Annotated in this window: 87 protein-coding genes, 1 tRNA gene and 1 pseudogene (1 of these 89 only partly in view); 48 read left to right on the top strand and 41 right to left on the bottom strand. The window is 61.7% G+C overall.

Going from position 1 to position 108,914, the window contains the following annotated elements:
• Positions 1 to 752: 752 nt before the first annotated feature.
• The 4 genes from BUE15_RS09630 to BUE15_RS09615 all read right to left on the bottom strand — a co-directional run bounded on the left by BUE15_RS09630 (position 753) and on the right by BUE15_RS09615 (position 5,191).
• Positions 753 to 2,024 (bottom strand): adenylosuccinate synthase, encoded by a 1,272-nt coding sequence (locus BUE15_RS09630; protein ID WP_073283773.1) that lies wholly within the window; start codon positions 2,022 to 2,024, stop codon positions 753 to 755.
• Positions 2,024 to 2,371 carry an STAS domain-containing protein gene (locus BUE15_RS09625; RefSeq protein ID WP_073283770.1) on the bottom strand — a complete coding sequence of 116 codons (348 nt, stop codon included), beginning with the start codon at positions 2,369 to 2,371 and terminating at the stop codon, positions 2,024 to 2,026. Before BUE15_RS09625 ends, BUE15_RS09630 begins: the two co-directional genes overlap by 1 nt.
• Positions 2,368 to 2,841, bottom strand: coding sequence for a Fur family transcriptional regulator (locus BUE15_RS09620; protein ID WP_073283767.1), 474 nt, complete (start codon positions 2,839 to 2,841; stop codon positions 2,368 to 2,370). The genes BUE15_RS09625 and BUE15_RS09620 overlap by 4 nt, the downstream gene beginning before the upstream one ends.
• Before the next feature lie 142 nt (positions 2,842 to 2,983).
• Positions 2,984 to 5,191 (bottom strand): RelA/SpoT family protein, encoded by a 2,208-nt coding sequence (locus BUE15_RS09615; protein WP_073283764.1) that lies wholly within the window; start codon positions 5,189 to 5,191, stop codon positions 2,984 to 2,986.
• 232 nt (positions 5,192 to 5,423) lie between these two features.
• Here BUE15_RS09615 and BUE15_RS09610 point away from each other — a divergent pair.
• The 4 genes from BUE15_RS09610 (at position 5,424) to clpX (ending at position 9,191) form a co-directional block, all read left to right on the top strand.
• Positions 5,424 to 5,505, top strand: a tRNA-Leu gene (locus BUE15_RS09610).
• A 123-nt stretch (positions 5,506 to 5,628) separates the two neighbouring features.
• On the top strand, positions 5,629 to 6,957 hold the full coding sequence (gene tig / locus BUE15_RS09605) for a trigger factor (RefSeq protein ID WP_073283761.1): 1,329 nt from the start codon (positions 5,629 to 5,631) through the stop codon (positions 6,955 to 6,957).
• 112 nt (positions 6,958 to 7,069) lie between these two features.
• The gene (locus BUE15_RS09600) at positions 7,070 to 7,777 is read left to right on the top strand and encodes a ClpP family protease (RefSeq protein WP_073283758.1); all 708 of its coding nucleotides are present in this window, start codon (positions 7,070 to 7,072) and stop codon (positions 7,775 to 7,777) included.
• A 190-nt stretch (positions 7,778 to 7,967) separates the two neighbouring features.
• Positions 7,968 to 9,191 carry an ATP-dependent Clp protease ATP-binding subunit ClpX gene (clpX, locus tag BUE15_RS09595; protein WP_073283755.1) on the top strand — a complete coding sequence of 408 codons (1,224 nt, stop codon included), beginning with the start codon at positions 7,968 to 7,970 and terminating at the stop codon, positions 9,189 to 9,191.
• Positions 9,192 to 9,263: 72 nt separating this feature from the next.
• Here the strand turns inward: clpX and lpxB are convergent, their stop codons facing one another.
• The 4 genes from lpxB to BUE15_RS09575 all read right to left on the bottom strand — a co-directional run bounded on the left by lpxB (position 9,264) and on the right by BUE15_RS09575 (position 13,068).
• Positions 9,264 to 10,373 (bottom strand): lipid-A-disaccharide synthase, encoded by a 1,110-nt coding sequence (lpxB, locus tag BUE15_RS09590; RefSeq protein ID WP_073283753.1) that lies wholly within the window; start codon positions 10,371 to 10,373, stop codon positions 9,264 to 9,266.
• 108 nt (positions 10,374 to 10,481) lie between these two features.
• Positions 10,482 to 10,898 carry a 6-pyruvoyl trahydropterin synthase family protein gene (locus tag BUE15_RS09585; protein WP_073283750.1) on the bottom strand — a complete coding sequence of 139 codons (417 nt, stop codon included), beginning with the start codon at positions 10,896 to 10,898 and terminating at the stop codon, positions 10,482 to 10,484.
• Between the two features lie 147 nt (positions 10,899 to 11,045).
• A complete protein-coding gene (locus BUE15_RS09580; RefSeq protein ID WP_073283747.1) occupies positions 11,046 to 12,044 on the bottom strand; it encodes a FecCD family ABC transporter permease in 999 nt (332 codons plus the stop codon).
• Positions 12,045 to 12,147: 103 nt separating this feature from the next.
• Positions 12,148 to 13,068: an ABC transporter substrate-binding protein gene (locus BUE15_RS09575; RefSeq protein ID WP_073283819.1), complete on the bottom strand. Its 921-nt coding sequence runs from the start codon at positions 13,066 to 13,068 to the stop codon at positions 12,148 to 12,150.
• A gap of 124 nt (positions 13,069 to 13,192) precedes the next feature.
• Between BUE15_RS09575 and rfaD the strand changes: the two genes are divergently transcribed.
• Complete coding sequence (rfaD, locus tag BUE15_RS09570; protein ID WP_073283744.1) at positions 13,193 to 14,161, top strand: ADP-glyceromanno-heptose 6-epimerase; 969 nt, start codon at positions 13,193 to 13,195, stop codon at positions 14,159 to 14,161.
• Positions 14,162 to 14,388: 227 nt separating this feature from the next.
• Positions 14,389 to 15,762: an FAD/NAD(P)-binding protein gene (locus BUE15_RS09565; protein WP_170865227.1), complete on the top strand. Its 1,374-nt coding sequence runs from the start codon at positions 14,389 to 14,391 to the stop codon at positions 15,760 to 15,762.
• Between the two features lie 63 nt (positions 15,763 to 15,825).
• On the opposite strand, the gene BUE15_RS09560 is transcribed toward BUE15_RS09565, so the two are convergent.
• From BUE15_RS09560 to BUE15_RS09550, 3 genes are all read right to left on the bottom strand, one after another.
• Positions 15,826 to 16,128 (bottom strand): hypothetical protein, encoded by a 303-nt coding sequence (locus tag BUE15_RS09560; protein ID WP_073283742.1) that lies wholly within the window; start codon positions 16,126 to 16,128, stop codon positions 15,826 to 15,828.
• Between the two features lie 122 nt (positions 16,129 to 16,250).
• Positions 16,251 to 17,255 carry a zinc-binding dehydrogenase gene (locus BUE15_RS09555; protein ID WP_073283739.1) on the bottom strand — a complete coding sequence of 335 codons (1,005 nt, stop codon included), beginning with the start codon at positions 17,253 to 17,255 and terminating at the stop codon, positions 16,251 to 16,253.
• Positions 17,256 to 17,324: 69 nt separating this feature from the next.
• Positions 17,325 to 17,732 carry a thiol-disulfide oxidoreductase DCC family protein gene (locus BUE15_RS09550; RefSeq protein ID WP_073283736.1) on the bottom strand — a complete coding sequence of 136 codons (408 nt, stop codon included), beginning with the start codon at positions 17,730 to 17,732 and terminating at the stop codon, positions 17,325 to 17,327.
• A 341-nt stretch (positions 17,733 to 18,073) separates the two neighbouring features.
• Between BUE15_RS09550 and BUE15_RS09545 the strand changes: the two genes are divergently transcribed.
• Entirely contained in the window at positions 18,074 to 18,394 is a 321-nt protein-coding gene (locus BUE15_RS09545) for a hypothetical protein (RefSeq protein WP_073283733.1), read from the top strand.
• A 158-nt stretch (positions 18,395 to 18,552) separates the two neighbouring features.
• Positions 18,553 to 19,317 (top strand): type I methionyl aminopeptidase, encoded by a 765-nt coding sequence (gene map / locus BUE15_RS09540; protein ID WP_073283730.1) that lies wholly within the window; start codon positions 18,553 to 18,555, stop codon positions 19,315 to 19,317.
• Between the two features lie 21 nt (positions 19,318 to 19,338).
• Here the strand turns inward: map and BUE15_RS09535 are convergent, their stop codons facing one another.
• The 4 genes from BUE15_RS09535 to BUE15_RS09520 all read right to left on the bottom strand — a co-directional run bounded on the left by BUE15_RS09535 (position 19,339) and on the right by BUE15_RS09520 (position 23,988).
• Positions 19,339 to 19,842 carry a DUF4126 family protein gene (locus BUE15_RS09535; protein ID WP_073283727.1) on the bottom strand — a complete coding sequence of 168 codons (504 nt, stop codon included), beginning with the start codon at positions 19,840 to 19,842 and terminating at the stop codon, positions 19,339 to 19,341.
• 88 nt (positions 19,843 to 19,930) lie between these two features.
• The gene (locus BUE15_RS09530) at positions 19,931 to 20,563 is read right to left on the bottom strand and encodes a flavin reductase family protein (protein WP_073283724.1); all 633 of its coding nucleotides are present in this window, start codon (positions 20,561 to 20,563) and stop codon (positions 19,931 to 19,933) included.
• Positions 20,564 to 20,747: 184 nt separating this feature from the next.
• Positions 20,748 to 22,595: a DUF885 domain-containing protein gene (locus tag BUE15_RS09525; RefSeq protein ID WP_073283721.1), complete on the bottom strand. Its 1,848-nt coding sequence runs from the start codon at positions 22,593 to 22,595 to the stop codon at positions 20,748 to 20,750.
• Positions 22,596 to 22,716: 121 nt separating this feature from the next.
• Positions 22,717 to 23,988 (bottom strand): T9SS type A sorting domain-containing protein, encoded by a 1,272-nt coding sequence (locus BUE15_RS09520; protein WP_073283718.1) that lies wholly within the window; start codon positions 23,986 to 23,988, stop codon positions 22,717 to 22,719.
• A gap of 367 nt (positions 23,989 to 24,355) precedes the next feature.
• Between BUE15_RS09520 and BUE15_RS09515 the strand changes: the two genes are divergently transcribed.
• The gene (locus tag BUE15_RS09515) at positions 24,356 to 25,072 is read left to right on the top strand and encodes a 3-ketoacyl-ACP reductase (protein ID WP_073283715.1); all 717 of its coding nucleotides are present in this window, start codon (positions 24,356 to 24,358) and stop codon (positions 25,070 to 25,072) included.
• Positions 25,073 to 25,228: 156 nt separating this feature from the next.
• On the top strand, positions 25,229 to 25,978 hold the full coding sequence (locus BUE15_RS09510) for a superoxide dismutase (protein WP_084548946.1): 750 nt from the start codon (positions 25,229 to 25,231) through the stop codon (positions 25,976 to 25,978).
• 206 nt (positions 25,979 to 26,184) lie between these two features.
• On the opposite strand, the gene BUE15_RS09505 is transcribed toward BUE15_RS09510, so the two are convergent.
• Entirely contained in the window at positions 26,185 to 27,486 is a 1,302-nt protein-coding gene (locus tag BUE15_RS09505; RefSeq protein WP_073283712.1) for a carboxypeptidase-like regulatory domain-containing protein, read from the bottom strand.
• A 195-nt stretch (positions 27,487 to 27,681) separates the two neighbouring features.
• Between BUE15_RS09505 and BUE15_RS09500 the strand changes: the two genes are divergently transcribed.
• The 5 genes from BUE15_RS09500 (at position 27,682) to BUE15_RS09480 (ending at position 35,080) form a co-directional block, all read left to right on the top strand.
• Positions 27,682 to 28,692: an alkaline phosphatase D family protein gene (locus BUE15_RS09500; RefSeq protein ID WP_073283710.1), complete on the top strand. Its 1,011-nt coding sequence runs from the start codon at positions 27,682 to 27,684 to the stop codon at positions 28,690 to 28,692.
• Between the two features lie 339 nt (positions 28,693 to 29,031).
• A complete protein-coding gene (locus BUE15_RS09495) occupies positions 29,032 to 32,169 on the top strand; it encodes a serine hydrolase domain-containing protein (RefSeq protein ID WP_244535926.1) in 3,138 nt (1,045 codons plus the stop codon).
• Positions 32,170 to 32,247: 78 nt separating this feature from the next.
• Entirely contained in the window at positions 32,248 to 32,895 is a 648-nt protein-coding gene (locus tag BUE15_RS09490) for a hypothetical protein (RefSeq protein WP_073283704.1), read from the top strand.
• Positions 32,896 to 32,992: 97 nt separating this feature from the next.
• The gene (locus BUE15_RS09485; protein ID WP_073283701.1) at positions 32,993 to 34,615 is read left to right on the top strand and encodes a 3-(methylthio)propionyl-CoA ligase; all 1,623 of its coding nucleotides are present in this window, start codon (positions 32,993 to 32,995) and stop codon (positions 34,613 to 34,615) included.
• Between the two features lie 75 nt (positions 34,616 to 34,690).
• Positions 34,691 to 35,080 carry a GxxExxY protein gene (locus tag BUE15_RS09480; RefSeq protein ID WP_073283698.1) on the top strand — a complete coding sequence of 130 codons (390 nt, stop codon included), beginning with the start codon at positions 34,691 to 34,693 and terminating at the stop codon, positions 35,078 to 35,080.
• Positions 35,081 to 35,145: 65 nt separating this feature from the next.
• On the opposite strand, the gene BUE15_RS09475 is transcribed toward BUE15_RS09480, so the two are convergent.
• The 4 genes from BUE15_RS09475 to nagB form a co-directional block, all read right to left on the bottom strand.
• Positions 35,146 to 36,336 carry an acyltransferase family protein gene (locus BUE15_RS09475; RefSeq protein ID WP_084548944.1) on the bottom strand — a complete coding sequence of 397 codons (1,191 nt, stop codon included), beginning with the start codon at positions 36,334 to 36,336 and terminating at the stop codon, positions 35,146 to 35,148.
• 129 nt (positions 36,337 to 36,465) lie between these two features.
• Entirely contained in the window at positions 36,466 to 37,782 is a 1,317-nt protein-coding gene (locus BUE15_RS09470; protein WP_073283695.1) for a RagB/SusD family nutrient uptake outer membrane protein, read from the bottom strand.
• A 35-nt stretch (positions 37,783 to 37,817) separates the two neighbouring features.
• Positions 37,818 to 40,994, bottom strand: coding sequence for a SusC/RagA family TonB-linked outer membrane protein (locus BUE15_RS09465; RefSeq protein ID WP_139252201.1), 3,177 nt, complete (start codon positions 40,992 to 40,994; stop codon positions 37,818 to 37,820).
• A 313-nt stretch (positions 40,995 to 41,307) separates the two neighbouring features.
• Positions 41,308 to 43,227, bottom strand: coding sequence for a glucosamine-6-phosphate deaminase (gene nagB / locus BUE15_RS09460; RefSeq protein WP_073283689.1), 1,920 nt, complete (start codon positions 43,225 to 43,227; stop codon positions 41,308 to 41,310).
• Between the two features lie 355 nt (positions 43,228 to 43,582).
• Between nagB and BUE15_RS09455 the strand changes: the two genes are divergently transcribed.
• The 5 genes from BUE15_RS09455 to BUE15_RS09435 all read left to right on the top strand — a co-directional run bounded on the left by BUE15_RS09455 (position 43,583) and on the right by BUE15_RS09435 (position 50,819).
• On the top strand, positions 43,583 to 46,723 hold the full coding sequence (locus BUE15_RS09455) for a SusC/RagA family TonB-linked outer membrane protein (protein ID WP_073283686.1): 3,141 nt from the start codon (positions 43,583 to 43,585) through the stop codon (positions 46,721 to 46,723).
• Between the two features lie 31 nt (positions 46,724 to 46,754).
• The gene (locus BUE15_RS09450) at positions 46,755 to 48,341 is read left to right on the top strand and encodes a SusD/RagB family nutrient-binding outer membrane lipoprotein (RefSeq protein ID WP_073283683.1); all 1,587 of its coding nucleotides are present in this window, start codon (positions 46,755 to 46,757) and stop codon (positions 48,339 to 48,341) included.
• 45 nt (positions 48,342 to 48,386) lie between these two features.
• A complete protein-coding gene (locus BUE15_RS09445; protein WP_073283680.1) occupies positions 48,387 to 49,703 on the top strand; it encodes a hypothetical protein in 1,317 nt (438 codons plus the stop codon).
• Between the two features lie 123 nt (positions 49,704 to 49,826).
• Positions 49,827 to 50,273, top strand: a complete 447-nt coding sequence (locus BUE15_RS09440; protein WP_073283678.1) for a Fur family transcriptional regulator — start codon at positions 49,827 to 49,829, stop codon at positions 50,271 to 50,273.
• Positions 50,274 to 50,327: 54 nt separating this feature from the next.
• Positions 50,328 to 50,819, top strand: a complete 492-nt coding sequence (locus tag BUE15_RS09435; RefSeq protein WP_139252199.1) for a hypothetical protein — start codon at positions 50,328 to 50,330, stop codon at positions 50,817 to 50,819.
• A 74-nt stretch (positions 50,820 to 50,893) separates the two neighbouring features.
• Here the strand turns inward: BUE15_RS09435 and BUE15_RS09430 are convergent, their stop codons facing one another.
• A complete protein-coding gene (locus tag BUE15_RS09430) occupies positions 50,894 to 52,684 on the bottom strand; it encodes a glycoside hydrolase family 10-like protein (RefSeq protein WP_073283672.1) in 1,791 nt (596 codons plus the stop codon).
• 247 nt (positions 52,685 to 52,931) lie between these two features.
• Positions 52,932 to 53,225, bottom strand: a complete 294-nt coding sequence (locus tag BUE15_RS09425) for a hypothetical protein (RefSeq protein ID WP_073283670.1) — start codon at positions 53,223 to 53,225, stop codon at positions 52,932 to 52,934.
• Between the two features lie 153 nt (positions 53,226 to 53,378).
• Here BUE15_RS09425 and BUE15_RS09420 point away from each other — a divergent pair, with 153 nt between their 5' ends.
• A complete protein-coding gene (locus BUE15_RS09420; RefSeq protein WP_073283668.1) occupies positions 53,379 to 54,239 on the top strand; it encodes a hypothetical protein in 861 nt (286 codons plus the stop codon).
• A 22-nt stretch (positions 54,240 to 54,261) separates the two neighbouring features.
• Here the strand turns inward: BUE15_RS09420 and BUE15_RS09415 are convergent, their stop codons facing one another.
• Positions 54,262 to 55,137: an FkbM family methyltransferase gene (locus tag BUE15_RS09415; protein WP_084548943.1), complete on the bottom strand. Its 876-nt coding sequence runs from the start codon at positions 55,135 to 55,137 to the stop codon at positions 54,262 to 54,264.
• Positions 55,138 to 55,417: 280 nt separating this feature from the next.
• Here BUE15_RS09415 and BUE15_RS09410 point away from each other — a divergent pair, with 280 nt between their 5' ends.
• The 3 genes from BUE15_RS09410 to BUE15_RS09400 all read left to right on the top strand — a co-directional run bounded on the left by BUE15_RS09410 (position 55,418) and on the right by BUE15_RS09400 (position 58,759).
• Positions 55,418 to 56,257, top strand: coding sequence for a rhomboid family intramembrane serine protease (locus tag BUE15_RS09410; protein WP_073283665.1), 840 nt, complete (start codon positions 55,418 to 55,420; stop codon positions 56,255 to 56,257).
• A 129-nt stretch (positions 56,258 to 56,386) separates the two neighbouring features.
• Positions 56,387 to 57,358, top strand: a complete 972-nt coding sequence (locus BUE15_RS09405; protein ID WP_073283661.1) for a T9SS type A sorting domain-containing protein — start codon at positions 56,387 to 56,389, stop codon at positions 57,356 to 57,358.
• A gap of 282 nt (positions 57,359 to 57,640) precedes the next feature.
• Positions 57,641 to 58,759 (top strand): esterase/lipase family protein, encoded by a 1,119-nt coding sequence (locus tag BUE15_RS09400; protein ID WP_073283658.1) that lies wholly within the window; start codon positions 57,641 to 57,643, stop codon positions 58,757 to 58,759.
• Positions 58,760 to 58,817: 58 nt separating this feature from the next.
• On the opposite strand, the gene BUE15_RS09395 is transcribed toward BUE15_RS09400, so the two are convergent.
• The 4 genes from BUE15_RS09395 to BUE15_RS09385 all read right to left on the bottom strand — a co-directional run bounded on the left by BUE15_RS09395 (position 58,818) and on the right by BUE15_RS09385 (position 63,348).
• Entirely contained in the window at positions 58,818 to 59,525 is a 708-nt protein-coding gene (locus tag BUE15_RS09395; protein ID WP_139252198.1) for an outer membrane beta-barrel protein, read from the bottom strand.
• Positions 59,526 to 59,547: 22 nt separating this feature from the next.
• Positions 59,548 to 60,384, bottom strand: a complete 837-nt coding sequence (locus tag BUE15_RS21525; RefSeq protein WP_139252197.1) for a hypothetical protein — start codon at positions 60,382 to 60,384, stop codon at positions 59,548 to 59,550.
• A 261-nt stretch (positions 60,385 to 60,645) separates the two neighbouring features.
• The gene (locus tag BUE15_RS09390) at positions 60,646 to 62,202 is read right to left on the bottom strand and encodes an alpha/beta hydrolase family protein (protein ID WP_073283652.1); all 1,557 of its coding nucleotides are present in this window, start codon (positions 62,200 to 62,202) and stop codon (positions 60,646 to 60,648) included.
• 162 nt (positions 62,203 to 62,364) lie between these two features.
• On the bottom strand, positions 62,365 to 63,348 hold the full coding sequence (locus BUE15_RS09385; protein WP_073283805.1) for a fasciclin domain-containing protein: 984 nt from the start codon (positions 63,346 to 63,348) through the stop codon (positions 62,365 to 62,367).
• A 230-nt stretch (positions 63,349 to 63,578) separates the two neighbouring features.
• Between BUE15_RS09385 and BUE15_RS09380 the strand changes: the two genes are divergently transcribed.
• Positions 63,579 to 64,469, top strand: coding sequence for a hypothetical protein (locus BUE15_RS09380; RefSeq protein ID WP_084548941.1), 891 nt, complete (start codon positions 63,579 to 63,581; stop codon positions 64,467 to 64,469).
• A gap of 73 nt (positions 64,470 to 64,542) precedes the next feature.
• Here the strand turns inward: BUE15_RS09380 and BUE15_RS09375 are convergent, their stop codons facing one another.
• Positions 64,543 to 66,978, bottom strand: coding sequence for a glycoside hydrolase family 31 protein (locus BUE15_RS09375; RefSeq protein WP_244535925.1), 2,436 nt, complete (start codon positions 66,976 to 66,978; stop codon positions 64,543 to 64,545).
• Between the two features lie 182 nt (positions 66,979 to 67,160).
• On the opposite strand from BUE15_RS09375, the gene BUE15_RS09370 reads away from it, so the two are divergent.
• The 4 genes and pseudogenes from BUE15_RS09370 to BUE15_RS09360 all read left to right on the top strand — a co-directional run bounded on the left by BUE15_RS09370 (position 67,161) and on the right by BUE15_RS09360 (position 69,217).
• Positions 67,161 to 68,225 carry a glycosyltransferase gene (locus BUE15_RS09370; RefSeq protein ID WP_073283649.1) on the top strand — a complete coding sequence of 355 codons (1,065 nt, stop codon included), beginning with the start codon at positions 67,161 to 67,163 and terminating at the stop codon, positions 68,223 to 68,225.
• Between the two features lie 5 nt (positions 68,226 to 68,230).
• Complete coding sequence (locus BUE15_RS22185) at positions 68,231 to 68,542, top strand: DUF1905 domain-containing protein (protein ID WP_211617617.1); 312 nt, start codon at positions 68,231 to 68,233, stop codon at positions 68,540 to 68,542.
• 18 nt (positions 68,543 to 68,560) lie between these two features.
• Positions 68,561 to 68,701: pseudogene (locus BUE15_RS22625) on the top strand (YdeI/OmpD-associated family protein); the annotation flags it as partial.
• A gap of 42 nt (positions 68,702 to 68,743) precedes the next feature.
• Entirely contained in the window at positions 68,744 to 69,217 is a 474-nt protein-coding gene (locus tag BUE15_RS09360) for a YdeI/OmpD-associated family protein (protein WP_073283646.1), read from the top strand.
• An 84-nt stretch (positions 69,218 to 69,301) separates the two neighbouring features.
• On the opposite strand, the gene BUE15_RS09355 is transcribed toward BUE15_RS09360, so the two are convergent.
• Positions 69,302 to 71,350, bottom strand: coding sequence for an alpha amylase C-terminal domain-containing protein (locus BUE15_RS09355; RefSeq protein WP_073283643.1), 2,049 nt, complete (start codon positions 71,348 to 71,350; stop codon positions 69,302 to 69,304).
• A gap of 91 nt (positions 71,351 to 71,441) precedes the next feature.
• On the opposite strand from BUE15_RS09355, the gene ggt reads away from it, so the two are divergent.
• Positions 71,442 to 73,172 (top strand): gamma-glutamyltransferase, encoded by a 1,731-nt coding sequence (ggt, locus tag BUE15_RS09350; protein ID WP_073283640.1) that lies wholly within the window; start codon positions 71,442 to 71,444, stop codon positions 73,170 to 73,172.
• A gap of 64 nt (positions 73,173 to 73,236) precedes the next feature.
• Here ggt and BUE15_RS09345 read toward each other — a convergent pair whose 3' ends face one another.
• Positions 73,237 to 73,578 (bottom strand): hypothetical protein, encoded by a 342-nt coding sequence (locus BUE15_RS09345; protein WP_073283638.1) that lies wholly within the window; start codon positions 73,576 to 73,578, stop codon positions 73,237 to 73,239.
• Positions 73,579 to 73,746: 168 nt separating this feature from the next.
• Between BUE15_RS09345 and BUE15_RS09340 the strand changes: the two genes are divergently transcribed.
• The 4 genes from BUE15_RS09340 to BUE15_RS09325 all read left to right on the top strand — a co-directional run bounded on the left by BUE15_RS09340 (position 73,747) and on the right by BUE15_RS09325 (position 80,514).
• Positions 73,747 to 76,785: a TIM-barrel domain-containing protein gene (locus BUE15_RS09340; RefSeq protein WP_073283635.1), complete on the top strand. Its 3,039-nt coding sequence runs from the start codon at positions 73,747 to 73,749 to the stop codon at positions 76,783 to 76,785.
• 88 nt (positions 76,786 to 76,873) lie between these two features.
• Positions 76,874 to 77,335 (top strand): hypothetical protein, encoded by a 462-nt coding sequence (locus tag BUE15_RS09335; protein ID WP_073283632.1) that lies wholly within the window; start codon positions 76,874 to 76,876, stop codon positions 77,333 to 77,335.
• A 63-nt stretch (positions 77,336 to 77,398) separates the two neighbouring features.
• Positions 77,399 to 78,850 (top strand): alpha-amylase family glycosyl hydrolase, encoded by a 1,452-nt coding sequence (locus BUE15_RS09330; protein WP_073283629.1) that lies wholly within the window; start codon positions 77,399 to 77,401, stop codon positions 78,848 to 78,850.
• A gap of 287 nt (positions 78,851 to 79,137) precedes the next feature.
• Positions 79,138 to 80,514: an alpha-amylase family glycosyl hydrolase gene (locus tag BUE15_RS09325; RefSeq protein WP_073283799.1), complete on the top strand. Its 1,377-nt coding sequence runs from the start codon at positions 79,138 to 79,140 to the stop codon at positions 80,512 to 80,514.
• 118 nt (positions 80,515 to 80,632) lie between these two features.
• On the opposite strand, the gene BUE15_RS09320 is transcribed toward BUE15_RS09325, so the two are convergent.
• Together BUE15_RS09320 and blaOXA are read right to left on the bottom strand one after the other, a co-directional pair.
• Positions 80,633 to 82,216 carry an N-acyl-D-amino-acid deacylase family protein gene (locus tag BUE15_RS09320; protein ID WP_073283626.1) on the bottom strand — a complete coding sequence of 528 codons (1,584 nt, stop codon included), beginning with the start codon at positions 82,214 to 82,216 and terminating at the stop codon, positions 80,633 to 80,635.
• Positions 82,217 to 82,265: 49 nt separating this feature from the next.
• Complete coding sequence (blaOXA, locus tag BUE15_RS09315) at positions 82,266 to 83,084, bottom strand: class D beta-lactamase (RefSeq protein ID WP_084548940.1); 819 nt, start codon at positions 83,082 to 83,084, stop codon at positions 82,266 to 82,268.
• Between the two features lie 93 nt (positions 83,085 to 83,177).
• On the opposite strand from blaOXA, the gene BUE15_RS09310 reads away from it, so the two are divergent.
• The 6 genes from BUE15_RS09310 (at position 83,178) to serA (ending at position 89,688) form a co-directional block, all read left to right on the top strand.
• Complete coding sequence (locus tag BUE15_RS09310) at positions 83,178 to 84,131, top strand: aldo/keto reductase (RefSeq protein ID WP_073283621.1); 954 nt, start codon at positions 83,178 to 83,180, stop codon at positions 84,129 to 84,131.
• A gap of 125 nt (positions 84,132 to 84,256) precedes the next feature.
• Positions 84,257 to 84,661, top strand: coding sequence for an SMU1112c/YaeR family gloxylase I-like metalloprotein (gloA2, locus tag BUE15_RS09305; protein ID WP_073283618.1), 405 nt, complete (start codon positions 84,257 to 84,259; stop codon positions 84,659 to 84,661).
• 273 nt (positions 84,662 to 84,934) lie between these two features.
• Positions 84,935 to 85,423, top strand: a complete 489-nt coding sequence (locus BUE15_RS09300) for a GNAT family N-acetyltransferase (RefSeq protein WP_139252196.1) — start codon at positions 84,935 to 84,937, stop codon at positions 85,421 to 85,423.
• Between the two features lie 70 nt (positions 85,424 to 85,493).
• Positions 85,494 to 86,207, top strand: coding sequence for a DUF421 domain-containing protein (locus BUE15_RS09295; RefSeq protein WP_073283612.1), 714 nt, complete (start codon positions 85,494 to 85,496; stop codon positions 86,205 to 86,207).
• 290 nt (positions 86,208 to 86,497) lie between these two features.
• The gene (locus tag BUE15_RS09290) at positions 86,498 to 87,634 is read left to right on the top strand and encodes a hypothetical protein (RefSeq protein WP_073283610.1); all 1,137 of its coding nucleotides are present in this window, start codon (positions 86,498 to 86,500) and stop codon (positions 87,632 to 87,634) included.
• A 152-nt stretch (positions 87,635 to 87,786) separates the two neighbouring features.
• A complete protein-coding gene (gene serA, locus BUE15_RS09285; protein WP_073283797.1) occupies positions 87,787 to 89,688 on the top strand; it encodes a phosphoglycerate dehydrogenase in 1,902 nt (633 codons plus the stop codon).
• Positions 89,689 to 89,715: 27 nt separating this feature from the next.
• On the opposite strand, the gene BUE15_RS09280 is transcribed toward serA, so the two are convergent.
• The 5 genes from BUE15_RS09280 to BUE15_RS09265 form a co-directional block, all read right to left on the bottom strand.
• Complete coding sequence (locus tag BUE15_RS09280) at positions 89,716 to 90,255, bottom strand: hypothetical protein (protein ID WP_073283607.1); 540 nt, start codon at positions 90,253 to 90,255, stop codon at positions 89,716 to 89,718.
• Positions 90,256 to 90,468: 213 nt separating this feature from the next.
• Positions 90,469 to 90,903 carry a response regulator gene (locus BUE15_RS09275; RefSeq protein ID WP_073283604.1) on the bottom strand — a complete coding sequence of 145 codons (435 nt, stop codon included), beginning with the start codon at positions 90,901 to 90,903 and terminating at the stop codon, positions 90,469 to 90,471.
• A 6-nt stretch (positions 90,904 to 90,909) separates the two neighbouring features.
• Positions 90,910 to 92,559, bottom strand: coding sequence for a sensor histidine kinase (locus tag BUE15_RS09270; protein ID WP_073283601.1), 1,650 nt, complete (start codon positions 92,557 to 92,559; stop codon positions 90,910 to 90,912).
• 176 nt (positions 92,560 to 92,735) lie between these two features.
• Positions 92,736 to 92,903 carry a hypothetical protein gene (locus BUE15_RS21920; RefSeq protein ID WP_170865226.1) on the bottom strand — a complete coding sequence of 56 codons (168 nt, stop codon included), beginning with the start codon at positions 92,901 to 92,903 and terminating at the stop codon, positions 92,736 to 92,738.
• A 65-nt stretch (positions 92,904 to 92,968) separates the two neighbouring features.
• On the bottom strand, positions 92,969 to 94,327 hold the full coding sequence (locus tag BUE15_RS09265) for a D-alanyl-D-alanine carboxypeptidase/D-alanyl-D-alanine-endopeptidase (protein WP_084548939.1): 1,359 nt from the start codon (positions 94,325 to 94,327) through the stop codon (positions 92,969 to 92,971).
• A gap of 511 nt (positions 94,328 to 94,838) precedes the next feature.
• Between BUE15_RS09265 and BUE15_RS09260 the strand changes: the two genes are divergently transcribed.
• Positions 94,839 to 96,275 carry a Gfo/Idh/MocA family protein gene (locus BUE15_RS09260; protein ID WP_073283598.1) on the top strand — a complete coding sequence of 479 codons (1,437 nt, stop codon included), beginning with the start codon at positions 94,839 to 94,841 and terminating at the stop codon, positions 96,273 to 96,275.
• Positions 96,276 to 96,483: 208 nt separating this feature from the next.
• Here the strand turns inward: BUE15_RS09260 and BUE15_RS09255 are convergent, their stop codons facing one another.
• The 3 genes from BUE15_RS09255 to BUE15_RS09245 form a co-directional block, all read right to left on the bottom strand.
• Positions 96,484 to 96,903: a hypothetical protein gene (locus BUE15_RS09255; protein ID WP_073283596.1), complete on the bottom strand. Its 420-nt coding sequence runs from the start codon at positions 96,901 to 96,903 to the stop codon at positions 96,484 to 96,486.
• A 174-nt stretch (positions 96,904 to 97,077) separates the two neighbouring features.
• Positions 97,078 to 97,674 (bottom strand): hypothetical protein, encoded by a 597-nt coding sequence (locus tag BUE15_RS22175; protein WP_073283593.1) that lies wholly within the window; start codon positions 97,672 to 97,674, stop codon positions 97,078 to 97,080.
• 56 nt (positions 97,675 to 97,730) lie between these two features.
• Positions 97,731 to 98,597 (bottom strand): hypothetical protein, encoded by an 867-nt coding sequence (locus BUE15_RS09245; RefSeq protein WP_073283591.1) that lies wholly within the window; start codon positions 98,595 to 98,597, stop codon positions 97,731 to 97,733.
• A 342-nt stretch (positions 98,598 to 98,939) separates the two neighbouring features.
• On the opposite strand from BUE15_RS09245, the gene BUE15_RS09240 reads away from it, so the two are divergent.
• The 3 genes from BUE15_RS09240 (at position 98,940) to BUE15_RS09230 (ending at position 103,967) form a co-directional block, all read left to right on the top strand.
• On the top strand, positions 98,940 to 100,583 hold the full coding sequence (locus BUE15_RS09240; RefSeq protein ID WP_073283793.1) for a CTP synthase: 1,644 nt from the start codon (positions 98,940 to 98,942) through the stop codon (positions 100,581 to 100,583).
• 287 nt (positions 100,584 to 100,870) lie between these two features.
• Positions 100,871 to 102,751, top strand: a complete 1,881-nt coding sequence (gene yidC / locus BUE15_RS09235) for a membrane protein insertase YidC (protein ID WP_073283588.1) — start codon at positions 100,871 to 100,873, stop codon at positions 102,749 to 102,751.
• 130 nt (positions 102,752 to 102,881) lie between these two features.
• Complete coding sequence (locus tag BUE15_RS09230; protein ID WP_139252195.1) at positions 102,882 to 103,967, top strand: DUF6438 domain-containing protein; 1,086 nt, start codon at positions 102,882 to 102,884, stop codon at positions 103,965 to 103,967.
• A 98-nt stretch (positions 103,968 to 104,065) separates the two neighbouring features.
• Here BUE15_RS09230 and BUE15_RS09225 read toward each other — a convergent pair whose 3' ends face one another.
• The gene (locus BUE15_RS09225; protein WP_073283582.1) at positions 104,066 to 105,739 is read right to left on the bottom strand and encodes an ABC transporter substrate-binding protein; all 1,674 of its coding nucleotides are present in this window, start codon (positions 105,737 to 105,739) and stop codon (positions 104,066 to 104,068) included.
• A gap of 86 nt (positions 105,740 to 105,825) precedes the next feature.
• Here BUE15_RS09225 and BUE15_RS09220 point away from each other — a divergent pair, with 86 nt between their 5' ends.
• The 4 genes from BUE15_RS09220 to BUE15_RS09205 all read left to right on the top strand — a co-directional run.
• Positions 105,826 to 106,506, top strand: coding sequence for a metal-dependent hydrolase (locus BUE15_RS09220; RefSeq protein ID WP_073283580.1), 681 nt, complete (start codon positions 105,826 to 105,828; stop codon positions 106,504 to 106,506).
• 105 nt (positions 106,507 to 106,611) lie between these two features.
• Positions 106,612 to 107,421, top strand: a complete 810-nt coding sequence (locus tag BUE15_RS09215) for a ParA family protein (protein WP_073283577.1) — start codon at positions 106,612 to 106,614, stop codon at positions 107,419 to 107,421.
• Between the two features lie 279 nt (positions 107,422 to 107,700).
• The gene (locus tag BUE15_RS09210) at positions 107,701 to 108,666 is read left to right on the top strand and encodes a ParB/RepB/Spo0J family partition protein (RefSeq protein ID WP_084548938.1); all 966 of its coding nucleotides are present in this window, start codon (positions 107,701 to 107,703) and stop codon (positions 108,664 to 108,666) included.
• Positions 108,667 to 108,675: 9 nt separating this feature from the next.
• A protein-coding gene (locus BUE15_RS09205; RefSeq protein WP_139252194.1) for a DUF5683 domain-containing protein crosses the window boundary here: on the top strand, positions 108,676 to 108,914 show its 5' end (the start). The gene runs 418 nt beyond the window's last position; 239 of the gene's 657 nt are visible here — the first part of the coding sequence; the start codon lies at positions 108,676 to 108,678; its stop codon lies off the right edge, out of view.

Here is a 108,914-nt window from a genome sequence, read left to right as displayed (position 1 = left end):
CCACAGACGATGTCGAGTGCTGATCCGACTCGTGTGTACGAGCTGTTCAATTCCTTTTGTTCTACGCGTGGTCTTCAGCAGCCTCCCTTCCGAAGAAGTGAGCTACCAAAGCCCTTTCATTTGTCTTTCCATCCATTCAAAGAACGTGCGTCGCTTCTCGTGTGAAGCAACGTAGTGACTCATCTGCTGAGTCCGGGTCCCGGCTTCCGATCGAAGCGGGCTGCAAAGGTACACAACCTTTTTAAAATCGCAAGAAAAAGGTTGTTTCTTTTTCCTGCCTGCCCGGCCGCTTCTCGTTCGAAGCGCGGCGGGCTGCAAAGGTAGCACCCTTTTCTTACTTTCCAACTCTGAGCCGAAAAACTTTTTAGGGCTTTTCGTAGAGTCGGGGCCTGGCTTCCGGATGAAGCGGACGGCAAAGGTAACACCTCGTTTTCTTCGCCTGCAAGTAACCAGGCAAACTTTTTTTTCGAAGCGGGTTCCGATTCCGGTCGAAGCGGGCTGCAAAGGTAATAGTTACTTTTTACAAAGCAAATCCCCTTTTACTTACCTCCTATTCCCACATCCGTTCGATTTGGGAGTGCAAAGGTGCGATAATCAGTCTGAATTGTCAAGCCCCGTGAACATATTTCTTTTGATATCACAGCAAGATTTTTGCATCTAATTATCAGACAATATATTATGCTTGCTGTCTCTCATAAACAATATAGCCGGGAGCCTCTGTGAGGCTCCCGGCTATATTGTTTATGGTCTTTCTACTTCAGGTGTAAAGTGCTCTTTCGATCAGGGCCGACACTTACGATACTTACTGGAACTGACAGATAGCGCTCCAAGTATTCTATATAAGAAGTAAGCGCTGCTGGAAGAGTTGCGGGGTCCGATATTGCTTGCAACGTGGTTTTCCAGCCTGGGAGGCTAACATACACAGGCTGCATGTTTTCCAGGTCGCCGTGGTCGGGAAGTTGGTCGGTGAGGCGACCATCGGAAAACTGGTAGTGAGTGCAGACACGGATTTCATCGAATTCGTCCAGTACGTCGGCTTTCATCAGGTGAATCTCGGTGACTCCGTTGAGCATGATGCTGTAGCGGAGTGCCGGCAAATCGATCCAACCACAACGACGTGGGCGGCCGGTGGTAGAGCCAAACTCGCGGCCCGCCTGTCGGATCTGCTCTCCTACTTGGTCGTGCAACTCGGTTGGGAACGGGCCGCTGCCTACGCGGGTGCAGTAGGCTTTGCTGATACCGTACACCTTCTGTATATGCTGCGGCGCAATGCCCAAGCCGGTGCAGGCGCCGGCTACAATGGTGCTGGAGGAAGTAACGTAGGGGTATGTACCAAAGTCAATGTCGAGCATGGAGCCCTGAGCACCTTCCGCCAGAATATTCTTCCCTTGCTTCAGCAAGTCATTGAGCAGGTATTCTGTGTCCGTGAGTTTGAGAGTACGCAAGAACTCTACGGCCGAAAAGAAATCGGCCTCGAATTCTTCAATTTCGAGGCCGCGGCCGTGGAATTCTGCGAGGGTAGCGTGACGGGCAACGGCTGCCTGGTAGCGCTGATCAAAGTCGGGGAGCAGGATGTCGCCGACGCGAAGGCCTGTACGGCCGATTTTGTCCTGATAGGTAGGTCCGATGCCTTTTAGCGTAGAGCCAATTTTGCTGCCGCCGCGGGCTTCCTCATTGATACGGTCGAGGGCGCGGTGCGAGGGAAGGATCAGTTGCGCTTTGCGCGAGATGTAGAGGTTCTTCTCCCAATCGATGCCACGGTCGGTGAGCTTCTGGAGTTCTTGGCGGAACACTACCGGGTCGAGCACGACACCGTTGCCGACGACATTGATGATATGGGGGTGAAAAATTCCGGATGGCACTTGGTGCAGCACGTGCTTGATACCATCGAAAGTGAGAGTGTGGCCGGCATTGGGGCCACCCTGGAAGCGGGCTACTACATCATAGGTGGGGGCCAGTACATCGACAATCTTGCCTTTGCCCTCGTCCCCCCACTGCAGTCCTACTAGTACGTCAACGGGCATTAGTTTGCGGCTTTCAACTGTTGTGCGGCCGACTGTTCGTCGTCTGCAATGGAAAAAATGGCGTTCAGCTTGGTCAGGGCGAGCATCTTGCGCGGGTGGTCGGCGGGGTTGATGAGTACCAACTCGCCGCCACGGCTCCGAAACTTGGTGAGTAATGACACCAGCACACCAATACCGGTGCTGTTGATGTAGCGGATGCCGGAAAGATCAACGGCGCAGTGGCGAATATCTTCGCCCAAGTGCTGATCAACGGTTTGCAGCAGTTGCTGGGTATCGGGGCTGCCGATAAGGTCGCCGGAAAGGCGCACGGAGAGGATGCCGTCCTGGACGGTAGATTCGGTTTTCATTCAGCTAGAGAGCGGGCAGCGGCCTGCGCACGGCAGTCGCCGCACACGCCGTAAAGGTTCAAAGAGTGATGCAAGATATGGAAGTTGAGTAACTCCCCGACCATCGTTTGGATGCCGTGGATGCGGGGGTCGCAGAATTCAACGACCTTGTGGCATTCCGTACAGATGACGTGGTCGTGCTGCCGGTAGCCGTATGATTTCTCGTATTGCGCAAGGTTACGGCCGAACTGGTGCTTGCTCACCAGCCCGTGCTCTACGAGCAAATCCAGCGTATTGTATACGGTGGCCCGGCTCACCTGCAGGCCCTGCTCTTTCATGCCGGCGTAGAGTTCCTCCACATCGAAGTGTCCGGTGCGGGAATAGATTTCCTCCAGGATAGCATAACGCTCCGAAGTTTTGCGCAGGCCTTTATTCTCGAGGTAAGCAGTGAAGATCTTCTTTACCTCTTCGTATTTCTCTTTGTCTAACATTTTAGGCAACCTTATATATAAGGAGTGGTGCAAAGGTACTACATAACAATCGGGTGGCTGCTTTGGCGACTACCACAGGCATCAGCCGACTCTTTTTATATACCATTTTATACTCGCGCCATATTTTAAAGCTATTTAAGACCTATGTATCGAAGCGCTCCACAACCAGCACTCCATTCACCCGGGACAAGCGTTGGATTAGCTTCGTCAGGTGAGCGGTATCGTTGACGAACACCATAATCTGGCCTTCAAACATACCGTCGTCCGAGTCGATGGTGATGGAGCGCATGTTCACTTTGAGGCTGTTGCTGATGATGCGCGTAACGTCATTTACCAGCCCTACCCTATCGGAACCTTTGATGCGGATGCCAGCCAGGAATGCCAGCTCCAGCTGATCAGTCCATTTGGCACGCACAATGCGGTTGCCGTAGTTCGACATCATCTGCACCGCCTTGGGGCAGGAAGTACGGTGAATGACGATGCCTTCATCGGTTTCGAAGCCGAACACGTCGTCGCCGGGGATGGGGTTGCAGCACGGCGCGATGGTGTAGTCGAACTTGTCGGTCCGCTCCCCAATGACGAGCATATTGGCATTCACGCCCCGCACCTTTTGCACTTCGTGGTCGAAGGCTTTGGGCTCAAACATGGAAGGCAGACGTGGCACTTCCGTGGATGGATTGAACAGATCAACCTTGATTTCGCGCCCGTCAATCTGGCCAATGGCTACCCGGTAGAAAAACTCCTGCGTATTGAAGGTATTGAAGTGCGCCAGCAGCTGGTTGAGGTTTTCGGGCGTAAACTCAATTCCCAGTAGCTCCATGCGCTTCTCCACCAGAAAGCGGCCGTCTTCGGCTTTGGCGCGCTTGTCGTCGCGGAGCCAGTCTTTGATTTTGGAGCGGGCTTTGGAGGTAATGACGTACTGCAGCCACTCTTCCGTAGGCTTCTGCCGCTGCGAGGTAAGTATTTCTACCTGGTCGCCGTTGCGCAGCTGGTAGCTAAGCGGCTGCAGCTTCTGGTTCACTTTGGCCCCCAGGCACTGCAGCCCGATGTGTGTGTGAATGTCGAAGGCAAAATCCAGCGCAGTGGCCTTATCGGGCAGGATGACCAGCTTGCCTTTGGGCGTGAAGGCATACACTTCCTTCACGAAGAGGTTCTGGCGGAACTCGTCCATGAACTCCAGGGCGCTGGAGTTGTTGGTTTCGAGCATCTCGCGCACCTTCGTTATCCAGGCTTCCAGCGTGCTTTCTGGCTGCGGCACGCCGGTGTCCTTGTATTTCCAGTGCGCGGCGTAGCCTTTCTCGGCAATATCGTCCATGCGGCGGCTCCGGATCTGCACTTCCACCCACTGGCCTGAGCGGCTCATAACGGTGGTGTGCAGGCTTTCGTAGCCGTTGGCTTTGGGCGTGCTCACCCAGTCGCGCAGCCGGTCGGGATTGGGCTGGTAGAAGTCCGTAACGATGCTGTAGACCTGCCAGCAGGCGGCCTTTTCCTGCTCCTGTGGCACATCCAGAATCACGCGCACGGCAAACAGGTCGTACACCTCGTCGAAGGTGATGTTCTGCTTGCGCATCTTCTTGAGGATGGAATAGATGCTTTTGGGCCGGCCCTTTATTTCAAAGGAGAAGCCCTGCGCTTTCAGCTCTTCATCAATGGGTAGCACAAACTCCTTGATAAACCGGTTGCGGGCACTGCGGCTCTGGCGTACCCGGTTTACCAGCTCGTTATACACCTCGGTGTCGGTGTATTTCAGGTGCAGGTCTTCCAGCTCCGTCTTGATGGCGTAGAGCCCCAAACGATGAGCCAGCGGCGCGTAGAGGTAGATGGTTTCGGAGGAAATCTTGAGCTGCTTGTGGCGCGGCATCGAGTCGAGGGTCCGCATGTTGTGCAGACGGTCGGCGAGCTTGATGAGAATCACGCGTACATCTTCCGAGAGCGTGAGCAGCATCTTGCGGAAGTTCTCGGCCTGCTCGGAAGTGCCGTATTCGAAAACGCCCGAAATCTTGGTCAGGCCGTCTACGATGCGGGCCACCTTGGTCCCGAACTCGCGCTCCACATCAGCAATTTCCCAGGGCGTATCCTCCACCACATCGTGCAGCAGCGCCGCCACAATGCTGGTAGTGCCCAGCCCGATTTCTTCTACCACTATCTGGGCCACAGCCAGCGGGTGCAGAATATACGGCTCGCCGGACTTGCGGCGCATTTCCTTGTGCGCCTCCAAGGAGGTATTAAACGCCTTTTTGATCAGCTTGGCGTCGCCGGGCTTGAGGTACGGTTTGGCGGTGCGAAGGAGGCGGCGGTAGTGGCGCAGGATTTCCTGGCGCTCTACTTCGGGGTCGATGAGGGTGGCCATGCTACACGGGCGGCGCCAGAGCGCCAGAGTCAAGAAGTGCTAAAGTACGGCATCAGGCCGGAGCTTGGGCTGATGCCAGGGAGAATTTACCGGTTTCTACCCTTATAACAGGCCCGCCGCTTATAAGGTGCGCGCCGGCTGCCAGCGCCAGTATTAGGTAAAGTAAATCCTGCATTGGAAATTCCGGTTGGCTTCTGTAGCTTTGCGCCCCCAAGGCAGTTGGCCTCAGGACGCGGATGTGGCGAAATTGGTAGACGTGCCAGACTTAGGATCTGGTGCCGCAAGGCGTGTGGGTTCGAGTCCCTCCATCCGCACAATAGTTTAGGTTTTTACTCTAAAAACCGCTTCTCAACCCTCAACCCACCCGTTGGGGGTTTCTTTTTAACCGGGCTAGCCCGCTGTTTACAACACGTAGTACCCTTAACCGACCCCTCGTTTTGGACATTACCCTCGACAAGAAAGACGACCAGCTGAATGCCATCCTGACAGTAAACCTCACGGAGGCTGACTACGCTCCTGCTGTGGAAGCCAAGCTGAAGGATTACAGCAAAAAGGCGCAGATCAAAGGGTTCCGCCCGGGCAAAGTGCCGGCTTCGCTGGTACGCAAGATGTACGGCAAAGGCATCCTGGCCGACGAAATCAACGCGCTGCTGGGCAAGGCGGTGGATGGCTACATCAAGGAAAACGACCTCAAAATCCTGGGCGAGCCCCTGCCGATGTCCAACAACATCGACCTGGACGCGCAGAAGGACTTTGCGTTCCAGTTTGAGCTGGGCCTGCTGCCCAACTTCGAGCTGCCCGCCGACCAGAGCGTTTCGGTAGACCGCCACAAGGTAGACCTCGACGAAAACACCCTCAACGAAACGTACGAGCAGATTGGCCGCCAGTTCGGCGAAACGTCGGAGCCTGAGGCTTCGGAGGCCGGCGACTACATCTTCGGTAAGCTGAAAAAGGCGGACGAAGAAGGCGAAGGCCGCCAGGTGCTGCTGCCCACGAGCAAAGTGACGGCTGGTGCCGACAAGTTCGTAGGCGTGAAAGCCGGCGACGTGGTAACGTTCGACCTGAAGGAAGCTTTCGGCGGCGACGCTACGGCCATCCGCAACTTCACGGGCTTCGGCAAAGATGAAGCCGCTGCGGTGGAAGGCGAGTACACGCTGACCGTGGACAAAGTGAACCGCACCGTAGAGCCCGAGCACAACCAGGAGCTGTTCGACAAGGTGTTCGGCAAGGACATCGTGACGTCGAAAGAGGAGTACGACGAGAAAATCCGCGGCACGGTGCAGGAGAACTACGACCGGGAAGCCGACAACCTGATGAACCGTCAGATCATCGACAAGATGCTGGAAAGCACCACCATTGAAATTCCGAAGGAGTTCTTCAAGAAGTGGTTGCTGCGCGCCAACGAAGGCAAGCTGACCGCCGAGCAGATTGAGGAGCACTACGACGACTACGAGAAGGAGTTGAAGTGGAGCCTGATCCGTAACAAAGTAGTGGAAGAGCAGGGCCTGAAAGTGGACAATGAGGAAATCGTGGACCGCACGATGCAGAAGATTCTGGGCCAGTTCAACATGGAAATGACTCCGGAACTGGAAGAATCAGTACGCGGCTTTGCGGACAACTTCCTGCGCCAGGAGAACGGCAAAAACTACGTACAGGAGTATGAAGCCATTCTGGCAGAGAAAGTGCTGGAAAACCTGCGCGGCAAAGTTGTTGTTAACGACAACCCGATTACGGCCGAGGACTTCCGCAATCAGAATGCTGGCTAAGCGCTGACATTTCCGGTTTTCGAACCAACAAAAAAGCCCTTACTTGCCGTATGGGCTTTTTTGTTGCCCATCGGTTTCGGTTTGACACATTTCATCTCCCACTTTTTCTGACATGCTGAATAAACAAGAGTTCCGCAAATTTGCCGTAAAAGGCCAGGGTCTCAGCGGCCTGGGCGTTGACCAATACATCCAGCACGTAGAAGGCCAGACCCGCAACGGCCTGATTATGCCTACGGGCATGACCCGGTCGGTGATTGAGGAACGTCCTACGCGCTTTGCTGAAATTGACGTGTTTTCGCGCCTGATCATGGACCGGATTGTGTTCCTGGGCACGGCCGTTGACGACTATATTGCCAACATTCTGACGGCGCAGATGCTGTTCCTGGAGTCGGTGGACGCCAAGAAGGACATCCTGCTCTACATCAACTCGCCCGGTGGCTCGGTGTACGCTGGCCTCGGCATCTACGACACCATGCAGTACGTGAACCCCGACGTGGCTACCATCTGCACGGGCCTGGCTGCCTCGATGGGTGCCGTACTGCTGGCCGGTGGCGCCAAAGACAAACGCTCGGCCCTGCCCCACGCCCGCGTCATGATTCACCAGCCCTCGGGTGGCGCACAAGGCCAGTCGTCGGATATCGAAATTACGGCCCGCGAGATTCTGAAGCTCAAGAAGGAGCTGTACGACATTCTGGCGGAGCACACTGGCAAAACCTACCAGGAAATCCACGACAACTCGGACCGTGACTACTGGATGCGCGCTGATGAGGCCAAGGAGTACGGCCTGATTGACGAGGTTCTGGAGAAGAAGAAGGCGTAAGCTTGCTTTTCCACAACGTTCATACGAACGTTTCTACAGCAAAAAGCCCGCCGAAGCGGGCTTTTTCTTTTTAGTAGAAGGCAACCTCAACGGCACTTTTTTAACTCTGTGGGGCGTTGGCCTTTTCGTACCTTTGGGGTAGGTTTCGTGAAAACAGCCTACCTCCCCTACCCTGAGAGCTTCCCTGGCAATGGCAGATATAACGTGTTCTTTCTGCGGAAAGAATAAAAAAGACGTCTCGGTTATGATTTCCGGCATCAACGCGCACATTTGTGAGCGGTGTGTGGGTCAGGCCCAGCAGATTCTTAATGAGGAGAACAAGATTCGGTCGAACTCGAAAGCGCCGAAGTTCAACCTCGTGAAGCCGCGCGAAATGAAGGACTACCTCGACCAGTACGTGGTAGGCCAGGACGAAGCCAAGAAGGTGATGTCGGTGGCAGTGTACAACCACTACAAGCGCCTGATGCAGAAGCCGCAGAAGGATGACGTGGTGATTGAGAAGTCCAACATTATCATGGTAGGCGAAACCGGCACCGGCAAAACCTTCCTGACTCGCATGCTGGCCAACATTCTGCAGGTACCCTTCTGCATTGCCGATGCTACCGTGCTGACTGAGGCCGGCTACGTGGGCGAGGACGTGGAAAGCATCCTGACGCGCCTGCTGCAGGCCGCCGACTACAACGTGGAAGCGGCCGAGCGCGGTATCGTCTACATCGACGAAATCGACAAGATTGCCCGCAAGAGCGACAACCCCAGCATCACGCGCGACGTGAGCGGCGAAGGCGTGCAGCAGGCCATGCTGAAGCTGCTGGAAGGCACCACGGTGAACGTACCGCCCCACGGCGGCCGCAAGCACCCCGAGCAGAAGATGATTACGGTGAACACCGAAAACATCCTCTTCATCTGCGGCGGCGCCTTCGTGGGCATTGAGCGCATCATCAAAAACCGCCTCAACACCAAGCCGATTGGCTTTGCCAAAACGCAGCTGGAGGAGAAAGTAGACACGCAGAACTTCCTGCGCTACGTGACGGCTCAGGATTTGAAAGCTTTCGGCCTGATTCCGGAGCTGATTGGTCGCCTGCCGGTGCTTACCCACCTCAACCCGCTCGACCACGCTACCCTGCGCAAAATCCTGACGGAGCCCAAAAACTCCATCGTGAAGCAGTACCAGCGCCTGTTCGATATGGAAGGCATTCAGCTCAGCTTCTCGGAAGGCGCGCTGGAGTACATCGTGGTGAAAGCCGACGAGTACCGCCTCGGGGCCCGCGGCCTGCGCAGCATCTGCGAAGGTATCATGACCGACGCCATGTTCGACATGCCTTCCGAAGAAGGCGTTAAAGAACTGGTGATTGATGAAGAATATGCTCGGAGCAAGTTTGAGCAGACGGCTATGAAGCAGCTACGTGCGGCGTAGTAATAAACACCCCCAAAAGAGAAAAGGCCCTTCTTGTGAAGGGCCTTTTCTCTTTTCTGCCATATAGGCTTTCTATGCCTTCAAATACCCCACCATCAGCTTAGCTGCTTTTTCGGCGGACTTCTGCTGGCCCAGCTTCTCCCGGATTTCGGCGTAGCCGGCCTTTTGCTGGGCAACGAAGGCATCATCGGCGGTTACTTTCTTAAGCTCTGTAACGAGGTTGCGTGAATTGAACTCGCCCTGAATCAGCTCTTTCACCACTTCCTTATCGGCAATAAGGTTGACGAGGGAAATGTAGGGCACCTTGATGACGGCCTTTCCTATGGCGTATGACACGGCGCTGGTGCGGTAGCATACCACCTGCGGCACATCAAACAGGGCGGTTTCCAGCGTGGCCGTGCCGCTCGTGACGAGGGCCGCTTTGGCGTGGGCCAGCAGGTCGTAGGTCTGGTCGAAGATGATGCGCACGTTGTTGCGCTCGAAGTGGGCGTAGTAGTTCGGGTCGAGGTTGTCGACACCGGCCACCACGAACTGGTAGTCGAGAAACGGCGGGATGATGGCCGTCATTTCGTAGAGCATCTCCTCGATTTCCTGCTTGCGCGAGCCAGGCAGCACCGCAATAATCGGCCGCGCCGGGTCGAGGTTGTTGCGCTGAAAAAAGTCCGGGGCAGCCTGGTGGTCGGCTACCGCATCGGCCGTAGGATTGCCGATGTAGTCGACATCGTAGCCAAACCGCTTGTAGAATTCCTGCTCGAAGGGCAGAATCACAAACATCTTGTCTACCAGCTTCTTGACCGTGTGCACGCGGCTCTGGTTCCAGGCCCAGATTTTCGGCGAGATGTAATAAAACACCTTGATGCCGTTGGCTTTGGCAAACTTGGCCACGCGCAGGTTGAAACCGGCGTAGTCCACCAGAATCAGCACGTCGGGCTTGTAGTGCAGCAGGTCGCGCTGGGCTTCTTTGAGGTAGCCCCGGAATTTGAGCAGGCTGGTAGCGGCCTCCCAGAAACCCATGATGGCCATTTCCTGATAGTGGCGCACCTGCGTGCCCCCTACTGCCTGCATCTGGTCGCCGCCCCAGAAGCGGAAATCAGCCTGCGGATCCTGCCGCTGCAACTGGGTCATTAGGTTGGCGGCGTGGAAGTCGCCGGACCGTTCGCCAGCTATGAGGTAGTATTTCATTGAATTAAGAATTAAAAATCAAGAATTAAGAATTGGAGCAATCAAAACGCACCTTCGCGCAGCATTCCACACGGTGGCCATTATTAATTGTTAATTCCTGATTCTTAATTACTCCCCCAGGTATTCCACGAAGTTGCGGGGCGTTTCGTAGAGCTTGATGCTGTGCAGGCGGGCCGGCGAAATCTGCTCGATTTCGGGAGCCAGAATCTTCCAGAACGCAATAGCCAGGTTTTCGGTGCTGGCCATCTGGCCTTCCATGAACGGCACGTCGAGGTTGAGGTTTTTGTGGTCTACCTTCTCGATGACGTGCGTGCGGATGAGCGTGCTGAGCTGCTTGAGGTCGATGACGAAGCCGGTTTCGGGGTCGGGCTTGCCCTTTACCGTCACGATAAGGTCGAAGTTGTGGCCGTGCCAGTTGGCGTTGGCGCAGGGACCGAACACCTCCCGGTTGCGCTCCTCACTCCACTTGGGGTTGTAGAGCTTGTGCGCGGCGTTGAAGTGTTCCTGTCGGCTGATGTAAATCATTCGATGCGATGCTGAGTATTCGATGGGCTGAGTGGCCACCGGCCGGCAAAAAGAATGCGCACGACCAGTGCAAACCAGCGCAAAATGAGAGCTGCCGCCAGCCACAGCCCGACAAAAAGCGGGACCGAGACGCAGCAGCTTGGCCCATCAGGCTTTATTGCGCAGCAAATATACGAAGAACGGTACGCCAAACAGGGCCGTCACCAGCCCCACGGGCAGGCCGGCGGGCGGATAAAGCAACCGGGCCAGCAGGTCGCAGGCCAGCAGGAAATTGCCGCCGAGCAGGGCACAAAACAGCATATTGGCCCGCCCCGTAACGCCCAACAGCCAGCGCGTGAGGTGCGGCACCATAAGTCCCACAAAACCCACCGGCCCACAGAGCGCCACTACGCAGCCCGTAAGGCCCGAGGCCGTGAGCAGCAGCAGCCAGCGCGTACGGCCCACGTTCACGCCCAGCCCCTGCGCCCGCTCCTCGCCCAGCAGCAGAATGTTCAGGTCTTTCTGCACGAAGCCGAATAGCAGCAGCGCCGCTACCAGCATCAGGGCCGGATACGGCAGCATGTTCCAGCCCGCCCGCTCGAAGCTACCGGCGGCCCAGAACGTGACACTGCGCAGCTTCTCCTGCGTAGCCGACAGAAACGTGAATACGCCGCCGATGGCCGTTGTGAGGGACCCTACCGCCACGCCCGCCAGCAGCAGCTGCGCCGGCACAATACGGCCCCGCTGGCTCCCGATGGCCACCACTACCAACGTGGTGGCCAGGGCACCGGCCAGGGCAAACAGCGGCGGCAGATAAACGCCTCCCAGCGTGAGACTAGGCAGCAGCGACAGGCACAGAATAGCGCCGAGCGAGGCCCCGGAGGCCGTACCGAGCAGGTAGGGGTCGGCCAGCGGATTGTTGACCATGGCTTGAATTAGGTAGCCGCTGAAGGCCAGCCCGGCCCCGGCCAGCAGCGCCAGCAGAATACGCGGCAGCCGCAGCTCCACCAGCACCAGCTGGGCCGGGTCTTGGGGGTTGTAGTGCGTGAGCGTGCGCAGAATGAAGGTGTAATCGGTTTCGTAGGAGCCGATGCGCAGGCCCAGCACCACCAAGCCCAGCATGAGCAGCAGGCTGGCTATTATCCAGGGCAGGGCGCGTTGGTTCATAGTTGGTTGTTGTTGCTTGTTAGTTGATAGTTGTCAGGTGGAGTTATTAGAAATCATTTAACCAACAGCTGATAACCATCAACTATCAATCAACCAACCACTATCAATTACCAGCCACCAGCCGTTGCAGCTCCCGCACCGATTCTACCACGCGCGGACCAGGCCGCTCCATCAGGTCGCCGGTAATGGCGTAGACGCGGCGGTTGCGGTAGGCGTTGATGCGTTTCAGCTCGGGGTAGTTGCGGAAGAAAGTGCTGTCCAGCTTGCCAAAGCTGCCCCCCAGCAGAATATCCGGGTTCAGCTTGAGGATATACTCGCGAGTGAGAGCCGGGTAGGGCTGCGGGAATTTCTCTGTTACGGCATTCGCGCCCCCCGCCAGCCGTATTTTATCGGTGAAGAGCGTGTTCTGGCCATACACGTAAATCGGGTCCTGCCAGGTGATGGCCAGCACGCGCGGGCGCGGCTGCCCGGCCGGCGTAGCCGCCATAGCAGTAGCCAGTTCGGCCCGCAGCGAATCGGTGAGGCGGCGGGCCGGCGCAGCGCGGCCCAGGATGCGGCCCAGGTCGTTCAGGCCCCGGAACACGTCTTCGGTGGTAGTGAAGCGCTGGAAATAAACGGGAATGCCAAACTTTTCCAGCCGGGCGGCATCATCAAGCGAGGTAATGCCTTCGAGCGTGAATACTACGTCGGGGCGCAGCTGCACCAGCTTTTCCATATCCAGCGGGTAGCTACTGACGATGGGCTTGCGCAAAGCCGCCACCGGATAGTTGCAGACCTGCGTACGGCCCACGATGGTGGCCGTATCGGCTACGGCGTACAGCATTTCGGTAGAGGAAGCCGCCAGCGCCATCACGCGGCGTGGCCGGGCAGGCACCGTGAGGCGCCGGCCCAGGTCGTCGGTGAGCTGCTGGCGGGCGGCGCCGGGGGCCGGCTTTTCGGTGGTAGCAGGCGTATCGGGGCGGCAGGCCAGCTGCAAAAGTAGCGGTAGTACACGCAGTAGCGGCCGAAAAAACGGGTGATGCATCTGCCAAAGGTAGAACACGCGGGCAGCCTGCACCACATCTTTGCCGGGGCTGCGGGTTGGCTATAGAAAGGCTGCGGCGCGTACTCAAGCAAATCAGTCCTACTTTTGAGAAAATTTCTGCCCTATGATAGTCGTCACCGGAGCCGCCGGCTTTATTGCCAGCTGCCTTGTCACCCGCCTCAACGCCGCCAATTTCAACGACATCGTGGTGGTGGATAATTTTGCCGTGGAACGCAAGCTCGCCAACCTGGCCGGCAAGCATCTGCGCGAATACGTAGACCGCAACGAGTTTTTTGAGTGGCTCGACCAGAACCACGAGGAAGTGGAATTCATCTTCCACCTCGGGGCCCGCACCGATACCACCGAGCAGGACCGCGCCGTGCTGGATTTGCTCAACCTGAACTACTCCAAGCAGATGTGGCAGGCCTGCGTGCAGTATCAGCTGCCGCTGGTGTATGCCTCTTCGGCGGCCACGTACGGCTCCGGCACGCTCGGCTACTCCGACCACGACGACGCCCTGCTGCCCCTGTACCGCCCGCTGAACCCCTACGGCGACTCCAAGAACGACTTCGACAACTGGGCTATTCAGCAGGAAGAAAAACCGTTTTTCTGGGCCGGCCTGAAGTTTTTCAACGTCTACGGCCCCAACGAATACCACAAAGGCCGCATGGCGTCCGTGATTCTGCACGCTTTCGAGCAGATCCAGAAAACCGGCTCCATGACCCTGTTCCGCTCCCACCACCCCGACTACACCGACGGCGGGCAGATGCGTGACTTCGTGTATGTGAAAGATGTGGTGGAGGTGTGCTACTTCCTGATGCACCACCGCCGCGACTCCGGCATCTACAACCTCGGCACCGGCGAGGCGCGCACGTTCCTGGACCTGGCCCTGAACACGTTTGCGGCTCTCGACCGAGTGGCTGACATCCACTTCAAGGACACGCCCGAAGACATCCGCGACAAGTACCAGTACTTCACACAGGCTGATATGAGCAAGCTGCGCGGCATCGGCTACGACCGGCCCTTCACGCGCCTCGAAGACGGCATCGAGGACTACGTGCGCAACTACCTGGTGCCGGGCGCTTATTACTAAGCCTAAATTTTGTTGCCGGGGCTGCTCGCATTGCCCCGCATCGTTTCTGCACAGGTAAAAATCTGCGCTGCTGACCTCTGCAGCCCGGTTGTGGTGAAGCTGCAGCCGGGCTGCTGGCGTTGGCGGAAGGTATGGGGCGGGCGCTACAGCACAGGGCAGGTTTGTTAAGAACTATTTTTCGCCCTTTTTTCGGGCCGATTCGCCACCACTTTCATCTCTCCCACCTAGTGCAGGACAAAACTATTACGATTGTAGGCGGTGGTTTTTCGGGCTCCATGGTGGCACTGCAGCTGGCCCGGCTGCCCGGGCTGTTGGCCGGCACGGTGCATATTGTGGAGCCGCGCCCGGTGCCGGGGCCAGGGCTGGCCTACACGGCCCGCCGCCCCGAATACCTGCTCAACGTGCGGGCTTCTTCTCTGAGTGCTTTCCCGGATGAGCCCACCCATTTTGCCGACTGGCTGCGCCGAAACGAACTGGGCGGTGAACATGACTTCTGCTCCCGCCAGACTTATGGCCGCTACCTGCAGGAGTTGGTAGCGGAGCTGCTGGCTGGCCCGGCCGCCAACGGCCTGTCGTTTCAATGGCACGAGCAAGCGGCCGTGGCGGCGGCGGTTGGCCCCACCGGGCAAGATGCCATAATCCGAGTGGCGGATGGCACCGAGCTGCGCAGCGACGCCGTGGTGCTGGCCCTGGGCAACTTTCCACCCGCTTCGCCGGCCCCGCCCGGCTCCTACAGCAGCCACCCCAACTTCCATGGCAACCCCTGGGCGCCGGGCGCCCTGCGCAACATTGGCCTGGACGACGAGGTGCTGCTCATCGGGACCGGACTAACGGCCGTGGATGTATTGCTGGGGCTGCGCGCCGATGGCCACCGGGCGCCAGTCACGGTAGTATCGAGGCACCAGCGCTGGCCGGTGGCACACGGACCGCTACAGGCTGCCTACCCCGATTTCTACGCAGAGCTGCGCCACCTCCACACGGTGCTCGAAGTGTTGGACGTCGTGCGACGCCATGCCCGCCAGCAGATTGCTGCCGGCCACGACTGGCGCCCGGTAATTGACTCGCTGCGCCCTCATCTGGGCCGGATCTGGGCGGCCTGGCCCACAAGTGAGCAGCAACGGTTTCTGCGGCATCTGGCCTCTATCTGGGCCGTAGTGCGCCACCGCAGCCCGCCTCAAAACGATGCCATCGTGCGCGATATGCTGGCCACGGGGCAGGTGCGCATGCACAGCGGCCGCGTCAGCGACATTCAGGTAGAGGGCGAGGCACTGGTGGTGCACACGCGGCACCGCCGCAGCCAGCAGGTCCTGCGGACGCGGCACGTTATCAGCTGTACCGGCCCCCTGCTGGATTACCGCCGCATCCAGGATTCGCTGGTGAAGAGCCTGCGTGAGGCGGGCCACCTACAGCCAGATTCACTGGGCCTCGGCATCCAGACCAATGAGCGTGGAGCACTGCTGGATGCCGGGCAGCAGGCTTCGTCGGTACTGTTCACGCTGGGCCCCAGCCGCCGCCCGGCCTACTTCGAGTCGACGGCCGTGCCGGAATTGCGGCAGCAGGCGGCGGCATTGGCCCAGACGTTGAGCCGGCTCTGGCAGTAGCGGCCAGCCACAAAAAAGCCGGACCCATGGGGCCCGGCTTCATAGCATAGGTCAAAACTAAAGTTAAGCAGCCTGCTCGTCTTCCCCCTCCGGGTAAAGAGGCAGCACCGGCGTACCGGGTTGCGCGGCATACTCGCGGAAGCCCGATGCCGGGGGTACCAGCGCCGGACCCACTGCCGTATCGGCGCGGTGGCGGCGCAGGGCCCGCATCAGCAGGTACTTGTATTTCTCCGCGTCGGCCAGGGCTTCTTCCACGGCGCGCAACGCATCATTGTAAGCAATTACCGGCACCGATTCGGCTGCGTCACCCGTGGGATACGTCAGTTCAAAAACCGGGCATTGCAGGTATTCAGCAGGCGTTTTCATAGTAGCAAGTTAGCGGAGTTCAGGGTTGAAATCCAATCAAAATACTAACATGGATGGCATATTTTTCATTCCGTTACATCCAACTATTTCTGTTAGATTATTAAATGACTAAAAGCTGAAAATCAAGACTTTATTTCTAACACAATTTTACCAAACTGCAGCCCGTCATCCATGCGGCGGAGGGCAGCTTCGGCTTCAGCCAACGGGAATGTCTGGTCGATGGCCGGTACCAGCTGGTGTTGCTCTACCAAATCTACCATCTCAGCAAAATCCTGGTCGGTGCCCATGGTGGAACCGAGTAGGGAGAGTTGCTTCCAGAACACTTTGCGGGCGGCTAAATCGGGAATATCGCCGTGGGTGGCACCGTAGAACACAATGCGGCCGCCCGGCGCGGCGGCATCCAGCAAGTCGTTGAAGCCCGGCCCGGCCGCGCTATCCACAATAACATCGAATCCGCCGCCAGCCTGCTTGGTAAGCAGGGCCGGCCATTTCTCGGTTTTGTAGCTGATGCCGCCCTTTGCGCCCAGCGCAACAGCCCGCGAGATTTTCTCTTCCGAGCCCGACGTTACCCACACTTCAGCGCCCACGGCCACGGCCATCTGCAGCGCCAGCAGCGCCACTCCGCCGCCCACTCCGCTGATGAGCACCCGCTCACCGGCTTGGAGTTGCGCCCGCGTGAAGGTGGCGCGGTAGGCCGTGAGGCCGCCCAGCGGCAGGGTGGCGGCCTGCCCGAAGCTGAGGTGGGCAGGCTTGGCGCGCACCTGCTGCGCATCTACACACACAAATTCGGCGAAAGTACCGTCCTGCGGCAGCCCCAGAATCTGGAAGTCGCGGCCCTGCGCGGCAGGCTGGCTGCCCCATTGCCGGCCCGGATTGATGAGCACTTCCTGACCCAGCAGGCTTTTATCAACCCCGTCGCCCACAGCTGCAACAATGCCGGCCCCATCGGAACCCAGGATGATTGGAAACTTCAGGCCCGCATACTGGCCCTTCTGAATCCAGACGTCGCGGTGGTTGAGGGCCGCGGCGTGCAGGCTCACCTGCACCTGGCCGGGCGCGGGCTGCGGGGTGGGTACTTCGCGAAGCTGTACGGGCTGATTGATGCCGTCGAGGACGAGTGCTTGCATGTAGAGAAGGGTGAGAAAGTGAAGAAGGCTAGCCCAGCAGCTTTGCTACATAGAGCGGCTGGCTGAGGTTTAGAGGAAACGGGCTTTCAGTTCGGGAGTAGGCAGCCAGCAGCTTTCCTGACGGCCAAACCAGCGGTACCGGTTGCGGGCCACGAACCGGTAGGCGGCGTCGCGCAGAAAGCGGGGCAGCACCAGCGCGGCGGCCACACCGCGCCACGGCCAGTTCAGGCCCTTCGCGATGCGCAAAGCCGCGGTAGAGTGCGTGTAGAGCTGCCCATTTTCGAGCAGCATCACCGTTTCGGGCGTAGCAGCGGGTAGCTGCCCATACCGAGCAAGCAGAGCCTGCCCTGCCTCCGACTGCAGCGCCGTGAAGCGGAAGCGGCCGGCCGGGTCGTGGCTGATGATGAACTGCACGAAGCCGTTGCAGAGGTTGCACACCCCATCAAACAGAACAATGCTGGCGGAAGAGTCGGGCATGACGGCTATACGTTGGCGAACAAAGATGGTGACTGGCTCGGGGAGAAGGGTGCCCCTACGCCTCTTCTGAACAAACAAGCGCGCAATACTTCCCAAACACCGGCCGCTGCCCGACTTGGCAGCACAGGGCCGTGCCCATTCGGCTGCCAGCCTCATGCCCGCTACGCGCTGTTGCAACGGCTATTAGCGGCCGGTGTTCAGGAAACCGGCACCGCAACCGAAGCCGGCTGTTGGCCGTTTGCTCAAGCAGCATTCTGCCTGGCAGCGCCGGTAGCCCGCGCTGCTCATGGGCGGCAGAAGCAGCTGTCCTACTGCTTTTCCTTGTTTTCTACTCTTCTTCTATGAAACGCACAACCTCCCTCCTGCTGGCCCTGGGCCTCGGTGCCGGCCTCAGCGCCTGCGACTACAACAACACTCCCGGCAAAGACCCGCAGGCCAGCCAGGACTTCACGAACGCCCCTAAAGCTACGTCCAACGAAACCGACCGGGACAGCCTCAGCGGGGGCCAGCGCGTGGAGCCGCCCGTAGGCCTGGGCTCGGCCCCGGATCAGAAGACTTCTACCGACGCAGCCCTGGAAGGAGCCCCCAAGAGCCCCGGCTCCCCCACTACCACTATGCCAACCGAATCGGAGGAAGGCCGCTCCACCAACCGGGAGGAATAGAGCCTAGCAGCCTGCCGAAGACGAAAAAGCCCCGCAACTTAGTGTTGTGGGGCTTTTTCTTGAACTTGCCGGCACCAGCGCCTGGCCGGTTGCTGGCGTAAACCAGCGGAGCGCCCTGCCTGTTGGCAAGCTACAAAACCGCACAGCCCCTTCGTCCTATGTCCATTACCTCTCCCGCAGAATTAGCCGGCCTTCAGCGCATCAGCGAAGCCGTAGCCACCACGCTGAAGCAGATGCGCGAGTACGCCCAGCCGGGCATGAGCACCCAGGAAGTAGACGAATTCGGGGGCCGGCTTCTGGCGGAGCTGGGGGCCAAATCGGCGCCGCGGCTCACTTATGGCTTTCCGGGCTGGACCTGCATCAGCGTAAACAACGAGGTGGCGCACGGCATTCCGTCGGCCAGCAAAGTGCTGCAGCCGGGCGACCTGGTGAACATCGACGTATCGGCGGAGCTGGACGGCTATTGGGCCGACAATGGCGGTTCCTTCGTGCTCGGGGCCGATATTCACCAGCACCAGCCTTTAGTAGATGCTTCCCGCCAGATTCTGCGCACTGCTCTTAGCCGCATCCGGGGCGGCGTGCGCATTGCCGATATTGGCGGCTTGATTGAGGCGGAAGCAAGAAAAGCAGGCTTCCGGGTTATCAAAAATCTGGTGGGCCACGGCATCGGCCGCAGCCTGCACGAAGAGCCCACGGAGATTCCCTGCTACTACGACCGGTACAATCAGAAGCGGTTCAAGAAGAACTCGGTGGTGGCCATAGAAACGTTTATCTCCACCAAGGCCGCCCTGGCACATCAGCTCAGCGACGGCTGGACACTGGCCACCAAAGACGGCAGCTTTGTGGCTCAGCACGAACACACCATCGTTATTACCGACGGCCAGCCCCTGATTCTGACGGAGGCTAACTGCATCTGGGAGTAGCGGCTTACCCCGTTGATCTGGCTAAAGCGCCCGGCCGGCTGGCGCCCCGGCATCAGTACCCTTGGATAAGGCCAGGCCACTGCCCAGCACCAGCATATCCTCAAGGCCCCCAACCACAGCACTGGGCAACCCTGACTCGTCGGTGGTTTTCTGGCGCAGCCAGAAGCTCCCGTAGGTGGCGGCCAGCGCGGCCACACCGCCCAGCAGAGCGCCGCTCAGCGTGCGGCCGTGGTTGGCTTTGTAGAGCGCGGCCCCTACCAGCGCCCCCGACAGCAGACGCCCCAGCAGTACCGGCGGCGCAATCCGGTCGGGCATGTGCGGTAGCTTGTCGCCTACCAGCTCGCCCCCGGCCAGCAGCTTGAAGCCGGTAGCCACCAAGGGTTTCTGCAAATAGCGCAGCGGCGAGCCGGCCAGTCCTTGCGGATGAAACTTAGCCAGGTTGGCAGTCAGCAGCGCGGGGGCCGTCATGCTGCGAAAGCCGGCAATAGTGCCCAGGCCGAGGGTTTGCCAGAAGTGTTTGGTCATGGAACAGGGAAGTCTGATGAGGGAACAGCTACCTTAAACGGGCCGGGCCGGCCGGCGGCTGAGCCCACCTACGAAATACGCGCCGAAACTACTGCTTGGGCTGCGGCCCCTGCCCGGGCCGGGCGTAGGCAAAGGCCCCTACCGGCTGGGCCCGGAAGTACGTATCCAGCCCCGACACACTCACATCTTCAACAGCGGCCAGGTCGAGGGTGCCATCCGCGAGCAGCACAGTATCGGGCAGATAGATGTGTTCTACGCTGCCCACCAGCAGCACGGTGCCGTTATGAATCGGTAGCTCTTCCTGGAGCCGCAGCCCAATGCTGATCTGGCTTTCGGCGACATAAGGAGCCGGAAAATCGTCGCGCCAGACCGGTGTCAGGCCACACGCTACAAACTCCGATTCCGTGTCCGGGAAGTCGGCGGAAGTGTAGTGAGCCTGGGCCACAAAGCCGGCATGCACGTGGTTGATGGTGAAGCAGCCGGTAGCTTTCAGATTCTGGTAGGTGTGGCGCGGCACGGTGGTGGGCCGCGTCACGATACCGAGCACCGCCGGTGCCGAGCCCAAGTGCAACACCGAACTAAAAATGGCCAGGTTGGTGGCCCCGCTCCCATCAGCCGTGCCGATGAGGTTGGCGGGTTTGTAGCCAGGCAGAGAATTGACGAGGTTGAGCCGAAAGACTTTCTCGAAGCGTTGCAGGTCGGCGGGCGTGATGTGGCGCATGAAAACGGAAGTATGGTACCGGCTGCCGGGCAGCGCAGCCCCAAGAGCAACAGCCCCGGGCCCCGATAAACACGCCACCCGGCACCAGTGTTCTGGCCGCCGCGCACTTCCGGCAGGCCCCAACCAAAACGGCCGCTGCCTCCTACACGGAAGCAGCGGCCGTTGCAGGCACTACCGGCGCAGCTTATTTCTGCGTGGCGGCCCAGTTGTCCATCTTGCGTTCCAGTACGGCCAGCGGCATTACGCCATCTACCAGCAGCTCGTCGTGGAAATCGGGCAGGCGGAAATGCTCTTTGTTCTGGCCAGCGTACTTTTCGCGCAGCACGTTGGGTTTTCCGCTCAACTGCTGCGCATACTTCTCGCGCAGCTCCCGGATTTTCAGCGCCCCGATTTTATACGACAGCGCCTGCCCCGGAATAGCCATGTACCGCTCAATTTCGGCTACGGCGCCTTCTTCGCTGATGGCCTCATTGTCGAGCATGTATTTGATGGCCTGCTCGCGGGTCATGTTCTTGGAGTGCATGCCCACGTCCACTACCAGGCGCACGGCGCGGTGCATCTCGTCGCCGAGGGCACCCATGTACTGGTACGGGTCGGTGTAGAGGCCCAGCTCCTTGCCCAGGCTTTCGGTATAGAGCGCCCAGCCTTCGCCCATGGCGCCATACCACGCAAAGCGGCGGAACTTGGGCAGGTCGTTGTTTTCCTGCTGCAGCGAAATCTGATAGTGGTGGCCCGGAATGGCCTCGTGCAAAAACAACGACTCCATGCCCGACGTCACGTTGAACTTGGTAGCATCGATAATCGGGATGTAGAAAATGCCGGGGCGCGTGCCGTCCGGTGAGCCCTGGTTGTACTCGGCCGAAGCCGAAGCGGCACGGAAGGCTTCGGTCTGCCGGATTTCAAACGGCGTTTTGGGCGTGCGCCCGAACATTTTGGACAGGTTTGGGGTGATGTTGGCCTGGATACCGCGGAAGGCGTTCAGCACGTCTTCCGGCGTTTTGAAGGGCATCAGCTTGGGGTCGGTTTTCAACGAGGCGAAGAATGCCGGCAGCTCGCCCTTGAAGCCTACCTGAGCCTTCACTTTCTCCATCTCGCCCCGGATACGGGCCACTTCCTTTAGGCCGGTCTGGTAGATTTCGTCCGGCGTTTTGTCGGTGGTGGTCCAGCTCTTTACGTAGTAGCGGTAGATGTCGGCGCCGCCCGGAATGGCCGAAATACCGGTGCTGGGCCGCGCTTTAGGGGCATATTCTTTTTCCAGAAAGTCGCCGAGCTTCTTGTAGGTCGGTACCAGTTCTTCCATGATGGCCTTCTTGTAGGCCGCCGTAATTCGCTCCTTGTCGGCGGCCGAAATGTCGGCCGGCATCTTCGTGATGGGACCATAGAACAGGCTCTTGGTTGGGTCTGTCACCTGCAGGTCGCGCATCTGCGGAATCATCTTGTTCACCAGAACTTTGGGCAGCACCACCCCGGCCTGCATGCCCTGCCGGAAGTTGCTGATGGCCGTATCGGCCCACACCGAGAAGCCGCGCACCCGGCCCAGCCAGTTGTCGTAGTCTTTAGCGGTTTTGAAGGGCTGCATGCCTTCGCCCGAGCCGTACTGCCCCATCATGATGGGTAGCCCCCAGAACTGCTGAAACGGCATCATCCAGGTGTTCAGCTTCAACCCTTCGAGCTTGGTTTCGAGGTCGTACTGAAAAATGTCGTAGCTGACTTTCTCGGTAGCCGACAGCTTGGCGCGGTCGAACTTGCGCAGTCCGTCGAGGTATTTCTGGTAAAACGCCGCCAGATTCTGCCGGAAGGCCTTGGTGCCATCGTTGGGTAGCTGGTCGTTGTAGCGGTTGTCGCCCTGCGTGGTAGCTTCAAGCGGAAACAGCTTGGCGTTTTCTTCCCAATACAGCTCAAACAGCTGGTTGATTTCTTTCACGTCGGCGAGGCTGGCAGGAGCGGCGGTTTCCCCTGTTTTGGGCTGTTGCTGGTTGCAGCCACCGAGCAGCAGGCCGGCCAGTAAGCCTGTCAGGACGATATTTTTCATGCGGAGAGCGGGAGTAAGGTTGGTACCGGGAAAGATAAGGGGTTTCGCCGCGCACTGACCGTCCCGAACGCAAAAGCCCCCGAAGAATTTCTTCGGGGGCTTTTGCATTCATGGTAATCCGCTATTCGGCCAGCATAAACTTGCGGCTGATGGTGCCCTGGTTGGTCACGGCCTGCACAATGTAGACGCCAGACCCCGTGCCGTTCAAGGGCACTTCCCGGGTCATCAGGCCGGTAGTGCCGGCCGGCATATTCTCGGTATACACCACCCGGCCCATGCTATCCATGATGCGAAGCACCTGGCACACGGCCGCAGTATTCATCTCAATCTTCAGGCGGCGGCTGGTGCCGTAGGCGTTCAGGTCCTGTTTGTCAATTCCGCCCATCCGTACGTTCACCACCGGCGAGTAAGCGAAGGTGCCGTCTTTGTCGATTTGCTTGAGACGGTAGTAGTTGTTGCCGGCCAGGGGCTTCTGGTCGATAGCCGAGTAGGAACGAAGCGTCTGCGACGAGCCGGCTGCCGCTACCGACGTTACCGCTACAAATTCCTTGCTCTCCCCGGCCCGCTCTACCAGGAAGCTGTCCGAGTTTTTCTCGCTGGCAGTGGTCCAGGCAATCTGCACGGTACCGCCCGTGTTGCGGGCCGTGAAGCTACGCAGCTCCACCGGCAGCGGCGCCCGGCAGCCACCTACTGTAATGTACTGGGCAATATTTGGGTTGCAGCTGAGTCCTTCGGTGTCACAGGCATTGGCATTTCCCTGCACGCACACGCTAAGGTTCGGGCCAAATAGGCCATTGAGGGAACCGTTGTTGTTGGTAAGCACGCAGCCACTGATGTTTAGCTGGCCGCTGCCCTCAATGGCGGGGTTGCCCTGGCGCACAATCAGGTTGCCTTCGATGGTCACGCTGCCGTTTACTTCCAGCGTCGACTGGTTGGCCAAGGAAATGTTGCAGCTCGTGCGCAGCGGGGCGTTGATTTCCGCATCGGCTTTATAGAAGCTCAGCGAAGTCACCTGCAAAGCGCCGTTGAGCACCAGCCGCAACTGGTCGTTGCCGCGCTGGCTGCCGAAGTTGAGCCGGCGGCCCGGACCGTCTTCGGTAAGCGAGCCACCCCGGTTCACGGTGAGCAGGCCGTCGGTGCCCTCAATGGTGTAGTCCATATCCAGCGTCACGGGAGAGTTGATGACGATGATATTGTTGCTTTCGCGCTGCGGGGTGGTGGCGCTGGGAGCAGGCGCCGATACGCCGGCTACTCCGTTTGTCAGCCAGGTATCAGGGTCGCTCCAGGGTCCCCCTCCGGGACGAGACACATACGTGGTTTGGGCCTGCACGTGCGAAGAGGCGCTGAAACCAAACAGGAGAAGTAGAACAAAAGAAAGTAAGTTGGCTTTCATGGTAAATGTGCTTTAAGAAATATTGTTTTGGACCCGTTTTGCGGTTTGTACGCCGTTTCCTACATTGCAGCGAAGCAAAACCACAGATAATTTATATTATTACATTTAATTATATAATTATTACTATAAACGGTATGCTTGCATTTTTTTGCCAGAAAAGCCTGTAGCGCTACCGTAGTGCTTATCCGTTTTAACATTTTTTATATAGACACAGTAAGCTACACCTGCTAAACAGCCGGGTATTTTCTGGAAATATTTTTCCCGGATCAGGAAATATGTGGCGGCTGCTAACATAAGGCGGGCAGTGCAGTTACTTAGCCGTCGTACCCAGAAGGGCACGAGAAACACTCCACTAACTCTAGTAGAAATGGCATCAATAGCCGGCAAAAACGCCCTTGTAACGGGCGCAGGCAAAGGAATCGGGCGCGCAGTAGCAGTAGCGCTGGCCCAGGAAGGCGTGAACGTGGCGCTGCTGGCCCGCACCGAAGCGCAGCTACGGGAAGTAGCACAGGAAGTAGAGGCGCTGGGCGTAAAGGCGGTAGTCGTGGCGGCGGATATAGCCGACCGCGCCGCCGTGGAAGCCGCCATAGCGCAGGCCACTGAGGCGCTAGGCACCCTCGACATCCTCATCAACAACGCCGGTATCGGCACGTTTGCCAAGCTCGTAGACATGGATCCGGCTGAGTGGGAGCGGATTATTCAGGTAAACCTGCTGGGCACTTACTACACCACCCGCGCCGTGCTGCCCGGCATGATTGCGCGCGAAACCGGCGACATTATTAACGTAGCCAGCACGGCCGGCCAGCGCGGCGCGGCTACTACCAGCGCCTATAGCGCCTCTAAGTTTGCCGTGCTCGGCCTCACCGAGTCGCTGATGCAGGAAGTGCGCAAGCACAACATCCGGGTATCGGCCCTGACGCCCAGCACCGTAGCCACGGAACTGGCCATCAACAACAAGCTCACCGATGGCAACCCCGACAAGGTGATGCAGCCCGAAGACCTGGCCGAGTTCATCATCTCCCAGCTCAAGCTCAACCGGCGCATTTTCATCAAGGAAGCCGGCATGTGGAGCACCAACCCCTAAGCCACGAAAGCCCCGGAACCAGTTTCCGGGGCTTTTTTCTTTATTTGGTTTCGCAAGCCGCTGCAACCTGAGCCTTTCGGAACCGGTACACGGTAGCGGCTTTGCCACCAGCTCGGCTGGCTCTTACTTCTGCTCTTTCATTTACCTGCTCTCATCATGCTGAAAAGAGATTTTCTAAAAAATGGCCTGCTGACCATGGTTGGCGCCCTGGTAAGCCCGGCGGTGCTGGCCGCAGCCCACGAGGAAGGGCTGCTGCGCGAGGCTCGCGCCACGCCCATGGCCGACGGCCCCTTCACGCTGCCGGCTCTGCCCTACGCGTTTAATGCGCTGGAGCCGCACATTGATGCCAAAACCATGGAAATCCACCATGATGCGCACCACAAAACCTACGTTTCGAAGCTGAACGAGGCCGTGGCAGGCAAGCCGGAGGAGAAGCTGAGCTTGGCGCAGCTGTTGGCATCGGCCAGCAAGCAGCCTGATGCTATCCGCAACAATGCCGGCGGCCACTGGAACCACTCTTTCTTCTGGCAGATTCTGTCGCCGAAGGGTGGCGGACGGCCCACGTCCGCGCTGGCCGCTGCCATCAACAAGGATTTCGGCTCCTACGACAAGTTCGTGGAGGAATTCACAAAGGCTGCTACCGGCCGCTTCGGCTCCGGCTGGGCGTGGCTGATTCACGACAAGAAAGCCAACAAGCTGTCCATCACCAGCACCCCCAACCAGGACAACCCGCTGATGGACCTGCCCGGCATGCAGCGCGGCACGCCCATTCTGGGCCTCGACGTGTGGGAGCACGCCTATTACCTCAAGCACCAGAACAAGCGCCCCGACTACATTAAAACGTTCTGGAGCGTGGTGAACTGGGGCGAAGTATCCAGCCGATACGAAGAGTCGCGCAAGGGCTAAATCCTGCTTCGCGCACACAAAAAAGGGCCGCTCCAACGTTGGAGCGGCCCTTTTTTGTCTTTATGAGACTGTCATTCCGAGCGGAGCCGAGGAATCTCGCTAGTGTGGTAATCAAGCATCACAACGTCAGCACGCGAGATTCCTCGACTCCGCTGCGCTGCGCTCGGAATGACGGTCTGTGGCTCCGAACGGCGGGCTTGCTCTGCTTACTCAATGCGGCCGTTGCGGATGCGGACGTCGGCTTTGGGCTCGGGCTTCTTCACCATCGTGCCGAAAGCGCCTTTCTTCTCGAAAGAGGCAATGACTTCATCTTCCACCGGCGTACGCTGCACCACGGGGTTGCTGGCCCAGAACTCGGGGTCGTACTTGATGGCTTTGATGGCCGCCAGGTCGCGGTCCTGCACGCTCACGCGGGCATACGGGATGGTGGTGGGCCTAGTGTTGGTGTCATAGAAGAACGTGAACGACGAAACGTTGAGCGGCGTGGACTGCTTGCCGCTCACCAGGTCGGCGGCCAGGTTCACCTTCATGTATTCCAGCGGGGCTACCGTCACGGCCGGGTCGTCGTTGCGGAAGGCCATTTCGATTTCCAGCTGGGTGTTGCGGAATTTCTGGTTGGGGTTAGACGTGGAGCCTGTGAAATTGGGCGACTTCATGTGGTAGCGCACCACTTTGTAGGAGTCGATGTCAATCCAGATGGTGCCCTCGGCGCGGTACTTGGTCAGTTCGGGGCGGGTTTCGAAGTCGATTTCCGCAATGCCGCCCTTGGTGCTGTCGGCGCCCGATACAATGCCTTTCAGCTCCAGCAGGTAGTTTTTCACTACGTTGGGGCTGAGCAGCGCCAGGGATTTGGTGGAGTCGGCGTTGGCGTCGTAGAGGCCGTAGGACTTGGTGTAGAGCGAGAAGTTGCTGAAGTTGGTGATGCTGGGCACGGCGGCGTAGCGCCCCTGGGCAATGGCCGTGCCCTCGATGCGGGCGTTGCTGGACTTCACGTTCCAGACTACTTCCTGCAGCTCCGTGGGCTGCTTATCGATGCGGGTGAGCTGGCGGTAGAAAGCCTTGCCGTAGAATTTCTGGTCGTAGTTGGCCTGTATCTGGCGGTAGGCGCGGTCGACGAGCTGAAACGGGTAGCTGCCTACTTTCACTTCGGGCAGCGCCACGGCGGCCGTGGCCAGCGCCAGCTTCAGCGGCTCCGAGGCGCTGGTCACCCGAATCGTATCCTTGAGGTGGCCCAGCTCCGACACGAGCAGCGTAACCGGCAGCTTGGGCACGTTCAGCGTGAACTCGCCATCGACGTTGGTGGTGGTGCCGAGCGTGGAATTGCGCACTACCACGCTGGAAAAAGGCAGCGTCTCGCGGGTGTCTTTGTCGATGACGGTGCCGCGCAGCTGCACCTGGGCCTGGGCCAGCTGCGTGAGCAGCAGCGCGGCCGTGAGCAGGCCGGCAGGCCGGCTCAGACGGCGGAGGCGGAAGGCAAGCAGGAAGGAGAAAAAGGGGCGCAGAATCAAAACGGCCGGGGTTGAGGTGAAACGATGAGCTGCTACGGCACTAACGCCGCCGCGGCCCGCAGGCATATACGGCTCCTGCAAAAGTAGGCCCACTCTCCCGAAAGGCGGCGCCTCCCGCCAAAAATCAAGGCCGGCCGGAGCATTACACGGGCCGCCGCACCGCAACCCCAGCTCCCAAAGCCGCATCTTTGCCGCATGAAAAAGCACGTACTCCTGCTGCTGCTGGCCAGCGGGCTGCTGAGCGGCTCCGCCGAAGCGCAGACCCGGAAAAACCTGACCATTGCGTTCGGCTCCTGCAACCGCCACGACCTGCCGCAGCCCCTCTGGGACGACATTGCCGCCCGGAAGCCCGACGTCTGGGTGTGGCTCGGCGACAATATCTACGGCGACTCCGACGATGCCCAGGTGCTGCGCCGGAAGTACACCGCCCAGTTCAACCAGCCCGACTACGCCCGGTTTCGGCAGCAGGTGCCCGCCATCATCGGCACCTGGGACGACCACGACTACGGCCGCAACGACGGCGACAAGAACTACCCCTTCAAAGCCCAGAACCAGCAGCTCGCTCTCGATTTTCTGCAGGAGCCCGCCAACAGCCCGCGCCGCCGCCAGGAAGGCATCTACGCCGCCTACGAGTACCGGGCGGGCCGCAAAAAGGTGAAGGTGATTCTGCTTGATGACCGGTATTTTCAGGACCCGCTGCACCGCGACGCCAACCAGGTCTATCAGCCCAACCCCACCGGCGACGTGCTGGGCGAGGCGCAGTGGCTCTGGCTGCGGCAGCAGCTGCAAAACTCCACCGCCGACGCCCACATCATTGCCTCCGGCATCCAGTTTCTGCCCCAGCAGCACCGCTTCGAGAAGTGGGCCAACTTCCCGGCTGCCCGCCAGCGGCTGCTGGCGCTGCTCACCGAAACCCACCCCAAAGGCGTGCTGCTCATCAGCGGCGACCGGCACATCGGCGAAGTCTCGCGCCTGGCCGTGCCCGGTTTGGCGGCACCCGTCGTCGAAGTCACGTCCAGCGGCCTCACCCACTCTGCCACCCAAAACACCGGCGAGCCGAACGAGCTGCGCGTCGGCCCGCTCGTCAATCAGAAGCACTACGGCCTGTTCCGGTTTCGCCAGCAGCGCCGCAAGCTCTTCGTCACGGCCGCGCTGCGGGGCGAAGACGGCCAGGTGTTTTACTCCGAAGAGCTGGAGGTGAAGTAGCCGTCATCTGTCACACCCGGCCGTCATCCTGAGCAGAGCGAAAGACCCAATCACCGCAGAACGAAGGTGGCAGGCATACCCGTTCTGCAATCGGGTGCGGCGCTTGCCCCAACCCCTTGTCAGACGTGCCCAGCCGGTTGTCAGCAGTGTCCAAGCGTTTGTCAGCACCTTTCAACCGTGTGCGGGACGTCTGCAACCGTTTGTCAGATGCTTCCAAACCGCATGGCAGCTGCCTGCTGCCGCATCCCTCTAATTCCCGTAAATTCGCCGTCCCACTAATCCCCGCACACCGCTTTGTTTGTTCCCCGCCCCCTCCCGTTTCTGTGGCTCCTGCTCGTATTGCTTGGTTCCCTTGATGCCTCCGCCCAGCGCCGCCGTAACCCTACCCCCGCCAAGAAAACCAGCCGCCCCGTAGGCCGGCGCCCGGCCACAAAAGCGGCGGCCAAACCTACTGCCAAGGCCGCAGCTCAGCCCGCTACCCAACTCCGCAACCAGCCGGTTCCGTTTGCCGGGCAGCTGGCCAGCTCCCGCTGGGTCGATTCGGTAATGAAGACGCTGACGCCCGACCAGCGCGTGGCCCAGCTGTTTATGGTGGCGGCCTACTCCAACCGCAAGCGCATTGATGAGGACTCCATTACGACCCTGATTCAGCGGTATGGCATCGGGGGCATCGTGTTTTTCCAGGGCGGGCCGGTGCGGCAGTCGCGCATTCTGAACCGCTACCAGGCCCAGAGCAAAGTGCCGCTGCTGGTGGCCATGGATGCTGAGTGGGGCGTGGGCATGCGCCTCGACAGCGTGCAGCGCTTTCCCTACCAGATGAGCATCGGCGGCGTCCGCGACAACCAGCTCATCTACAACATGGGCCAGGAAATAGCGGCACAGTTTAAGCGGCTGGGCATGCACGTGAATTTCGCGCCGGTGGTGGACGTGAACAACAACGCCGCCAACCCCGTCATCGGCTTCCGCAGCTGGGGCGAAGACCGGCAGAGCGTGACCGAGAAAAGCTACCAGTACATGAAGGGCATGCAGGACGCGGGCATTCTGGCCGTGGCCAAGCACTTCCCCGGCCACGGCGACACCGACACCGACTCGCACCTGGCCCTGCCCCTGCTGCGCATCGACAAAAAGCGCATCGATACGCTGGAGCTGTTTCCGTTCCGCAGCCTGATGGCCCGCGGCCTCGGCGGCATGATGGTGGCCCACCTCAACATTCCGGCCCTCGACACCACGGGCATGCCCAGCACGCTGTCCAAGCCTATTACTACGGGCCTGTTGAAGCAGAAAATGGGGTTTGAGGGCGTAGTGTTTACGGATGCCATGAACATGAAGGGCGTCATCAGCAAGTACCCGCCCGGCGAGGCCGATGTGCGCGCCCTGCAGGCCGGCAACGACATTCTGGAGTTCAGCAAGAACATTCCGCTGGCCATCCGGATGGTGCGCGACGCCATCAACGCCGGCCAGCTCACGCAGGAATCCATTGATGCGCGCTGCCGCAAGATGCTGGCCCTGAAAGAGTGGTCGGGCCTGAACAAATACCAGCCCATCAACCTGCGCAACCTGACGGCCGACCTGAACACGCCGCACGCCCAGTACCTGAGCCAGCGCCTCACGGAGCTGAGCGTGACCGTACTGCGCAACCAGCAGAACCTGCTGCCCCTGCAGCGCCTCGACACGCTGCACCTCGCCACGCTCACCATCGGCACCAAAGACACCACCGACTTCCAGCGCATGGTAGCCGACTACGCGCCGGTGCGCCATTTCTGGCTGCCCGCCACGCCCGGCATGGACGAGCTGATGCAGATGCGCGAAACCCTGAAAGCCTACAACACGGTGCTGGTGGGCGTGAACAACCTGGGCCGCCTGCCCGCCACCAACTTCGGCGTGACGCCTGAAACCAACGTGCTGCTGCACGAGCTGGGCGGCAAGGGGCAGAAGGTCATTGTGTCGGTGTTTGGCAATGCCTACGCCGTGGCCAAAATCCGGGACCTGGACCGCGCCGATGCAGTGGTGCTGGCCTACCAGGAAAGCAAAAATGCGCAGGACGTGGCCGCCGAGGTGATTTTTGGCGGCGTATCGGCCACCGGCAAGCTGCCCGTGACTATATCCGACCGGTACAGCTACGGCAAGGGCCTAACTACGAAGGGCGGTATCCGGCTGCGCTACAGCTTCCCGGAGGCCGTGGGCATGAACAACAATCTGGAGGCCCGCGTGGATTCCATCATGAACGGCGCGGTGGCGGCCAAGGCTTTCCCCGGCGGCGAGGTGGTTATTGCCCGCCGCGGTGTGGTGGTGCTGCGCAAAAGCTATGGCACGCACTCCTTCGCTGATGCGCCTGCGCAGGCCGGCCGCTCCAGCCGCCCCGTCCGCAACACCGACCTCTACGACCTGGCGTCGCTGACCAAAGTATCGGCGGCGCTGCCGGCCCTGATGAAGCTGCAGGATCAGGGCAAATTCAACCCCGACATGACCATGGGCCAGCTGTTTCCGGAGCTGATGGGCACCAACAAGCAGGACCTGAAGCTGCGCGACGTCCTCACCCATCAGGCCCGCCTGAAAGCCTGGATTCCGTTCTGGAAAGACTACACCAAGCCGCGCGGCTTCTTCAACTCGCTGCTGGGCAAGAGCCCCGACGCCAAAGACGTATCCGGCACCCAGCCCGCCGAGCTGAACCGCCGCTACTTCCGCCCCGATTCGTCGGCCAGGTTCCCGCTGCCGGCCGGCCCCAACCTATGGGCCCGCGCCGACTTCCCGGCCCGTATTCTGCAGGCCATTGGTGAGTCGCCGCTGAACGAGAAGCCGGGCTACGTGTACTCTGACCTGTCGTTTATCCTGTACCCGCGCTTCGTGCAGTCGGCCAGCGGCAAGCCGCTCAACCAGTTCGTCACCGACGAAATTTACCGGCCGCTGGGCGCTACTACGCTGGGCTTCAACCCCACGCGCCGCTTCCCGCTCAGCCGCATCACGCCCACCGAATACGACTCGCTGTTCCGCCACGGCCAGCTGCACGGCACCGTCCACGACGAAGGCGCGGCCCTGCTCGGCGGCCTCTCCGGCCACGCGGGCCTCTTCGGCAACGCCAACGACCTGGCCAAGCTGGTGCAGCTCTACGCCTGGAACGGCAAGTATGGCGGGCTGCAGCTCCTCAAACCCGAAACCGTAGCAGAGTACACCAAGTGCCAGTTCTGCCCCGACAACCGCCGCGCCCTCGGCTTCGACCGCCCCGCCGCCAACCCCACCGTCAACTCGGCCAAGAGCGTGTCGCAACAGAGCTACGGGCATACCGGCTTCACGGGCACCTATTTCTGGGTTGACCCCAAGGAAGAGCTGACTTGCATCGTACTGACCAACCGCGTGAACCCGACGCGCCGCAACAACAAAATCACGGAGCGCAGCGTGCGGAGCGGCGTGCTGCAGGTGGCACTGGAAAGCGTCCGTCAACCCCGGAAGCTGGAGGTGGAGACGACGGTGGAGGAATAATTAGAAAGCCCTGGTCAACTGGCCAGGGCTTTTTTATGTATTTTAACTACGGCTTACACCGCACCTATCTCTACGACTATGAAATTCATTTATCTGCTGCCCGGCTGTGCGCTGGCAGCATTGTTTTCGGGCTGTACCAAAGAACCAACGCAGGAATATAAACTCTCGGCTGAGCAACTGGGTTGGCAACCGTACCGCGCCGGCGACGTGCTGCGCTTTGGCCATGACAAGGACAGCCAGATCCGCACATACCGCATTACGGAGGTACAGGACCGGATGGAAGAAGAACATCAGCCATATAACTGGCTTCCCTTTTCGCAATCAGCCGCACCCTTATATCAATTCATTTCGGTAGCGGCGCAACGCACTGATTCGGCTGGTCAGGTATACAATGTCCTAGACTTGTCGCTATACCACAGTCTGGAATACAGGAAGCTGGAACTACGCGCTGATGCCTCGTGGGAAATGCAATCCGGTGTCTTACTGCCCATCGACTCCGTTATTGCGGGTACCCGAATCGACACGCTGTATTACCCTGGCATCAGGCTTCTGCCAACCGTGCGGCTGGGGCCTACTACTTATTCCCAAGTACTGTTTGCCCGCAACCAATATCCTAATCTGGTAGCCCCTGGGAGCAAGCCGACCCGGTATCTGTACTATGCAAAAGGCAGCGGCTTGGTTGGATTTCAGGAAGATGGAACCGGCCTCTGGTATCGGGTGCCGTAGCTGCAGTTGCAACAATTCCTGCCGGGCCGGATGGTAGCGGAGCCGCGGTTTTATCTGTAGCTTATGGCCCTGCCAACTCCCCCCCAACTACTCTCCCATGCTAGGACTCATGATGCAGGAGCCGCTGCGTATCGCCGGCCTCCTCGAACACGCCGAAAAGTGGCACGCCGACACCGAAATAGTGAGCCGGATGCCCGAAGGCCACCTGCACCGCTACACCTACGCCGGCCTGGGCACCCGCAGCCGGCAGCTAGCCAACGCCCTGGCCCGGCTGGGCATCCGCAAGGGCGACCGGGTGGGCACGCTGGCCTGGAACACGCACCGCCACCTGGAGCTGTACTACGCCGTGTCGGGCAGCGGGGCCGTGTGCCACACCATCAACCCGCGCCTGTTTTTCGAGCAGTTGGTCTACATCATCAACCACGCCGAAGACCGGCTACTGTTCTTCGACCTGACCTTTCTGCCGCTGGTAGAAAAGCTGGCCCCGAGCTGCCCGAAAGTGGACAGCTGGGTGCTGCTGACCGACCGGGCCCATATGCCCGAGGCCTCCACCCTACCCGACCTGCGCTGCTACGAAGACCTGCTAACGGCCGAAAACGACGAGTACGAGTGGCCCGTCTTCGACGAAAACACGGCCTCCTCGCTCTGCTACACCTCCGGCACCACCGACCAGCCCAAGGGCGTGCTCTACTCGCACCGCTCCACGCTGCTGCACAGCTACGCCGCCTCCCTGCCCGACTGCTTCAACTGCTCGGCCCGCGACGTGGTGTTGCCGGTAGTGCCGATGTTCCACGTCAATGCCTGGGGCATTCCGTACGCGGCGCCGCTCAACGGCTGCAAGCTGGTGATGCCCGGCCCCGGCCTCGATGCGGCCAGTTTGTATGAGCTGTATGAGACGGAAGGCGTCACATTTACGGCCGGCGTGCCCACCATTTGGTTTGGGCTGCTGACGTTTATGCGCGAGAAAAAGCTGCAGTTCAGCACCCTGCGGCGCATGATTGTGGGCGGCGCCTCCTGCCCGCCCGCGCTGCTAAAGGCCTTCGATGAAGAGCTGGGCGTGGAAATCCGGCACGCCTGGGGCATGAGCGAAACCTCGCCGCTGGGCACCGTCTGCACCCTGAAACCGCAGCAGCTCAGCCTCTCCGACGACGAGCAGTTTGCCATCCAGACCAAGCAGGGCCGCGCCATCTTCGGTATCGATATGAAGATTGTGGACGACGCCGGCCAGGAATTACCGCACGATGGCATGGCCTTCGGCGACCTGCTGGTGCGTGGCCCGTTCGTGGTGGCCGAGTATTTCCGGCCGAACCACCCCGGCGAGCTGACCGCCAGCGGCTGGTTCCGCACCGGCGACGTAGCCACCATCGACCCAGCCGGCTTCATGCAGATTACGGACCGCTCGAAAGATGTCATCAAGTCGGGCGGCGAGTGGATTTCGAGCATTGAGCTGGAAAACATGGCCATCGGGCACCCGCAGGTGGCGGAGGCCGCCGTTATCGGGGTGCCGCACCCCAAGTGGAGCGAGCGGCCGCTGCTGATTGTGGTGCGCAAGCCCGAAGCTACCGTCAGCAAGGAGGAGCTGCTGGCCTACTACGACGGCAAAGTAGCCCGCTGGTGGGTGCCGGAAGCCGTAGAATTCGTGGACGAGCTGCCCCACACCGCCACCGGCAAGCTGCTCAAAACCAAGCTCCGCCAAGATTTCGCGGCGTATTCTTTCTAAATCACGGATTCTGCAGATTTAGCGGATTATACGGATTTTGGTGACGATTTCTGCGGTTATAGTTAATTGTACGCGATGTTGTTAGATACTCGATATAACAGAACTACTGAGCAGGTCATAGGAGCTGCTATGCAGGTACATCGGCTGCTGGGCAACGGCTTTCAGGAAGTTATTTATCAGCGGGCTTTGGCTTTCGAGTTAGAAGAACGGCAGGTAGGATTTGTACGAGAAGTAGAGGTGCCGATTTTCTATAAACAGAAGGAAATCGGCTCACGCCGGGTTGATTTCCTTGTCGAAGAAATGGTGTTGGTAGAGCTCAAGGCGTTAGCCGAAATTACGCCGGTTCACCACGCCCAGATTATCAACTATCTGAACGCTTATCAACTGGAAATCGGGTTGCTTATCAATTTCGGTGAGCCCAGTCTCCGCTTCAAGCGGTTCATCAAAACCCGCTCGAACTATTAAGTCAACAACAATATAGCACCGTCACCAAAATCCGTGTAATCCGCTAAATCTGCAGAATCCGTGATTCAGACTTTGATTATCACGCCTTTCTTGTACATCACCCACAACACGCCCAGCCAGATGAGCACGCACACGATGGCGCCGGCCAGGGAGGCGTTGATGGGGCTGAAATAGGGCGTGAAGAACGTGTTGTAGAGCCAGACGCGTAGCGTCACGTCGCCGACTTTGATGAGGTTGAGCGTTTTGGAGACGATGGCCGACAGGAAGAACACGGTAATGGCATTGACGCCGTACACCAGCGCCGGCTTGGTCCAGAAGCCGCGCCAGTTCTGCACGTCGCAGAGCCAGTAGAGCGTGGCCAGCGCCGCCATGGCCAGGCCGCCGGTGTAGAGCACGTAGGAGCTGGTCCAGAGGCTTTTGTTGATGGGAAACCAACTGTTCCAGATCAAACCCAGCACCAGCAGCAGCCCGGCATTCACGAACAGCCACACGACTTTGGTAGCCGGCTCCACGTCTTTGCGGCGCAGCCATTGGCCCGTGAGCATGCCCAGCAAACCGGTGCCCACGGCCGGCAGCGTGCCCAGCAGACCTTCCGGGTCCCAGGTGCGGCTTTGTTTCCAGAGGTGATTCTCTGTAAATACCAGCCGATCCAGCCAGGCGCCGAAGTTGGTTCCGGGCTCCAGATTGGCCGCTCCAAAACCGGGCACCGGCACCACCTGCAGCAGCACGTTGTAGAGCACCAGCACAAACGCCAGCAGGCCCAGCTGTTGGCGCCAGGTGGTTTTCAGGAACAAGACACCGCACACCAGGAACACCCACGAAATCCGCGCCAGCACCCCTGGAATCCGCACGGTTTCAAACTCAAACTTTGGATACAGCGCCCCCAGCAGCCCCAGCCCAAACAGAATGGCCGAGCGTTTCAGGATGCGCAACATGGCCGGGGCGTGTGCCTCAGGCTGCCGCCGCGCCCCGTCCAGGGCATACACGATGCTCACGCCCACGATGAATAGGAAGAACGGGAAGATCAGGTCGGTGGGCGTGCAGCCGTGCCAGGCCGCGTGCTTCAGCGGCGCGTAGATGTGGCCCCAGTCGCCGGGGTTGTTCACCAGAATCATGGCCGCCACCGTCAGGCCCCGGAACACGTCGAGCGAGATGAGGCGGCCGGGTTGCGAGGCCTGGCTTACGCCTTCCTTCGGTTCGGCCAGCGGCGCGGTACCGGTGGCTTCATGGGCGGCCTGAGTGGTGGAGGTAGTCATAGCAGAAAGCTTGCGCGGATAGGTGGCCGACGGTCTGTAGCGGCCGGCGCGGGGGCTAAAGCTAACAAAGCTCCCCTCCGGATGGTAGCCGGAAGAGAGCTTTGTACCAGAGCCCGCTCTACCACCCTGCTAAATAGCCGGGTCTTCGGGCGTGGTGGGGTTGTTTTCGCGCTCTACTCTCGGGTACGGGTAGAAGTTCCGGTTGCGCTCCGCCCCAGTGGTGCCCGGGCCGGGCCGGCCAAACCGGCGGCTGTCCTCCAGCCGGAAACCCTGGAAGGCCAGCTCCACCTGCCGGTTGCGGTAGATATCGAGCAGAATAGCCTCCTGCGTGAGCGAACCGGAATAGGCGGGCAAGTTGGCACCGGGAGGCGCGGTCGGCAGGCCGCTGGCCGGTGTGGCGGCCGCCGTGCTGGTGCGCACCCGGTTCAGCTCCGTTACAGCGTTGGTCAGGTCGTTTTTGCGGGCGTAGGCCTCGGCCCGAATCAGCAGCATTTCGCCGGGCACGTACACCGGAATGGGCGCGGCACTGGCCGTATAGAAGCCGGTGCCGCGGTTCTGGGTGGCCGTCGGGTTGGCACGGGTATAGAACGGAATGCGCTGGTCGTTGGCTTCGGGCGCCAGCGCGCCGGTCAGGCCCAGGCTCACGTTGGTCGGCTCAAACACGTTGCGGTTGCCGAAAGCCACTTCAAACAGCGGGTTGCGCGCCAGATCATCAAACACGAACACCGACCGGCTGGCCAGATCTACGCGGCCGGCCGCCGCAATGGCTTTGTCGTAGTCGCCGGCCAGCAGGCTGTAGCGCGCAATCAGGGCCTGCACCGTGTTGGGCAGGTTGATACCCCCGATAATCTTGCTGTTGAAATCTGCGGAAACCGGGGTGGCGGCCAGCTGCGTGGCGGCGGCTTCCAGCTGGGTCACGGCCGACTGCAGCGCCTGCACCCGGTCCACGAACGGGGCGTTGGTTTGCGTGGTGATGGGCAGCTGCTGGAAATACTGCGCCAGTGTGCCCAGCGCCAGCGCCCGGAAAATGCTGGCGTAGGCGATAATCCCGCTGCGGGTGCCCGGGTCGGCGGCGTTGCCGGCGTTGGCCAGCACCAGGTCGGCGTTGGCGCGCACCAGCTGGCACTGGGTCCAGAGGTTGCGCACCACCCCGTTGAGGTTCGTGACGTTGCCGGCCCCCAGGCTGATGTTGAATTCCTCGATGTTACCCACGTTTATCACCGTCAGCTCGCGGGTGCTCAGGCCCCCGGCCGCCACCGTGTTGTAGAGTGGGCTCAGGGCGCCGCCCGTAGTGAAACGGGCCTGCAGGCCATTGCAGACGGTAATCAGGCCATCGGAGTTGGTGAGCACCTGCACGTCGCTGGCAGTGCTGGGGTTCAGGTATTCCTTGTCGCAGCTGCCCAGCGTGAGCGACAGGGCAACCAGTAGTAGCAGTATCTTTTTCATGGCAGAAGGCGAAATGGGGAGGAAACCAAAACCGGCTAGAAAGTGGCCGCCAGCCGAAGCTGGTAGGTGCGCGGAATCGGCACGTTGCCGAAGTCGATGGCGCGCAGCAGGTCGGAGGAGCCGCCCGCGCTGGTTTCCGGGTCGAAGCCTTTGTAGTCGTCCCAGGAGTACAGGTTGCGCCCAATCACCGACACGTTCAGGTTGCTGATAAACTTGCTAAACGTGGGCAGCGTGTACGTAAGGGCCGTTTCGCGCAGCTTCACAAACGAGCCGTCGTCAATGCGGAACTCCTGCGTGTTATACACCGCGAAGATGTAGCCGCGCGGCAGCTCGCCCTTTAGCTCTTTCTCGGCCAGGTCGCCGAGGCCCACGCCCTGCCGGGTGCGGTAGTCGGCATTGAACACGTCCACGCCCTGCACGGCATCGAGCAGCACCCGCAGCGAGAGTTTTTTGTAGGTGAAGCTGGTCGTGAACGAGCCGGTCCAGTCCGGGTTGGGGTTGCCGATAACCACGTTGGCGATACTCGTGCCCTGGGCGTAGCTGGGCTGGCCGTTGGCCTCGCGGGCCGGCGTGAAGTTCACGGCGCCGGTGCTCTGGCCGGTAGTGCGCTCATCCTGCGGGAAGCCCTGCGGCGTCAGCAGCAAAGAGCCGTCGGGGTTGCGGGCGTAAGCCGAGCCGTAGAACACGCCCGCCGGCTGCCCATTAATCAGGTACACCGGCGCCCCGGTCACGTTGTCGATGAGCACCGCCGAGGAGCCCACCAGATCCACAATCTTGTTGCGGTTGCGGCTGAAAATGGCCGTAAAGTCCCAGCTGAAATCGGCGGTTCGCACCGGCGTAGCGCTCAGCTGCACTTCCACGCCTTTGTTGGTGAGCCGGGCCACGTTTTCCACAATCGAGGAGCCGCCGCGCGAGGGCGCAATCTGCCGGTCTACTACCAGGTCCTTGGTATTCTGGTCGTAATACGTAACGCCCAGCCCAATCCGGTCGTTCAGGAAGCCCAGGTCGGCCCCTATTTCCAGCTCGGCTACCCGCTCCGGCCGCACCCGCGGGTTGGCCAGCCGCGCCCCGGGCAGAAACGTAGCGCGTCCCTGGAAAGCCGCCGGCGAAAACTGGTAGAACCGGTCGTAGGAGCCAATGGCGGTCAGGCCGCCGGCCTCGCCGTAGCTGGCGCGCAGCTTCAGCGAGTTGAAGGCTTTGGCATACGCGGCATCTTTCCAGAAGCCCAGGTCGGAAAGCACTAGCGAGCCGCTCACTTTGGGGTAGTACTGGTTGGTTTCGGAATCGGAAAACTTCGAGGACCGGTCGCGGCGGATGGCACCGGTCAGGAAGGCTAGGTTGCGGAAACCCACCGTGGCCTGCGCAAAAATCCCGCTCAGATCAAACTGGTCCAGCTCGTAGGCCGAGGCCACCGTGGTGCTGGCGGAGCCGCTTACCGTGGAGATGAACGGGGCCTGCCCCTGCCCCTGCGTCCGGACCAGCTCGCCGCGCAGGTACTGGTAGCTGTAGCCGGCCAGCAGCGTCAGCTTCAGGTTTTCGGTGAACTGCCGCTCGTAGCCCAGGTTCACGTCGGAGTTCAGCTGCAGCACGTTGTTGTTGGCGTTGGCCGCGAAGCCGTTGGGGTAGCGCTGCAGCGGCAGGCCGGCCGTGGCCTGGTATGGGTAGGGCCGGATGTAGTTCTGGCCCGCCTGCGAGTAGGTATCCACGCCCAGAATGTAGTCGAGCGACACACCCCGGAACGGCGTCAGATTCACCTGCAGGTCGCTGATGGTGCGGTTGATGCGCTGCGTAAACTTCATGTCCTCAATCGTGGACAGCGGGTTGACGCGGGTGGGCTCCACGGCCAGCAGGTTGCCGCTGGCGTCGCGCCGCGTGATGTCGTAGATGTTGTTGGTGATGTTGATGGAGTTGATGGGGCTGTAGAACACGTTGCCGTTGGCTTTCTCGTTGGAGAAGCTGTTGTTGTAGGCCACGCCCACCGAGGCCCGCGCCCAGGTAGTCAGGCGCTGGTCTACCCGGGCCCGCACGTTGTAGCGCGTGAAATCGGTGCCTTTGATGATGCCCTGGTTTTTCAGGTAGCCCACCGACACGAGGTACTGCGTCCGCTCGGCGCCGCCCGCAATAGACACGCCGTTGTCGGTACCGTAGCCGGTCCGGAAAATCTCATCGAAGTAGTTGTAGCGCGGCACGTCCACGAGGTTGGTGGCCAGCTGCGCCGTAGCACCGGCCCGCGTGATGCCCGTGGTAGTGGTGCCGGGGTTGTTGGTCAGCTCCTGAGCCGTGGGCGCGCCGATGGTGTACAGGCGCAGGCCCGCAAACCCGAACTGCTTGCCGTAGGTGTTCACCGGCACTGATTTGCGCAGCTCGTTCACGTTGAAGCTGCTGTACGCCGATACCCGCGCTGCGCCGGCCTGCCCCCGCTTGGTCGTGATGAGCACCACGCCGTTGCTGGCCCGTGAGCCATACTGAGCCGCCGCCGCCGCGCCGTTGATGACGTTGATACTGGCAATGTCGTTGGGGTTTATATCGGAGAGGCGGTTCTGGCCGGGGTTCACCGAACCGATATCCGGCCCGGCCGCCAGCTGCGACACGTTGGTGCTGTTGTTGCTCACAATCACACCATCAATGACATATAACGGGTCGGAGGAGCCCCGCAGCGAGTGGATGCCGCGCAGCCGCACCGACATAGAGCCGGACGGGTCGCCGGAGTTCTGCACAATCTGGGCGCCGGGCAGCTTGCCCTGCAGCGCGTTGAGGGCGCCGCCGGTACCGGCCTGCTCCAGGTCGCGGGCCGTTACGGTACTGATGGAATTGCCCAGCTCGCGCTTGTTTACGCTGATAGTGGAGCCGATAATCACAACATCATCCAGGGCCTGGCGGGCTTCCGAGAGGGAGGCGTCGGTGGTGACGGTGGGGCTGCCGGCCAGCGTGAGCGGGCGTGTCTGGGTGCGGTAGCCGATGGTGGAAAACGTGAGCGTGTAGCTGCCGGGCGCTACCTGTACGGGCAGCGTATAGGCGCCATCGGTGTTGGTAGCCGTGCCGAGCGTGGTGCCGCTGAGCAGCACCGTGGTGCCGGGCAGGCCCTGCCCCCGCTCATCCGTGACGCGCCCCTGCAGCGTGTAGGCCTGGCGGGTAGCGCCGGGCTGGGCAAGTGCCGGCCGGCCCGGCAGAGTACAGACCAGGAGCCAGCTTACAACCAAAGCCAGCCTCATAAGCAAGTAGGTGTTTCGCATAGTGTGTGGGAAAAAAGGAGTGGGAGAACAAAGCAACTCACCGTTAATATATACTATTTATACAATAAATAGTACAACACCTGTTTCCTTCCTGCCAGCTTCCTCGAGCAGCCCTTCCCGCCAGGCAAAACCCGATACGCTATTGAGCGTGCGCACCGGTTCACATCTATGGCCCCGCCCCCGCCGGCTCTGGCAGTCTACCCGGCAAAAAGCCCGTCGGGTGGGCCGGAGCATGTGCTCTGGCCCGCCCGACGGGCTTGTGGTTTCGGCTGGTTTGAACTACTTGTCTTCCCTAGAATTGCCAGCGCACGAAGGCTTCTATCCCTTCGTACTCAGGCAGGCCCAGCTGGTCGTAGATGCGGGCGGTGGTGCGGTTGCGCTCCTCAGACCGTTGCCAGAACTCCCGCTGGTCGGCGCCGGGAAACAGCGGCCGGTCCTTCTGCGACTGGTGCTTGAAGATGGCTCGGCGCTTGCGCGTCAGCTCCTCGGGGCTCAGCGGCACGGCCATTTCAATCCGGTCGATGTCCCATTCCTGCCAAGCCCCGCGGTAGAGCCACACCCAGCAGTCGTCGAGCCAGGGTGTGCCGGCCGCTTTCAGGCGCTGTACGGCCTGCATAATGGCGGCCAGGCACACGCGGTGGGTTCCGTGCGGGTCACTTAGGTCACCCGCGGCATAAATCTGCTGGGGCTGAATCCGGTTCAGCAGCTCCATGGTTAGGCGGATATCCTCGTCGCCGAGCGGCTTCTTGCGCACGCGGCCGGTTTCGTAGAAAGGCAAATCCTGAAAGTGGGCCTGCTCGTCGGGGTTGAGGCCGGCGTAGCGGCAGGCGCTTTTGGCCTCGCCGCGCCGAATCAGGCCCTTTATCTGCTGCACCTCCGCCGAATCGACCTGGCCGGGCTGCTTGTTCTGAAGAAAATCGGCTACCCGCTGGTAGAGTGTTTCGGCCGGCCGGTCGTCGAGGCGGAACATGGTATCGTACTCGGCCACGAACTCGGCAAACCGAATCACCTCGTCATCAAACACCGCAATGTTGCCGGAGGTCTGGTACGCCACGTGCACCTCATGGCCCTGGTCGACGAGCCGCAGCAGCGTGCCGCCCATCGAAATAACGTCGTCGTCGGGGTGAGGCGAGAAGATGAGCACGCGCTTGGGAAAGGGCGCGGCCCGCTCGGGCCGGTAGGTGTCGTCGGCGTTGGGCTTGCCGCCGGGCCACCCCGTGATGGTGTGCTGCAGCTCATTGAACACCCGGATGTTGATGGTGTACGCCTGCCCCGACTCGGCCAGCAGCCCCGACAGGCCGTTTTCATTGTAGTCTTCGTCGGTGAGCTTGAGAATAGGCTTTTCGAGGCGGCGGGCCAGCCACGTCACGGCTTTGCGCACCAGCGCCACATCGTGCCAGTTGCAGGTTTCGCCGGCCAGCCACGGGGTTTTGCGCGGGCTCAGCTCGGCGGCAGCGGCTTCGTCCAGCACCACCTGTACGGCCGGGTGGTGCTGCAGGTAAGTAGCCGGTACAGTGTCGGTCGGCTCACCTTCCACCATCCGTTTCACCACGGCCGCCTTGCCCTCACCCCAGGCCAGCAGCACAATATGGCGGGCTTCCAGAATGGTACCCACGCCCATCGTAATGGCGCGGCGCGGCACGTTTTCTTCGCCATAGAAGTCGGAGGCCGCGTCGGTGCGCGTGATGTGGTCGAGGGTGATGAGGCGGGTGCGGGAGGCGGCGCCGGAGCCGGGCTCGTTGAAGCCGATGTGGCCCGTGCGCCCGATACCCAGCAGCTGCCAGTCGATGCCGCCCGCGTCCCGGATCTGCTCCTCATAGCGGCGGCAGTAATCGGCTACCTGGTCGGCGGGCGCGGTGCCGTCGGGGATGTGTACATTTTCGGGCCGGATGTCAATGTGGTCGAACAGGTACTCGCGCATGAAGCGCACATAGCTCTGCAGCGAGTCGGGCGCCATCGGGAAGTATTCGTCGAGGTTGAAGGTGACGACATTCTGAAAGCTCAGCCCTTCTTCGCGGTGCAGGCGCACCAGCTCCTCATACACGCGTGTCGGCGACGAGCCGGTGGCCAGCCCCAGCACGGCCGGGCGGCCCTCACGGGTGCGCAGCCGAATGAACTCGGCCAGTTCCTGAGCTATGGCAATAGATGCCGTTTCAGAGTCGGCGAAGATGCGGACGGGCACGCGGGCAGCAGGCGGAATGACGGAAGACATGGCAGCAGCTTAGGTGGAAAACAGGAGACCCGGGGAAATTGCGGCTTTACGGGGAGCATTCAAAGCATAATCAGCACTAAATAAAATACCATATATAGTTGCCTATACTTTCTGGCCCATTTAGCTTTATCTCCTTATTTCTTGCCATTTTCGGGCTAAAATCATCACGTAGCCGATGGCTTAGCCCGTTTTTACCTCTCTCCTCGCTCTTTTTTCGGATGAAAGCCCTCATTTTCTGTTGTTTCGGCTTTTTACCGGCACGGATGTTTTCCCGGCCGAGATCCAACTGCCATTAGCAGCCGGATTTCGGCCGCGCACTTTTTTGCCATTCCCCTCACCTTTTCCCTCCCACCACATGAACAGACTCTACTTGCTGGCGCCGGTGCTGAGCGTAGCGGCCCTGCCGGGCCACGCGCAGCAAACCCAGCGCACCATCACGGGCACCGTGACGGCCGATGACCGCACGCCGCTGCCCGGCGTAACCGTGCTTGTGAAAGGCACCTCTACCGGGGCCAGCACCGGCCCCGACGGCCGCTACACGGTGCAGGCTGCCCCCGGCAGCACGCTCACCTTCAGCTTCATCGGCTACACCACGCAGGAGCGCACCGTCGGCGACGATTCCACCATCGACATCAGCCTGAAGGAAAACACCACCGCGCTGCGGGATGTGGTGATTACGGGCTACAACATTCCGCAGGAAAAGCGCGACCTGGTGACGGCTGTGCAGGAAGTGAAGGCCAAGGACATCATCGACTCGCGCCAGACCAACATCGTGAATGCCCTGCAGGGCAAGGTGGCCGGCGTGAACATCACCTCCTCGGGCGGGGCTCCGGGCGAAGGCGCCTCCATTGTTATCCGGGGCGGCACCTCCCTCGACGGCGACAACCAGCCCCTGTTCATCATCGACGGGATGATCATGGACAACTCGTCGTTTCAGGAAAGCACGGCGCCAGGCGCGGGCTCGCAGTTCAACGGTATTCTGGGCCGCTCGGTGGGCTCGCCCAACCGGGCCGGCGACCTGAACCCCGAGGATATTGCCAGCATGACGGTGCTGAAGGGTCCGGCCGCCGCGGCACTCTACGGGCTGCGCGCCGCCAACGGGGCCGTGGTTATCACCACCAAGAAAGGCACGGCCGGCCGCACCACGCTCAACTACCGCACGCAGTTTTCGGTGGATGAGGTGAACCGCCTGCCTAAGCTCCAGAACCAGTACGGCCAGGGCTCGAACGGCGTGTTTGATGCCACTACGCGCAACTCGTGGGGCCCGCGCTTCGCCGAAGGCCAGGAAGTGTACGACAACCTGGGCAACTTTTTCAAGAAGGGCTACACCTATCAGAACTTCCTGAACATGTCGGGCGGCTCGGAAAAGGCCACGTTCTTTCTGTCGGCTTCGCGGCTGGACCAGACCGGCGTAACGCCCGAAAACAAGTACGATAAGACGACGGTACGCCTGTCCGGCAACGCCCAGATTTCGCCGAAGCTGAACGTAACGGGCTCGGCGCAGTATCTCAACTCGGGCGGACGCCGCACGCTGCAGGGCCCCGGCCTGCTCACCACGGCCGGCAGCTCGTCGGGCGGCTTTCTGCTGAGCCTGCTGAACTGGCCCCGCAACGACGATGCCCGCAACTACCTGAATGCGGACGGCACACGCCGCCGCCTGCTGGCGCCCAACAACGGCATTGATGCCGACGCCGACAACCCGTACTGGACGGCCGAGTTCAACCCGCAGACCGACCGCACCAACCGCTTCATCGGCAACACGCAGCTCAGCTTCCAGCCGTTTTCGTTCCTGACTCTGAGCCACAACATCGGCACCGACGTGGCCAACACGCACATCGTTTCGGTACGGGCCGTGGGCACCTCGCAGGCCAGCAACCAGAACGGCGGCATTGCCGAAACCAGGGGCCTGAACCGGCTGATTACGGCCACCACGCTGGCCTCGTTCAACCACACCTTCAACGAGAACTTCCGCGGCTCCCTGATTCTGGGCAACACGCTGGAGCAGAGCCGCGACGAGGCCGTGGACTACACCGGCCTGGTGTTCCAGAACCCCACGTTCATCAGCATCAACAACACCGTGAACCGCAACGCGCTGCAGCGGGTGTCGGTGCGGCGGCTGGTGGGCAACTTTGCCCGCCTGAGCATGTCGCTCTACGACCAGGTGACGGTAGAGCTGCAGGGCCGCTACGATATGTCGTCGACGCTGCCGCGGCCGGATGAGAACAAGGTGTTTGGCAAGGGCTTCGGCTACGGCTCGGCGGCCCTGGGCTACGAGTTTACGCGCACCCTGGGCATGACGCAGAGCAACCTGCTGAACTTCGGCAAGATCCGGGCTTCGGTGGCGGAAGTAGGCCGCGACACCGGTCCCTACCGCGTGCTTTCGCCGCTCACCACCAATACGTATATCGGGGGCGGCTTCCGCAACGACTTCTTCGGCTCCAACCCCATTCTGAAGCCGGAGCGCACCCGCTCCTATGAAGCCGGCATTAACCTGCAGTTCCTCAAAAACCGCCTGGGCCTCGACTTCAACTACTATTTCTCGCGCACCAAAGACCAGCTGATTGCGCCCCGCGTCAGCCAGGCCACGGGCTTTATTCTGCAGTACATCAACGGCGGCACCGTTACCAACGAAGGCCAGGAAGTGACGCTGAATGGTACCCCGATCCAGAATGCCGGGGGCTTCACCTGGGAGATTCTGGCCAACTTCTACCACAACACCAACCGCACGGAGTCGCTGCCTTCTCCGCTGACGGTGGTGTTCCAGTCGGATGCATTTATTACGAACGTGCATCAGGGCGGTGCTTTCGTGGGCCGGCCCATCACGGGCATCGGCGCCTATGACTTCCAGCGCGTAACGGACACCAACAGCCCCGACTACGGCAAGATGCTCATCAACCCCACGACGGGCTACCCGATTCCGGGCACCACGTTCATCTACGCCGGCAACCGCGCGCCGCGCTTCACCACGCAGCTGACCAACACGCTCACCTACAAGGCAGTGTCCCTGAGTTTCCTGCTCGATTTCCGGGTGGGCGGCAAGGTGATTAACGGCAACGACCTGTACGCTACCAACACCGGCACCGGCACCCGCACCGCCGACCGGTACAAGCAGGTGGTGTTTGATGGCGTAGTGACCAACTCCGACGGCACCTACACGCAGAATACCCGTCAGGTAGAGCTGACCCAGAACTACTTCCAGAGCATTCTGGGCGGGGTGGGCACACCATTCATTGAGGATGCTTCCTGGACCCGCCTGCGCTACGTAACGCTGAGCTACAATCTGCCGGCTTCGCTGCTCGACCGGACGCATTTCCTGAAGGGAGTGGAACTGAACGTGACCGGCCGCAATTTGCTATTGCTGACCAACTACAGCGGTGCCGACCCCGAAACCGCCGCAGCCGGCGCCGGAGTACGCGGTGGCGGCTCCAATGGCTTCGACTACGGCAACGTGCCCGCTACCCGCGGCGTGGACATGGGCCTACGCGTGACCTTCTAGGGTCTATTGTTTCTTTCTCGACTACACTGTTATGAAAAAATACCTTCTGTTCTTAGGGCTGCTGCTGGGTGGCGGCGTCCTGACATCGTGCGAGAGTTTTCTCGACGTGAACGACAACCCGAATAACCCGTCGGAGGCGACGCCTAACTTTCTGCTGCCCAGCATCATCAGCAACGGCATCCAGACCCAGATGTTTACAGCCCTGCGTACGCCCTACATCACGCAATATGTAGTGAGCCGCACCGTAAACAGCGGCGGCAACGACCAGTTCCGCTTCACTAACGCCCAAAGCACCAACACCTTCAATTACTCCTACTTTCAGTCGGGCGGCAACATTCCGCCCATGATGAAGGCGGCGCAGGAAGAAGGCTCGGTGTACTACGTGGGCGCCGGCAAAATCATGCAGGCCCTGATTCTGGCCCACCTCACCGACATGATGGGCGACGTGCCCTATTCCGAGGCTTACCAGGGCGGCTCGAACTACAAGCCCAAGTACGACTCGCAGGAGCAGCTGTATGCCACCATCAACCAGCTGCTGGATGAAGGCATTGTGGAGATGAGCAAGGACCCCAGCCAGAACAAGCGGCCCTTCTACAGCACCACGCCCAGCGAAAGCGGCGACATTCTGTATAAAGGCGACCCCGGCAAGTGGGTGCGGCTGGCCTATTCGCTGAAAGCGCGGCAACTGCAGCACCTCACCAAAAAGGGCAGCTACGACCCCAACGCCGTGCTGGCCCTGGTAGACAAAGGCTTCCGCAACAGCGCCGACGACGCCCAGCTGCAGTATCAGGCGGCGGTGGCGCCGCTGGCCAACACCACCAATATTTTCGGGACGACGCGCGCCAACTTCGGAAGCGCTACCTTCTCCTCGAACTTCATCAAGTACCTGAACGGCACCACGTTTCCGGGCGTCACGGACCCGCGCTTTGGCGTAATGGCTCCTACCACCAGCACGGGCGCAGCGCCCGGTGCGGGCACGCCTACCGGCACCAACGTGACGCCGGGCACCACCATCACGGACTTCTACGCCAGCTGGTACGCGCGTGACCTGGGCTACTACGAGGTGATTACCTACCACGAGCTCAAGTTTATTGAGGCCGAAGCCGCCTTCAAGGCCGGCCAAAAGGGCCGCGCCCTGACGGCGTATAAGGAAGGCATCCGGGCGCACATGACCAAAATCGGGACGGGCGGCAGCTTCTCGGCACCTACGGTTACGTTCCCGGCCATCACGCCGGCCCAGATTACGGCCTACCTCAACAGCAGCGCCGTAGCCCAGACCGAAGCCCAGCTGGCTTCGCCCACCAACCCCAATCTGCCCAAGGCCATCATGGAGCAGAAGTACATTGCCATGTTCCTGAACCCGGAGTCGTGGTCGGATATGCGGCGCTATGATTTCAGCACCGACGTGTACGTGAACCTGCAGTACCCCACCGGTACGGGCATCAACACGGCCCTGTCCAACAACCCCGATCCGGCCATGCGCTTCCCGCGCCGGATGCTGCCGGGTGCCACCGAAACGCTTTACAACCCCGACGAGGTAGCCCGCATGTTTGCCGAAGCCGGCGCCACCACCAACGACGAGTACGTTGGCAAGCCCCTGTGGTGGGACCGTCCCTAAGGCGCAGTCCGTCAGTTCTTTTCCTGGCTATTTTTTCTGAAGTCCATGACCTCATCTATAATTTCCCGGGCCGCTGCCCGGCTACTGCCCCTGCTGGCCGTTGTGCTGCTGGGCAGCTGCGACAAGGAGCTTGATACCTACTACTCCGAAACCGGACCGCAGTTCCCCACTTTCACAGCCAATGCCCTCGGCACGGCTACCAAGTACGCTCCCGGCGAGATAGTGCAGTTCGAGCTCCGCTTTGCTCAGCAGACCGACCCAATCCGCGAAATCCGGATTCTGCAGAAGATAGAGCCCAACCGCGACTCTACGCTGGTGCAAACCATTCCGTATCAGCCGGCCTTTTCCCGCATCCGGCAGTCGGACACGCTGCTCGTGAACTACACCGTACCGGCCGGCCAGAACAAGGCCAACGTGCGCGTAGACGCTGTGGTGGTGAGCACCAACGGGCAGTCCAAGCTCCGCACGTTCAGCTTCCGGCTGGCCGAAGCCACGCCTACCATCCGCCTGAACGACGCCACCAACGTAACGGCCCCCGGCACCAGCACGCCTGTACCCGGCGACGTAGTCCGCTTCCCGGTGGTGCTCAATGAAGGCGGCATCAACACGGCCACTTCCCTCACGGCCACCGGCACTCTGCGCAAAGACCTCGACAGCCTGATTACCTATATAAAAGTGGGTACGGCGGCTGAACGGCGCTTTGCGCGGCAGCGCGTGCCCACGGCCGGCACCCAAAGCGGCGCGGCCACTACCGTCAACGTAGACCTGACGTTGCCTGCCGGCAGCGCGGGCCAGCCGGTGGTGTTCCGCTTCGAGGTGAAGAGCCTCTATCAGGACCGGATTCCACCCCTGGCCCCGAGCGTGCGCGCGGCCACCGTTACGGCCCCTGCCATCACGCCCGGCACGCCTACGGCGCTGGCCGCCGCCCGCACCGTTACGCTTAACTACACGGGCACCACCGGCGGCGACCTGGCCGCTTACGACCTGGCTACTTTCGCGCCGGTTGCGGCAACGGCTTCGTCGGGTACCAAGGATGTTGCCATCACCAGCACCGCCACCAACGCCGTGCGGCTGCAGGCTCTGAATGCCACGGCCACCCCGCCCGTTACGACTACGCGCTTCGTGCGCCTGACTACCGGCGGCGCGGCAGCTTACACCAACGCCACGCTCAACAGCATCCGCCAGACGTTCCTGACTACGGCCGCGGCCAGCCAGGTCACTCAGCTCGATAATGTGGTGGTCGGCGACGTGGTAATTGCCCGCCTGCGCGGCCTCGACCAGTACGTCATCTTCACCGTTACCGGCATCAACCGCACCTCGGCTACCGATGTGGCCCTGACGCTGGCCGTGAAGGCGCTGTAAGCGGCCTGCCTTCCGTGTTTTCTGCACAACGCCGCTCCTTTGGGGCGGCGTTGTTGGTTTAGCCTGGGCGGTTTGGGCAGCCGGGCGGCCGCGTAAGTCTCGCTGAATCCGTAATTTTGAAGTATGCCCCTTACCACCCGTATCACTGAAACTCTGGCCCAGCACGGTCTGCGCGCTACGCCTATCCGGCGGCAGGTGCTGCAGGTGCTGCTCAGCAAGCCCTATGCTCTTTCCAGCAACGACATAGAGCAGGAACTAGGCTCAGCGGGCATCGACCGGATTACGCTGTACCGCACCTTGCGCACCTTTGAGCAGCAGGGCGTTATTCATCGGGTGGTGGATGCCACCGACATCATTCACTACGCATCCTGCTCGGTGGACTGTACGGAGCACGCCCACCACGACAACCACGTGCATTTCAAGTGCAACGCCTGCCAGCATACGTACTGCCTCAACCAGGTGGCCATTCCGCCCGTGGTGCTGCCGGGCCGGTTTCAGGCCCAGCGCAGCGACCTGCTGCTGTCGGGCATCTGCAATAAGTGCCAGCCCAGCCAGCCGGCGGCCCACTAGCCTGCCGGCGCAGGCTTGGCGCGGCGCCCGGCTTCGGCTTACCATAGCTCCTCTATGCCTGCTTCTGCTTTTGCATCCTTCTTTCGCCGGTTTATGGCGGTTTCGAGCCTGCTGCTCCTGGCTGTCAGCGCCCGGGCGCAGACGTCCCTGGTAGGCCGCTGGGCATTGCAGCAGATTGCGTTTGAAGCTCCTTCTACCCTGCCCGACTCCCTGCAGGAGCAGCTGTTCCATAGCCCCGCGGCCGACACCAATATCGGCATCACCAACGGCGAGCTGACCCTGGTTGTGGAGTTCCTGCCCGACAGCACTTACACGTATGCCACGACGCGCCGGGGCCAGCTGGTTCACTCAGAAAAGGGCACCTACCGCATCCGCCGGGGCCTGCTCTACAGCCAGACTTCCACCAACGACGAGCCCTTGTTCGATGGGCAGAGCATTGTGGAGCTTACGCGCCGCAAGCTGCTGCTGCAAAGCCCTATTATGCAGCCAGAGCTACAGGTGTTCGAGCAGGTGCTGTACACCCGGCTGCCTGCCCTGCGGAAATAAACGGCTACAGCCCCATACGCAACGCGCCCGGCCTTGGAAGGCCGGGCGCGTTGCTTTTATCATGGCAGGGCAGGCTAGCGGCCGCCAAACAGGCGCCGGAAGAAGCCCTTCTTTTTCGGTTTGGTCTTCGTCTTGATTTTGGTGACAGCGCTGGCCGCTGGCCGGTTAGCAACCGGCGGCGAGGCTGCCGGACGCGGGGCGGGCACCGTTACTGGCGAAGTAGTGGCAGGCGGTGTAGCCGGAGCGGTGGGCGTGGCTGCTGGCGTTTCGGCAGGAGCCTGGGCCAGGATAATTTCGCCTGTGCGGCCGGTGGTGCGCACACTCACGGGCCGGCTTTCATTGTGCAGGCGGTCTACAGCGGTCAGGTAGTAGGCGTAGGTCTGGCCGGGCCGGGCCGTGGTGTCCGTGAATGCCAGGCCGGTTCCGGTACGGGGCCGTATCACGGCCAGAATACGGCGCGGGTCGTTGGGCGTGGGCGTTTCGTCGCCCTCGAACCGGTACAGCACATAGTACGCGGCCAGGTCGCCGTCGGAGGCAATGGGGGAAGGCTGCCAGGTAAGGGTATTGGCGGGCAACGCGGCCGTCAGGGTCAGGTTCTGGGCGGGACGGGGCGGCACGGCATCGAGCCAGGGCATGGTGGGCACCAGCGCCGGATAGCGGAACAGGTTCTGCCGCAGCGAATCGGTGGTGTGGAGGGCATTAGCCAGCAACGACTTGGAGCTAAAAAACACGCTCCCGCCTACTTCCGTCGGGAAAGTGCGGTTCAGGCGTACCTGCCGGGGCAGCTCGCGCGGGTTGCGCCACGTGGTATCGGCCTTGGTGCTCTCCGACATGCGGTAGGCCCCGTGCCCGATGTAGAGGTGGCGGCCGTTGGCGTTGCGCGCCCACCATTCTACCAGTACCGGATACTGCGCCAGCCGGAAAGTGGAGCTCCAGTACAGCTGCGGCAGCAGATAATCAACCCAGCCCTTGCGCACCCATTCCAGCGCGTCGGCATACAGGCCATCGTAGCCCTGGAAGGCTCTGGTGGCCGAGCCGTTGGGGTCGGTGGCCTGGTTGCGCCACACCCCGAAGGGCGAAATACCGAACTTCACCCAGCGCTTGGTGCTCTGGATGGAGTCGTGCAGGTCGCGGATGAGGATGTTCACGTTTTGGCGGCGCCAGTCGGGCAGCTTCAGGCCGTCGGGGTTGTGGCGGGCAAAAGCGGCTTCGTCCTGAATGACTTTGCCCGCCTCAGGATACGGGTAGAAATAATCGTCGAAATGCACCCCGTCGATGTCGTAGCGGCGCACTACGTCCAGTATCACGCGGTTGATGTACTGGCGTACTTCGGGCAGGCCCGGGTTGTAGAGCAGCTTGCCGGAGTAGCGCAGAAACCACTCCGGGTGCTGCCGGAACGGGTGCAGGGGCGCCAGGCGCCGCGTCAGCGTATCGGTGCTGCCACGGTACGGGTTAAACCACGCGTGAAACTCCATGCCACGGGCGTGGGCTTCTTCAATCATGAAGGGCAGCGGGTCGTAGGCGGGGCTGGGGGCCTTGCCCTGCGTGCCGGTCAGCCACTTGCTCCAGGGCTCCAGGCTGCTCTGGTAGAAGGCATCGGAGGCGGGCCGCACCTGCACGAATACCGCATTGATGCCGGTGCGCTGCTGCGCATCAAGCATCCGGATGTACTCGCGGCGCTGCTGCTCGGGGGTGAGGTTGCGGGCGCTGGGCCAGTCGATATTTTCCACCGTTGCAATCCAGACGCCGCGCAGCTCGCGTTTGGGAGGCACATCGGCAGTGGCGGGGCGGCAAAAAATGGCCAGCAGACCGGCAATCAGCAACAGGGAAAGAACGCGGCGACCAGCGCCAGACAGTGAAAACATCAGCACAACAAAGGAAATCAGCCCGCAAGTTAGGGCTTAGTCGACAGTGCGTTGCGCTGGGCAGCCCGCATTTCCCCGATTTTGCCGCATAATTCCGGCGCACTCCTGGCCGGCGCACGCGGCCCGGCCAACCGCTGGCCTTGTGGCCCGGCCCACAACCGTACGGCAAAAAACCGTACGCCCTTCGGCTGCCATAAGATGGTACTTACGGCAGCCAGAGGGCGTGCGGCAACAACGGCCGGGCAGGCTATTCAGCCCACTGGTCGGTTTTTTTGGTGGGGTTGCCTTCGGCGTCAGCGTCAGAGGTGCCCTCGGCTCCGTTGGTCTGGCTGCTGTTGCCGTACGCGCCGCGGATGCCGGTACCGTCGCCCATGTTTTCCTGAGTGCTGGCAGCTTCGGGGTTGCCGCTGGCTTTGGCGTCCGGATCATTCTGGCCCGGAATGCGGCCGGCGGTGCTCATATCGTTGTCCTGGCGCTCAGCACCGGCTTTGTGCGTAGAGTTCTGGTTGCTGGGCTGGGGTTCTTGCTGGTCGTGTGCCATGGGTAGGATAGAAAAAGAAAGGATGAGGTGAGAAGTGCTACCCTGCTATACGCGGCCCGCGCCCACGGCGTTGGCCGGCGCGTATGGTAGTATGGCGCGTTTTTGCCAACTTGAAGGTTCATTTCTGACCTCTATCCGTTTTTCTATCCCGGCATGGCCGCTTCTTCCGATTCCGAGTTCCTTAGCCAGAAAACCGATGCTGAGCTGCAGTTTCTGGTGCAGCATCCCGACCTCTATCATCCCGACCTGGTGTATACCGCCCGCCTGGAGTTGCGCCGCCGCGGCATCAGGCCCGACCTGCTACATGAGGCACACACGGAGTCTGCTCCGCTTCCGCAGGCACCGGATGAGGTATCGTATGAAGAGCCGAGCTGGTGGCAGCGGCCAGGCGCTGTCTGGGTAGTCGTACTGGCAATTCTGCTGCTGGGCGGCGTCTTTTATCTGCAAAGCCGCAGCGCATCGGGCCAGCAGGACGCTGCCGTAACGGACACTGCCGACGACGCGCCGCTGGTGCTGCAATCCGTAGAAACCCACGTAATTCCGAGTTTCGACTCGCTCACCCGCGCCCAGATTGCGCAGGAAATGCGCCAGCTGCCCGCCGCCGAACGTACCCGCGACACCGCCGCTACCCGCAGATACCGCCTGCTGGCAGAGCGCTACTGGAAGGCCGAAAACCAGACGCTGTACGTGCTGGAGCGCGTGAATAAGGCCGCGGCCGATTCTACGCTGCCCGGCCAGGCTACCACCGTGCTGGAAGAATGGCGCCGCCTTACCAAGGCCCTTGTCTATGACTTCAGCCTCACGCCGGTGCTGGCCGAACGGATGAATGTGATGCGCCGGGGTGCCTACCTGCGCATCGAGCTGCTGCAAACCATGCGCAGCCGGTACCAAGGTGGCGAGCCGGTCTATGATAACTACTTAACAGGCCTGCGCGACTCGGCTACCGTGATGCATGAGGCCCTGCTGAGCCGCCAGAAGTGGATAGACGGGCTGCGCCGGGGCACGTCGCTGTAGCTATCAGATAAGCAGGCCGCCGCTAAAGCGGCGTATGGCTGGCTACATCCATAAAGTACAGGTTCTTCAGCATGCTGCCTTTGAGCACGTAGCCCAGCGGCAGCAGAAACGTGCAGATGGGGTGTAGCAGCGGCTGGCTTGGGTCGAAATCTTCCGCCTCCACCAGCACCAGCCGGGGCCGGTAACGCCCGAAATCCAACGACTGCAGCACCGATAGGTCAAACTCTTCGGCATCGATAGCCAGCAGATCGAAGCGGGCCGGCGCATTGCGCTCCGCCAGAATGGCCGTGAGCGAGTGCGGCTGCACCTGCCGGCGGCTCCGCAGCTGTTCGCCCCGGGCCAGATACTGCGGCACATATTGCGGGTCGGCGGTGGACAGGACGCTGTTGGCAAATTCCAGGTAGCTGAGCGCCTCCGTTCTGTGCGACACGAAGGCGCACACCGCCTGGTCGCGTGGGCGAATCCGCCGATACTTCTGCACTAGCTGCTCGTTGGCGTCGATGCAGATGCCGCGCCACCCGCGCCGGTACAGCAGAAAGGTGTTGGAGATGAAGCGCGGTTCGTTGCAGCCTACTTCCACGTAATAGCCGTTGTGCGTAACCAGCGGCTTCAGCAACGACTCTATCAGACGGTCTTCGCCGGTGTAGCCGTAGCTAAGCCGTACGCTGCGGCCCAGCGGCAGCCGCACCAGCCCGATCAGCACGTATTTCAGGCTCCGCAGTCCCGAGTGAAAGGGGCTGGCCCAGGTAAAAAACTGCCGGAAGCTCATCCGCACCTCTTTCAGCGCCAGGCCGGCCTGGGTGAAGGAGGCCCGCGACCGGGCACTCTGATAGAGCGGACGCGCCAGATACCGTTGGGCCGTAGCCCGCAGAGTAGCGGCCGAATAGATGACTGGCAAAGGGAATGACAAAAAGACGCACAGATACCCTGTGCTAACTACAACTAATTATTCGCAATATACAAGCGGTCAGCTTAGTTGTTTATTGGAATAAGTAAATAAAAACCCGCCGTTGCGCTATGCCGGCCGATGGCTACGGCAATAGCCGCGACGGGTTCGGGGCCTCGTGCATGGCTAGCCAATCTGGCGTATGCGCTACCGATTCTGGCAGGTATGGCGGCGGCGCTGCTGGGTGGGACGGTTCTTGTGCTCAGGCCATAGCCTAGCTACCCTTTGCCACATGGACACGCCTTCCAGCCCACTCGCCGATAAAACGGATGCCGAACTGCTCTATCTCGCGCAGCACGCGGCCCGTTACCCGGCCGCAGTGGGCACAGCCGCAGTGCGGGAGCTGCAGCGCCGTGGCCTGATTCCGGATGAGCTGCCGGACCCGGCACAGGCCCGGGCACAGCTCCCGCCCGAGCCGGAAACCCGCTGGCCCGAGCAGCTGGCGCAGCTGGGGCACGCGGTGTTCCGGCCCCGGCGCGGGTTTTTCGTTACGCCTTTATTGCTGCACGCCAATCTGGTGGTATTTCTGCTGATGGGCCTGAGCGGCGTCAGTCTGCTTTCCCCCGCCGGCCCCGACCTGGTGGCCTGGGGGTCGAATTTCTCGCCTCTTTTTCCGGCCCAGCCCTGGCGGCTGCTCAGCAGTGTCTTTCTGCACAGCGGGCCCGCGCACCTGCTCCTCAACCTGAGTGCCCTGCTGCTGCTGGGGCTGATGGCGGAAAGCAAAGCCGGAAGCAGGCGCTGGCTCCTGATTTATCTGCTGAGTGGTATCGGGGGCAGCCTGGCCAGCTTGTGGTGGCATACCCGGGGCGTAAATTCAGTGGGAGCCTCGGGCGCCATTTTTGGGCTCTACGGGCTGCTGCTGGCGCTGCTACTGACGCAGCGCACGGCGCTAAGCCGGCAGGAACGGGCCGGTATGCTGGGGCTGCTGCTTTATTTCGCGCTGGGCAGCCTCGTGGGCGGCCTCGACGGCCCCGGCCTCACCGACAATGCCGCTCACGTAGGCGGCCTGCTGACCGGTCTGCTGGCGGGCCTGCTTTCCACGGCCGGCAAGCGCCGCACCCAGAACCCATAAGTAGCAACAGGCACTGATCAACGAAAATATATACTAATTATTATTTTTATATAAACAGGCAACCCGCTGCCGGGCGTCTGCATCATTTGCCGCAGTTCCTATTCCTTACTGTTTAACCACTTTACTGCCATGAAGAAACGCTTACTTGCCCTTGCCGCTTCTCTGGGCCTGCTCGCGGCCTCCTCTGGTGCGTCGGCGCAGACGACGGCCGTCCCGAATGGCACGCTCGATACCTGGATTACGCGCAGCGCGCTGGAAGTGCCGCAAAGCTGGAGCACCATCGACGAGGCCATTAAGCAGGTGCCCGTCTTCGGCGGCTTCTACAGCACCGTCACGACTTCTAAGGATGCCGGCAGCCGCACCGGGGCCTTTGCCGCCCGCCTGGAAACCAAGCTGGACCCACTGCTGGGGTCGTTGGTTGGGCCGGTGCCGGGCGGCATCGTGCTGGGCGCTGTAGATGCTACCGCCGTTGATATTGCCGACGACCTGGACGTTAGTGCAGTGGGCGGCCTGCCTTTTACAGTGCGCCCGGCCTCTATGCAGTTCTACTATAAGCTCACGGGCACCAATGCGCTGGCCGACTCGGCGTATGCGCTGGTGGCCCTGACGCGCACCGTGGGCGGCACAGTACAGACCATTGCTTCCGGCAGCCTGCGCCTGACGCCGGCCACAGCCTACACGCTGAGCACGGTGCCGCTGCAGTACACTTCTTCGCAGGCCCCCGACTCCATCCATATTGCCTTTGCCTCCGGACTGGCCGGTTTTCCCACGGTCGGTACCACGCTGGTAGTTGATGACGTGGTGATGAACGGTACGGTAGCCGCTACCCGCAACGGTCAGTTGGCCGCAGCGCTGCAGGCCTATCCTAACCCCAGCGCCTCGGGCCTCTTCACCCTGTCTGCGGCGGGCCGGACCACTGAACTGAGCAGCGCCTCGCTGACGGTGCTGGACGCGCTGGGCCGCGTGGTGGCGCAGCAGCAACCCGATACCCGCGCCTCCGGCACCCGCACCCTCGACCTGCGGCAGCAGCCTGCCGGCCTCTACACCCTGCGCCTCGACACGCCCAACGGCTTTGCCGTGCAGAAACTCATGAACAAGTAAGCCCTTTCCAGCAGCTCAACACAGAACAATCGCGCCCCGGCCGCCGGCAGAAGTTGGTAGCCGGGGCGCAGCTTTCTGTATCTACCTTGCTGCGCGACTTCCCCCGGAGGACTCTTCCGTTTCGGCGCCGGACAGCAGAAACCGGGCGTTCTGGCCAGTAGAATGCCCGCTGGCAGCGGCCTCGCTCAACGTAGCAACCGGCCGTAGCGTAGATTTACAAAAGCCTGGGCTGGCACGTACTTGTTACACCTCTGCCCTACTGCTGCGCCAAACTCTCATTCCGTGACCGACGACCTGCCGTCCCCCGATTCGCAACCCGACAAGCAGCCTTCCCGCTGGCAGCGCGCCACGCAGGCTATGGGCCGGGCGGCGCTGCTGCCGTTCAACACGGCGGGCTACCTGTACCGGACGGGACAGGAAAACCGGCATTTCACGCTGCCCGTCCTCAACGGCGCCTTCGGCGACCAGCTGGCTGAGCGCCAGGACCGCCGGGCCATCCAGATGAGCTTCCGCCGCCACAGCGCCGACGTGCCGGTGGCCGACCTGCGCCTGGAACCCGGCGAAGCCGGCCTGCGCAAAGTAGTAGTGTTTCTGCACGGCCTGATGGGCGACGAGGTGATCTGGCAGGCGGGCTCGCCGGAGGGGCTGCGCTACGGGCCGCGCCTGCAGCAGGACACCGGCGCCATTTGCCTCTATGTACGCTACAACAGCGGCCTGCACATCTCGCAGAACGGACAGCTACTTGATGCGCTGCTCACGGAACTACTTCAGACCTACCCCGATACCATCGGAGCGCTGACACTGGTGGGGCACAGTATGGGCGGCCTCGTCATCCGGAGCGCGGGCTACTACGCAGCGCGGGCGGCCCCCAATTCAGGCGTTGCACGCACTTCAGGACGGGGCAGCGCGGGCTCCTGGCTCACGCATCTGACGAACGTGTTTCTGCTGGGCGTGCCCAACGAAGGCTCGTTTCTGGAGCAGAACAGCCACTTTACGTCCGTGGTGCTGCGCAAGATAAACCTGCGGCCCACCCGCTTCATCAGCGGCCTGATTGACAAGCGCAGCAACGGCATCAAGGACCTGCGCCACGCCATTCTGGTAGATGAAGACTGGCAGGACCCACACGCCGACGACCTGTTTCCGCCCCGCACGCTGGTGCCACCGCTGCCCGGGGTGCGCTACCACGTGCTGGTCGGCTCCCTGCTGAAAACCGCCAACTCCGCCCTGCACGACTACTTCGGCGACGGGCTGGTGGGCGCCGGCAGCGCCCTAGGCCGCGTTTTCGGCGACCCGGCCCTGCCGCCGGAGCAGCTCATCAGTACCCGCGTGTTTCCGAAGCTGCACCACGGCACGCTCCTTTCCAACCCCGAAGTGTACCAGTACCTGCGCGACCATATTTAACGGCAAAACGCCGCCCGGCTGAGTAGCCGGGCGGCGCATTGCAGCAGCCAAAACCGTTCTATTCCGTAACGGTTTCTTTGGGTGCCGGTTTGTTTATTTTGAAATTAAAGCGGTAGCGCAAACCAATGCTGCGGTTGCGCGTCAGGCCCGTTGAGTTGCCGATGACTTGCTGGGACACACCGCCATCCATATTTTTTAGCATACGATTGAAGCCATAGTCCCCGACGACTTCCAGATGCTTGCCTAAGGCGAAGCGACCTGCTATTCCGGCCATGACGTAGAAGTTTCGACCCTTGGCCTTCAAATACCAATAGTCCAGTATTTCCTCATCATCCGTTCTGTAAGATTCGCTGGCAACACTCTGCGAAACATAGCTCAAGCCCACTAACGCTTCCAGCTGGAAGCGCTGATTTTCACGAGGCCTTATTCTGTATCGTAGAGTGATGGGGATGGCCCAAGCCCTGTTCTCATCTCTTACCACTCCGGTAATCGGCTTCCCGTCTGCCCGTACGCCTCTGCCTATCTGCTCGAAATACTCTCTCTTCCTTAGCCAGCTATACTCAATTGCTAACCTTGGGGAAACGAAGAATCCAACTGTTGGTCGCCATAGCCCAAAAGACATGTGCCCTGGTGTTGCTCCTAGAGTACCATTGTAGGTCATAACGTGTTTGCTTACGCCACGCGAACCGGCAATGTAAAAGAGAAGGCGGTTTGCTTCCCGGCTTTGCGCCAGACCTTTCAAAGCACTGGTTATCAGCAACCCCATGATCAATAGCCTGACAACCATATTATCTTGATTTAACGCAGAAATAAATAAATTTTCCGCCGGCTCCTTGGTTTAGGTCCGTCGGCCGCTTCTGCCAGCCACTTGGGGGCTGTATTCTGTCGTTATCACCAGATAGAATACCAATTTCGATTGCCGATCTACCAGTCGCTTTACTCTGGTACGACCAGATATGACTGCCCCAGGCTCCGTTATTAAGGTCAAGTGTTTCCCAAAAGTTATATCCCCAGTTGGTACCAGTGGAGGGATACCACCAAATATCGTAGTAGTTTAAACCAGGGTAAGGTGCGCTACAGCATCCTGTCATAACCTTTATGTCACTTACCGGTCCGGTAGCAAATGGCTTGCTTTCGTAATACTCTTTTCCGTTCTCGACCGTAGAAGGGTTGCGCGTGAAGGTAAGGTGTATAGAAGCCCCACCCGCTTGATCATTCAAATCGAGGTTGAGTAAAGTATATCCTGTAGGCGAAGGCTGTGGTGAAGGTCCCGCAACCAGCTTCAAATCATAGATATACCCGTTCGGATTATCTGGCCCGCTATAAGGTGCCATGCCCTCCGTGCTTATAAAAGTAGGGGGCACAGAACCACCGCCACCAGTACAGGGCTCCCCGTCCACTGAGCAGGGGGTTACGTAGTTGAAGGCAATACTCCCGTTGTCAGACACGGTAGCCTGCCGGCTGTACGCGTTATACTTGGGGCGGCTTGGGCGCGGACCGTTGCCGGCAAAGTCCAGATACGTGTCTTTGCTCACATACTGGCCCAGCGGGTCTTTCGCCTGGCCGTGTTCTATCTGTTGCAGGAAGGAAGCCCAGGCCTTGTCTTTAGCGAACTGGTCGAGCATCTTCCCTCTGCTTATCTCTGCCACAGTTGGCTGGGCTATGGCAGGCTCAGCCGGGTTTCTTTCCTTTTCACAGCTTGCCAATACCCCCCCCCACAAATAGGGCCGGAATGATGTTTGCTTTTGTCTGCATACCTCTGAATTAAAATTATAGTGAAAAATGATTACCCTTAAACCTACTGTATTCATTTGTTATGCAACAGGAATAAAGCTCTGTAAATGTGACTTGTACAATATCATAAAAATTTGAACAAAAATAATATTCTACTCCTTCGCGCGAGCCAGTATCCAGGAATGCAGGGTTTCCAGGGCGGCGGGCGAGATGACGGGGCGGGGCTGGCCGTTCAGCAGCGGCCACTCGGTGGTAGGCGCCTGAAACAGATGGTTGGCACCTTCGATTTTCCGGGCTGTCACGCGCGGGTTGCCTTTCAGGCTTTTCGCCAGAATATCAAGGTTAGTCTGCGCTTCCACCATATCGTCGGCGGTGCCGTGCAGCAGCAGTATCGCGCCTCTGGCCTTGTCCAGCTCGTCGCGCGGGTCAAACCGGAGGTAGTAGCGAAACCAGGGCGACGTGAGGCGGGCGGCGGCGGCCTGCACGGCTTCCGGCGGCAGCGCGGGCGCATCCTGCCGCACCATGTTGGCCACGATGACCTGCGCCTGGGCCGTGTTGGCGGTGTTGGCAATGATGTCGAGCATGGTGCGGCGACGCTTGCGCTGGGCCTCAAGGCGCTTGTTGTCTTCCACGCGCTGCCGGATGCGCTGCTGCTCCAGAAACGTGGCCACCTGAGCCGCATTGGAGCCGGAAGCGCGCAGCTTGTCGGCCTGGCGCTGGGCCTGCAGGCGGGCCTGCTCCTGCCGCCGCGCCAGACTCAGCAGCGTCGTATCGGGGGTGCCGGCGCGCAGCAGCAACGACGGGCGCTGCCGGGTCAGCAGCTCCTGGCCCGGCAGCCCGGCCGCCGCCAGCGTCACGACGAAGTTTGGCGGCAGCGGCTGGGTGGCGGCCAGCAGCGCCACATTGCCGCCCTCACCGTGCCCGATCAGGCCGATATGCGCAATGTCGAGCAGCGGGCGGGTGCGCAGAAACGCCAGGGCGGCCTGGGCGTCGCGCATCCGGTCTTCGGTGGTGACTTTCGTCGAGTCGCCGCCCGATTTGCCGACTCCTCTGTCATCGAGCCGCAGCACAGCCACCCCGCGGCGGGTGAGGTAGTCGGCCAGACTGCCGAACAGGGCAAAGTCGCCGTAGTGGGCGTCGCGGGTGTGCGTATCCTGGTCAGAAACCAGCACCACGGCCGGAAAAGGGCCTTCGCCGGCCGGCACAGTAAGCGTGCCCGCCAGCCGCAGGTGGTCCGTAACGCTGGGCACCGATACTTCTTCTACGCGGTAAGGCGGCGGAAACTTAAACGTCTTGGGGGCCGCAGTAGTGGCCGGCGGCACCAACAGCAGCGTGAGCGGCGTAGCGTAGCCAGGCTGCTGCCAGATACCCAGCAGCTGTTGGCCATCGGGGGTGCGGTGGCCCACGAAACGGCAGCCGGCCTGCTCGGCCTCGAAAATGAGCGTATCGGCGCGGGGCGTCACGGTCATGGGCTCCCGGGTTACGCGCTGCATGGGCACGTCCAGCACCGCGAAACGGTTGCCATCGGCTAGCTCCGTTACCGTAATCATAAGCGGAAGACTGCCGCCGGGTACTGTGAGGGCCCCTTTCCACTGGCCTTCCAGCGAGTGGCGGCCGACAGCCGGCGTTTGGGCGCGGGCGGCACTGCCGCACAGCAGCACCAGCCACAGCAAACTGCTCCGCAGCAGGGCAGAACTCAACTTATTCATAACAACTGATGTGCAGAAGACGGAACCTGCCGGCAGACAAAACGCTGGCGGCGCAGATCGGGGCTGCAAGAACGGCGGATACCGGGCAGGTTGAGGCAGCAATTGGCCCGGCAGCCGGAAACTGTCGCTGAACCCGTTGCTTCACCCGCTCAATAAGTTGGCTTAGGGCAGCAACACCCGGTCGATGACGTGCACGATGCCGTTGGTGCACTGCACATCGGGAATCACCATGCCGGCCGCCGAGGCATTGCCGGTGCCTTTCACGGTCAGGGTGCCTTCGGTGAAAGCGCCGAGCATGAGCTGGCCGCCGCCGGCCGTTGTCACGCGGGCATTTTCGGGCAGCTCGGAAGTAAACTGGCTACCGGGCACCACGTGGTTCAGCAGCACAGCCGTGACGGTGGCCTGGGGCAGCTTGCGAATGTCGGCCGGCACGTCCAGAGCTACGCCCAGGTCGGTGCCCAGGTTTTTGAATGCCTGATCGGTGGGCGCAAACACGGTGAACTGCGGGCTGCCGGGTGAAGCCGTCAGGACGCCCTGCAGGTTGCAGTAGAGCACGGCTTCCACCAGAAAGCTCAACTCAGGCCTGGTAAACACCTGCGCGTCTTTCAGCGCCACCGCCGACTGCACAATGTCGGACCCGGTAGCCAGCAGCACCTTGTCGATGGCGTGGACGGTGCCGTTGGAAGCCTGTACATCGGTAGCCAGAATCTTCGAGCCATTGACGTAAGTGCTGCTGCCCCGGCGGATGATGCGGCGCCCCGGGCCCAGCGCCGAAGGCGACACCAGCCCGGGCTGCAGGGCACTGCCCGCCAGCGTGCCGCCCGTGACGTGGTAGAAAAGCGTGGCCGTCAGGAAGGGTTTCTGCAGGGCCAGCAGGTCGGCGGCGGAAGTGAGGCCCAGCCGGGCAAAGGCCGCGTTGGTGGGCGCAAAAACGGTGTAGTTGCCTTCGGGGTCATTGGGGTTCTTATTGGACAGAATGTCGACCACTTCGCCCCGGATGGCAGCGTCTTCCAAAATCTGGAAATCCGGATTGGCAACGGCAATGCCGGCAATAGTGGGGTCCAACTCTTCATTTTTCTGGCAACCGACCAGTAACAGGGTGCCACAGACGAGGCTGCACAGCCAGGCGGGTAAGGATTTTTTCATGTACAAACGGTGTGTAAAGCGGTAGTAGAGCAAGGTTCCAGGGAAGAACCGGCGTAGAAACGAAAATAAAATCAGTTCGGATTTACCCCCGATTAAATCCAATGCTACTGAGTAGTTCGTAGTTAGCGCCCGGACGGATTCCCAAATTCAAACCATGAGCCCTGCGCCCTGTTCTTGCACAATTTCCCGAATCTCCCGACCCGACCAGCTTCTTCAATTACTGCCCTTTTATGCAACACACCTACCGCTTTCTGTTGACTTTTTTGCTCACAAGCCTGGGCGGAGCACACGCCGGCCTCGCCCAGAGTCTGGTGAGCGGCTTTCTGCCGGGCAAGGGCCATGGCTCCTTCGTGATTTCCGGCACCGAGGAACGCTACCAGACCGTGTACCTGGCACCCGGCAAAATCAACCGGGTGCCCATCTTCGACCGGGTGCAGGTCAGCTCGCTGAACCTGTATGGCAGCTACGGCCTCACCGACAAGCTGGAAGCCGTTATCAGCCTGCCCTACATTCAGTCGCGGGGCTTCGCCGACGAGAAGGTGCTGCGCGACCAGAACTACGTGAACAAGCGCGCTGGCCTGCAGGACATTACGCTGCTGCTGAAAGCCAAGCTGTTTTCCAAGGAAGTCGGGACGAGCGTGGTGGATGTGCTGGGCGTGGTGAGCGGCAGCATCCCCTTCAGCGACTACAAGTCGGATACGGGCCTGGGCTACATCATTGCCATCGGCAACGGTTCCCGCAAGATTTCGGGGCAGGGCGTAGTGCACCTGAAAACCATTTCGGGCGTGTTTTTCACGGGCCAGGCCGGCTATAGCCTGCGCGACAACAGCGCCCCCAACGCCTTCGTAGCCGAAACCAAAATCGGCTATGCCGGCCCCAAGCTCTACATCGATGCGCTGGCCTCCTTCCAGAAGTCAGACAAAAGCGGCACCGATATTCTGCAGCCGGGCTTCACGGGCTTCTTCCCGGCTACCCGCGTCGATTACGTGCGCCTGGGCATCAGCGCGTTCCGGCCGCTGGCCAAGGGCTTCGGCCTGACGGTGGGCGCTACCACGTATGTGGCCGGCCGCAACCTGGGCAAATCAACGGGCCTGTCGGGCGGGGTGGCCTACAATTTCTAGGTTGCGCTGTTTACGCAAAAAAGGCCTACCGCAACTTGCGGTGGGCCTTTTTTGCGTGGTCTTGTTTGGTCGCCTACCCGACTACCAACTCCGTGAACGTGGCGCTGATGCTGATGGCCGGCAAGGTCAGGCCGGATTCGAGCGTTACGTCCTGAACGTCGGTGGGCTGGCCGTCGGTGCTGTAGGCTGTGGCCGCGAAGGGCAGGCCATGCACCACCACGCGGTAGCGCGCGAAGCTGGGCTGATAGTCGCCTTCGATGGTTTGCTGCAGCAGCAGGCCCTTTTCGGTGCCCGTCACGGTGAAGCGGCGGGTAGTTTGCTGGCCGCTCTGGTAGCCGTAGCCTTCGCCGCCGTCGTCGTAGAGCACGCTGCTTTCCTGGCCGGCTTTGAAGTAGACGTGCAGCGTCACTTCCTCAATCACCTTCTCGCCCACGTACTGCTGCACCGGGTAAAACGGAATAACGGCCCCGGCGCGCACGAACAGCGGAATCCGGTCGAGGCCGGCGGCGGCCCACACCTCGGCGCCGCCCGCGCGGGCTTCGTCGGTCCAGTAGTAGAACCAGTCGCCGCGGGGCAGGTACATCCAGCGGCCATCGGCGCCGGCCTGCGTGATGGGGCACACCAGCAGATGGTCGCCGAGGCCGAATTCAGCCATGCGCAGGTAGGTTTCGGTATCGGTCTGGTCGAGGAACGTGAGCGGGCGCAGCATGGGCGTGCCCTGCGTGGCGTACTGCCAGAACGTGGTGTACATGTAGGGCAGCAGCTGGTAGCGCAGCTCAATGAAGCGCTTGGCCAGCTCGGCGGCCGGCTCCCCGAAGCTCCAGGGCTCCTGGTCGCCGTGGTCGCCGGAAGAGTGCGTCCGGAAGAACGGATGGAACGCGCCCAGTGCCACCCAGCGCACATACAACTCGGCATCGGGCGTATCTATAAAGCCGCCGATATCAGAGCCCACGAAGCTGAAGCCCGAGATGCTGAGGCGCTGGCACTGGATGTTGGCCAGCCACAGGTGCTCCCAGGAAGCAATATTGTCGCCGGTCCAGGCGGAGGAGAACCGCTGGCCGCCGGCGTAGGTGCTGCGCGTGATGGTGAAGGGCCGGTTGGGGTAGGCAAAGCGCTTTACGCCCTCATTGGTGGCGCGGGCCATCTGCATGCCATAGATGTTGTGGGCCTTGCGGTGCGAAGCCGGGTGGCCGTCGTAGCCGAAGCGCACATCATCGGGGAAGGTGCCTTTCTCGAACACGGCCGGCTCGTTCATGTCGTTCCACACGCCCTTCACCCCGATGTCCTCGACCAGCTCCTTGAACAGGCCGGCCCACCACTCGCGCACGTCGGGGCGGGTGTAGTCGGGGAAGTTGCAGAGGCCGGGCCACACCGAGCCTTTCATCAGCGGCCCGTCGGCGCGGCGGCAGAAGTAGTCCTTTTCCAGTCCTTCGGTGAAGACCCGGTAATTGGGGTCTATCTTGATACCAGGGTCGATGATGACGATGGTCTTGAAGCCGTCCTCGGCCAGCTCCTGCACCATGCGCTTGGGCTCGGGGAAGTGCGTCGGGCTCCAGGTGAAGCAGCGGTACCCGTCCATGTAGTCGATGTCGAGGTACAGGGCGTCGCAGGGAATCTGCCGGTCGCGGAAGCCTTGGGCAATTTCCTTGACGTTGCTTTCGGGGAAGTAGCTCCATTTGCACTGGTGGTAGCCCAGGGCCCACAGCGGCGGCAGCTCGGGCGGGCTCGTGAGGCGCGTGTATTCCTGCGTGACTTCCAGCAGCGAGGGGCCGTAGATGAAGTAGTAGTTCATCTCGCCGCCCTGCGCCCAGAAGCTGGTGACGTCGGCCCGCTCGGCGGCAAAGTCGAAGGAGGCTTTGAACGTGTTGTCGAAGAACACGCCGTGGGCAATGCGCTGCTGTAGCTCCAGGTAGAACGGAATGTTCTTGTAGAGCGGGTCGGTGCCCTTCACGTAGCCGTAGGTATCGGAGCCCCAGTTGGTGAAGCGCTTGCCCCGCAGGTTCATGTTGTCGGGCTTGTCGCCGAGGCCGTAGTAGCACACGCCGCCCTGCACGCCCTTGCTCATCTTCACGATGTCGTTGCCCGAGTCGTAGTCGTACTCCCAGTGGAAGCCTTTCTCGTCCTGCAGCAGCGTGTTGCCGGACCTATCGAGCACGCGGGTTTTCAGGCCGTCTTTGGCCACGGTACAGATCAGGCGGTCGGTGGTGATGCGGAAGTGGTCAGGCCGCTCCCGAAACTCCAGGAACTCGGGCGCGGTGCGGGCCGGCACGCCACTCGGGAAGGCGTAGCTGAAATCGGGAGCGAAGCCGGTTTCGGTGGCGTAGCGGAACCGTAAAATTTTGTCGGAAATGACTTCGAGGCGCAGCTGCGCGCCGTTGTCACAGCGGAAAACAAAATCGGAGCCTTCCTGCTGGCTGGCGACCAGCTTACCGGGGAAAAACTCCTGCCTGGCTTTGGCAGCCAGGTCGTTCACCATATAGTTGTTTTCCTGAATGGTAGCGTCGTTCATGGGAAGCAGTAGTCGGGGCGAAACGAGCCGGACAAAAAAAAACCGGCAGCGCCGGAAAAAGCTTTCGTTAAGCCTGCGAAGGTAAAAACGAATCCCGCGAATTTTGCCTAACATTGACCATAGATTACCCAAAACCGCCTTTACGACCTCAATAATGCGGTTTTCTCTTTACCCGTCTGCCTATGACTACTGCTCCGCTTAAGGTGCTGCTGCTGAGCTGGGATTCCCCGGCGCCTTCTTCGGAGGCTTCCGCTGTTCCGGTTACCACTTCCGGCCTGGTTTCGGCCCTGGCTCCTTACGCCGACCTGACCCTGCTGCTACCGCACCTCCCGGAGCCGATGCACCTGTCTGCGCTGGTGCAGGCTACCAGCCTCGGGGACCTGACGGCGGCCGAGCTGGCCCTGACGACTACCGAAAACCCCGTTTCGCGCCTGGAGCACCGGGAGTCGCCGGCGGCGCCCTATCTGGGCGCTACGGTGCCCGGCGGTTTCGGCGGCCCTGCTGTTGCCCCGGTTGCGCCAGCCGCGCCTTATATGGGCAGTTCGGCGGCTATGCCGCCCTTCTACCCGGAAGCCGCGCCGGCCGTTTTGGAGGAGCCTGCTGCCCCGGAAGCAGCTCAGATTTCGGCTACACTTGAGGATGAAACTGCTGCTGCGGAGCCGGCGGCACCGGAAGCGCAGGACCTTAGCCAACCCACCGCCGACCTGCCGTCTGACACAGCCTCGGAAGAGGCAGCCGCAACGCCTGCTCCGGCCACAGCCGAGGAGTTCCCTCTGCCCACCATTCGGCAGGCGGTGCTGGACGTGGCCCTGACGGCGCTGCGGAGCGAACCGACCGATGAGGCCGGCTTAAACTTTAAAGTCATTCAGTACGCCCGCTTTGCCACCCGTTTGGTTGCCACTCAGGATTTTGCCGTCATCTATGCCTCCGACTGGCAGTCGTGGCTGGCGGGTATGGAAATCCGGCAGCTGACGGGCAAGCCGCTGGTGCTGCACGTGCATAGCCTGGCCCAGGACCGCACCTCCGCCGCCGACCGGGGCTGGATTGTAGAGCTGGAACGCATGGCCCTGCGCCGCGCCGACCTGGTTCTGACTTCTTCCGCCGCGCTGGCGATGCGCGTGCTGGAGCTGCACGAGCTACCGCCCCAGCGGGTGCGGCGGCTTTCCTCTTCCGATACCCAACACCCGGACCGGCTGGCCGATGCTATTCTGGTGGCGCTGCGGGAAGTGGCCCCCGGCCGGGCCTAAGCGCTATGGCCGCCGAGGAATTTACATTTGACGCCGAATTGCAGACGCACCCGCGCGGCGGCAGCTTCTGCCTGGTTCCGGCCGCCGTTACGGCGGCGCTGGGTACTCGGGGGCAGCTACGGGTGCGCGGCACCCTGAACGGCTACCCGTTCAGCTCCAGCATGGCCCCTATGGGCGGCGGGCAGCATGCGCTGCTGGTTCATAAAGCCACCCGCGAAACGTTAGGCCTTGTGCCCGGCGGCACGGTACATGTCACATTGGCCCAAGACATTGCCGAGCGGGTCGTAGCGGTTCCGCAGGAGCTGGCAGCCGCCTGAGCTGGCACTCCCGCCGCAGAGGCTACCTTTGCAGCGCTGGCCTACACGCACCGCAAGGAATTTGCGACCTGGGTTGCGCAGGCGAAACGGTCCGAAACCCGCACCCGCCGCGTAGCCAAGGCCGTAGAAATGCTACTGGCCGGCCAGAAAATCAGCTGAAGCGCCCGGTAGCGGAGCGGCCCGGCTTTACTCTTCATTGCTATGTCTGATTCTCAGGAACAGGTTTTTGACGCCGATTTGGAGCTGCACCCCACGGATGGCGGCGTATTTCTCTTTGTACCCTTCAGCGTGCCGGAAGTGTTCGGGCAGCGCGGCCAGGTGCACGTGCGCGGCACCCTCGACGGGTTTCCGTTCCGCCTGCCGCTCACCCTCGACGAAGATGGGCACCACGTGCTGACCGTCAATAAGCAGCTGCGCAACACCATCGGCAAAACCTGGGGCATGCCCGTGCACGTCACGATGATGCCCGACACCGACGAGCCCGGCTTCACCCTGCCCGACGACCTGGCCCGTGCCCTCGACCGGGCCGGCCTGCGCGCCCGGTTCGACCAGCTGGCCTACCCCCACCGCCGCGAATACGTGCAGTGGGTGGAGCGCGCCAAAAAGCCCGAAGCCCGTCAGCGCCGCATCGGCGACGTGCTGGAAGGTGCCCAGTCCGGCCACAAGCTGAAGTAGGCTACCTCCTATTCCCAAACACTAGAACTCCCGTCCCGCCATTTGCTGGCAGGACGGGAGTTGCTTTGTAGCCAAAACCCGCCGTTAGCCCACGCGCTTCAGCACCAGGGCCGTGCGGTTCGTGACGTAGAGGCTGAGCTTATCGATGCCTTCTTCCACGAAGGTGGCGTAGGTCAGGGAGGTATCTACGCGGTTGTGGCCGCCAAACTCGGCCGCATCGGTGCTGAGCAGGATGCAGTAGCGGCCGGAGTGCGGCACAAAGAAGTGGTAGTCGGGAATGCTGCGGCTGACGTGGAAGTTGAAGACGAACACCAGCGGCCCACGCTCAAAAATGAGCACCTGATTGGCGGCGTCGATGTTGAGCTGGTGCGCGGCCGGATACGCCAGCAGATGCTGCTTGCGGGCCAGCTGCAGCTGCGCCCTATCAAAAGCCAGCAGTTGCTGAAACTTCAGGTCGGGGTTGTCGGCGAGGCTCCACTGCCGGCGCGCAAAATGGTAGCTCCAACTGTTGCCTTCCCGCGGAAAATCTACCCATTCGGGGTGCCCGAACTCATTGCCGATAAAGTTCAGATAGGCCTCACCGCCCAGGCTCAGCGTCAGCAGCCGGATCATCTTGTGCAAAGCCACGCCCCGCTCCGCAATGGGGCTGGGGTCGTGCTGGTGCATGTTTTCGTAGATGGCCTTGTCGAACAGCCAGTGCGCAAGGGTTTTGTCGCCGACCAGCGCCTGGTCGTGGCTTTCGGCGTAGGCCACGGTTTTCTCGCCGGCGCGGCGGTTCGTGAGCGTGTGCCAGAGCTCGTGCAGGTTCCAGTTTTCGTCGCGGGTGTGCTTGAGCAGCTTGATCCAGTAATCCGGAATGCCCATGCCCAGCCGGTAGTCGAACCCGATGCCGCCCTCCCGGATAGGCCGGCACAGGCCGGGCAGGCCGCTCATGTCTTCGGCAATCAGCAACGCGCCTTTCTTGAGCTCGTGCACCAGCATGGTAGCCAGCTGCAGATACAGAATGGCCTCCTCATCGGCGTCGGGCCCGAAATACTGCTCGTAGGAACTGAACGCCACTCCCTCGCCGTGGTGCAGATAGAGCATGCTCGTGACGCCATCGAAGCGGAAACCATCAAAATGAAACTCCTCCAGCCAGTAGCGCAGGTTGCTGAGCAGGAAGCGCTGCACCTCGGGCTTGCCGTAGTCGAAGAGCTTGGAATCCCAGCCGGGGTGGTAGCCGCGCGCGCCTTTGTGGAAGTATTGCCCGCCGGACCCGTCGAAATCGGCCAGTCCTTCGGCTTCGTTTTTCACGGCATGGGAGTGCACCACGTCCAGCAGCACGGCCAGCCCGCGCTGGTGCGCTTCATTGACCAGGTATTTTAGGTCTTCGGGTGAGCCAAAGCGGGAGCTGACGGCAAAGAAATTGGCCACGTGGTAGCCGAACGAGCCGTAGTACGGATGCTCCATCACGGCCATCAGTTGCACGCAATTATAGCCGCCGGCCTGGATGCGGGGCAATACGTGGTCGGCAAACTCGCGGTAGGTGCCCACCCGGCCTTCCTCGGTGGCCATGCCCACGTGCGCCTCATAAATCAGCGGCTCCTTCACGTAGTTGTGCACCCGGAATTTCTGGTCGGTCCAGACAAACGGCGTTTCGGGACGCCAGATCTGCCCGGCAAAATCGTGGGTGTGCTCGTCCTGCAGGGCGCGGCGCAGCGTGGCAGGCAGCCGGTCGTGGGAGCCGCGGGCGGTGTGCACGTGCACTTTGTAGCGGCTGCCGTGCACGAGCCGCTCCCGGTATTCGCGGTCGGGCAGAAACACCTGCCAGACGCCATCGGGCTGCTGCTGCAGCGGCGTAGCCTGCCGGTCCCAGCCGTTGAAGTCGCCGATAAGAAACAGCGCCTCCGCCGCCGGCGCCCACTCGCGGTACCAGAAGCCGCGCCGCCGGGAGTCGTAGCTGAGGCCCATCTGCTGATGCGCGGTAGCAAACTTGGTGAGTGAGCCATATTGCTGCTCTATTTCTTCTACCCGCGCCTGCAGCCGCTCCAGGCGGCGCCGTAGTATCGGTTCGTAGGGCATCAGCCACGGGTCTTGCTGCACCAGGGGCAAATGCGGCGTTTTCAGAGCAGGAATGAGCTTTTCAGGAGGCATGGCGCTACGGTTGTTTTCGGGCTAAAGCTACAGATGTAACGGGAAGCGGAGCCGGATGGATAGCCTCGGCTTGTGTTACCTTGCTCTTCTTATGCAAAGCTCTTTCTATCCGCTGGCGCTGCTGGCCCTGCTTTCCTGTACTTCCGGGCCGCCCCAGGCTACTTCTGCCGCCGCTCCCACGCAGGCCGCCAGCCGAGTTCCGGCAGCCGCGCCCGTCGTCACCGCGAAGGCCATGGTGGTGGCGGCGCACCCCGAGGCCACGCGGGTGGGCGTGGAAATTCTGCGCCGGGGCGGCAATGCCTACGATGCGGCCGTAGCCGTGCAGTTTGCGCTGGCTGTGGTGCTGCCGGTGGCCGGCAATATCGGGGGCGGCGGCTTTGTGCTCTACCGCGGCGCCAACGGCTCGGAGGGGGCGCTGGATTTCCGCGAAACGGCCCCCGCCTCCGCCACCCGCGACATGTACCTGAATGCGCAGGGCAACATCATCCCGAATCTGAGCACGCTGGGCCACCGCGCGGCCGGGGTGCCGGGCACCGTGGCCGGCATGGTAGAGCTGCACCAGAAGCTGGGCAAACTGCCGTGGAAAGAGCTGGTGCAGCCGGCCGTGGACCTGGCCACCACCGGGGTGCGCCTCACGCCCAAGGAGGCCGCCGGCCTGAACAACAGCCGGGAAGCTTTTGCCAAGGTAAACCCCTACAACGCGTATCTGCGGCCGGCTCTGTGGAAGGAAGGCGAGCTGATGAAGCTGCCGGAGCTGGCCGCCACGCTCACCCGCATCCGGGACCTGGGCCGCGCCGGTTTCTACGAAGGGCAAACCGCCGACTTTATCATGACAGAAATGCAGCGCGGCCGGGGCCTTATCACCAGAGCCGACCTGGCAGGCTACCAGCCGAAGTGGCGCACGCCGCTGCACGGCACCTACCGGGGCCACGAGGTGCTGGCGTTTCCGCCGCCCAGCTCCGGCGGCGTGGCCCTGCTGCAAATGCTGCAAATGCTGGAGCCCTACAATCTGCGCGCCGCCGGCTGGCACTCGCCGCAGGCCGTGCACTGGATTACGGAAGCCCAGCGCCGCGTATACGCCGACCGCGCCACCTACCTCGGCGACCCGGATTTCGGGAAGGTACCGGTAGCGCAGCTGCTCGACTCCGGCTACAACCGGCAGCGCATGGCCTCTACCCTGCCGCGCCGCGTCACCCCCAGCGCCCAGGTAGCTGCCGGCGCTGGTTTGCCCGGCTACGAAACCGACCAGACGACCCATTACAACATTGTGGATGCGGCCGGCAACGCCGTGAGCTGTACCACCACACTCAACGGCGCCTATGGCAGCAAGCTGGTAGTGGCCGGAGCCGGCTTTCTGCTCAACAATGAGATGGACGATTTCAGCAGTAAGCCCGGCGCGCCCAACTCCTACGGGCTGGTGGGCGGCACGGCCAACGCCATTGCGCCCGGCAAGCGCATGCTGTCCTCGATGACGCCAACCATCTTCACCAAAAACGGCAAGCTGGCGCTGGTAGTCGGCACGCCGGGCGGCAGCACCATTATCACCAGCGTGCTGCAGGCCAGCCTCAACGTACTCGACTATGGTATGAACGCCCAGCAGGCCGTGGCGGCCCCGCGCCTGCACCACCAGTGGCTGCCCGACCAGATTGATGTGGAAGCCGGGGCCCTGCGGCCCACCGCTGAAAGTACCCTCCGGGCACGCGGCTACACTCTGAAGCCGCGCAGTGCCTGGGGCCGCGTAGAGCTAATCCGGGTGCTGCCCGATAGCCGGCTGGAAGGCGGCGCCGACCCGCGCGGCGACGACACCGCCGGCGGCTATTAGGCCGTAGCAAGCCCGCAAGCGCAAGTTCTACTGAGAACGACAAACGCTTACGGGCAGATAGTGGCTACGACATTTTCAGGTTGCCGGCGGCCGTAACGAGCGTCTGGCCCAGGTGGCGCAGCTGGTCGCCGGTGCCGTCGTGGAGGTTGCGGGCCATCAGGGACGTATGCTCGCCGAGGCGCTGCAGCGAGGCAGCCATATTGGGCCGGTCGTCGTTCTGCACGAAGCCGCGCAGCTCCCGCAGCTCATTCTGAATACCCGCCAGCGCCGAGCCGCCCAGCCCGTCGAGGGCCTGAATCCAGTTGTCGATGGAGGTGATGCCCGCATCTGCGGGGTGCTTTTCGGGGTGGTCGAAGGCGTCGTAGATGCCCTGGATAGTGTCTTCGATACGTGCGGCGTGATTCATGGCGCAGAAAGGTTAGGGAGTGGAAGAAACTGCTACCCCGGCTGTACGCCGCCCAGGCGGCGGGCGTTGCGGCGCAACTCAATGCCGGCACTCGGGGGTTGAGCGTATGGGCCGGCCCGGGCACGGCCGTATCTTGGCCACCGAAAGCCCTTACCGCCATTTTCTGCCATGCCCGCACCCTTCCGTCGCGCTCTGCCTCTGCTGCTCCTACTACCGCTGGCTGCCCCCGCCTATGGGCAGCGCACCGAAACCGGGCCACCGATGCAGGACCCGTTTCAGCGGCCGGAGGCAGTGCCCGTTAGCATTGGCAACTACCAGGCACACAGCTACCAGAGCGGCATTCTTACCGTCCGGAGCACCGATGGCGGCAGCCTGCGCGTGCGCCCCTGGGCCGAGGGAGTGGTCCGGGTAGAGTACTTTCCGGCCGGCACGCCCGTCAGGGAAATTCCGTCCATGAGTATAGTGCAGGCGCCGGCGAAGTGGTTTGCGCCGGGCCGGCACCACGAAGGCCCGGAGGCTGGCATGCCGAAATCTGCCTCCAGAGCCTTTGCCGAAGGATATGTGCGGGCTACCCCGGCGGCGCTGGAATGGCCCGTTTCCGCCACGGTTACGGTCGTCATCGACAAAAATCCGTTGCGCGTTAGCTACCGGCGCCACAACGAAACCCTGCTCCGCGAAGCAGGCGGCGTGTTTCAGCGGCTCACCAACGAAAGCAGCGGACCGGGCGGCACGGGCGTCTCGTTTCGGCTGCAGCCCGATGAGCACCTGTACGGCACCGGTTCCCGCGCCCTGCCCCTCGACCGGCGCGGCCGCCGCCTCACGCTCTACAACGAAGCGCACTACGGCTACCAGAACGGCGAGCCGACCCTGAACGTGAGCCTGCCCACGGTGGTCAGCAGCCGCGGCTACATGCTGTTCTTCGACCACATGGCCGCCGGCACCCTGGACCTGGGCGCCGCCAAGCCTGATGTGCTGGAATACAGCAACGAAGACCTGCTCAACCTGGGCTATTTCCTGATTACGGGCGACTCCTACGCCGAAATCTTGAGCCGCTACACCGCCCTCACCGGCCGGCAGCCCCTGCCGCCCCGTTGGGGCCTGGGCCTGATTCAGAGCCGGTTCGGCTACAAGTCGGACGCGGAAATGGAGCAGGTAGCGGCCCGCATGCGCCGCGAGAATTTCCCGCTCGATGCGCTGGTGCTGGACCTGTACTGGTTTGGCGGAACCCGGCAGCAGGGCAACTTCAGCTGGGACTACGCCAACTTCCGGCAGCCCCTGCGCATGATGCGCCGCCTCGATTCGGTGGGCGTGAAAACCCTGCTCATTTCGGAGCCCTACGTGATGCGCACTTCCCGCCACGATGCCGAAGTGCGCGCCCTGGGCCTGGTCGGAACGCACCCCGATGGCTCGGCATACACCGTGGAGTCGTTCTGGGCCGGGCCGGCCACCATCCTCGACATGGACAAACCGGCCACCCGCGACTGGCTCTGGAACCACTACCGCCGCCGCAAGGCCGAAGGCGTGGCCGGCTGGTGGAGCGACCTGGGCGAGCCCGAAAACCACCCCACCGACATGCGCCACCAGCTGGGCGGCACCCGGCAGGTGCACAACGGGCTGGGGCAGGCCTGGGCTGGCATTCTGCAGGAAAACTACACCCGCGAGTTTCCCGAGGAGCGCCTGTTCAACCTGGCCCGCTCGGGCTGGGCCGGCATGCAGCGCAACTCCGTGTTTCCGTGGTCCGGCGACATCAACCGCTCGTGGTCGGGCTACCGGGCGCAGGTGCCTATCATGCTGGGCATGGGTATGGGCGGCGTGGGCTACATGCACTCCGATGCCGGCGGCTTCTGCGTGGGCCCCACCGACCCAGAGCTGTACACGCGCTGGCTGCAGATGGCCAGCCTCGGCCCCATTCTGCGCCCCCACGGGGAGGGTGTGCCGCCCGAGCCTTACTGGTGGCCGGAGCCCTACAAGAGCATTGTGCGCCGCTACACGCACCTGCGCTACGAGCTGCTGCCGTATCTGTACTCGCTGGCCTGGGAAAACAACCAAACCGGCGCGCCGCTGGCCCGCCCGATGCACTTCGGTACCACCTATGTTTTGCCGGAAGCAGTAGAAGCCACGCAGCTCTCCGCGCAGGAAGGCGCCGCCGGCTTCACCGCTACGGATGCTGCCTGGCACGACTCGCCCTTCAACTGGAACTGGAACTCTACTGCCTCCAGCCACTGGGGCAGCGAAAAGCTGCTGGCCCGCAAGCAGCGCGAGTTTGCCGCCGAGCGGGTTCCGGCCCTGGCTAACGTCAACGACCAGTACCTGCTGGGGCCCAGCCTGCTGGTGGCGCCGGTGCTGCAGCCCGGCCAGCGCCGCCGCAACGTGGTGCTGCCGGCCGGCAGCTGGGTTGAGTTCGACACCAACCAGACCTACGCCGGCTCCCGGACCGTGGGGCTGGCCGCGCCGCTGGCCCGGCTGCCGCTGCTGGTGCGCGCCGGCGCTTTCCTGCCCATGACGCCCTACGTACCCAGCACCGCCTACTACCGCTCCGACAGCCTGCGCCTGCGCTACTACGCCGACCCTGCGGCGGGCCGCACCAGCTTCACGCTCTACGATGACGACGGCAAATCGGCCCTGACGCAACGGACCGGGGCATTTGAGCTCATTGCGTTCAGCGGCAGCACCACCCGTACCCAGGCCGATATTCGCATCGTGCCGGGCGGGCAGGGCTACGAAGGCGCGCCGGCCTGGCGGAGCGTAGAGCTGCTGATTCCGCGCGTAGCCGCTGCCCCCTCCGCCGTGCTCATCAACAACGAAACCGTGCCGGCTACTGAGTGGCAGTATGATGCGGCCGGCACGCTGCGCCTGCATTTTCTGCTGGAGCGCCGGCCCGTCACGGTATCGGTGCGGGGGCTGCGCCTGAACACGGCCCCAACTGCTGCCTTGCCCGAAACCGTGACCCTGGAAGCGCCCGACAACCGCACTTTCAGCGGGCCGGTGGCGCTGCCCTATACCCTGCATGCCGCGGGCCGGCCTGGCATCCTGCGGATTGTTGATGCTACCGGCCGCGTGGTGCGCACCCTCACGCCAGCGGCCACGGAAGCTGGTTCGCACACCATTATCTGGCACGCCGATGATGCGCAGGGCCGCCCCGTGGCGGGTGGTGTCTATTGGGCCGAATTGGCCGGCCAGCGCCAACGGCTGGTGCTGATGCAGTAGTCTGTTTTTATTGGCAGCGGCGGCCCGATATTTCCCTGAGAAGCAGCAATGCATCCCTCCTACACCAGCAGTCCTTTCCGGTTCCCGTATGAAACAGAAGCTCCGCGAATGGCTGCGCCGCTACCTGCCCGCCGAACTGCTGTCGGTGGTGGCAACGCTGGCTGCCGCTGCCCTGGCGCTACAGGCCACGAACAGTGGCCTGCAGGCGGCGCTGGCGGGCACCTGGGCCGGCAATGTGGCGTATTTCGGGTGGCTACTAGGGCAGGATATACGGCTGGCCCGCCGGACGTTGCGCGCCCAGAACCGCCGGTACACGCTCCGCACTTTCGGGCGCAATGTGCAGGCACTGGCCGTGGAGTTTGGCCTGGCCGAAATAGCCGACAGCTTCCTGATTCGGCCGGCGCTGCTGTACTATATGCCGCGCTGGCTGGGCAACTTTGCGGGGGGAATTCTGGCGGCCAAGCTGCTGGCCGACGTTACGTTCTACGTGCCGGCCATTATCAGCTACGAGCTCAGCAAAAACCGCCTCCGCAACTTCGATAAGCCCTAAAACCAGCGGAGCGCCCAGCAGGCCTAACCCGGACCGCCTGCGCGAAATGTGCTAAGTTGGCGTATGCTCCGTCTTTCCTTCCTGCTCAGCGGCCTGCTGCTACTGGCCGCCTGCCAGCCCGAACAGCCCGTCAGAACCGTTGCCGACTGCGACCAAACGCCAAACGCCGCCTACACCGTCCGCCACCCGGCCTGGGCCGATTCAGCCAGTATTTATGAGGTCAATATCCGGCAATACACCCCCGAAGGCACTTTCCGGGCCTTTGAGGCCCATTTGCCGCGCCTGCAGAAAATGGGCGTGGGCATTCTGTGGCTGATGCCGGTGCAGCCCATTGGGCAGCTTAACCGCAAAGGCACGCTCGGCAGCCAATACTCCATCCAGGACTACCGGGCCGTGAACCCGGAATTCGGGACCATGGACGATTTGCGCCACCTGATTCAGGAGGCCCACAAGCTGGGGATGCACGTCATTCTGGACTGGGTGGCCAACCATACCAGCTGGGACAGCCAGCTCAGCCAGCAGCATCCGGAGTGGTTCACGCGCAGCAAAGCCGGCGGTTTCCAGCCGCCCGTTTCCGACTGGCAGGACGTCATCGACCTCGACTACAGCAAGCCCGAGCTGCGCCGATACATGCAGGAAAGTATGGCGTTCTGGCTGCGGGAGGCTGATTTCGACGGTTTCCGCTGCGACGTGGCCGGCCTCGTGCCCACCGACTTCTGGAACGACACGCGCCGGGAGCTGGAAAAGGTGAAGCCCGTGTTTATGCTGGCCGAGTGGGACGAGCTGTTTCCGCCGACCTTCCTCCGGCCCGAGCAGTTCAGCCCCGATACCAAGCTGCTGGAAAAAGCCTTCGATATGGCCTACGCGCTGCGCCTGCACGGCCTCATGGACAGCCTGGCCACCGGCAAAGCGCCTACTGCCGACCTCGACAAGTACCGTCTGGCCGAGACCCAGCGCTACCCCGGCTCGGTGTATCTGATGAATTTCACGTCCTCGCATGACGTGAACAGCTGGGACGGCACCGAGTATGAGCGACTGGGCAAAAACGCGCTGCCACTGGCCGTGCTGGCTGCTATGCTGCCCGGCATGCCCATGGTGTACAGCGGCCAGGAAGCGGCCCTCAAAAAGCGCCTCCGCTTCTTCGACAAAGACACGATTCCGTGGAACGACTACCCGCTGCAGGACTTCTACACCAAGCTGCTGCAGCTGAAAAAGCGCCACCCGGCCCTACTCAACGGGGATGCCTGCGCCGAGTTTGAGACCCTGCCCGCCAGCAGCAGTCCGGAAGTTTACAGCTTCGTGCGCCGCCGCGACGATAAGGCCGTGCTGACGGTGATTAACCTGGGCCGACAGCCGCACCAGCTGGTGCTGCGCACGCTGGAGCCGGGCAATTTCCGGGAGCTGTTCAGCGGGCAGATCCTGAAGCTGGGTGCCAGCTCGAAGGTGTTGCTGCCCGCCCACAGCTACCGCGTGTACGAGCAGATAGCGCCGCCGCCCCGCAAAGGCCTGTGGTAAAGAGCGTGGCCGTAGCACTGTCAGCCGAAGACTTTGGCAGAAAAAGAACGTCATTCCGGGCGCCGCCGAGGAATCTCGCTAGTGTGGTAAACACTAGTGTGGTAAACAATAGCACCACAACCTAAGCCCGCGAGATTCCTCGGCGGCGGATACGCCCATTGGCTTGATGCGCCACTTGCTCGGAATGACGTACTGGCTGCGTTTTTCTTCCGTCACTGACCACCTCTCCCCAACGCCGGGCTTTGCCGTACACTCCTGCGTTTCCGTCTTTCACCAAGCCCGCCTCCGTGTCCGATTCCGCTGCTCACGCCGATGCCCATTTGTTCCAGGTCCGCCACCCGGAATGGGCCGCCAATGCCACCATCTACGAGGTAAATCTGCGCAATTACACGCCGGAGGGCACCTTTCGGGCCTTTGAGGCGCATCTGCCGCGGCTGGCGGCCATGGGCATCAGCATCGTGTGGCTGATGCCGATTCACCCGATTGGGGAAGTGGAGCGCAAGGGCAGCCTGGGTAGCCAGTACGCCGTGCAGGACTATTTCGGGGTGAATCAGGAGTTTGGGACACTCGCCGACCTGCGCCACCTCGTGCAAGCGGCCCACGCGCTGGGCCTCCGCGTGCTGCTCGACTGGGTAGCCAACCACACCAGCTGGGACAATGCCCTGGTGCAGCAGCACCCCGACTGGTACCAGCACGATGCCGCCGGCCGCCTGGTGCCGCCTGTACCCGACTGGACCGATGTGGTGGCCTTCGACTACAGCCAGCCCGCGCTGCGCCGCTATATGAACGATGCTCTGCTGTACTGGGTGCGCGAAGCCGACATCGACGGGTACCGCTGCGACGTGGCCGGCCTCGTGCCCACCGATTTCTGGGAGGAAGCCCGACTGGAGCTGGATGCGGTGAAGCCTCTGTTTATGCTGGCCGAATGGGACGAGCTGTACCCCAGCGGCGGCCTGAGCTGGGAGGAGTTTAACTCCGATACGAAGCTGCTGGAAAAGGCCTTCAACATGACCTTCGGGCTGCGCCTGCACTACCTCCTCGACCATATTGCCGAGGAAAAGCAGCCCCTCCGCGACATCGATGTGTATCTGGCCGCCGAGCGGGCCAAATATCCGCCGTCGGTGTACCTGATGCACTTCACCAGCAACCACGACGTGAACAGCTGGGACGGCACCGAATACGAACGGCTGGGCCCACTGGCGCTGCCCTTCGCCGTGCTGACGGTGCTGCTGCCCGGCATGCCGCTGGTGTACACGGGCCAGGAAGCGGCCCTGAACCGGCGGCTGGCCTTCTTCGACCGGGACCCGATTGACTGGCAGGACTATCCGCTGCAGGATTTCTACACGCGGCTGCTGCAGCTCAAGCGCCGCCACCCGGCCCTGCGCAACGGCGACGCAGCCAGCCGTTTCCAGCGCCTGCCCAGTTCCAATCAAGACCTCTACGGTTTCCTGCGCCACAAAGAAGGCGCCGCAGTACTCTGCGTCATCAATACCGCCGCCACACCCCAGATGCTGCCGCTGCCACCCGAGGCAGCCGGCTCCTGGCACGACGTTTTCGGCGACACGCCGCTAGCCATTCGGGAGGGCGACCAGCTACCCGTGCCGGCGCACGGCTGGCGCGTGCTGGAACGGGTGTACATACAGTCAACTTCCAGCACGGTGTAGAGACGTAATATGTTGCGTCTCGTCGCTAAACGGCCGGAACCGTGTCGTTGGGTCAAACAACATCAGCAACGCCGAGACGCAAGATATTGTGCCTCTACAGTACCTTATTCACAACGCGCTACTTCCGGCCCGCGCCGTACAGCACCTGCCCGTTGCGGATGCCGGTGTGGCGGCCGTCGCGCACCGTGAGGCGGCCGTTCACCAGCACGTACTTCATGCCCACGGAATATTGGTGCGGCTGCTCGAAGGTGGAGCGGTCCTGCACGGTAGTAGGGTCGAACACCACAATGTCGGCGGCGAGGCCGGGGCGCAGCAGGCCGCGGTCTGTAAAGCCGAAGGTTTGGGCGGGCAGGCTGGTCATGCGGCGGATGGCTTCTTCCAGCGTGATGATGTGCAGCTCGCGCACGTAGCGGCCCAGCACGCGGGCATTGGAGCCGTAGCCGCGCGGATGTGGCACGCCCTCCTGCCACACCCGGATGCTGGCGTCGGAAGCCACCATGTTCTGCGGGTAGCGCATGATGTTCTGCACATCGTCTTCGCTCATGCCGTGGAACACCATGCCCGCATCATATTGCAGCACCAGGTCCAGCACGGTGGCGGCTTCGGCGCGGGCAGTGTGCGGGCGGCGGCGCAGGCGGTTTATTTCCTCGATGCTGCGGCCGTTGTAGCTCGTATCGGGCGGAAAGCTGGCCACTACGGCGTAGCTGAAGTGCTTGAGCTTGCGGCGCTTCAGGCGCGCCAGCATACTGATTTCTACGGCTTTGCGCACCGCCGGGCGGGCCAACCGGGCGCGCAGCGAGTCGCGCCCGTCGGCCTGCACGGCGTCCGGGAGCAGGGTGCTGAGCGAGGTGGAGCTGGCCGTGTAGGGATACTGGTCGATGGTGACTTGCTGGCCGGCGCGGCGGGCATCCTCAATCAGGCGTAGCAGCGCAGCAGTGCGGCCCCAGTTCTGCTGGCCGCCCAGCTTGAGGTGCGAAATCTGGACCGGCAGCCCCGCTTCCTGGCCCACTTTCAGCGCCTCCTGAATGGCAAAGGTCACGCTGTCGGACTCGTTGCGCATGTGGGTGGCGTAAAGGCCGTGGTAGCGCCCCGCCACCCGTGCCAGCCGCACCAGCTCGGGCGTGCGGGAATAGGTGCCGGGCACGTAAATCAGCCCCGACGACAAGCCCACCGCGCCGGCCCGCATAGCACTGTCCACCAACGCTTCCATGCGCTGCAGTTCCACTTCCGAAGGCACGCGCCGGGCCCGGCCCATCACCGCCTTGCGTACCGTGCCGTGCCCCACCAGCGAGGCCACGTTCACCGACAAATGGGTGCTGTCCAGCATATGAAAATAGCGCCGCAAATCGGGGCGTGAGGAGCCGCAGTTGCCCGTCACAACCGTCGTGACGCCGTCATAGATGAAATTATCGGCGGTAGGCTGGCGCACTTCGTCGTCTTCGATGTGCGTGTGCACGTCGATAAAGCCCGGCGCCACGGCCAGTCCCTGCGCATCCAGCACGGTATCAGCCGGATAAGTAGCCGGCAAGCGGCCCACGGCCACAATACGGCCCGCCCGGATTGCCACGTCGCCCAGTGTCCAGGTGTTGCCTGTGCCGTCGTAGAGGCGGCCGTTGCGGATAAGAATATCTGCCCGCTGGGTTTGCGCCCAAGTTGTTTGGGTGAGCAGAAGCAGCAGAACCAGGAATGCGTAGCGGGTCATAAACGAATGTAGCGCAAACGGGCATAGCGGCTGAGCCGTCTGTGGGCTGCTACAGCCACCGCAGCTCCTTCAGAATGGATTCTGTAATGGCGCGGCGGGCTCCCATAAACTGGTTGTTGGCAGCCCGCCCGCCCTTCGGCTCGATATTCAGAGCAAACAGCGCGGTGCGGCCATCGGCGCGCGTTATCCAGCCAACCAGCCAGCCATTATCAGGGTTGGTAGCTGACCGAAAACGCCAGCCTGTTTTGCCATAGAGGGTGTATTCGGATGTTTTCTTGAGGATCAGCAGTTGCTTCACGGCCCGCTGATGCCGGGCGGCTACAGGTAGCGTTTCGGCGTGCAGGCGGCGCAGAAAATCCACCTGCTCAAATTGTGAAATGCGCGAATTCCCATCGAGCCAGAAAGTATCGAGGGTGGCGGGAGCCACGGCCATGCGGCCGTAGCGCAGCTTCGGGAGCCACGCCCGGTATTGCTCCACCCCGATGCGGCGCGCCAGCTGCTGGTAACACGGCACGCACGACACGCGCAGCGCCCGGCCGTAGCTCATATCCTGGTTCCACTGCGGAAATTCACGCGTCACCCCGTCCCATTTGCACAGGGTGGCGGTGTCGGGGAGGGCGCCGGTTTGCAGGCCGATGAGCGTGTTGGGAATCTTAAACGTGGAGGCGGGCAGAAACCCCTGGCGGCACCGCGCCAGGTTGTAGGCCACCACTTGGCCAGTGGGCGCTTCCACCAGCAAAAACGAGCCCTGCACATTGTACTGGTCGAAATACGGCTGGAAATTGCGCTCCACAATTTTGTGAGCCGGTGGCGTGGCTGCGGTCAGTAGCAGGCAAACCAAGCTCAGCAGCAAACGAAAACACGACATTTGGCAGATGGATAGATGTGGCAGCGAAGATAACCTAACCGAAAGCCGACCGGTTTAACACCACACTAGTTCCTGAACCAACACCCTCTACGTATGCAACACCGTGAACTGGGCCGCTCCGGCCTGAACCTCGCCCCACTCGTGCTGGGCGGCAACGTATTCGGCTGGACGGCCGATGAAACTGCTTCGTTCCGCGTCCTCGATGCCTTTGTAGCCGGCGGCGGCAACGCCATTGATACGGCCAACGTGTACTCGGCCTGGGCGCCGGGCCATAAGGGCGGCGAGTCAGAAGCGGTGCTGGGCAAGTGGCTGAAGCAGCGCGGCCGCCGCGACGACGTGCTCATCCTGACCAAAGTGGGCATGGAAATGGGCGACGGCAGTAAGGGCCTGGCCAAAGCCTACATCCGCCGCTCCGTCGAAGCCTCGCTCCGTCGCCTGCAAACCGACTACATCGACCTGTACCAGAGCCACCAGGACGACGAAACACTGCCCGTAACCGAGCCGCTGGAAGCCTACGCCGAGCTGATCAAGGAAGGTAAAGTGCGCGCTATCGGGGCCTCCAATTACTCAGCCAGCCGGCTGCGGGAGGCCCTGGAAGCCAGTGAGCAGCACGGCCTGCCCCGCTACGAAAGCCTGCAGCCCGAGTACAACCTCTACAACCGCGCCGACTTCGAAAAGGAGCTGCAGCCGCTGATTCTGGACAAAGGTCTGGGCGTGATTCCCTACTTCGGGCTGGCCTCGGGCTTCCTGACCGGCAAGTACCGCACCGAAGCCGACCTGAGCAAGAGCATCCGTGGCAGCAGCATCGGCCCCAAATACCTCAACGACCGGGGCCGCCGCATTCTGGCCGCCCTTGATGCCGTAGTAGCCCGCCACGCCGGCAGCACGCCGGCTCAAGTGGCCCTGGCCTGGATAGTGGCCCAGCCCGGCCTCACGGCGCCCATTGCCAGCAGCACCACGCCCGAGCAGGTGCAGGAGCTGCTGGGAGCCGCTACGCTAGCCCTGAGTGCGGAAGAGGTATCCATGCTGAACCAGGCCAGCGCCTGACCGGCTCGGCTTTCCCAGCCAGGCCGCGCCTCTGCAGGCACCTGTGGGGGCGCGGCCTGGCTGTTTAGTTCGTTCGAGGCCGCAGCTTGCTGGCTGCGCTTCGGCTTCCTTTAGCACTTCTTTTTATGCTGCCCGGCTTGCTTCACGTCCATCACATTGCCATCATCTGCTCCGACTATGCGGCATCCAAGCACTTCTACACCGAGGTGCTGGGCCTGCAGATTGTGCGCGAGGTATACCGGGCCGAGCGGCAGTCGTACAAGCTGGATCTGGCCCTGAACGGGCAGTACCTTATTGAGCTGTTTTCCTTCCCGGCCCCACCGCCTCGCCCCAGCCGGCCCGAAGCCGCCGGCCTGCGCCACCTGGCCTTTGCCGTGGCCGACCTGGATGCGGCCGTGGCGCGCCTTGAGGCGCTGGGAGTCACTTACGAGCCCATCCGGGTAGATGAGTTTACGGGCCGCCGCTTCACGTTTTTCTTCGACCCCGACCAGTTGCCGCTGGAACTCTACGAGGTGCCTGGGCCGCTTTAGCAGCCCTGTGGCGCGGGCATTACTGTTCGCTGCCCCGTGTGGCCAGCACTGCAGGTAGTGCCCAAAAGCAGGCGGATAAAGCACTTGCACCAGCAGGCACTGCAATCCAGCGAAGCTGGCTCTGGGGTGGGCGCACAGAGCTTGCAGAACCTCTACCAGCAGCCTGGCTGTACGGCAGATACCCGGAAAAGCGCCGCTACCATCAGGCCCCAGAATGTCCTTCCGCGGCAGCTGTGCTACTTTCGCCTGTTTCCCCTGTCACTGCCGCCGCCCATGACCATTCGCCTGGCCACGCCTCAAGACCTCCCCGAGCTATACCGCCTCTGGCGCCTGCTTATGGACCAGCACCGGGCGTACCACCCTGTTTTTGGCTACCATCCTGAGGCCGATTTCAAGCTCAAACGGGTGCTGCGCGAGCGGCTCGCGGAGCCATATACCCGCATTTTTGTGGCTGATGCCGGGCCCGACGGGCTGGTAGGATTGCTGCTGGCCACCTACCAGGTAGGCACCAGCGCTATGCACTTTTTCCGGCGCGGCTACATTGCCGAAACCATTGTGGAAGTGCCCTACCGCCGCCGGGGCCTGGGCCGGGCGCTGTTCAGCGCGGCCAAAACCTGGCTGCTGGCAGAAGGCGCCGACCATCTGGAGCTGCAGGTGGCGCTGCAGAATCCGGCGGCGCTTCACTTCTGGCAGGCGCAGGGGTTTGCCGTTACCACGCACCACCTTGTGCGGCCCCTGACCGATGGCAACTCCCTGAACTAAGCGCCCCTGCCAACGGAAAGATCAGCCGCTACGTTAGCAGAGGAATATACTTTCCTTCGTAGCTGGTTTTATGCTTTTTGCCGCCGCTGTTCAGCCCTTTGATTGGCACCGAATTCTGCTTTCCGATGATATTCCGCCGCTGTTTCTACTGGAAATAGTCCTGCGTTGCGTTCTTACTTACCTGCTGATTCTGGGCGCGCTGCGCGTAACGGGCAGGCGCGGAGTGCGGCAGCTTTCCATCTTCGAGCTCAGCATTATTCTGGCCCTGGGCTCGGCCGCCGGCGACGCCATGTTCTACGAGGACGTGCCGCTGCTGCACGTGGCGGTGGTGTTCGTGGTGGTTCCGGTGGTGTATCTGCTGTTCAACTGGTTTACCGAGAAGTGGCCCTGGTTCAGCGACTGGCTGGAGGGGGCGCCCGTGCTGCTCGTCGACCAGGGCGAGATTCAGATCCGCAACTTCCAAAACCAGAATCTGACCCAGAAAGAGCTGTTCGGAGAACTGCGCCAACGCCAAATCGAACATCTGGGCCAAGTGCGCCGCGCATATATTGAGGCTACCGGCGACATCAGCGTGTATTTCTTCGAGGACGAGGAGACGCGGCCGGGTATGCCCATCTGGCCGGAACGGTTGGAAAAAAGCCTGCGGCGGGCTGAAAAAGCCGGTGCCTACGCCTGCGCCTGCTGCGGCCACGTGCAGGAGCTGGCCCGGGGCAATCCGGCACAATGCACTAGCTGCCAGAACGATGCCTGGCTGGAGGCGTGCGAGGCAAAGCGGATAGCTTAAAGCACGGTGCTACAAACAACAGCAAATTTCCCACAATAGGAATATGTTCTCAAAATGTGAATATATAGGTTCAGGAGCTTAGTTTTGGGCTCATGCTGAGTCTTCTGTTCACACTCCTATTCCTCTATTGATGGGTTCATTCTACTCCTCTGGCCGGACGTTGCGCCGGCTCACAGCTCTTGCGGCAGGTCTATTGCTGGGCAACGCCCTGCCCGGTTTCGTGCTGAATGCGCGGGCACAATGCGGCACCTGTAGTAAAACAGCGGTTGCAGGCACCAACGTAACGCTTAATGCGGGCGAAACCTTCTGTATCACTACGGGCACGACGTACAGCGGCTAACATCAACATTGCGGGCTCCGGAACGACCATCTGCAACAGCGGCACCGTAAGCGGCGGCTACAACATCACCGCCAACGGCTTTCCGGTCACGATTATCAACAGCGGCACCTGGGCAAGCAGTGTAGTGGTAGTAAATGCAACTATCACCAACAGTGGCAACCGGACGGGCACGCAGCTTTCGGTTACTGGCACGGCCGCCGTCACGAACAGCGGCACTTGGGGAGCAACCATCGAAAATGCGCCGGGCGTAACGGCCACCATCGGCAGCACCGGCGTCTGGAATGCCACCAAAATATCATCGACCGGCACCGTGACGGTGAGCAACAACGGCTCCTGGACGGCTAATCTGGAAAACAGCGGCACCATCAACGGGCCCGTGGATGGCCGCCGCGCCTACGTGCAGGCCCAGACCACTACCACCAACTTGGGCTTTTTCGCCCAATCGGGCCTGCTTGACTTCTGCGACAAGTCACCTACCAACACCGTGCATGACGGCGGATTTGATACGGCCGGCGGCTCCATCGTGGGCGCTAATGTCACGTACTGCTCCCGCTCCGTGGCCGCGCCGCTGCCCGTTACGCTGCCCGTTACGCTGACCAGTTTCCGGGCCACGCTCGAAGGTGGGGCAGTGCAGGTGCGCTGGGCTACCGCAAGCGAAGTACGCAACGCCGGTTTCCGCGTGGAGCGCAGCCTCGACAACCACACCTGGGAGCAGCGGGCCTTTGTGGCCAGCAAACCCTCCTCCGGCGGCCCCACCAGCTACCAGTGGACCGATGCAGCGGCCAGCCCCAAAGCCGCTTACTACCGCCTGGTGCAGCAGGATACCGATGGCAAGCTCACCTTCGCGCCCGCCGTGTATGTGCCGGCCGCCAGCGCCCCCGCGCTGGCCCTGCTGCCCAATCCGGCCCGCGGGCAGGTGCAGCTAGCCACCACCGACACCCACGCTGAGCGGCTGCTTTTCAACGGGCAGGGCCAGCTGGTGCGCCGGCTGCCGGCCGGCACCACGTTGCTGAGCCTTGCAGGCCTGCCCGCCGGGCTGTACCTGGTGCGCGTCGGGGCGGCCACTGAGCGGCTGCTGGTAGAGTAGCACCAGCACTTATTAAGGAAGCCGGCTGGTAGTGTGTGAGCCGGCCGCAACGCCTTGCTGCACCCTGCCAGCCGGCTTTCTCCGGATTTCTGCCGCATAAGACGAGCGTTTTGACCAGCCAACCCGCAATTCCGCCCGATATTGCCGGCACTATGCCCGAACCAACACAGCCGCTGCCCTACCTCATCATCGACTTCGACAGTACGTTTACGCAGGTGGAAGGCCTCGACGAGCTGGCCGACGTGGCCCTGGCGGGCCAGCCGAACCGGGAGGAGGTGGTTGGCGCCATTCGGGCCCTGACAGACCGGGGCATGAGCGGCGAGCTGAACTTTTCGGAGTCCCTGAAGCAGCGGCTGGCGCTGCTGCCGGCCCGGCGCGAGCATCTGGCGCCGCTGGTGGAGCGGCTGAAAGGCAAGGTTTCGGAGAGCATTGTGCGCAACCGGGCCTTTTTTGAGCGGTTTCCGGGGCGGGTGTACATTGTGAGCAGCGGCTTCCGCGAGTTTATTGAGCCGGTGGTAGCCGAGTTTGGCATTGCCGCCGACCACGTGCTGGCCAACACCTTCACCTTCGACGCCGAGGGCCGCATTACGGGCTTCGACCCGGAAAATGTGCTCAGCCGCGACGGAGGCAAAATCGAGCAGCTGCGCCAGCTTGATCTGGCCGGCGACGTGTACGTGCTCGGCGACGGCTACACCGATTACCAGATTCGGGAAGCCGGGCTGGCCAACCGCTTCTACGCCTTCACCGAAAACGTAACCCGCGACGCCGTGGTGGCCCGCGCCGATGAAGTGCTGCCTTCCTTCGACGAATTTCTGTACCAGAACAAGCTTCCGATGACGCTCAGCTACCCCAAAAACCGCATCAAAGTCCTGCTCCTCGAAAACCCCGACCCGCGCGCCGCCGAGCTGTTCCGGCAGGAAGGCTACCAGGTAGACACCGTGCCCGGCGGCCTCGACGAAGACGAGCTGGTGCAGCAGATTGAGGGCGTCAGCATTCTGGGCATCCGGAGCAAAACGCAGGTAACGCCCCGCGTGCTGGAAGCCGCCAACCGCCTGATTGCGGTGGGCGCGTTCTGCATCGGCACCAACCAGATTGACCTTACGGGCTGCATGCAGAAGGGCGTGGCCGTGTTCAACGCCCCGTTCAGCAACACCCGCTCGGTGGTGGAGCTGGCCCTGGGCGAAATCATCACGCTGGCGCGCCGCATCCCCGAAAAGAGCAACAGCATGCACGCGGGCGAGTGGGACAAGTCGGCGAAGGGCGCGTTTGAAATCCGGGGTAAGAAGCTGGGTATCATCGGCTACGGCAACATTGGCTCCCAGCTTTCGGTAGTAGCGGAGGCCGTGGGCATGCAGGTGCTCTACTACGATGTGGCCGAAAAGCTGCAGCTCGGCAACGCCACCAAGTGCCGCACGCTGCCGGAGCTGCTCCAGCAGGCCGACATCGTGACGCTGCACGTGGATGGGCGCGCCGCCAACACCAATCTGATTGGGGCCGCCGAATTAGCTATGATGAAGCCGGGCGCTATCCTGCTCAACAACAGCCGCGGCCACATTGTGGATGTGCCGGCGCTGGCCGCCGTGCTCCGCTCCGGCCACCTGGGCGGGGCTGCCGTGGATGTGTTTCCGTACGAGCCCAAAACCAACCAGGAAAGCTTCGAGAGCGAGCTGCGCGGCCTGCCCAACGTGCTGCTTACGCCCCACATCGGGGGCAGCACGGCGGAGGCGCAGCGCAACATTGCCGAGTTTGTGCCGGAGCGCATTATGCAGTACGTAAATACCGGCAACACGCAGCAGAGCGTCAATTTCCCCAACATTCAGCTGCCGGAGCAGCAGGCCCACCGCCTCATCCACATTCACCACAACGTGCCCGGCGTGCTGGCCCGCATCAACAACGTGCTGGCCGAGCGCCACGTCAACATCCTGGGCCAGTACCTGAAAACCAACGAGCACATCGGCTACGTCATCACCGACATCGACAAGGAATACGACCCCGAAGTCATCAGCGAGCTGAAGCAGGTAGAGCACACGATTAAATTCCGGGTGTTGTACTAGGACACTGGCTTTTCTGCTCAGACGCGGCTACTCATCCCACCCTACATCCCCCTTATACCGCTCAAACCGAATGCGGCCGAAGTCGCGGGGTGTTTCTACGTGAGTGGTTGCGCTGTCAGGGTTGGCGGCATGAAAACTGTCGCCGCCGGCCCGGTGCAGGTACCAGTGGTGGTCGGTGGGGTCGTATTTGAACGTGATGATGTGCGTCCAGCGCCATGCGCTGCCGCCGTAGTGCTCCACCGAAAAATAGCCGTTTTTGATGGTCAGGCCCTGGTACGGGTCCCCCATCATGCCGCCACAGTCGCTGCACATCACGGTGCGGTCGTTGCGGGCGGCCAGGGCGTACTGGCCCTGGGCGTTGGCGGTGAGCAGCAGCAGAGGCCGGCGGGATTCATTGCCCTGGGCATCGGCCGTAATGCTGTCCAGCACCAGCAGCTTGTCGGGGTAGGCGTCGCGGTTCAGGTCGCCGGTTTCCATGTCGAGCAGGCGGTAGCCGGTAGGCACAAACTGCCGCGCCAGCGCCGCCGAGTCGGGCGCCGCAACGGAAGTAGCGGGCTGGGTAGCCAAGGCCGTATCTGTTGCAACGGGCGTGGCACTAGCGGCTTGTGCTTCTGCCCCTGCTTCCGGGTTCGATTGGCAGGCCGGTACACACAGCAGGCTTAACGCGGCGCTCAGCGCCCTGGCAGCGGAGGGAAAGGTGAAAGACACTTAATGGATTGTCTAAAGTAAAGTCTGACGAAAAAACCCGGAACAAGCTAAAAAACCGTGGTTTTTTCGACTTTAACCCGCAGCCAGGCGGGCCGGGGCGGGCTGGCCGAAATGCGCGTGCAGCACCTGGTTGATTTTGTCGCGGGTGAGGGGCTTGGTGAGGTAGCCCGCAACGGGCTGGCCGTGCAGCTGCTCCAGGTCCTTGGGGTTTAGAGTAGTGGTGAGCATGATAATGATGGCCCCGGGGTGGCGGGTGGGCTGCCGGGCGTAGGCCTGCAGAAACTCAACGCCGCTCATGCGGGGCATCTTCATATCCAGCAGAATCAGGACCGGGCAGGCAGATGCGGTAGGCTGCGCACAATGTGTCTGCAGCAGCTCCAGCGCCTGGTGGCCGTCGGTGGCTACCAGCACGGCGTCGCTGACGGCCATGCGCCGCAGCAGGGCTTGGTTGAGAAAGTTGGTCGTGTCGTCGTCGTCGACCAGCAGAATACAGGGCAGATACGCCATAGGGCACTACGTAAGAGAAGCCGGCACAGGAGCGGCATGCCGGCTCTCATGGGGCAGAAAAACGGTGAACGTGGTATCGGTCCCGAACTGGCTGAGCACCTCCACGCGCCCCCCGGCGTTTTCGACCATGCGCTTGACCATGTAGAGCCCGATACCGGTGCCTTCCACGTGGTTGTAGAAACGCTGAAACATGGTAAACAGGCGGGGCAGGTGGGCCGGGTCGACGCCCAGTCCGTTGTCGTGCACCTCCAGCACGGTATGGTCGTCGCGCACTTGGGCGCGCAGGGCAATGCGGGAAGGGCGCTCGGGGTGGCGGTACTTGATGGCGTTGGAGAGCAGGTTGTAGATGATGCTGCGCAGGTTCTTCTCGGAAAACTGCACGGCCGGTACCGCCACGTCTACTTCCAGCCGGGTGCCGGCGGCCTGCAGCTGGGGCAGCAGGTCCTGCCGGACATCCTCAACCACGGCGGCCAGATTCACGGCCGTGGCGGCGGGCGCATGTTCCTTCTGCAGCTTCGATACCTCCGTGAGGTGCTCAATGGTGCGCTTGAAGCGCTCCACCGCCTCGAGCATACGCGTCAGGATAGGCTCTACCGCCTCATCCCGGGCCACCGTGGCGGGCAGCTCCTCCTGCAGCAGATACAGCAGGCCCTCAATGTTGGAAATCGGGGCTTTGAGGTCGTGGCTGGCCGTGTAGATGAAGTTGTCCAGGTCCACGTTGGTGCGGGTCAGGCCCGCGTTGGCCGCCTGCAGCTCCCGGGTACGCTCCTGCACCCGCGCTTCCAGCTCTTGGTTGAGCTGCTGCAGGTGGAGGCGGGCTGCTACCTGATCCGTAACGTCCACCACCAGATCGAAGATGCCGAGCAGGGCCCCCGCGGCGTCGTACACAGGCTGGTACACGAAGTTGAAGTAGTGCGTTTCGAGCCGGCCATTCTGCCGCAGCTGGGCCGGCACTTCGGTGCCGTGGTGCGGCTGGCCGGTGCGGGCCACCTCGTCGAGCAGCTCGGTAAAGCCTTGTCCCATCAACTCCGGCACTACCTCCAGCAGCGGGCGGTTGAGTACCTCGGCAGCCGGACGGTCCCACATGGTGCAAATCCGCCCGTTGGCCAGAGTGATGACGTGTTCCGGCCCCTGAAACAGGCAAATGCCCGCCGGCGCCTGGGTAACTACCGTCTGCAGCAGGGCCCGCTCCCGCTCGGCCACCGCCCGCAGGTCCCGCTCACGGGCCTGGGCCTCGCGCAGGGCAATTTCCACGGGCGAGCGGGGCTGGTCGGCGGTATCGGTGAAGCTCACCCACAGCCCGTCGCCGGCGCGGCGGGCAGCCAGGCGGTAGTAGTTGTCGTAGCCGTCGGCCTGGTAGTTGATGTTGTACTCGCGCGGCTCGCCCGACTCGTAGGCCTCCACGTGAAACTGAAACGTGCCGTGCTCCTTGCTGTGCGGCCACTGCCCCATGTGGCTGAGAGTGGGAATCTCGGGCATGCGCATCATGCGCTGGGCCGCGGGGTTGAGGTACTCAAACGTGAAATCGAGTATTTCCCCCGAGCCGTCGGGGCTGTATTGCGGCGAGTAGAGAATGATGCCGGTGAGCGACACTTCCAGCAACTCGCGCAGCAAAACGGAATCGGGGGCCAGAGCAGCGGCTGCGGCAGAAAGCATAGGCAAACGTAAAGGAGAATGGCAACCTGGCCGCGCCGCTTTCGCCACGCGCCTCTTGCGGCCAGAAGATAGAGGAAACAAACGGGCTGCCCCCCGGCGGGGTTGCCGCTGCCGGAATGAACAGAACAGCAGCGCGGCGGCTGGCGGCCGGGTTAGCGCTGGGCCTGGAGGCTGAGCTAGGCTTCGGAGCGGCGCAGGCGCTCCTCCAGCGCGGTGGTGGCCGATACGGCTTGCTGCACCTGCTGCTGGGTGGCCTGCTGCTGCACATACTGGCGCAGGCGGGCGTCTTCGGCCTTCAGCTCCAGCAGTTGGCGGTACAGAGCCTGAATGGCAATCAGGTTCACCCCGTCGAAGTCGGCCTGGTTGATGGCCGTGGCCTGGCCAAAGTGCAGGCTGCTTACGGCTGCCCCTACAGCCGCTCGCGCACCTGGGTCAGAATCCGCTCCATTTCTGTGCGCACGGGCGCATCGTTACCGGGCAGGTTGTTGTTGAAGAAACTGAACGCCACCAGCCGGCCCGATTTGGTGCGCAGGTAGCCGCAGAGGTTGTGGTTGTTGGTGAGCGTACCCGTTTTGCCCCACAGCCACGCCCGGCCGGCTACCGGGCGGTAGCGGCGGCGCAGGGTGCCTTGCCCGCCGCCCGTCGCCAGCAAACTCAGCAGGCGCGCTTCGGGCACTTCCTGGTGCAGCTTGAGCAGCAGGCCGGTCATGGTGCGGGGCGTGAGCAGGTTGAGGCGCGAGAGGCCGGAGCCATCCACCCAGCGCGGCACATCGGGCAGGTCGGCCAGGAACAGCTTCTGCATCACCCGAATCGGCCGGACGGTGCTCAGCGAATCCGGCCCGAGGCGGCTGGAACACAGCAGCAGCAGCTGTTCGGCCAGAAAATTGTCGCTCACCCGCAGCAGGCGGCGGTACAGCGAATCGACGGGCAGCCCGCGCACCACTCGCACGCTGTCCTGGGGGCGCAGCCGGAACGGCACTACACCCACGGGGCGGCGCAGCGTATCCTGGAGCAGTTGCTGGAGCAGCGCGGGGCTGGTGCGGAAGGGCGTTTCATCCACCCACTTGGCAGTGCCCGGATACGCGAAAAAGCGGTTTTCCAGCTCCGGCCGCCGGATATGGTCGTTGGTGGGGTTGGGCGTGCCGGCGGCCACGGCTTCGGTCAGCGGCCGAAAGAAACGGGGCGCCACCCGGGGCAGCGGCTGGCCGGCCTGCCCGTAGAAGCGCACGGTGTGCCCGTAGATGGGGAACGGGCCGCGCTCGGGCTGGTAGTAGTAGTTGTAGTCGTCCCAGGTCCAGCCGGGGCCGTAGGCCGGCACGCTGGGCACGGCGGCGTAGAACAGCTTTTCGGGGCGGTTTTGCAGGAAAGTGAAGGCGCGGCGGCTGGGCACGTCGCCGTGCAGCAGCGTCGGGTCGCCGGTGCCCCAGAATAGCAGCGAGTCGTGGCGCACCACGTAGTGCAGGCTGGGCACCGAATCAGACAGCATGTGCAGGCCGGCATAAATACTGAACAGCTTCATGGTGCTGGCCGGCGTGAAATACCGGTCGGCATTAAACTCATACAGCTTTTCGCCGGTAGCGGCATCGGCCAGCGCCACGCCCACATGGTGCTGGCGCAGCACCGGCGACGTAGCCACCAGCGCCTCCAGCCACGCCGGATTCGCTACCCGGGGCGCTACGGCCGGCGCTTTTTGGCCCCGTACGCCCAGCGCGGGCAGCAACAACAGCCCCGCAAGCAGCGCGCGGCGAACAACAAAAAGAAACGGCATCAACAGGGGAGTCACGGGCAAAAACTCCCGCAACTTGGGCAAAAGCCCGGCCCTTTTCAACTGCTGGCCCCGATAAGCCCGTGTCTGGATGTTGCCCGAACGGCCCGCTACCGTCCTGCTGATGTGAATAGAACGTCATGCTGAGCTTGTCGAAGCATCTCTACCGCTTCGTTGCAGTAGTAATCAGTTAGAGCGTGTTTGGAAATTTGCGAAAACGCCGTTTCTGTCATGCTGAGCTTGTCGAAGCATCTCTACCGCTTGGTTGAAAAGCCTCATACGAAGCGGTAGAGATGCTTCGACAAGCTCAGCATGACGTTCTTTTATAATTCCCAAACACGCTCTTAGCCAGAGGTAGAGATGCTTCGGCAAGCTCAGCATGACGTTCCATTCAAACCAGCAGGGCAGGTCTTTTACATCAGCAGGACGGTTCTTGCAAATCCGGGCTTCCGGCAACCTGGCCCCGGCCCGGGAAGTATGGGAATGCATACCTGCTACCTGTTTTCCGTTTTGTATGTCCATCACCAACGAACTGTTGAACACCGTGTTGCGCCACGCCAGCCAGGAGGTTTCGCGCAAAGAATTCCTGAGTCTGACCGGGCGCGGGCTGGCCGTGGGCGTAGCGGCCGGCACGCTGGCCAGCTGCCAGTCGGACGCGCCAAAAACCGGGGCCGCCACCACGCCAACCACCGGCACGCCGGCCTCGGAAGTAGAGGCGGCCACGGTGTATGCGGCCCCTGACGGGCAGAAAGTGCCGTCCTCGGAAGCCGTGTCGCCACCGGCCAAGGTGCCCGCCGGCCTCGATAAGCCCATCGAGCTGGAAGCCTGGAAGTCGGACGTAGACCCCAAATCAGGCCCCACCCCTACTCCGCTGCCGCCCGACAAGCGGGTGGGCTACGCGCTGGTGGGCCTGGGCCACCTCACGCTGGAAGAGCTGCTGCCCGCTTTTGGCGCGTGCAAAAAATCGAAGCCGGTAGCGCTGGTGAGCGGCTCGCCCGAAAAGCTCAGGAAAGTGGCCCAGCAGTACGGCATCAGGCCCGAAAGCTGCTACAGCTACCAGGACTACGACAAGCTCAGGGACAACCCCGAGGTGCAGGTGATTTATATCGTGCTGCCCAACTCCATGCACGCCGAATACACCATCCGGGGGGCGCAGGCCGGCAAGCACATCCTCTGCGAAAAGCCCATGGCCAACTCCGTGCAGGAGTGCCAGGCCATGATTGACGCCTGCAAAAAAGCCAACCGCAAGCTCATGATTGCCTACCGGATTCAGTATGAGCCCTACAACCGGGAGGTGCGCAAGATGGTGCGCGACAACAAGTACGGGGCAGTGAAATACATTCAGGCCCAGAACAGCCAAAGCTCCGCCAACCCCGACCACTGGCGCCACAAGAAAGCCCTGGCCGGCGGCGGCGCCCTCCCCGACATCGGCCTGTACTGCCTGAACACCAGCCGCTTTCTGCTGGGCACCGAACCCACCGAAGTATCCGGCTACATGCACAGCACGCCCGGCAACCCGCTGTTCAAGGAAGTAGAGGAGCTGATGTCGTGGCAGATGCGCTTTCCCGGCGGCATTACGGTGGACAGCATCACGCACTACAACACCCACGACTCGCGCTTCTACCGCGTGAGTGCCGAGCGGGGCTGGCTGCACCTGAACAATGCCTACGCTTACCAGGGCCAGCAGCTGCAGACCTCGCACGCCGAAGGGCCGGCCAAGCTGCAGAACCAGATTACTATCCCGGCCAGCAACCAGTTTGCCGCCGAAATGGACCACTTCTCGGAGTGTGTGCTGGACGACAAGCAGCCGCACACGCCCGGCGAGGAAGGCCTGCAGGACCAGCGCATCATGGAGGCCATCTACCAGTCGGCGCGCGAAGGCCGCCCCGTGAAGCTGCCCGAAGTGAAAGGCACCGACGTATTCCGCGGCCCCGAGCCGAAGCAGGCGTAGCCTGCCAAGAGTGAACGTCTAAAAGCCCTGTCATCCTGAGCGGAGCGAAGGACCTTATCGAGGCTGAACGAAGCTGTGGACACGTAATAGGGTCCTTCGCTCCGCTCAGGATGACAATGCGTTGGACGTTCTGAACAGCTTCTATGCAACACGAAGGCCCTCCCCTTCTTACGGGGGAGGGCCTTCGTGTTACAAGTGCCGGGTGGCTTTAGGCGGGCAGCGTGTCGTGGTGGGCCTGCACGGCGGCAATGGCGCCGCTGAGCAGGTCAACCTGCGCGTCAATCTGGTCGGCGTCCACGTCGGCCAGGAAGGCGGCGGCCCCGCCGGTGTCGGCGGTGCGGTTTTGCAAGCGGGCTTTCTGATAGTTGGCCGTCAGCAGCTGGTCTTCGTAGCGGCGGCGGTCGGCGGCGGCCAGATCGGGGCGCGCCAGCTGGTCGGTCAGATACTTCACGCGGTCCGTCGCCGTGGCCAGGCGCGAGGTGGCCGAGGCCCCGGCGCGGCCTTCGCGGCGGTCCTGGTAGGCCAGGTTCTGGTCGCGGTTTTGGTAGCCATCCAGCTCCGCCTCCAGGCTGGCTTTGGCTTCCAGGCACTGCGCCCGGTCTTTAAGGGTTTTTACATCGTACGCCATAGGAAACAAATGAGGGGTAAGGGGTAGAAAATAAATGCTCTTAAATGTACAAGAGTGCGGCAATGGTGCAAGCGGCCGGAAGGCAAAAATCGTAGCGTGCGGGGCTTGCCTCCGCCCGGCGTTGCACGCACCCTACACAACGGCGCGAACGATGGGCGGGGGCAAGCCCCGCCCCTACCGCAGCAGCCCGGCCAGCCCTTCGGCCTCGGCTTCCAGCGCCTCGGCGCGTAGGCGCAGCAGGTGGTAGCGGGCGCTCAGGTCGGGCGGCAGCACGGTGGGGCGCCGCTCCAGCCAGCGGTGGCGATGCCACGCCTGCCAGGCCGGCCAGGCGGTAGTGGGGTCGGGCTCGGCGGCGGGGCCGGGGTCGGGCGGCAGGGCGGCCCGCAGCGCGGGCAGGGCCACCGCCCAGCGGGCAGCCTGGGTGGCCTGCGCTTCCAGCGGGGCCAGCTGCCGGCGCAGGCGGCGGGCGTGGTGGCGGCAGTAGTCGAGGCGGGCGGCCAGCGGGGCGGCCTCGGGCGGGGCCAGCGCGGGCGCGGGTGGGGCAGCTGCCGAGGCCAGCCGCAGCGCACCTCCGGCCGGGGCGGGCGCGGGCAGGGCCGCCACCAGCGGGGCCAGGGCTTCTTCGGTGAGTGGGGTGAGCGAGCGTTGGCCCGTGCCGATCCGGCTAAGCTGCCCGGCATCCACCCCTACATAGTGGGCCAGGTCGTAGGCTTTCAGTCCAAAATGGGCGCATATATCCGCGAGCCAGGAATCGGTGAGGGAACGAGCCATAGGGTGGCAATAAAAACTGAGGCAGGTGAATAATTCTTGTCAATATCTGGCAAGAATTATTCACCTATCTCAGTTTTTGTTGCCAAGTGCTCTTCTAAATCGGTCTTCATCAACTTAGCCAAATCAATAATGCAGTTCTCTAAGGCTCTTCTCCATTCAGGATTTATGGTTTGGTCGCCCTCTATAGCCTTTAAATTTTGCTTCAGCAATGGCAGAAATTTTCCATCTTTAGTTTCAACAATGGCTTCGAATAGCAGAATACCGTATTCTCCATTATTTATTTCGCATGTTATAATATCATTTACCCGTTCATCTTTTCGTTTTGCCAATCCTACAATTGCTTCAAGCCTTGTTTCCTGATGTTTGTCGTTAACTCTCTTCCATAGAGCTTCTCTTATAGCCTTGTTATCTGTTTCGATCATAGTACCAAGGCCAAATGTCGCCCAATTTCTTACGTGACTCGACTTGAATGACGAGAGTTTTATTAAGGTTGCAATTGCAGTTAGGTTGTTAATACCAAGTAATGCAGAAACCAACCCTTCCTTTACCAAAGCATTGTCATTGTGAATAAATGAACATAGTTTATGAATCTGTTCTTTGCCGAGTTCATCATTGTTTTTACCTATAGAATAGAGCAAACTCATTAAGACATCTGGGTCGGTTTCTACATCAAGCAAGTCAAAATATACATCTAAAGTTTCCTTCAAAAAAGGCCTTGAAGAAACACCCAATTGAGCCAAAATATCGATACCAATTTTTCTGTTTTTCGGATAGTTAGATTTGATTAAATCTACACACCTTGCAAACAGCTCTTCACTTGGCCGTTTTCTTAAAACATAAATATTATCCCAACGAGACTTATCCGTCTTATTGTTTATAAGCCGAGATATTAATTTGTCGTCAGTCCAATTCAGTCTACTCATTTTATCGGCACTGCTGTTTTAGAACACCCCTACCAGTTACATTCCCGAAACTCAACCTACTTATACGTTTCGGGAAGCGGCGTTAAGTACGCAATAAATCTTCGGCAACCATCCCAACGGCAACTTGTGCCCTGGGAAGTTCAGGCCTGAAGCCCCAACGCGCCAGGTAGCGAGGCGGGGCGGCCGTGTCGGGCAACGCAGGTCGGGCCACCCTCACCCTGCACACGCTTCGCTGTGCCGGGTGAGGGCGGAGGCGTGGCCGGGCATGTGCGTCTGGCGCGGCCCTATACCAAAAACTTTCCGCTTCCCACCCGGCAGAAAGCCGTAGCTTTGGCTCCCGTTATGCCAGACCGAACCCCTACCCCCACGGCTGCAACGGCCAAGTACATTTTCGTGACCGGAGGAGTAACCTCCTCTTTGGGCAAAGGCATCATCTCGGCCTCCCTGGCCAAGCTGCTGCAAGCCCGCGGCTTCCGCGTCACCATCCAGAAGTTCGACCCCTATATCAACATCGACCCGGGCACGCTCAACCCCTATGAGCACGGCGAGTGTTATGTAACCGACGACGGCGCCGAAACCGACCTCGACCTGGGCCACTACGAGCGGTTCCTGAACGTACCGACCTCGCAGGCCAACAACGTGACCACCGGCCGCATCTACGACCACGTCATCACGAAGGAGCGGGAAGGCGCCTACCTCGGCAAAACCGTGCAGGTGGTGCCGCACATCACCGACGAAATCAAGCGGCGCATGCTGCTGCTGGGCCAGACCGGGCAGTTCGACGTGGTGATTACCGAAATCGGGGGTTCCATCGGCGACATCGAGAGCCTGCCCTTCGTGGAGTCGGTGCGGCAGCTGCGCTGGGAGCTGCCCGAAAACTCGTCCCTCGTGATTCACCTCACGCTGCTGCCCTACCTGAAAGCGGCCGGCGAGCTGAAAACCAAGCCCACCCAGCACTCGGTGCGCGACCTGCGCAGCGCCGGCCTGCAGCCCGATATTCTGGTGTGCCGCTCCGAATACCCGATTCCGGCCGAGATGCGCCGCAAAATCGCGCTGTTCTGCAACGTCAACATCAACTCCGTTATCGAGAGCCTCGACGCCGACAGCATCTACTCGGTGCCGCTGCTCATGCTGAAAGAGCACCTCGACGAGCGGGTTATCAAGAAGCTGAAGCTGCAGGGCGGCGCGGCCCAGCCCGACCTGGACGTGTGGAAGGAATTCCTGGGCCGCCTGAAAAACCCCACGGAGGAAGTAACCATTGCGCTGGTGGGCAAATACGTAGAGCTGCCCGACGCCTACAAATCCATCATCGAAGCCTTCGTGCACGCCGGCGCCCAGAACGAGTGCAAAGTGACGGTACGCAGTATTCAGAGCGACCATCTGAGCGCCGAAAACGTAGCCCAGCAGCTGCACGGCGTTGATGGGGTGCTGGTAGCGCCCGGCTTCGGCGAGCGGGGCTTCGAGGGCAAGATTGCGGCGGTCAAATACGTGCGCGAAAACAACATTCCGTTCTTCGGAATTTGCCTGGGTATGCAGGTGGCCGTGGTGGAATTTGGCCGCAACGTGCTGGGGCTGCAGGATGCTTCTTCTACGGAGATGGACGCCCAGACGCCGCACCCCGTCATTGCCATGATGGAGGAGCAGAAAACCATTACGCTGAAAGGTGGCACCATGCGCCTGGGGGCTTACGACTGCGAATTGCGCAAGGGCTCCAAGGCGGCCAAAGCCTACGGCCGCAACCACATCAGTGAGCGGCACCGCCACCGCTACGAGTTCAACAACGAGTACCTGAAACAGTACGAAGCCGCCGGCATGATTCCCTCGGGCCTCAACCCCGAAACCGGCCTCGTGGAAGTGGTGGAGCTCAGCAACCACCCGTGGTTTGTGGCCGGGCAGTTTCACCCCGAGTTGAAAAGCACCGTGCAGAACCCGCATCCGCTGTTCGTGCGCTTCGTGCGCGCCGCCATCCAGTACCGGAAAGGCTAGTTGGAGCGGACCTGAAGTAAGAGAACGTCATTCCGAGCGGAGGCGAAGCCGTAGTCGAGGAATCTCGCGTGCTGATGTTGTGGTGCTATTATGTACCACACTAGCGAGATTCCTCGGCTACGGCTTCGCCTCCGCTCGGGATGACGTTCTACTTAGGGCAATTTGTTCTGCCAAAAGCGCCGACCTACAATTATTAACCTGACAAACCCGACCTTTGCGGCAGCGTTGCCGGATTTTTGCGGTTGGCGCGGTTCACGCATTCCTTGTTTGCCCTCATTTTTACCTGAATGGACAGAAATTCAGCAACCGGCCTGTTTCTGATAGCAGCCTTGCTCCTCGTCTACCTGTATTTCTTCAAGCCCGAAACGCCTAAGGAACTACCGGCCGACAAGCCCACCACAGCCGCCAGCACTGCCCCCGGCACCACTCCCGCCTCAGCCGCTACCTTCGACTCGACGGCGGCGGCCCGCACGCTGGGCGTGTTTGCCGGCGCCGCCCAGGGCACGGCCCAGCAGGTGCAGCTGCAGAACGACAACGTGGCCGTCACCTTCTCGACCAAAGGAGGCCGCGTGGAGGCTGTGCGCCTGAAAAACTACAAGACCTTCTTCGGCAAGCCGCTGGATCTGCTGGACGCCCAGAGCGCCCAGATTGATACCCGCTTCCGCACCATCGGGGGCCAGACCGTGCGCCTGTCGGATCTGTATTTCCAGCCTGGCGCGGTGCAGCCGTTTGCCGAGGGCGACAAGAAAGGCCAGCGCCTGAGCTTCACGGCCAGCGTGGCCGGCGGCCAGATTGAGGAAGTGTATACGCTGGCCGACGGCTCCTACGAGCTGGGCTACGACCTGCGTTTCACGGGGCTGCAGCAGGCCATGTCGCAGGAGCCGCTCACGTTCACGTTCGTGGACCGCGTGCGCCAGACGGAGCAGGACCAGAAGCAGAACCGCAACCACACCACCATCAACCACTACCTCGCCAACGACGACCACGGCGCACTGGCCGAGGCTTCGGAGAACCCCGAGGAAGTGACCATCACGGAGCCGGTGAAGTGGGCCGCCCACAAGCACGACTTCTTCGTGGCCGGCATCATCGCCAACGACAAGTTCTCGAACGGCAAGTTCACGTCTACCGTCGACCTGGCCGATACCACCTACATCAAAACCCTGACCAGCTCGCTCAGCATTCCGGCCGCCGACGCGCAGCAGGGCAAAGCCAGCTTCCGCTACTATTTCGGCCCGAACTCGCTGCCGATCCTGCAGGACGTAACGCCCGGCTTCGACCGCAACGTGTACCTGGGCTGGGGCTTGTTCCGCTGGATAAACCAGTTTGTGGTGCTGCCCGTGTTCCACACGCTGGAGCAGTTTATCAGCTCCTACGGCATCATCATCGCGCTGCTGGTGGTGCTCATCAAGCTCGTGACGTGGCCGCTGACCTACAAAACCTACGTGTCGCAGGCCAAGATGAAGGTGCTCAAGCCGGAAATCGACGCCATCAAGGAAAAGGCCGGCGACGACCAGATGAAGGTGCAGCAGGAAACCATGAAGCTGTATTCCAGCTTCGGAGTGAGCCCGCTGAGCGGCTGCGTACCCACGCTGCTGACGCTGCCCATTCTGTTTGCCATGTTCCAGTTCTTCCCCAACGCCATTGAGCTGCGGCAGGAGCATTTCCTGTGGGCCAAGGACCTGAGCACCTACGACGACCTGATCAAGCTGCCGTTTGAAGTGCCGTTCCTGGGCCGTCACATCAGCCTGTTCACGGTCCTGATGACGCTTTCGACGCTGCTGATGACGTGGCAGAGCAACCAGATGAACCCGGCCGCCATGCAGGGCCCGATGAAGTTCTACTCGTACCTGATGCCGGTGATTTTCATGTTTGTGCTGAACAGCTTCGCGGCCGGCCTGACGTGGTACTACCTCGTATCGAACCTCGCCACGCTGGGCCAGCAGGCTCTCACGCGCCGCTTCGTGGATGACACCAAGATCCGGGCGCAACTGGAAGCCAACAAGGTGAAGAACAAGGACAAGAAGCCCTCCGGCTTCGGAGCGCGCCTGCAGGACGCCATGCGCGCCGCACAGGAGCGCGACGCCCAGGGCCGCACCGGCGGCAGCGCCGACGCGGGTACCTCGGCCACCGTGGAGCCCAAGCCCAAGAAGCCAACCCGCCGCTCGTAGTTGAATTGAAATCAAAAAAAGGGCCTTCTGCAGTGTGCAGAAGGCCCTTTTCGTTTCTAAATATTCAGAAAGCGTTGAATTGGTCCGCTTTTTGGAAATTGCCGTTTCGTACTCCTTCTTCCTTTCCGCTATGCGCCCTTTTTTACCCCTGTTTCTGTTGGCTCTTGGTGTCGGCACGCTGCCCGCCTGCACCGTCAACTACTACGTGCCGGCCGGTACTGATGCTGCGGCTACTACTCCTGCTCCCCGTCCGCCTCGTTCCCGGCCGCAGCGTTATCAGCCGCAGGCATACCAGCCTGCCCAGCAGGGGAACGGCCGCTGGGAAACGCCCCCGGTAACCAGTACGCCGCCCGCGCCCGTGCGCCCTACTCCCGCGCCCGGCCCCACGGCTCCGCCCGTCCGGACCACGCCGCCCGTCCGGACTACGCCACCAGTTGCCACCGGTCCGGTGCGCCCAAATCCGGCGGTGCGCCCACCCGTAACCAGCCCGCCTGTTACGAACCCACCCGTGGCTCCTACCAAACCCACGCGCCCTACCCCGGCCACTCCCGGCGCCGGGCAGCCCACCGTCAGCACACCCACCCCTGTAGTAACGAACCCGCCTGCAACTACCCCGCCCGTGGCAACTGCCGGCGGTACCCTGACCACGGTGCTCACGGAGCAGCCCGCTGCCCCAACGACCAAGCCGGGCAAAGCTCTGGCCGGGCAGCTGACTCTGCAGGAAGAAGCGCCGGTAGCTACCACGGGCGGAGTGAAGCCGCCTAAAACCACATCTGCCCCCACCACGCCTACTACTGCGCAGGCCGCCGATGAGGTGCCGGTTGCGGAGCCCCAGGAAGAGCCCAGCATCATCTTCACCAAAACGCCCTGCCTGGGCACCTGCCCCCACTACACCGCCACCATCTACCCCGATGGCCGCGTCAGCTACGAAGGGTGGCGCCACGCGCCGGTGGCCGGCAAGCGTGAGTTCAGAATTTCGGCAGCCGCGGTTAATACGATGCTGGCGCAGGCACGGGAAATTAACTTTACCGACTTAAAAGGCAGCTACTCCGATGGCGCCACCGACCTGCCTTCAACCAGCGCTACCATCCGGCAATCCGGTGGCCCGGCCAAGAAAGTAAGCGCGGAATCCGGAGAGCCTGCGGAGCTGACTAGCTTCTTCCGCTACATCGAGAAGCAGATTACCGACGGACTGGGTGTCACAGCCGACCAGTAGAGAGTAACTGCGTAAAACCACTTCGTCCGCCTGGATGTAGCCCTGCAGCTCATTCAAGCGGACGAAGTGGTTTTTTACGCAGTTACTCCGGTACGCAGCTACTCCTTGCGCACGCGCTCCAGCACCAGCTGGTTCATGGGGTTGGGCGTGAGGCCGCGCACGTTGTTCTGGGTGAGGCGCACCACTTCGTCGTAGTACACGGCCACCACGGGGCATTCTTCCACCACTATGCGGTCCATCTGGCGGTACAGGTCGTAGCGCTTTTCGGTGTTCTGCTCCAGCCTGGCCTGCTCATACAGCCGGTCGTAAGCCGGGCTTTTGAAGTGGGTTTTGTTGGGGCCGGCGGGCGCGAAATTCTTGCTGTAGAACAGAGCCAGGTAGTTTTCCGCGTCGGGGTAGTCGCCGAGCCAGCTGCGGGTGAAGAAGGCGGCGCGGCCGTTGTCGATCAGCTCCCCGTGCGCCGCGCCCTGGTTCACGTCTATTTCCACCTGCACGCCCACTTCGGCCCACTTTTTCTGGTAGTACTCGCAGTATTCCTTGGTTTCGGCCACGGTGCTCAGGCGCAGGCGCAGCGGCTTGCCGGGCCCGTAGCCGGCGGCGCGCAGCAGCGCCCGCGCCTTCTCGGGCTGGTAGGTATAGCCGGGCACCAGCGTCGGGCTGAACGAGGGCAGCGAGGCCGGCACGAAGCCCGAATTGCCGGGCTTACCCACGTTGTTGAGGAAATAAGCCAGAAACTCCGGCTTGTTGAGGGCATAGTTCAGCGCCTGCCGCACGCGCTTGTCACGCAGGGCGCGGCCGGTTTCGGCGTTGTCGCCGCGCAGGTTGGCGGGGTCCTGCTGCATGCCCAGGTACTCGGTGTTCAGGTAGGGCACTTTCTGCAGCTGAAACTTGCCCCGGAAGTCTTCCCGCACGGCCCCATCGGGGTACAGAATAAGGTCGCGGGAGCCACTGCGGATGCCGCTCAGGAAGTCAAGCTTGCCCTGCATGAAGGTCAGGAACTCGGTTTTGCGGTCCTGGATAAAGCTGATCTGCACCGCGTCGAGGTACGGCAGCGGCCGGCCTTGCGCGTCCTTTTTCCAGTAGCCGGGGTTGCGGTGGTAGATGATGGCATTGCCTTCGTCCCACTCCCGGAACACAAACGGCCCCGTACCCACCGGATGCTCCCGGAAGTCCTTGCCGTACTTCTGCACCGCCTCGCGCGGCACCACGTAGGCGTAGGGCATCGTCAGGATGCCCAGAAACGGAATAAACGGCTCCTGCAGATGAATGCGCAGCGTCGAGTCGTTTACGGCCACAAAGCACGTATCCGCCGGCTCGCCGCCCACTGTTGAGAGCACCTTGCCCCGGAAAATCCAGCCGCCGGGACTGGCCGTAGGGCCGTCGAGCAGCCGCTTGAAGCTGTACACGAAATCCTGCGCCGTTACGCGCCGGCCTTTGCCGCCCGCAAACACCTCGGCATCGTGAAAGCGTACTTCGGGTCGCAGCCAGAACGTATACGTTTTGCCGTCGGGCGAAATTTCGTAGCGCCGCGCAATGCTCGGGCCAGGTGTGAGGCTGTCATCAAGCTCCACGAGGCCGTTGTAGAGTTGGGTGACGGCCCAGGTGTTGGCCTGGTTGCGGGCAAAAGCCGGGTCCAGCGACGTCAGGCTTTCGGGCTGGTTGTAGCGGAATACGCGGCGCGCGTCGGTGGCCGGCGCCGGGCTTTGGCATCCGGCCAGCGCCGTAAGCAACAGGAACACAGCAGCAGCGGCCAGGCGCGAAATCGGGAGCATGGGAAAGGCGGAATCACGTATATTTGTGACAAAGGTACCCTGTCTGGCCGTTGTGGTATGCGCCGGCCAACTGCTTTCCTCTCTTTATGCACCTTACCTACTACGGACACTCCTGCTTCCTGCTCGAAACCGGCGGCAGCAGCGTCCTTTTCGACCCGTTCATTCGTCCGAACCCGCTGGCCAAAGACGTAGATGTGGACAATATTCCGGCTGATTTCATCCTGCTCAGCCACGGCCACGCCGACCACGTAGCCGATGCCGAGGAAATCGGCAAGCGCACTGGCGCCGACTTCGTGGGCATGGCCGAGGTAGTAGGCTGGTTTGGGACGAAAGGCCTGAAAGCCACCTACGGCATGAACCTGGGCGGCACCGTCAAGCTGCCCTTCGGGACGGTGAAAATGGTAGCCGCCGCGCACTCCAGCTCCATGCCCGACGGCTCGTACGGTGGGCTGGCGGCAGGTTTTGTAGTGGAGGCAGAAGGCAAAACCTTCTATTTCGCCGGCGACACGGCCCTCACCTACGACATGAAGCTGATTGCCGAGCGTCACCGGCTCGACTTCGCCATCCTGCCCATCGGCGACCATTACACCATGGGCATCGACGATGCGCTGACGGCGGCCGACTGGACCGGGGCTTCAAAAATCATCGGGATGCACTACGACACCTTCCCGCCCATCACCATCGACCAGGCCGAGGCCCGCGCCAAAGCCCAGCAGGCCGGCAAGGAGCTAGTGCTGCTGGCCATCGGGGAAACGGTAACTTTATAGCCAAATCAAGCTTTGAGCCGGTAGCTAACAGCTGCTAGCTTAATTTTCGGCCGGCCGCTGCATGCAGTACAGCGCACGGCCAAAAGCTAACAGCCTATTCAACTCATGGGAAAAATCATTGCGGTAGCCAACCAGAAGGGCGGCGTGGGCAAAACCACTTCCTCGATTAACCTCGCGGCCTCCCTGGCGGCGCTGGAATATCGGACCCTGCTGGTAGATGCCGACCCGCAGGCCAACGCCACTTCCGGCGTGGGCTTCGACCCGAAGGACATTCAGAACAGCATCTACGAGTGCATGGTGGACGGCATCAATGCCCAGGACATCATCCTGCAAACCAACATCCTGCCTCACCTCGACCTGATGCCTTCCCACATTGATTTGGTGGGCGCCGAGGTGGAGATGATCAATCTGCCCAACCGGGAGGAGAAGATGAAGGAGGCCCTGCGCCCCCTCGCCGACCAGTACGACTTCATCATCATCGACTGCTCGCCTTCGCTGGGTTTGATTACGGTCAATGCTCTTACGGCCGCGCACTCGGTTATTATTCCGGTGCAGTGCGAGTATTTCGCCCTCGAAGGCCTGGGTAAGCTCCTGAATACCATCAAGATCATCCAGAGCCGCCTCAACGAGAATCTGGAAATCGAAGGTATTCTGCTTACGATGTACGATGTGCGCCTGCGCCTGAGCAACCAAGTAGTGGAGGAAGTGAAGCTGCACTTCCAGCAGCTCGTGTTCGATACCATCATTCCGCGCAACGTGAAGCTGTCGGAGTCGCCGAGCTTCGGCATTCCGGTTATTCTGCACGATGCCGAAAGCAAAGGCAGCATCAGCTACCTCAACCTGGCCCGCGAAATTGTGGAGAAGAACGTGGAGCCGGCCGGCACGCAGGAAGCCACCGAGGATACGGCGGCGTAAGCCTCCGATACGTCTTTGAAAAGCACGGCCACCGGATTCCGGTGGCCGTTTTTTGTTGTAGCCATCCGACTTTTCCGACCCTGCCAGCGTGCGCAAACCTGCTGCTCCATGCGGCTTATCTCCCACTGCCACACTCTTTTGCCTGAATAGTAGGAAACCGCAGCCCGGTGTTCCACGATTATTTATCCCTCGTGGAACAAAATTTCCCGGCCTTCCCCCGCGTTTGTGTATTTTTGAATCCCGCTTTCCGGCGCTGTTGTCGGCAGGCAGAGTGCAGGTATGTCAGAGAAGCAAGAAGATAAAACCGTTCCGGCTGCGGCTCCCGCAGCGGCAAAGCGCAAAGTCGGTGGTCTGGGCCGCGGCCTCAATGCCCTGATTGAAGGCAGCTACGAGAAAAAGAGCGACCGGCTGGGCCTGGTGCCGCACCCGGTAAACTCCGTTGGGCTGATTCCGGTCGGCAACATCGAGGCCAACCCCTACCAGCCCCGCACGCACTTCGACCAGGAAGCGCTGCAGGAACTGGCCGAAAGCATCAAGGTGCAGGGCATTATTCAGCCCGTGACCGTGCGCCAGACCGGCACCAACGCCTACCAGCTCATTTCGGGCGAGCGGCGTCTGCAGGCCTCCAAGCTGGCCGGCCTCGATACCATTCCGGCGTATATCCGGAAAGCCGACGACCAGCAGATGCTGGAAATGGCGCTTATCGAGAACATCCAGCGCGAAAACCTCAACGCTATTGAAATAGCGCTGAGCTACCAGCGCCTCGTGAGCGAGTGCAACCTGAAGCAGGAGGAGCTGGGCGACCGGGTGGGCAAAAACCGCTCGACCGTCACCAACTACCTGCGCCTGCTCAAGCTGCCGCCCGATATTCAGATTGGCCTGCGCGATACGGCCATCAGCATGGGCCATGCCCGCGCCCTGATCAGCATCGAGAATGCCGAGCAGCAGTTGGCTCTGTTCCATCGGATTGTGGCCGAGGAGCTGTCGGTGCGGCGCGTGGAGCAGCTGGTGCGGGCCGGTCTGAACCCGGTAGCCAAGCCCGACTCGCCGGAAGCCAAGTCTGTGCAGGAAAATACGGTGGCTATTCCGGTAGCGGAACTGCGCCGCACCGAGCGCCACCTGACCGAGCGTTTCGGCAGCCGCGTGATGGTGAAGCCAGGGCCGCAGGGCCGGGGCGAAATCAAGATTGCCTTCGACTCGGTGGAGGACATGCAGCGTATCCTGCACATCCTGCATCCGGCGTAATACCTCCCAATGAATCGGTGCTCCAGGCTTTCGACATTAGCGGCAGCAACGCTGCTGGCGCTGCCTCTGGCTCAGCAGGCGCGGGCCCAAACCACGGATACCGGAGTGTCGCCCACCACCGTCACGGCGGGCCCCGACTCGGCGCGCGTAAGCACCACGGTGGTGCCCGACTCGGTGCGGCGCACGGCGCGGCTGTTTGGGCTGAAGATGACCAAGCCTTCTAAGGCGGGCCTGCTGGCGGCGCTGCT

The organism is Hymenobacter psychrotolerans DSM 18569 (genome assembly GCF_900142395.1).
Classification (GTDB): domain Bacteria; phylum Bacteroidota; class Bacteroidia; order Cytophagales; family Hymenobacteraceae; genus Hymenobacter; species Hymenobacter psychrotolerans.
This window is presented reverse-complemented; position numbering and strand designations above follow the sequence as displayed.

Excerpts from the sequence above, each read along its gene's own strand:
- BUE15_RS09525 (WP_073283721.1), bottom strand. The coding sequence starts at position 22,595 with ATGAAAAATATCGTCCTGACAGGCTTACTGGCCGGCCTGCTGCTCGGT.
- BUE15_RS09600 (WP_073283758.1), top strand. The coding sequence starts at position 7,070 with ATGCTGAATAAACAAGAGTTCCGCAAATTTGCCGTAAAAGGCCAGGGT.
- BUE15_RS09430 (WP_073283672.1), bottom strand. The coding sequence starts at position 52,684 with ATGTTTTCACTGTCTGGCGCTGGTCGCCGCGTTCTTTCCCTGTTGCTG.
- BUE15_RS21525 (WP_139252197.1), bottom strand. The coding sequence starts at position 60,384 with ATGCTCGACCAGTTCGCTAAAGACAAGGCCTGGGCTTCCTTCCTGCAA.
- BUE15_RS09440 (WP_073283678.1), top strand. The coding sequence starts at position 49,827 with ATGCCCCTTACCACCCGTATCACTGAAACTCTGGCCCAGCACGGTCTG.
- BUE15_RS09555 (WP_073283739.1), bottom strand. The coding sequence starts at position 17,255 with ATGCAAGCACTCGTCCTCGACGGCATCAATCAGCCCGTACAGCTTCGC.
- BUE15_RS09230 (WP_139252195.1), top strand. The coding sequence starts at position 102,882 with ATGCGCCCTTTTTTACCCCTGTTTCTGTTGGCTCTTGGTGTCGGCACG.
- BUE15_RS09215 (WP_073283577.1), top strand. The coding sequence starts at position 106,612 with ATGGGAAAAATCATTGCGGTAGCCAACCAGAAGGGCGGCGTGGGCAAA.
- BUE15_RS09240 (WP_073283793.1), top strand. The coding sequence starts at position 98,940 with ATGCCAGACCGAACCCCTACCCCCACGGCTGCAACGGCCAAGTACATT.
- BUE15_RS09455 (WP_073283686.1), top strand. The coding sequence starts at position 43,583 with ATGAACAGACTCTACTTGCTGGCGCCGGTGCTGAGCGTAGCGGCCCTG.
- BUE15_RS22175 (WP_073283593.1), bottom strand. The coding sequence starts at position 97,674 with ATGGCTCGTTCCCTCACCGATTCCTGGCTCGCGGATATATGCGCCCAT.
- blaOXA (WP_084548940.1), bottom strand. The coding sequence starts at position 83,084 with ATGTCGTGTTTTCGTTTGCTGCTGAGCTTGGTTTGCCTGCTACTGACC.
- BUE15_RS09530 (WP_073283724.1), bottom strand. The coding sequence starts at position 20,563 with ATGCGCCACATCACGCCCGCCGACCTGCAACGCTTCGAGAAAGTCTTT.
- BUE15_RS09245 (WP_073283591.1), bottom strand. The coding sequence starts at position 98,597 with ATGAGTAGACTGAATTGGACTGACGACAAATTAATATCTCGGCTTATA.
- BUE15_RS22185 (WP_211617617.1), top strand. The coding sequence starts at position 68,231 with ATGGCCGCCGAGGAATTTACATTTGACGCCGAATTGCAGACGCACCCG.
- BUE15_RS09580 (WP_073283747.1), bottom strand. The coding sequence starts at position 12,044 with ATGAACCAACGCGCCCTGCCCTGGATAATAGCCAGCCTGCTGCTCATG.
- BUE15_RS09515 (WP_073283715.1), top strand. The coding sequence starts at position 24,356 with ATGGCATCAATAGCCGGCAAAAACGCCCTTGTAACGGGCGCAGGCAAA.
- BUE15_RS09410 (WP_073283665.1), top strand. The coding sequence starts at position 55,418 with ATGGACACGCCTTCCAGCCCACTCGCCGATAAAACGGATGCCGAACTG.
- ggt (WP_073283640.1), top strand. The coding sequence starts at position 71,442 with ATGCAAAGCTCTTTCTATCCGCTGGCGCTGCTGGCCCTGCTTTCCTGT.
- BUE15_RS09390 (WP_073283652.1), bottom strand. The coding sequence starts at position 62,202 with ATGAATAAGTTGAGTTCTGCCCTGCTGCGGAGCAGTTTGCTGTGGCTG.
- BUE15_RS09435 (WP_139252199.1), top strand. The coding sequence starts at position 50,328 with ATGCCTGCTTCTGCTTTTGCATCCTTCTTTCGCCGGTTTATGGCGGTT.
- lpxB (WP_073283753.1), bottom strand. The coding sequence starts at position 10,373 with ATGAAATACTACCTCATAGCTGGCGAACGGTCCGGCGACTTCCACGCC.
- BUE15_RS09425 (WP_073283670.1), bottom strand. The coding sequence starts at position 53,225 with ATGGCACACGACCAGCAAGAACCCCAGCCCAGCAACCAGAACTCTACG.
- BUE15_RS09550 (WP_073283736.1), bottom strand. The coding sequence starts at position 17,732 with ATGCCCGACTCTTCCGCCAGCATTGTTCTGTTTGATGGGGTGTGCAAC.
- BUE15_RS09545 (WP_073283733.1), top strand. The coding sequence starts at position 18,074 with ATGAAACGCACAACCTCCCTCCTGCTGGCCCTGGGCCTCGGTGCCGGC.
- BUE15_RS09585 (WP_073283750.1), bottom strand. The coding sequence starts at position 10,898 with ATGATTTACATCAGCCGACAGGAACACTTCAACGCCGCGCACAAGCTC.
- BUE15_RS09370 (WP_073283649.1), top strand. The coding sequence starts at position 67,161 with ATGACTACTGCTCCGCTTAAGGTGCTGCTGCTGAGCTGGGATTCCCCG.
- BUE15_RS09295 (WP_073283612.1), top strand. The coding sequence starts at position 85,494 with ATGCTTTTTGCCGCCGCTGTTCAGCCCTTTGATTGGCACCGAATTCTG.
- BUE15_RS09335 (WP_073283632.1), top strand. The coding sequence starts at position 76,874 with ATGAAACAGAAGCTCCGCGAATGGCTGCGCCGCTACCTGCCCGCCGAA.
- BUE15_RS09535 (WP_073283727.1), bottom strand. The coding sequence starts at position 19,842 with ATGACCAAACACTTCTGGCAAACCCTCGGCCTGGGCACTATTGCCGGC.
- BUE15_RS09210 (WP_084548938.1), top strand. The coding sequence starts at position 107,701 with ATGTCAGAGAAGCAAGAAGATAAAACCGTTCCGGCTGCGGCTCCCGCA.
- BUE15_RS09560 (WP_073283742.1), bottom strand. The coding sequence starts at position 16,128 with ATGAAAACGCCTGCTGAATACCTGCAATGCCCGGTTTTTGAACTGACG.
- BUE15_RS09275 (WP_073283604.1), bottom strand. The coding sequence starts at position 90,903 with ATGGCGTATCTGCCCTGTATTCTGCTGGTCGACGACGACGACACGACC.
- BUE15_RS09260 (WP_073283598.1), top strand. The coding sequence starts at position 94,839 with ATGTCCATCACCAACGAACTGTTGAACACCGTGTTGCGCCACGCCAGC.
- BUE15_RS09310 (WP_073283621.1), top strand. The coding sequence starts at position 83,178 with ATGCAACACCGTGAACTGGGCCGCTCCGGCCTGAACCTCGCCCCACTC.
- gloA2 (WP_073283618.1), top strand. The coding sequence starts at position 84,257 with ATGCTGCCCGGCTTGCTTCACGTCCATCACATTGCCATCATCTGCTCC.
- BUE15_RS09345 (WP_073283638.1), bottom strand. The coding sequence starts at position 73,578 with ATGAATCACGCCGCACGTATCGAAGACACTATCCAGGGCATCTACGAC.
- BUE15_RS09290 (WP_073283610.1), top strand. The coding sequence starts at position 86,498 with ATGCGGGCGAAACCTTCTGTATCACTACGGGCACGACGTACAGCGGCT.
- BUE15_RS09405 (WP_073283661.1), top strand. The coding sequence starts at position 56,387 with ATGAAGAAACGCTTACTTGCCCTTGCCGCTTCTCTGGGCCTGCTCGCG.
- BUE15_RS09625 (WP_073283770.1), bottom strand. The coding sequence starts at position 2,371 with ATGAAAACCGAATCTACCGTCCAGGACGGCATCCTCTCCGTGCGCCTT.
- BUE15_RS09340 (WP_073283635.1), top strand. The coding sequence starts at position 73,747 with ATGCCCGCACCCTTCCGTCGCGCTCTGCCTCTGCTGCTCCTACTACCG.
- rfaD (WP_073283744.1), top strand. The coding sequence starts at position 13,193 with ATGATAGTCGTCACCGGAGCCGCCGGCTTTATTGCCAGCTGCCTTGTC.
- BUE15_RS09630 (WP_073283773.1), bottom strand. The coding sequence starts at position 2,024 with ATGCCCGTTGACGTACTAGTAGGACTGCAGTGGGGGGACGAGGGCAAA.
- nagB (WP_073283689.1), bottom strand. The coding sequence starts at position 43,227 with ATGTCTTCCGTCATTCCGCCTGCTGCCCGCGTGCCCGTCCGCATCTTC.
- BUE15_RS09265 (WP_084548939.1), bottom strand. The coding sequence starts at position 94,327 with ATGCCGTTTCTTTTTGTTGTTCGCCGCGCGCTGCTTGCGGGGCTGTTG.
- BUE15_RS09385 (WP_073283805.1), bottom strand. The coding sequence starts at position 63,348 with ATGAAAAAATCCTTACCCGCCTGGCTGTGCAGCCTCGTCTGTGGCACC.
- BUE15_RS09500 (WP_073283710.1), top strand. The coding sequence starts at position 27,682 with ATGAAAAAGCACGTACTCCTGCTGCTGCTGGCCAGCGGGCTGCTGAGC.
- BUE15_RS09510 (WP_084548946.1), top strand. The coding sequence starts at position 25,229 with ATGCTGAAAAGAGATTTTCTAAAAAATGGCCTGCTGACCATGGTTGGC.
- BUE15_RS09620 (WP_073283767.1), bottom strand. The coding sequence starts at position 2,841 with ATGTTAGACAAAGAGAAATACGAAGAGGTAAAGAAGATCTTCACTGCT.
- clpX (WP_073283755.1), top strand. The coding sequence starts at position 7,968 with ATGGCAGATATAACGTGTTCTTTCTGCGGAAAGAATAAAAAAGACGTC.
- BUE15_RS09465 (WP_139252201.1), bottom strand. The coding sequence starts at position 40,994 with ATGAGGCTGGCTTTGGTTGTAAGCTGGCTCCTGGTCTGTACTCTGCCG.
- BUE15_RS09485 (WP_073283701.1), top strand. The coding sequence starts at position 32,993 with ATGCTAGGACTCATGATGCAGGAGCCGCTGCGTATCGCCGGCCTCCTC.
- BUE15_RS09300 (WP_139252196.1), top strand. The coding sequence starts at position 84,935 with ATGACCATTCGCCTGGCCACGCCTCAAGACCTCCCCGAGCTATACCGC.
- BUE15_RS09320 (WP_073283626.1), bottom strand. The coding sequence starts at position 82,216 with ATGACCCGCTACGCATTCCTGGTTCTGCTGCTTCTGCTCACCCAAACA.
- BUE15_RS09225 (WP_073283582.1), bottom strand. The coding sequence starts at position 105,739 with ATGCTCCCGATTTCGCGCCTGGCCGCTGCTGCTGTGTTCCTGTTGCTT.
- BUE15_RS09480 (WP_073283698.1), top strand. The coding sequence starts at position 34,691 with ATGTTGTTAGATACTCGATATAACAGAACTACTGAGCAGGTCATAGGA.
- BUE15_RS09375 (WP_244535925.1), bottom strand. The coding sequence starts at position 66,978 with ATGAACGACGCTACCATTCAGGAAAACAACTATATGGTGAACGACCTG.
- BUE15_RS09355 (WP_073283643.1), bottom strand. The coding sequence starts at position 71,350 with ATGCCTCCTGAAAAGCTCATTCCTGCTCTGAAAACGCCGCATTTGCCC.
- BUE15_RS09490 (WP_073283704.1), top strand. The coding sequence starts at position 32,248 with ATGAAATTCATTTATCTGCTGCCCGGCTGTGCGCTGGCAGCATTGTTT.
- BUE15_RS09615 (WP_073283764.1), bottom strand. The coding sequence starts at position 5,191 with ATGGCCACCCTCATCGACCCCGAAGTAGAGCGCCAGGAAATCCTGCGC.
- BUE15_RS09450 (WP_073283683.1), top strand. The coding sequence starts at position 46,755 with ATGAAAAAATACCTTCTGTTCTTAGGGCTGCTGCTGGGTGGCGGCGTC.
- BUE15_RS09255 (WP_073283596.1), bottom strand. The coding sequence starts at position 96,903 with ATGGCGTACGATGTAAAAACCCTTAAAGACCGGGCGCAGTGCCTGGAA.
- BUE15_RS09575 (WP_073283819.1), bottom strand. The coding sequence starts at position 13,068 with ATGCATCACCCGTTTTTTCGGCCGCTACTGCGTGTACTACCGCTACTT.
- BUE15_RS09270 (WP_073283601.1), bottom strand. The coding sequence starts at position 92,559 with ATGCTTTCTGCCGCAGCCGCTGCTCTGGCCCCCGATTCCGTTTTGCTG.
- BUE15_RS09475 (WP_084548944.1), bottom strand. The coding sequence starts at position 36,336 with ATGACTACCTCCACCACTCAGGCCGCCCATGAAGCCACCGGTACCGCG.
- BUE15_RS09395 (WP_139252198.1), bottom strand. The coding sequence starts at position 59,525 with ATGGGGTTGCTGATAACCAGTGCTTTGAAAGGTCTGGCGCAAAGCCGG.
- BUE15_RS09360 (WP_073283646.1), top strand. The coding sequence starts at position 68,744 with ATGTCTGATTCTCAGGAACAGGTTTTTGACGCCGATTTGGAGCTGCAC.
- serA (WP_073283797.1), top strand. The coding sequence starts at position 87,787 with ATGCCCGAACCAACACAGCCGCTGCCCTACCTCATCATCGACTTCGAC.
- BUE15_RS09470 (WP_073283695.1), bottom strand. The coding sequence starts at position 37,782 with ATGAAAAAGATACTGCTACTACTGGTTGCCCTGTCGCTCACGCTGGGC.
- map (WP_073283730.1), top strand. The coding sequence starts at position 18,553 with ATGTCCATTACCTCTCCCGCAGAATTAGCCGGCCTTCAGCGCATCAGC.
- BUE15_RS09420 (WP_073283668.1), top strand. The coding sequence starts at position 53,379 with ATGGCCGCTTCTTCCGATTCCGAGTTCCTTAGCCAGAAAACCGATGCT.
- yidC (WP_073283588.1), top strand. The coding sequence starts at position 100,871 with ATGGACAGAAATTCAGCAACCGGCCTGTTTCTGATAGCAGCCTTGCTC.
- BUE15_RS09380 (WP_084548941.1), top strand. The coding sequence starts at position 63,579 with ATGCAACACACCTACCGCTTTCTGTTGACTTTTTTGCTCACAAGCCTG.
- BUE15_RS09445 (WP_073283680.1), top strand. The coding sequence starts at position 48,387 with ATGACCTCATCTATAATTTCCCGGGCCGCTGCCCGGCTACTGCCCCTG.
- BUE15_RS09330 (WP_073283629.1), top strand. The coding sequence starts at position 77,399 with ATGCTCCGTCTTTCCTTCCTGCTCAGCGGCCTGCTGCTACTGGCCGCC.
- BUE15_RS09520 (WP_073283718.1), bottom strand. The coding sequence starts at position 23,988 with ATGAAAGCCAACTTACTTTCTTTTGTTCTACTTCTCCTGTTTGGTTTC.
- BUE15_RS09220 (WP_073283580.1), top strand. The coding sequence starts at position 105,826 with ATGCACCTTACCTACTACGGACACTCCTGCTTCCTGCTCGAAACCGGC.